Source organism: Nannocystis pusilla (assembly GCF_026626665.1).
Taxonomy (GTDB): Bacteria; Myxococcota_A; Polyangia; order Nannocystales; family Nannocystaceae; genus Nannocystis; species Nannocystis pusilla.
This window is the reverse complement of record NZ_JAPNKE010000002.1, coordinates 7,494,623-7,609,965: the sequence shown is the minus strand read 5'-3', so window position 1 is coordinate 7,609,965 and position 115,343 is coordinate 7,494,623. Positions and strand designations below refer to the sequence as shown.

Annotated in this window: 87 protein-coding genes and 6 pseudogenes (2 of these 93 running past the window's edge); 56 read left to right on the top strand and 37 right to left on the bottom strand. The window is 70.9% G+C overall.

The window, feature by feature from the left end:
• Positions 1–810, top strand: the 3' portion of a protein-coding gene (locus OV079_RS33425; RefSeq protein ID WP_338089114.1) for a tetratricopeptide repeat protein. It extends 732 nt beyond the left edge of the window; 810 of the gene's 1,542 nt are visible here — the last part of the coding sequence; the start codon falls outside the window, past its left edge; its stop codon occupies positions 808–810.
• A gap of 1,226 nt (positions 811–2,036) precedes the next feature.
• Here OV079_RS33425 and OV079_RS33420 read toward each other — a convergent pair.
• Positions 2,037–4,931 carry a WGR domain-containing protein gene (locus OV079_RS33420; RefSeq protein WP_267773300.1) on the bottom strand — a complete coding sequence of 965 codons (2,895 nt, stop codon included), beginning with the start codon at positions 4,929–4,931 and terminating at the stop codon, positions 2,037–2,039.
• A gap of 77 nt (positions 4,932–5,008) precedes the next feature.
• Between OV079_RS33420 and OV079_RS33415 the strand changes: the two genes are divergently transcribed.
• Positions 5,009–5,971, top strand: coding sequence for a hypothetical protein (locus tag OV079_RS33415; RefSeq protein ID WP_267773298.1), 963 nt, complete (start codon positions 5,009–5,011; stop codon positions 5,969–5,971).
• An 8-nt stretch (positions 5,972–5,979) separates the two neighbouring features.
• On the opposite strand, the gene OV079_RS33410 is transcribed toward OV079_RS33415, so the two are convergent.
• The 6 genes from OV079_RS33410 to clpB form a co-directional block, all read right to left on the bottom strand.
• Positions 5,980–6,498: a hypothetical protein gene (locus OV079_RS33410; RefSeq protein WP_267773295.1), complete on the bottom strand. Its 519-nt coding sequence runs from the start codon at positions 6,496–6,498 to the stop codon at positions 5,980–5,982.
• A gap of 131 nt (positions 6,499–6,629) precedes the next feature.
• On the bottom strand, positions 6,630–7,496 hold the full coding sequence (locus OV079_RS33405; RefSeq protein ID WP_267773292.1) for a PAS domain-containing protein: 867 nt from the start codon (positions 7,494–7,496) through the stop codon (positions 6,630–6,632).
• A 555-nt stretch (positions 7,497–8,051) separates the two neighbouring features.
• Positions 8,052–9,686 (bottom strand): SpoIIE family protein phosphatase, encoded by a 1,635-nt coding sequence (locus OV079_RS33400; RefSeq protein ID WP_267773290.1) that lies wholly within the window; start codon positions 9,684–9,686, stop codon positions 8,052–8,054.
• A 660-nt stretch (positions 9,687–10,346) separates the two neighbouring features.
• Positions 10,347–11,831 (bottom strand): tetratricopeptide repeat protein, encoded by a 1,485-nt coding sequence (locus OV079_RS33395; RefSeq protein ID WP_267773289.1) that lies wholly within the window; start codon positions 11,829–11,831, stop codon positions 10,347–10,349.
• A 182-nt stretch (positions 11,832–12,013) separates the two neighbouring features.
• On the bottom strand, positions 12,014–13,069 hold the full coding sequence (locus OV079_RS33390; RefSeq protein WP_267773287.1) for a lysylphosphatidylglycerol synthase domain-containing protein: 1,056 nt from the start codon (positions 13,067–13,069) through the stop codon (positions 12,014–12,016).
• Positions 13,070–13,269: 200 nt separating this feature from the next.
• Positions 13,270–15,888, bottom strand: coding sequence for an ATP-dependent chaperone ClpB (clpB, locus tag OV079_RS33385; protein WP_267773285.1), 2,619 nt, complete (start codon positions 15,886–15,888; stop codon positions 13,270–13,272).
• Positions 15,889–16,327: 439 nt separating this feature from the next.
• Here clpB and OV079_RS33380 point away from each other — a divergent pair, with 439 nt between their 5' ends.
• From OV079_RS33380 to OV079_RS33370, 3 genes are all read left to right on the top strand, one after another.
• Positions 16,328–17,314 (top strand): tetratricopeptide repeat protein, encoded by a 987-nt coding sequence (locus tag OV079_RS33380; protein WP_267773284.1) that lies wholly within the window; start codon positions 16,328–16,330, stop codon positions 17,312–17,314.
• A complete protein-coding gene (locus OV079_RS33375) occupies positions 17,311–17,781 on the top strand; it encodes a hypothetical protein (protein ID WP_267773283.1) in 471 nt (156 codons plus the stop codon). Before OV079_RS33380 ends, OV079_RS33375 begins: the two co-directional genes overlap by 4 nt.
• A 300-nt stretch (positions 17,782–18,081) precedes the next feature.
• Complete coding sequence (locus OV079_RS33370; protein ID WP_267773281.1) at positions 18,082–19,374, top strand: vWA domain-containing protein; 1,293 nt, start codon at positions 18,082–18,084, stop codon at positions 19,372–19,374.
• A gap of 123 nt (positions 19,375–19,497) precedes the next feature.
• Here OV079_RS33370 and OV079_RS33365 read toward each other — a convergent pair whose 3' ends face one another.
• Positions 19,498–21,117 carry a hypothetical protein gene (locus tag OV079_RS33365; RefSeq protein ID WP_267773279.1) on the bottom strand — a complete coding sequence of 540 codons (1,620 nt, stop codon included), beginning with the start codon at positions 21,115–21,117 and terminating at the stop codon, positions 19,498–19,500.
• Between the two features lie 88 nt (positions 21,118–21,205).
• Between OV079_RS33365 and add the strand changes: the two are divergent.
• The 7 genes and pseudogenes from add (at position 21,206) to OV079_RS33330 (ending at position 28,814) form a co-directional block, all read left to right on the top strand.
• Positions 21,206–22,289 (top strand): annotated as a pseudogene (gene add, locus OV079_RS59015) (adenosine deaminase).
• Positions 22,290–22,460: 171 nt separating this feature from the next.
• The gene (locus OV079_RS33355; RefSeq protein ID WP_267773278.1) at positions 22,461–22,805 is read left to right on the top strand and encodes a hypothetical protein; all 345 of its coding nucleotides are present in this window, start codon (positions 22,461–22,463) and stop codon (positions 22,803–22,805) included.
• Positions 22,730–23,098, top strand: a complete 369-nt coding sequence (locus OV079_RS33350) for an STAS domain-containing protein (protein ID WP_267773277.1) — start codon at positions 22,730–22,732, stop codon at positions 23,096–23,098. Before OV079_RS33355 ends, OV079_RS33350 begins: the two co-directional genes overlap by 76 nt.
• Entirely contained in the window at positions 23,095–23,664 is a 570-nt protein-coding gene (locus tag OV079_RS33345) for a hypothetical protein (RefSeq protein ID WP_267773276.1), read from the top strand. Before OV079_RS33350 ends, OV079_RS33345 begins: the two co-directional genes overlap by 4 nt.
• Before the next feature lie 564 nt (positions 23,665–24,228).
• Complete coding sequence (locus OV079_RS33340; protein WP_267773275.1) at positions 24,229–26,742, top strand: hypothetical protein; 2,514 nt, start codon at positions 24,229–24,231, stop codon at positions 26,740–26,742.
• 384 nt (positions 26,743–27,126) lie between these two features.
• Positions 27,127–27,768: a lysoplasmalogenase gene (locus OV079_RS33335; RefSeq protein ID WP_267773274.1), complete on the top strand. Its 642-nt coding sequence runs from the start codon at positions 27,127–27,129 to the stop codon at positions 27,766–27,768.
• A gap of 65 nt (positions 27,769–27,833) precedes the next feature.
• A complete protein-coding gene (locus OV079_RS33330) occupies positions 27,834–28,814 on the top strand; it encodes a WD40/YVTN/BNR-like repeat-containing protein (protein ID WP_267773272.1) in 981 nt (326 codons plus the stop codon).
• A 120-nt stretch (positions 28,815–28,934) separates the two neighbouring features.
• Here OV079_RS33330 and OV079_RS33325 read toward each other — a convergent pair whose 3' ends face one another.
• The gene (locus tag OV079_RS33325) at positions 28,935–29,864 is read right to left on the bottom strand and encodes a helix-turn-helix domain-containing protein (RefSeq protein ID WP_267773271.1); all 930 of its coding nucleotides are present in this window, start codon (positions 29,862–29,864) and stop codon (positions 28,935–28,937) included.
• Positions 29,865–30,344: 480 nt separating this feature from the next.
• Between OV079_RS33325 and OV079_RS33320 the strand changes: the two genes are divergently transcribed.
• On the top strand, positions 30,345–31,778 hold the full coding sequence (locus tag OV079_RS33320) for a hypothetical protein (RefSeq protein ID WP_267773270.1): 1,434 nt from the start codon (positions 30,345–30,347) through the stop codon (positions 31,776–31,778).
• Between the two features lie 142 nt (positions 31,779–31,920).
• Here the strand turns inward: OV079_RS33320 and OV079_RS33315 are convergent, their stop codons facing one another.
• From OV079_RS33315 to OV079_RS33305, 3 genes are all read right to left on the bottom strand, one after another.
• Positions 31,921–32,970 (bottom strand): TIGR03032 family protein, encoded by a 1,050-nt coding sequence (locus tag OV079_RS33315; RefSeq protein ID WP_267773269.1) that lies wholly within the window; start codon positions 32,968–32,970, stop codon positions 31,921–31,923.
• Between the two features lie 381 nt (positions 32,971–33,351).
• Positions 33,352–33,939, bottom strand: a complete 588-nt coding sequence (locus OV079_RS33310; RefSeq protein WP_338089113.1) for a hypothetical protein — start codon at positions 33,937–33,939, stop codon at positions 33,352–33,354.
• On the bottom strand, positions 33,936–35,915 hold the full coding sequence (locus OV079_RS33305) for a cadherin-like domain-containing protein (RefSeq protein WP_267773268.1): 1,980 nt from the start codon (positions 35,913–35,915) through the stop codon (positions 33,936–33,938). The genes OV079_RS33310 and OV079_RS33305 overlap by 4 nt, the downstream gene beginning before the upstream one ends.
• A gap of 137 nt (positions 35,916–36,052) precedes the next feature.
• Here OV079_RS33305 and OV079_RS33300 point away from each other — a divergent pair, with 137 nt between their 5' ends.
• The 4 genes and pseudogenes from OV079_RS33300 (at position 36,053) to OV079_RS33285 (ending at position 41,185) form a co-directional block, all read left to right on the top strand.
• A complete protein-coding gene (locus tag OV079_RS33300; protein ID WP_267773267.1) occupies positions 36,053–37,312 on the top strand; it encodes a vWA domain-containing protein in 1,260 nt (419 codons plus the stop codon).
• Positions 37,313–37,697: 385 nt separating this feature from the next.
• Positions 37,698–39,367, top strand: a pseudogene (hutU, locus tag OV079_RS33295) (urocanate hydratase).
• The gene (hutI, locus tag OV079_RS33290; protein WP_267773266.1) at positions 39,364–40,629 is read left to right on the top strand and encodes an imidazolonepropionase; all 1,266 of its coding nucleotides are present in this window, start codon (positions 39,364–39,366) and stop codon (positions 40,627–40,629) included. The pseudogene hutU and the gene hutI overlap by 4 nt, the downstream one beginning before the upstream one ends.
• 85 nt (positions 40,630–40,714) lie before the next feature.
• Positions 40,715–41,185, top strand: coding sequence for an Hsp20/alpha crystallin family protein (locus OV079_RS33285; RefSeq protein ID WP_267773263.1), 471 nt, complete (start codon positions 40,715–40,717; stop codon positions 41,183–41,185).
• A 66-nt stretch (positions 41,186–41,251) separates the two neighbouring features.
• Here OV079_RS33285 and OV079_RS33280 read toward each other — a convergent pair whose 3' ends face one another.
• The 5 genes from OV079_RS33280 to OV079_RS33260 all read right to left on the bottom strand — a co-directional run bounded on the left by OV079_RS33280 (position 41,252) and on the right by OV079_RS33260 (position 45,269).
• On the bottom strand, positions 41,252–41,782 hold the full coding sequence (locus tag OV079_RS33280) for a hypothetical protein (protein ID WP_267773262.1): 531 nt from the start codon (positions 41,780–41,782) through the stop codon (positions 41,252–41,254).
• A gap of 172 nt (positions 41,783–41,954) precedes the next feature.
• Entirely contained in the window at positions 41,955–42,683 is a 729-nt protein-coding gene (hisG, locus tag OV079_RS33275) for an ATP phosphoribosyltransferase (protein ID WP_267773261.1), read from the bottom strand.
• Positions 42,667–43,932, bottom strand: coding sequence for a UDP-N-acetylglucosamine 1-carboxyvinyltransferase (gene murA / locus OV079_RS33270; RefSeq protein ID WP_267773260.1), 1,266 nt, complete (start codon positions 43,930–43,932; stop codon positions 42,667–42,669). The genes hisG and murA overlap by 17 nt, the downstream gene beginning before the upstream one ends.
• A 6-nt stretch (positions 43,933–43,938) precedes the next feature.
• Positions 43,939–44,463: a hypothetical protein gene (locus tag OV079_RS33265; RefSeq protein ID WP_267773259.1), complete on the bottom strand. Its 525-nt coding sequence runs from the start codon at positions 44,461–44,463 to the stop codon at positions 43,939–43,941.
• Positions 44,464–44,960: 497 nt separating this feature from the next.
• Positions 44,961–45,269 (bottom strand): hypothetical protein, encoded by a 309-nt coding sequence (locus tag OV079_RS33260; protein WP_267773257.1) that lies wholly within the window; start codon positions 45,267–45,269, stop codon positions 44,961–44,963.
• 851 nt (positions 45,270–46,120) lie between these two features.
• Between OV079_RS33260 and OV079_RS33255 the strand changes: the two genes are divergently transcribed.
• From OV079_RS33255 to OV079_RS59000, 4 genes and pseudogenes are all read left to right on the top strand, one after another.
• The gene (locus OV079_RS33255; protein WP_267773254.1) at positions 46,121–46,648 is read left to right on the top strand and encodes an OmpA family protein; all 528 of its coding nucleotides are present in this window, start codon (positions 46,121–46,123) and stop codon (positions 46,646–46,648) included.
• Between the two features lie 34 nt (positions 46,649–46,682).
• Positions 46,683–47,432, top strand: a pseudogene (locus OV079_RS59010) (tetratricopeptide repeat protein); the annotation flags it as partial.
• A 205-nt stretch (positions 47,433–47,637) separates the two neighbouring features.
• Positions 47,638–48,102, top strand: coding sequence for a DNA adenine methylase (locus OV079_RS59005; protein WP_420829560.1), 465 nt, complete (start codon positions 47,638–47,640; stop codon positions 48,100–48,102).
• On the top strand, positions 48,090–48,686 hold the full coding sequence (locus tag OV079_RS59000; RefSeq protein ID WP_420829559.1) for a DNA adenine methylase: 597 nt from the start codon (positions 48,090–48,092) through the stop codon (positions 48,684–48,686). Before OV079_RS59005 ends, OV079_RS59000 begins: the two co-directional genes overlap by 13 nt.
• Positions 48,687–48,773: 87 nt before the next feature.
• Here OV079_RS59000 and OV079_RS33245 read toward each other — a convergent pair whose 3' ends face one another.
• Entirely contained in the window at positions 48,774–49,910 is a 1,137-nt protein-coding gene (locus tag OV079_RS33245) for a hypothetical protein (protein ID WP_267773252.1), read from the bottom strand.
• Between the two features lie 180 nt (positions 49,911–50,090).
• On the opposite strand from OV079_RS33245, the gene ileS reads away from it, so the two are divergent.
• Entirely contained in the window at positions 50,091–53,411 is a 3,321-nt protein-coding gene (ileS, locus tag OV079_RS33240; protein WP_267773251.1) for an isoleucine--tRNA ligase, read from the top strand.
• A 313-nt stretch (positions 53,412–53,724) separates the two neighbouring features.
• On the opposite strand, the gene OV079_RS33235 is transcribed toward ileS, so the two are convergent.
• Positions 53,725–54,198, bottom strand: a complete 474-nt coding sequence (locus OV079_RS33235) for a hypothetical protein (RefSeq protein ID WP_267773250.1) — start codon at positions 54,196–54,198, stop codon at positions 53,725–53,727.
• A gap of 764 nt (positions 54,199–54,962) precedes the next feature.
• On the opposite strand from OV079_RS33235, the gene hisS reads away from it, so the two are divergent.
• The 4 genes from hisS to OV079_RS33215 all read left to right on the top strand — a co-directional run bounded on the left by hisS (position 54,963) and on the right by OV079_RS33215 (position 58,946).
• A complete protein-coding gene (gene hisS, locus OV079_RS33230) occupies positions 54,963–56,180 on the top strand; it encodes a histidine--tRNA ligase (RefSeq protein ID WP_267773249.1) in 1,218 nt (405 codons plus the stop codon).
• Positions 56,181–56,326: 146 nt separating this feature from the next.
• Complete coding sequence (locus OV079_RS33225; RefSeq protein WP_267773246.1) at positions 56,327–57,667, top strand: sigma-54-dependent transcriptional regulator; 1,341 nt, start codon at positions 56,327–56,329, stop codon at positions 57,665–57,667.
• Positions 57,610–57,771 carry a helix-turn-helix domain-containing protein gene (locus tag OV079_RS33220; RefSeq protein WP_267773244.1) on the top strand — a complete coding sequence of 54 codons (162 nt, stop codon included), beginning with the start codon at positions 57,610–57,612 and terminating at the stop codon, positions 57,769–57,771. Before OV079_RS33225 ends, OV079_RS33220 begins: the two co-directional genes overlap by 58 nt.
• 80 nt (positions 57,772–57,851) lie before the next feature.
• Positions 57,852–58,946 carry a ferritin-like domain-containing protein gene (locus tag OV079_RS33215; RefSeq protein WP_267773242.1) on the top strand — a complete coding sequence of 365 codons (1,095 nt, stop codon included), beginning with the start codon at positions 57,852–57,854 and terminating at the stop codon, positions 58,944–58,946.
• 455 nt (positions 58,947–59,401) lie between these two features.
• On the opposite strand, the gene OV079_RS58995 is transcribed toward OV079_RS33215, so the two are convergent.
• The 6 genes from OV079_RS58995 to hisH form a co-directional block, all read right to left on the bottom strand.
• Positions 59,402–59,530, bottom strand: coding sequence for an RNA recognition motif domain-containing protein (locus OV079_RS58995; protein ID WP_420829558.1), 129 nt, complete (start codon positions 59,528–59,530; stop codon positions 59,402–59,404).
• A gap of 116 nt (positions 59,531–59,646) precedes the next feature.
• On the bottom strand, positions 59,647–60,243 hold the full coding sequence (locus OV079_RS33205) for a glycerol-3-phosphate acyltransferase (protein WP_267773239.1): 597 nt from the start codon (positions 60,241–60,243) through the stop codon (positions 59,647–59,649).
• A 438-nt stretch (positions 60,244–60,681) separates the two neighbouring features.
• Positions 60,682–61,407, bottom strand: a complete 726-nt coding sequence (hisIE, locus tag OV079_RS33200; RefSeq protein ID WP_267773237.1) for a bifunctional phosphoribosyl-AMP cyclohydrolase/phosphoribosyl-ATP diphosphatase HisIE — start codon at positions 61,405–61,407, stop codon at positions 60,682–60,684.
• A gap of 66 nt (positions 61,408–61,473) precedes the next feature.
• Positions 61,474–62,289: an imidazole glycerol phosphate synthase subunit HisF gene (gene hisF, locus OV079_RS33195; protein ID WP_267773234.1), complete on the bottom strand. Its 816-nt coding sequence runs from the start codon at positions 62,287–62,289 to the stop codon at positions 61,474–61,476.
• Positions 62,283–63,005 (bottom strand): 1-(5-phosphoribosyl)-5-[(5-phosphoribosylamino)methylideneamino]imidazole-4-carboxamide isomerase, encoded by a 723-nt coding sequence (locus tag OV079_RS33190; protein ID WP_267773233.1) that lies wholly within the window; start codon positions 63,003–63,005, stop codon positions 62,283–62,285. The genes hisF and OV079_RS33190 overlap by 7 nt, the downstream gene beginning before the upstream one ends.
• Positions 63,005–63,625, bottom strand: a complete 621-nt coding sequence (gene hisH, locus OV079_RS33185; protein ID WP_267773231.1) for an imidazole glycerol phosphate synthase subunit HisH — start codon at positions 63,623–63,625, stop codon at positions 63,005–63,007. Before hisH ends, OV079_RS33190 begins: the two co-directional genes overlap by 1 nt.
• Before the next feature lie 310 nt (positions 63,626–63,935).
• Between hisH and OV079_RS33180 the strand changes: the two genes are divergently transcribed.
• The 4 genes and pseudogenes from OV079_RS33180 to OV079_RS33165 all read left to right on the top strand — a co-directional run bounded on the left by OV079_RS33180 (position 63,936) and on the right by OV079_RS33165 (position 67,287).
• On the top strand, positions 63,936–64,412 hold the full coding sequence (locus OV079_RS33180; protein WP_267773229.1) for a FecR family protein: 477 nt from the start codon (positions 63,936–63,938) through the stop codon (positions 64,410–64,412).
• Positions 64,388–65,029 (top strand): hypothetical protein, encoded by a 642-nt coding sequence (locus tag OV079_RS33175; RefSeq protein ID WP_267773227.1) that lies wholly within the window; start codon positions 64,388–64,390, stop codon positions 65,027–65,029. Before OV079_RS33180 ends, OV079_RS33175 begins: the two co-directional genes overlap by 25 nt.
• An 85-nt stretch (positions 65,030–65,114) precedes the next feature.
• A pseudogene (locus tag OV079_RS58990) lies at positions 65,115–66,152 on the top strand (CHASE2 domain-containing protein); the annotation flags it as partial.
• A 370-nt stretch (positions 66,153–66,522) separates the two neighbouring features.
• Positions 66,523–67,287 carry an adenylate/guanylate cyclase domain-containing protein gene (locus tag OV079_RS33165; protein WP_267773225.1) on the top strand — a complete coding sequence of 255 codons (765 nt, stop codon included), beginning with the start codon at positions 66,523–66,525 and terminating at the stop codon, positions 67,285–67,287.
• Positions 67,288–67,512: 225 nt separating this feature from the next.
• Here OV079_RS33165 and OV079_RS33160 read toward each other — a convergent pair whose 3' ends face one another.
• The 4 genes from OV079_RS33160 to OV079_RS33145 all read right to left on the bottom strand — a co-directional run bounded on the left by OV079_RS33160 (position 67,513) and on the right by OV079_RS33145 (position 70,440).
• Positions 67,513–67,935, bottom strand: coding sequence for an anti-sigma factor family protein (locus OV079_RS33160; RefSeq protein ID WP_267773223.1), 423 nt, complete (start codon positions 67,933–67,935; stop codon positions 67,513–67,515).
• A gap of 19 nt (positions 67,936–67,954) precedes the next feature.
• The gene (locus tag OV079_RS33155) at positions 67,955–68,683 is read right to left on the bottom strand and encodes a sigma-70 family RNA polymerase sigma factor (RefSeq protein WP_100792782.1); all 729 of its coding nucleotides are present in this window, start codon (positions 68,681–68,683) and stop codon (positions 67,955–67,957) included.
• Positions 68,684–68,833: 150 nt separating this feature from the next.
• Positions 68,834–69,862 (bottom strand): hypothetical protein, encoded by a 1,029-nt coding sequence (locus tag OV079_RS33150; protein ID WP_267773221.1) that lies wholly within the window; start codon positions 69,860–69,862, stop codon positions 68,834–68,836.
• Positions 69,863–69,990: 128 nt separating this feature from the next.
• Positions 69,991–70,440, bottom strand: coding sequence for a hypothetical protein (locus tag OV079_RS33145; RefSeq protein ID WP_267773219.1), 450 nt, complete (start codon positions 70,438–70,440; stop codon positions 69,991–69,993).
• Between the two features lie 79 nt (positions 70,441–70,519).
• Here OV079_RS33145 and OV079_RS33140 point away from each other — a divergent pair, with 79 nt between their 5' ends.
• Both OV079_RS33140 and OV079_RS33135 read left to right on the top strand, forming a co-directional pair.
• Entirely contained in the window at positions 70,520–71,509 is a 990-nt protein-coding gene (locus tag OV079_RS33140; RefSeq protein WP_267773217.1) for a spermidine synthase, read from the top strand.
• 38 nt (positions 71,510–71,547) lie between these two features.
• Positions 71,548–72,522: a spermidine synthase gene (locus OV079_RS33135; protein WP_267773215.1), complete on the top strand. Its 975-nt coding sequence runs from the start codon at positions 71,548–71,550 to the stop codon at positions 72,520–72,522.
• 158 nt (positions 72,523–72,680) lie between these two features.
• Here the strand turns inward: OV079_RS33135 and OV079_RS33130 are convergent, their stop codons facing one another.
• Positions 72,681–74,324, bottom strand: coding sequence for a DUF4388 domain-containing protein (locus OV079_RS33130; RefSeq protein ID WP_267773214.1), 1,644 nt, complete (start codon positions 74,322–74,324; stop codon positions 72,681–72,683).
• A gap of 50 nt (positions 74,325–74,374) precedes the next feature.
• On the opposite strand from OV079_RS33130, the gene OV079_RS33125 reads away from it, so the two are divergent.
• Positions 74,375–75,163 (top strand): Stp1/IreP family PP2C-type Ser/Thr phosphatase, encoded by a 789-nt coding sequence (locus OV079_RS33125; protein WP_267773213.1) that lies wholly within the window; start codon positions 74,375–74,377, stop codon positions 75,161–75,163.
• Position 75,164: 1 nt separating this feature from the next.
• Here the strand turns inward: OV079_RS33125 and OV079_RS33120 are convergent, their stop codons facing one another.
• Entirely contained in the window at positions 75,165–76,250 is a 1,086-nt protein-coding gene (locus tag OV079_RS33120; RefSeq protein WP_267773212.1) for an NAD(P)/FAD-dependent oxidoreductase, read from the bottom strand.
• A gap of 91 nt (positions 76,251–76,341) precedes the next feature.
• On the opposite strand from OV079_RS33120, the gene OV079_RS33115 reads away from it, so the two are divergent.
• Positions 76,342–76,650 carry a hypothetical protein gene (locus OV079_RS33115; RefSeq protein ID WP_267773210.1) on the top strand — a complete coding sequence of 103 codons (309 nt, stop codon included), beginning with the start codon at positions 76,342–76,344 and terminating at the stop codon, positions 76,648–76,650.
• A gap of 24 nt (positions 76,651–76,674) precedes the next feature.
• On the opposite strand, the gene OV079_RS33110 is transcribed toward OV079_RS33115, so the two are convergent.
• On the bottom strand, positions 76,675–77,169 hold the full coding sequence (locus OV079_RS33110; protein ID WP_267711610.1) for a hypothetical protein: 495 nt from the start codon (positions 77,167–77,169) through the stop codon (positions 76,675–76,677).
• 223 nt (positions 77,170–77,392) lie between these two features.
• Between OV079_RS33110 and OV079_RS33105 the strand changes: the two genes are divergently transcribed.
• The 6 genes from OV079_RS33105 to OV079_RS33080 all read left to right on the top strand — a co-directional run bounded on the left by OV079_RS33105 (position 77,393) and on the right by OV079_RS33080 (position 82,021).
• Positions 77,393–78,961, top strand: coding sequence for an Rne/Rng family ribonuclease (locus tag OV079_RS33105; RefSeq protein ID WP_267773209.1), 1,569 nt, complete (start codon positions 77,393–77,395; stop codon positions 78,959–78,961).
• 187 nt (positions 78,962–79,148) lie between these two features.
• Positions 79,149–79,622 (top strand): hypothetical protein, encoded by a 474-nt coding sequence (locus tag OV079_RS33100; RefSeq protein WP_267773208.1) that lies wholly within the window; start codon positions 79,149–79,151, stop codon positions 79,620–79,622.
• A gap of 64 nt (positions 79,623–79,686) precedes the next feature.
• The gene (locus tag OV079_RS56420; protein WP_267773207.1) at positions 79,687–80,163 is read left to right on the top strand and encodes a J domain-containing protein; all 477 of its coding nucleotides are present in this window, start codon (positions 79,687–79,689) and stop codon (positions 80,161–80,163) included.
• 67 nt (positions 80,164–80,230) lie between these two features.
• Positions 80,231–81,061 carry a class I SAM-dependent methyltransferase gene (locus OV079_RS33090; RefSeq protein ID WP_267773206.1) on the top strand — a complete coding sequence of 277 codons (831 nt, stop codon included), beginning with the start codon at positions 80,231–80,233 and terminating at the stop codon, positions 81,059–81,061.
• A gap of 20 nt (positions 81,062–81,081) precedes the next feature.
• Entirely contained in the window at positions 81,082–81,576 is a 495-nt protein-coding gene (locus tag OV079_RS33085; RefSeq protein WP_267773203.1) for a class I SAM-dependent methyltransferase, read from the top strand.
• 61 nt (positions 81,577–81,637) lie between these two features.
• A complete protein-coding gene (locus OV079_RS33080; protein ID WP_267773202.1) occupies positions 81,638–82,021 on the top strand; it encodes a hypothetical protein in 384 nt (127 codons plus the stop codon).
• 56 nt (positions 82,022–82,077) lie between these two features.
• Here OV079_RS33080 and rimO read toward each other — a convergent pair whose 3' ends face one another.
• Positions 82,078–83,421 carry a 30S ribosomal protein S12 methylthiotransferase RimO gene (rimO, locus tag OV079_RS33075; protein WP_267773201.1) on the bottom strand — a complete coding sequence of 448 codons (1,344 nt, stop codon included), beginning with the start codon at positions 83,419–83,421 and terminating at the stop codon, positions 82,078–82,080.
• 72 nt (positions 83,422–83,493) lie between these two features.
• On the bottom strand, positions 83,494–85,203 hold the full coding sequence (locus OV079_RS56415; RefSeq protein WP_267773199.1) for a multiheme c-type cytochrome: 1,710 nt from the start codon (positions 85,201–85,203) through the stop codon (positions 83,494–83,496).
• A 315-nt stretch (positions 85,204–85,518) separates the two neighbouring features.
• Here OV079_RS56415 and rpsP point away from each other — a divergent pair.
• The 6 genes and pseudogenes from rpsP to OV079_RS33040 form a co-directional block, all read left to right on the top strand.
• Positions 85,519–85,791: pseudogene (rpsP, locus tag OV079_RS33065) on the top strand (30S ribosomal protein S16); the annotation flags it as partial.
• Between the two features lie 118 nt (positions 85,792–85,909).
• Positions 85,910–86,167 (top strand): KH domain-containing protein, encoded by a 258-nt coding sequence (locus OV079_RS33060; RefSeq protein ID WP_096329709.1) that lies wholly within the window; start codon positions 85,910–85,912, stop codon positions 86,165–86,167.
• 177 nt (positions 86,168–86,344) lie between these two features.
• A complete protein-coding gene (gene rimM, locus OV079_RS33055) occupies positions 86,345–86,770 on the top strand; it encodes a ribosome maturation factor RimM (RefSeq protein ID WP_267773197.1) in 426 nt (141 codons plus the stop codon).
• Positions 86,767–87,525 (top strand): annotated as a pseudogene (gene trmD / locus OV079_RS58985) (tRNA (guanosine(37)-N1)-methyltransferase TrmD); the annotation flags it as partial. The gene rimM and the pseudogene trmD, both read left to right, overlap by 4 nt.
• Before the next feature lie 586 nt (positions 87,526–88,111).
• The gene (rplS, locus tag OV079_RS33045) at positions 88,112–88,525 is read left to right on the top strand and encodes a 50S ribosomal protein L19 (RefSeq protein WP_267773196.1); all 414 of its coding nucleotides are present in this window, start codon (positions 88,112–88,114) and stop codon (positions 88,523–88,525) included.
• Positions 88,526–88,555: 30 nt separating this feature from the next.
• Positions 88,556–88,903, top strand: coding sequence for a YraN family protein (locus OV079_RS33040; protein ID WP_267773195.1), 348 nt, complete (start codon positions 88,556–88,558; stop codon positions 88,901–88,903).
• A 64-nt stretch (positions 88,904–88,967) separates the two neighbouring features.
• Here OV079_RS33040 and OV079_RS33035 read toward each other — a convergent pair whose 3' ends face one another.
• Positions 88,968–89,591: a hypothetical protein gene (locus OV079_RS33035; protein WP_267773194.1), complete on the bottom strand. Its 624-nt coding sequence runs from the start codon at positions 89,589–89,591 to the stop codon at positions 88,968–88,970.
• A 934-nt stretch (positions 89,592–90,525) separates the two neighbouring features.
• Between OV079_RS33035 and OV079_RS33030 the strand changes: the two genes are divergently transcribed.
• The 8 genes from OV079_RS33030 (at position 90,526) to OV079_RS32995 (ending at position 101,567) form a co-directional block, all read left to right on the top strand.
• On the top strand, positions 90,526–91,650 hold the full coding sequence (locus OV079_RS33030) for a tetratricopeptide repeat protein (RefSeq protein WP_267773193.1): 1,125 nt from the start codon (positions 90,526–90,528) through the stop codon (positions 91,648–91,650).
• Positions 91,647–92,123 (top strand): hypothetical protein, encoded by a 477-nt coding sequence (locus OV079_RS33025; protein ID WP_267773192.1) that lies wholly within the window; start codon positions 91,647–91,649, stop codon positions 92,121–92,123. The genes OV079_RS33030 and OV079_RS33025 overlap by 4 nt, the downstream gene beginning before the upstream one ends.
• Before the next feature lie 105 nt (positions 92,124–92,228).
• A complete protein-coding gene (locus OV079_RS33020) occupies positions 92,229–96,110 on the top strand; it encodes a tetratricopeptide repeat protein (RefSeq protein WP_267773190.1) in 3,882 nt (1,293 codons plus the stop codon).
• Positions 96,111–96,142: 32 nt separating this feature from the next.
• On the top strand, positions 96,143–97,597 hold the full coding sequence (locus tag OV079_RS33015; RefSeq protein WP_267773189.1) for a tetratricopeptide repeat protein: 1,455 nt from the start codon (positions 96,143–96,145) through the stop codon (positions 97,595–97,597).
• Positions 97,598–97,816: 219 nt separating this feature from the next.
• Complete coding sequence (locus tag OV079_RS33010) at positions 97,817–98,095, top strand: hypothetical protein (RefSeq protein WP_267773187.1); 279 nt, start codon at positions 97,817–97,819, stop codon at positions 98,093–98,095.
• Between the two features lie 120 nt (positions 98,096–98,215).
• Positions 98,216–98,788 carry an FHA domain-containing protein gene (locus OV079_RS33005; RefSeq protein WP_267773186.1) on the top strand — a complete coding sequence of 191 codons (573 nt, stop codon included), beginning with the start codon at positions 98,216–98,218 and terminating at the stop codon, positions 98,786–98,788.
• Positions 98,788–100,317 carry an AgmX/PglI C-terminal domain-containing protein gene (locus OV079_RS33000; protein WP_267773185.1) on the top strand — a complete coding sequence of 510 codons (1,530 nt, stop codon included), beginning with the start codon at positions 98,788–98,790 and terminating at the stop codon, positions 100,315–100,317. Before OV079_RS33005 ends, OV079_RS33000 begins: the two co-directional genes overlap by 1 nt.
• A 446-nt stretch (positions 100,318–100,763) precedes the next feature.
• Entirely contained in the window at positions 100,764–101,567 is an 804-nt protein-coding gene (locus tag OV079_RS32995) for a tetratricopeptide repeat protein (RefSeq protein WP_267773184.1), read from the top strand.
• A 297-nt stretch (positions 101,568–101,864) separates the two neighbouring features.
• On the opposite strand, the gene OV079_RS32990 is transcribed toward OV079_RS32995, so the two are convergent.
• Positions 101,865–102,998, bottom strand: coding sequence for a hypothetical protein (locus OV079_RS32990; protein WP_267773181.1), 1,134 nt, complete (start codon positions 102,996–102,998; stop codon positions 101,865–101,867).
• On the opposite strand from OV079_RS32990, the gene OV079_RS56410 reads away from it, so the two are divergent.
• Together OV079_RS56410 and OV079_RS54645 are read left to right on the top strand one after the other, a co-directional pair.
• On the top strand, positions 102,916–106,704 hold the full coding sequence (locus tag OV079_RS56410; RefSeq protein ID WP_267773180.1) for a hypothetical protein: 3,789 nt from the start codon (positions 102,916–102,918) through the stop codon (positions 106,702–106,704). The genes OV079_RS32990 and OV079_RS56410 overlap by 83 nt on opposite strands.
• A gap of 88 nt (positions 106,705–106,792) precedes the next feature.
• The gene (locus OV079_RS54645; RefSeq protein ID WP_338089112.1) at positions 106,793–113,998 is read left to right on the top strand and encodes a tetratricopeptide repeat protein; all 7,206 of its coding nucleotides are present in this window, start codon (positions 106,793–106,795) and stop codon (positions 113,996–113,998) included.
• Between the two features lie 488 nt (positions 113,999–114,486).
• On the opposite strand, the gene OV079_RS32975 is transcribed toward OV079_RS54645, so the two are convergent.
• On the bottom strand, positions 114,487–115,343 hold the 3' portion of the coding sequence (locus OV079_RS32975; protein ID WP_267711588.1) for an adenylate/guanylate cyclase domain-containing protein. The gene runs 742 nt beyond the window's last position; only the last 857 of its 1,599 coding nucleotides appear in the window; its start codon lies off the right edge, out of view; the stop codon is at positions 114,487–114,489.

Here is a 115,343-nt window from a genome sequence, read left to right as displayed (position 1 = left end):
GTCTTCGGCCCCGACCACCCGCGCCTGGTCGGCCTGTTCAACGCGCTCGGCGCGTCCAAGCTGCGCGGCGGCAAGTACGTCGAGGCGCAGCAGCTGTTCGAGCGGGCCGTCGCGCTCGACGAGCGCGCCCACGGCTCCGGTCACCCCGACCTGGCGCTGCCGCTCAACAACCTCGCGCTCAGCCTCGAGCGGCAGAACCGCTACGCCGAGGCGATCGCCGCGCTGCAGCGGTCGCAGGCGATCCTCGAGGCCATCAACCCCAAGGACCCGACGGTCGGGGTGATCCGCCAGAACGTGGGCGGCATGCTGCAGCTGTCCGGAAAGCCAGTCGAGGCCCTGACCGAGCTGACGGCCGCGCTCGCGCACCTGGAAGCAGCGCTCGCGCCCGACCACCCGGCGGTCGCCGGCGTCTTTACGTTCATCGGCGACGCCAAGCGCGACCTCGCCGACTACCCCGGCGCCCGCGCGGCCTACGAGCGGGGTTGCGAGATCAGGGAGAAGGCCCTCGGCCCCGACCACCCCGACCTCGGCCTCTGTCTCTTGGGACAGGCGCAGATCGACCTGCTCGAACAGAAGCCCGCCGCCGCCCTGCAGCACGTCGACCGCGCCCTCAAGAACGTCGCCGCCGCGACCTCGGACCCCGGCGACCTCGGCCTCATGCACCTCGCCCGCGCCCAGGCCCTGCGCGCTACCGGTGCCGCCGCCGAATCCGCCGAGGAAGCGAAGCTGGCCCGCGAGTCGCTCAAGCTCGCCGGCGTCGCCGGCGAGCGCGGGATGAAGCAGCTCGAGGCGTGGGAGGCGGCGAAGTAGCGCGCACGAGCGGCGCGAGGCGCCGAAGACGTCGCGGGCCCGTCGTCATTGTCGGCAGGCGTGGCGCGAAGAGGCGTGCTCGTCGCGGGCCCGTCGTCATAGTCGGCAGGCGTGGCGCGAAGAGGCGTGCTCGTTGCGGACCCGCCGTCATTGTCGGCAGGCATCGCGCGAAGAGGCGTGATCGTCGCGGGAGAGGACCCGCCGTCATTGTCGGAAGGCGTCGCGCGAAGAGGCGTGCTCGTCGCGGAAGAGAGGTTCGCCGCTATTGTCGGCAGGCGTGGCGCGAAGAGGAATGCTCGTCGCGGGAGAGGGCCCGCCATCACTGTCGGCGTGCGTGGCGCGAAGAGGAGTGCTCTTCGCGGGCCCTTCGTCATGGTCGGCAGGCGTGGCGCGAAGAGGCGTGCTCGTCGCGGGCCCGTCGTCATGGTCTGCAGGCGTCGCGCGAAGAGGAGTGCTCGTCGCGGGAGAGGATCCGTCGTCATGGTCAGCAGGCGTCGCGCGAAGAAGCGTGCTCGTCGCGGGAGAGGATCCGTCAGCAGGCGTGGCGCGAAGAGGAGTGCTCGTCGCGGGTCCGCGGTCATTGTCGGCAGGCGTCGCGCGAAGAGGAGTGCTCGTCGCGAGAGAGGAGCCGCCGTCATTGTCGGCAGGCGTCGCGTGAAGAGGAGTGCTCGCCGCGGGAGAGGAGCCGCCGTTATTGTCGCCAGATAGCGTCTGTTCGGCGGCCAGACCTGGCCGTCGAACAGGCGCCCCGTGACCTATCCCGGAGGACATCCCTCAGCGAAGCCCAGGACGGCGGGTCGGCCTCTCACGGCTGCAGCCGTGCCAGGGGTCCGGGGAAGGGCCGGCCGCGATTAGAGGCAAGATGGGTGCGAGGAACGAGCATCCATCCAGCCGGTAACTCGCGGCCGGCCCTTCCCCGGACCCCCCGCGAGGCGCAGTCGGCAATCGCGAAGCACCCAGGCCTGATCTCCGCGGACGCATCATGCCGGATGTCCGCGGACGCATCATGCCGGATGTCCGCGGACGCATCATGCCGGATGTCCGCGGACGCATCATGCCGGACCTCCGCGGACGCATCATGCACGCTCTCCGCGGACGCATCATGCCCGATGTCCGCGGACGCATCATGCCGGATGTCCGCGGACGCATCACAACATGTTCATAGGAACATGACGAAAAGGGCATGCCCGAAAGAGCATGCCCTGAAGCTCACCCGAGCGGGACGACTACTTTGCCAGCTTCCAGCCCTCGGAAGTCTTGTCCTTGACCATCTTGTCAAAGACTGCCCGCGCCTCGTCTTCGCCCGCCAGCCGCCGCAGCTTCTCGCTGCCTGCCGCCCCGAGCTTGCCCGAGCGCGTCAGCACGAACGCCCCCCGCGGATCGAGCACCACCTCCCAGAACTTCCCGCCCTGCGTATAGCGCCGCCGCACCACCCCCTCATGGCGGCGCGCCCCGTACGGCAGCCCGCGCAGGTCGGGGCACGCCTCGCCGAGGGCCGCCACGAACGGCCGGCCCAGCGACTCCGCGATGAACCACTCGAACGACCCCTCGAACCACAGGTCGTCCGGCGGCTCCGACACCTCGTACTCGACGAACACCCGGCCGTCCTTGCGCTGCGGCGACTTCGGCACGAACAGCACCACCGGTCGCTGCTGCGCGTCCTCGATCACCACCTGCGCGCCGGCCATCATCGCCCGCAGCGGCTCCGCGTCTGCCGGCCGCATCTTGCCCGCCAGCGCCTCCACCGCGGCCGTCAGCGCCGGCCCGCGCGCCAGCGCCTCCTCGGGCCCGAGGAAGGCCCGGCCGCGCTCGCCGATCTGCCACGCCAGCGGCCCGTGGGACCACGCCTCGCGCAGCTTCGCCGGCACCTCGGCCCCGGCCGCCGCCGCGAAGCGGGCGATCGCCGCCTCGTCGGGCGGCGCGCCGCGGCTGACCGAAAGGTCATGTAGCTCCGCCGTCCAGCCCCACTCCGCCAGCAGCCGCTCGAACTCGGCGAACGCCTCGAGGTGCCAGCTCGGCGCGCGCTCGTCGTCGCGGGCGCGGTCCTCGAAGTACTCGAGCAGGCCCATGTCGCCCGGGCGGCGGCGGTCGTCCGTCCACTCGATGCAGGCCACGCGCGCGCCGGGGCGCTTCAGCAGCGTCAGCACGCGCGCCTCGACCTCGGCCAGCGCCTCGGGCCCCTCGCGCAGCTCGGCGACGTACTCGCTCTTGTCGTCGTCCTCGCCCGCGTGCGGCGCGTAGTAGGTGCGCAGGACGCCGCCGCGCTGCGGCACGTACCACGGCTCGGCGGCGAACCAGTCCTTCGCCGGGTGGTCGGCGAGCTTGCGGAACAGCGCCTCGGCGCTCTCGCGCCCGTCGGCGACGATGCCGTGGCCGGTGAAGCGGCCGTTGTTGACGCCCTCGTACACCAGCACGCGGTCGCCGTAGCAAACGATGTCGCGGAACTCCCCCGCCGACGCGTTCCAGTGGACCACGCGGCCGTCGCAGCGCTCGGCGCCGGCGAGGAAGGTGCCGAGGTCGTCGAGGTCGGACACGACCTCGAAGCCCGGCGCCTTGACTTCCTGGCCGTCGAACACGTGCAGGCGCTCCTGCTTGTCGAAGAACCACACCTCGCCGTCGGGCGTGGTGAGGAAGCGGCGATCGATGGGCACCCCGGCCAGCTCGGCGAGCGCGTCGTCGCCGATCTTCTTCTGCGGCCTGGCCAGCTTGCGCGGCGCCTCGCTCTCCCCGGCCAGGACGCGCCCCAGTTGCTTGCGGTCCTTGGCCTTGAACGACTGCCACGGATCGTCGGTGGCCCGCTCGTAGTGCAGCTCGCTGAGGTTCGAGAACGGCGGCTCGGCGATCGCCTGCGCGGCCGCGTGGGCCCGCCGCACCAGCTCGTGGTCGCCGCTCTCGAGGCCGAGCCGGACCGCGTGCATCAGCAAAAACTTGCGCTGGCCGCGAGCCCGCGGATCGCCCGGCTCCGGCCAGCCGAGCACGGCCCGCGCGAGCGCGGCGACGTAGGAGTGCGGCTTCTTCTTGGTGTCGCTCTCGAAGTCGAGGAACACCACCGCGTAGCTGTTGGCGCCGTGGTCGCTGCGGGTGCGCTCGAGCTCGACCATGATCTCGCCGTGGCCGTCGTCGTCGAAGGTCTCGGCGACCGCGTTGCACAGGTACCAGACCTGCCGCTGCTCGACGAACAGGCGCGAGCGCAAGAGGCCCAGCGCGTCCTCGGTCTTGATGTGGGCCAGGCCGCTGTAGAGGTTGCTCAGCAGCTCCTGGTCGCTCGTCTCGGCCAGGACCTCGGCGATCGCCGGCAGGCCGCCGGGGTTGGTGAAGTAGAACAGGACCCGACCGGCGGCGTGGTAGACGTGGATCGCCGGGAACGCGCCGTCGTCGTCGTCGCCCGCGCCCGCCGGCTTGACGCCGAGGCGCGCGGCCACGCGGACCAGGCGGAAGGCTTGCCCTTCGGACAGGCGAGCGACGACCTCGTTGTCGTTGTAGGCGATGAACAGCTTCGAGAGGATCTTGTCGCGCAGCGTGTGCCGGCTGTCCTCGCCCAGCGCGGCCAGCAGCCAGTCGAAGATCACCGGCTCGTGGGCGATCGGCGCCAGCTTCTCGACCAGGTCTTCCTTCCAGTCGTCCTCGAAGAACCCGCCGCTCTCGGGCCGCAGGAGCAGCGCCTGGAAGGTCGGCAGCAGCGGGTCGGCGAGGTCGACGATGCCGTCCTCGCGCAGCGCGGCGAGCTGACCGGCGAACTCGGACGGCGACTGCAGCCCGACGGCGGCCGCCTGCAGGTCGGCGAGGGCGTCGCTGTCGCCGGTGGCGAGCAGGACCCGGGCCGCGGCGCCGAGGACGTCGGCGGCGATCTGCCCGGCCATGACGAGCAGCCGCCGCGCGAGCAAGAGCCGCTGCGGCGGGGCGAGCTCGCGGAACTGTTCGAGCGCGGGCTCGCGTTCGTCGTCGTCCTCGCTGAAGAGCCGGGTGAGCACCGGCCGCACCTCGGCGAGCGGGGCGATCCGGGCGGCGAACTGCTCGGCCCGCGCGCCGTCGCCGTCGCGCTCGGCGGCCTGCTGGGCGGCGTGCAGGACGCCCCAGTGGTACGGGTCGCGCGCGAGGACGCCGTCGAGCAGGTCGCGCACGCGCAGGCGGTCGGTCGCCAGCGGGGCGAGCGGCTCGATCGCGGCGGCCAGCAGGTCGACGTCTGTACTTCGAACATGTGCTCGAGGACAGCATCGGCGGCGCGGCTGGCCTGCACGCCGGCGTGGACGTCGAGCAGGGCGGCGAGGGCCTGGAAGCCGAGCTCGGGCCCGGGCGGGCCGGCGGCGACGAGGGCGTGCAGGCGGCCCAGCTCGCCGGCGGCCGCGGCGGCCTCGACCAGCCGCTGGGCCTTGATGAAGCCGTGCGTGACGGGGTCGGCGTACACCGCGGCGATGAGGCGGTCGAGGTCGACGTCCTCGCCGTCGACCGCGCCGCCGGTGTAGTAGAGGAGCAGCGAGCGGCGGGCGCGGAAGGCCGGCGCGGCCGGGACGTCGCCGTCGTCGGCGAGGGCGCCGAAGGCGGCGACGAAGGCCTTCACGAGCGGGTGCTCGCTTGCGGCGAGGGCGGCGACGACCTGGTCGCGGCCGGCGTGGTCGGCCAGGACGCTGGTGTGGAGCAGCCAGTAGATGCCGAGGTGCGGATCGTCGGCGATGCGCTTGTGCTCGGCGGCGAAGGCCTTGGCCTCGGCGGCGCGGTCGTCGAAGGCGCCGCGCAGGTGGCCGTAGGCGCGGCGCGCCATGTCCTCGTCGCTGTCGATGGCCTGCCCGCGCAGCTCGTGGCCGCGGGCGAAGAACCACATGAGCCACTGATAGCGCTCCAGCAGCTTGGCCGTGGTGGGCCGGCGCTCGCTGGTCGACTTGAGCTTGCGCGGCCGGAAGCGATCGGCGATGTCGTCCTCGTCCTCGTCGGCCTCGGCCTTCGCGTCGCGGTAGGCGGCGTAGTCTTCGACGCTGTCGAAGCCGAGCGAGACCTCGCGGGTCTCGTGGTCCTGCCACCACACCTGGCCGCTGTCACGCAGGTCGGCCAGGTAATAGTTGTCGCCCTCGTCGTCGAGGACGTAGAAGCCGGACAGGGTCTTGTCGATCGCGCCGAAGTAGCCGAAGTTGCGCCCGAAGTGCGCGGCGACCAGATCTTCGCCTGACCTGTCGGTCAGGCCCTCGTCGCTGGCAGCGAAGGCCTCGGCGTCGATCGGGAGGGCGTAGAACCGCCGCGCAGCCGCGAGCTCGGGCGAAGCCGGCCCCATCGCCCGCGAAGAATCTTTAAGTGGGGGGCGGACTTCTTGGTGGCGGCCTTCTTGGGCTTGCCTGCAGACTTCTTGGTGGCGGCCGTCTTGGTCTTGCTTGCAGACTTCTTGGTGTCGGCCTTCTTGGGCTTGCTTGCAGACTTCTTGGTGCCGGCCTTCTTCGCCTCGGCGGCGGTCTTCTTGTCGGCCTTCTTCGCCTTGGCGGCGGTCTTCTTGTCGGCCTTCTTCGCCTTCTTTTCGGCCTTGCGAGCGGCGGTCTTGGCGGCCTTCTTGGCCCTGGCGGCCGGCTTCTTGGCGGCTTTCTTGGCCTTCGCCGCGGCGGGCTTCTTGTCGGTCTGCTTCTTGGCCTTCTTCGTCTGCTTGTTTTTCTCGGCCTTGGCGGCGGACTTCTTGGCCTGCTTCGACTTGGGCTTCGCTTGCGGCATCTGCCGAGGAGGATAGTGGGCGCGCCCGCGATCGTCACCCACTCGATGCGCGCGTATCTGCGCCCCGGCGCGTGGCGGGGTAGTTCGAGTCTTCGACCGCTGCTCGCGGCGACGTGGTCGCGACCTTGCGATCACACGACCGCGAGCGCGGCGGCGATGGCCTGCTCGGCGGTGCTGGTGGTGCGCACCTGCGACAGGTCGAGGTCGAGGCCGACGAGGGTGCGGGCCAGCGACGGCCCGATGCCCGCGAGGACCACGCCGGCGCCGAGCAGCGACGCGGCGGTGCCGGTGCGCACGAGGGCCGCGGTGGTATCGACGTCGAGGTCGTCGGCGCCGGTGAGGTCGAGGATCACTGCGCGAGCGCGGCGCTCGCCGATCGCCTGCAGCACGCTGCTGGTCATCGCCGCGGCGCCGTCGCGATCGAGCTCGCCGACGATCGGGACCAGCAGCACGCCGGCGGCGACGCTGATGACCGGCGTCGAGAGGCGGCGGATCACCTGCTGCTGCAGCGCGAGCTGCACCGCGTGCTCGCGCAGCTCGGCCTCGCGGGCCCGCAGCTCGCTGACGTCGCGCCAGACCACCAGCATCATCGGCCCGCTCGGCAGGTTCACGGGGGTGAGCGTGACCTCGACCGGGAACAGCTCGCCGTCCAGGCGCTGGTGCAGCCACTCGAAGCGATGCGCGCCGCGCCGGCGGGCAGTGTCGTCCATCTCGATCGACTTCTCGCGCGAGAGCCGACCGTCGGGCTGGCGCTCGGGCGACAGCTGGGCGGGGTGCAAGCAGCGGAGCTGCGAGCGGTCGTCGCAGCGCAGCATCCGCAGCGCGGCGCTGTTGCAGTCGATGATGCCGGTGCGGTCGAAGATCAGGAGGGCGTCCCAGGAGTGCTCGAACAGCACCCGGAAGCGCTCTTCGGCCTGCGCCAGGGCGGTGAGCTCGCCCCGCAGGCGCTCGTTCTCGGCGCGCAGGGCCGCGAGCTCGTCGTCATGGGTGTCGGCCATGGGACGTCGACGTTACAAGTACGTCGTTCCCGCGGCCAGGCTCAACCTCGCGGAGCGCAGGCGCGCAGGGCCGCGAGGATGTCCCCGAGGACATGTCGGATCGCGCAAACGGCGGGCTCATCTGTGATGCGCCGCCGCAGCGGCCGCCTCGTCCCGTCGAGCGCGCGAGGCCGTTCGCTGCACGCCCGGTGGATCGCAAACCTCGCTGCCCCGAGCCGGTCGTCACAGGTGCGAAGGACCGTCGCCGGCGCGAGAGCGCGGGTGCCATCGGGCTTGCACACCTGCACGTGCGGCGACGGCGTAAGGACCGAGCGCGCCGGGGCCCCGCGACGCCGGACCGTGCGAGGCTTCGGGCTGAATTCGCCGTCCGTCGCGCATGCGCGCCGCGAAGGGCTGGTTCGACCTCGCGGCTGCCGTGCGTGGGCCGCTCGCACCGTCTCGCCGTGAGCCCGTGGGCGCGGACGTCGCGGCCCACGGCAGCGGGGACATGACCTCGAGGGCATGCGCCAGGAGACATGGCCTCATGCACATGTCTCCGAGGACATGGCGCGTCGCTCAGGCGCTGAACAGGGCGAGGGCGAAGCTGATGTCGTCGGAGGCGGGGGCGCGGCCGCGGTGGAGGGCGAGGCGGTCCTTGAGCTGGGCCTCGAACCACTCGAGGTCGGGCTTGCGGCCGGCGGTGCGGCGGATGTCGGCGACCATCTCGGTGAGGCCGTCGACGCCGAGGATCTTGTCCTCCTCATTGAAGCACTCGGAGAGGCCGTCGGAGTAGAGGAGGAGCAGCTCGCCGGGGCGCAGGCGGTCGGTGCTGAGCTCGAGCTCGATGTCGAGGAGGCCGATCGGAATGCCCTCGGCCAGGCGGAGCTCGCGGATCGTGCCGTTCGGGGTGACGACCATCGGCGCCGGGTGGCCGCAGCCGACGGCCTCGAGCGCGCCGGTCTTGGGGTCGATCAGCGCGGCCGCGAGGGTCACGAAGGTCTCGCCGCTCCAGGTGTCGAGCAGCTGGCGGTTCAAGGTGTGGACCAGGTCGGGCAGCGACATGCCCTGGCGCACCGCGAGGTGCACGGTGGTATGCAGGCCGGAGGCGATCAGCGCGGCGTCGATGCCCTTGCCGGCGACGTCCATGACGGTGACGAGGACCCGGCCGTCGCGGGTCGGCAACGCGTCGACGTAGTCGCCGCCGACGCCCTTGCACGGGGTGAAGCCGAAGCCGATCTGAAGTGACCCGGAGGACATGTCCCGAGGGACAAGTCGGGCCTGGATCGCGGCGGCGCGCCGCAGCTCCTCTTCGAGCAGGGCCTGGCGCTGGGCGGCCTCGCGGGCGCTCCAGGCGTCCTCGGCCTGACGGAACATGGCGGAGGCGAGCGAGGCGAGGGCCAGCCACTCGGCGGTGCCGTACTGGCCGGGGAGCATGACGTAGAGGACGTCGAGGTGCTCGCCGTCGCCGTGGATCGGGCAAGCCACGGCGGCGGTGGCCTGACCGCCGAAGACGACCGACATCTGGACCATGTTGTTCTTCGGCCCGGCCGGGCCGGAGCTGGCGAGCACGGGGGCGTCGCTGGCGAGCACGGCTTTGATGACGGAGCGGCTGATCGGCGGCTCGCCGCCGCTGCCGGTCGGGCCCGACAGGATCTCGGGGGCGCTGGCGTCGGAGCGGAGGATCCGCAGGACCACGGCGGCGTTGCCGTGGAAGTGCGCGCTCGTCAGCAGCTCGCACAGCTGGTACATCCGCTGGTCGGCTGCCCCTTCGGCCAGCAAGGCGGCGCTGAAGCCGAGGAGGCGCGAGAGGTGCGAGGCGTCGACCTTGGGCGGCCCCAGCTCCTGCAGGGTGCGCGCGGGGCCGAAGGCGCCGTCGGTGACGCTGGTGCGCGGACGCGCGGCGGGGCGCAGGGGCGCGGGGCCGGCGTGGAAGACGAGGTCGAACTCGTCGATGCGCAGGACGTCGCCGGACTGCAGGGCGCGCTCGCCGGCGACGCGGGTGCCGTTGACTCCCGTGCCGTTGCGGCTGCCGAGGTCACGCACGCGCCAGCCGACGTCGTCGCAGATCAGCTCGGCGTGCTGACGCGAGACCGAGGTGGTGTTGAGGACGACGTCGCAGTCAGGAGAGCGACCGACGACGACGCGTCGCCCGACGAGGTTGACGTTGGTGACGGGAGCCTGGCCCCGGCGGATCTCCAACCATCCGGCCACGGATTTACGATAGACCAAAGCGCGGGCGGGGGCGCGCGAGGTGGCCGCCGCGGCCGCTGGCAGCCGCGAACGGGCACCCGCCTGCGGGCCCTCGTGGCGGTGCGGGGTTCGCTGCACACGCGTGCGGGAGGGCAGGTCGTGACTTCGCGAGGGTCGCGGCCGCGGGTGGCTGCGGCGGTGGAAGGCGTGGCGGCGCGGGATGACTCGGGCGTGGGCGAGGTTGCGACGGAAGGTGTTGACGCCGGTGTTTGGCAGCGGCCTCACCGCGGCTCGGGGCGGGAGAGGTTGCGACGGAAGGTGACGCAGTGCTTGGCAGCGGTCTCACCGCGGCTCGGGGCGGGAGAGGTTGCGACGGAAGGTGACGCAGTGCTTGGCAGCGGTCTCACCGCGGCTCGGGGCGGGAGAGGTTGCGACGAAAGGTGACGCAGTGCTTGGCAGCGGTCTCACCACGGCGATGACTCGGGCCGAAGTTGCGACGGTGGAGCGTGGCGTGTCGCGGATGAAGTCGGCCGCGATGCCTGCGGAAAACTTCCGGGCTTCGCAGCTCGTCGTCGCGCCCGGTGCGTGATGCGAGCGGCGTGAGGCGGAGAAGCAGGAACGACTCCGCGGCGGGCCGCGAAGTCGTTCGTCGGAGAGGGCGAGGGTCGTCGCCCGCGTGGGTCACTTGCCCGGGGTCTTCGGGGCGAAGAACACCTGGCCCTGGGAGAAGGCGAAGGTGACCTTCATGCTCTTGAGCAGGGGCACGTTGATGTAGCCGCCGAGCTCGAAGCCGCCGAGCTCGACGACCTGGGCGAGGCCGCCGTCGGGCGGGGTGTTGGCGAGGACGAGGCCGCCGACGCCCTTGACGCCGAGGTCGCCGACCTTGGCCTGGTCGATGTAGACCATCTTGAGGCCGGCGTTGGGGTCGTCGAGTGGGTCGAGCTCGCGCGGCAGGTGGCCGCTCTTGAGGTAGTTCTTCTTCGCCACGGTGAGGGCGGTGCCGTAGGAGCCGCCGAGCCAGGCGTAGAACTGGGCCTCGGAGCCGTCGAGGGTGACCGGGACGGTCGGCACGAGGAACAGGTGGAGGTCGAGCATGAGCAGCTGCGCCGCGGTCGCGCCGGCGGGGGCGGCGGTCGGCGGGGCGCTCTGCAGCTCGAGCGAGGCGTTCGGGAAGTCGAAGGTGATCGCGCCGATCTTGCTCAGCACCTGGCGACCGAGCACGACCCCGGGCGTCTCGCCGAGGCCGAAGGTCGAGAGGTCGTCGACGATCGCCGGGATGTTGGTGATCTTGAGGTCGCCGAACTTGACCTCGGGGATGAGGACGATGCTGGTCTCGGTGTCGCTGCCGAAGGTCTTGATCTTGGCGATCTCCTTCAGCTTGAGCTGGTCGGCGAAGGCCTTGTGGATCCGCGCCTCCTCGCGCAGCTCGAGCAGCAACACGCGGGTGTACTCGCCGCCGACCGTCGCGCCCGAGTGCTTGAGCCCCTGGGTCGGATCGATCTGCAGGTCGGAGGTGCCCTTGGCGCCGTCGACCTTGGCCAGCTCGCCCTTGCCCTCGAGCGGCCGCATGAACGCGGCGTGGCTCTGCAGCAGCGGCAGGAGCGGGTTGTCGGGCTCGATCAGCTTGAACACCGCGTCGAGCGTCTTGACCGCGTTGGCGGCGTCGAGCTGGGCGTAGTAGCTCCACAGCTTGATCAGCAGCGGGTCGATCTGGTTCTGGTCGGCGGCGAGGATCGTGTCCTGCAGCTCGATCGCCGCCTTGTGGTCGCCCACGGCCTGGTAGTTGCGGCCGAGGCCGACGGCGGCGCCGAAGTTCTTGCGGTCGAGCTCGAGCGCCTCCTTGAAGGCCTTGGTCGAGGCGCCGTAGTCACCCGCGCGCCAGTTGGCCGCGCCGAGCACGGCGTAGGCGTCGGCGTTCTTCGACTCGGACTCGAGCGCCCGCTTGGCCCGCTCGCGCGCCGAGGCCCAGCGGCCGCTGGCGAGGTCCTTGTTGGCCAGCGAGACCAGCGTGTCGGCCTTGGCCGCCTTCTGCGCCTCGGCCCGCTTGCGGTCGGCCTCCTCGACGGACATGCCCTTCTCGCCGGGGGCGCTGGTCTCGCCCTTCTTGCCGCACGCCGCGGTGGTGAGGGTCAGGGCGAGCAGGCCCAACAGACCGGGGCGGAACAACTGGCGAAGCGTACGAAGGTCGCGCGACATGAACTCTCCAGCGCGGGGCACAGGGCGGCGCCGCGCCGGCGGAGCATACCCGCGGGGGCGGCCGTCCAGCAACGCCCCGGCGCGGGGGCCAGGGACGACGCCGCGGCGCAAAGGGCCACGGACCGGGCAGACGCCGGAGAATTCCCGATCGGTCAGGCGATCGGACCGGGTTCGGAAGGCGGGCTCGACGAGGGATCGATCACCCGCCGGCGCCGGTCGCGGCCGAGGAGCGCGAGGCCGGGGAGGGCGAGGACGAGGGCGCCGAGGAGGCCGAGCAGGTACATCAGGGCGCCGAAGCTGGCCCCGGGCCCGCGGAGATCGGCCGGACCGATGAAGAGCTGGAGGGCCAGAGCAGCGCCGAACTGAAAGCTGCCGACCTGGGCCGGACCCCCGGGCAGCTGGATGCTGAGGCCGACGACGGCGACGATCACGGCGGCCTCGCCGGCCCCGAGGTCGAGGCCGCAAGCCAGGAGCACCAGCCACAACTGCAGGAGGGTGATCGCCCAGTAGACGAGCGAGGCGCCGAGGAGGAAGAGGCCGCGGGCGCTGGTGAAGATCGGGCGCAAGGCGGCGGCGAGGTGGAACACGAAGTCGCCGAGGCGGGCGCCGAGGACGGGCCGCACGAGGCCGCCGAGGCGCTCGTGGTGCCGCGGCGGGGTGAAGGCGAGGAGCCCCAGGCCGAGCATCAGGCCGGCGAAGACGACGCCGGAGGCCAGGCCGAACCGCTCGACCGAGCCGACCAGGGCGGCGAACTCGGGGCTGAAGGCGGTCGAGAGGCCGAGGCCGAGGAAGAGCATGCCGACGACGAGCAGGCCGTCGAGCAGCCGCTCGCTGGCGATGGCGGCGATCGCCTCGGGCAGGCCGAGCCCGGCGACGCCGGCGCGCGCGAGGATCAACGGCCGCGACAGCTCGCCCAGCCGCAGCGGCAGCAGCAAGATGACGAGGAAGGAGACGAGGCCGCTGCCGACGAGCAAGTCCCGAGAGACAGGTGCGCCCGGGGGCAAGGCCCAGCGCAGCCGCACCGCGCGCGCGAGGCTGTAGGGGAGGTGCAGCGCGGCGGCCAGCGCGAACAGCTCCGGCCGCGGGAGGTGCAGGACGTCCGGCCACAGCGGGACCTTGCGCGAGGCGAGCCACAGGAGCACCGCGGCGCCGACGCACGAGGCCGCCCACAACAGGGCGCGACGGCGCGGCGGTGCGGGCTCGATCACGCCGGCACTCTACGGCGAGCGCGGCCCGCGGTGCACGCGGCCGGGGCGCGAGCGCCGTGAGTCAAGGCGGCGATCTCCATGTCGGCGGCGACAGAGATCGCCGCGACAGCGGATCTTCGCGTCGCATCGCCAAAGACGGAGCGCCCCGGCCGCAGAGGCCGGGCGCCGACATGTCCCTCGGGACATGTGTTTGACGAGGGTCACTTGACCGTGAGGTCGATGGTCGGCTCGCCCTCGGCGTCCTTGCCCGGGGTGGCGACGACCGTCTGGCCGGGGCGGATCTCGTTGCTGAGGATCCGGGTGGCCAGCGGGTCGAGCAGGGCGTTCTGCAGCAGGCGCTTGAGCGGGCGCGCGCCGTAGGTCGGGTCGTAGCCGCGGTCGGCCAGCTGGCGCTTGGCCTCGGGCGAGACGTCGAGGTGGATCTCGCGCTGGGCCAGGCGGTTCTCGATGCGCGCCAGCTGGATGTCGAGGATGCCCATCATGTCCTCGCGCTGCAGCGACTTGAACGAGACCACGCCGTCGAGCCGGTTGAGGAACTCGGGCCGGAAGTGGCGGCGCAGCACCTGCTCGCGCGCCTGCTCGAGCGCCTTGCCGCCGAGCCCCTCGGCGGCGAGCTCGCTGCCGATGTTGCTGGTCATGAGGATGATGGTGTTGCGGAAGTCGACCACGTGGCCCTGGCTGTCGGTCAGGCGGCCGTCGTCGAGGACCTGCAGCAGGAGGTTGAACACCTCGGGGTGGGCCTTCTCGATCTCGTCGAGCAGGACCACGCTGTAGGGCCGGCGGCGGATCGCCTCGGTGAGCTGGCCGCCCTCCTCGTGGCCGACGTAGCCCGGCGGCGAGCCGATCAGGCGCGACACGGAGAACTTCTCCATGTACTCGCTCATGTCGATGCGCACGACGTGGCGCTCGTCGTCGAACAGGAACTCGGCGAGCGCCTTGGCCAGCTCGGTCTTGCCGACGCCGGTGGGGCCGAGGAACAGGAACGAGCCGATCGGGCGCGCCGGGTCGGACAGGCCGGCGCGGCTCTGGCGGACGGCCTGGGCGACGCGGTGCACGGCCTCGTGCTGACCGACGACGCGGCGCTCCAGCACCGACTCCATCTCGACCAGGCGTGCTGCCTCGCTGGCGAGCATGCGGCTGACGGGGATCCCGGTCCAGCGGCTGACGATGCCGGCGATGTCCTCGTCGGTGACGACCTCGCGGACGAACGAGTCCTTGGTCTTCGCCGCCTCCTCGAGCTTGGCCCTGGCGTCCTCGCGCTGCTTCTCGAGCGCGCGCATGGTGCCGTAGGTCAGCTCGGCGACGCGGTTGTAGTCGCCGGCGCGCTGGGCCCGGGCGGCCTCGTTCTTGACGTTCTCGATCTGCTCGGAGAGCTCCTTGATCTCGCGCACGCGGTCGCGCTCGCCCTGCCAGCGCGAGCGCAGCCCGGCGACCTCCTCGCGCAGCGAGGCCAGCTCGGCCTCGACCTCGCCGATCCGCTTCTTCACCGGCGCCGACTTGTCCTCGCGCAGCAGCGCCTGGCGCTCGATCTCGAGGCGGGTGATCTTGCGCTCCCGCTCGTCGATCGGCAGCGGCACGCTCTCGACCTCCATCTTCAGGCGCGCGGCGGCCTCGTCGACCAGGTCGATCGCCTTGTCGGGGAGGAAGCGGTTCTGGATGTAGCGGTGGCTGAGCTTGGCCGCGGCCACGATCGCGGCGTCCTGAATCCGGATGCCGTGGTGCGCCTCGAACTTGTCGCGCAGGCCGCGGAGGATGGCGATCGTGTCGTCGACGCTGGGCTCGTCGATCATGACCGGCTGGAAGCGCCGCTCGAGCGCCTTGTCCTTCTCGATGTGCTTGCGGTACTCGTCGAGCGTGGTGGCGCCGATGCAGCGCAGCTCGCCGCGCGCGAGCGCCGGCTTGAGCATGTTGGCGGCGTCCTGAGCGCCCTCGGCCTTGCCGGCGCCGACGAGGGTGTGGAGCTCGTCGATGAAGAGGATGATCGTGCCGTTGGCGGCCTCGACCTCCTGCAGCACGGCCTTGAGGCGCTCCTCGAATTCGCCGCGGTACTTGGCGCCGGCGACGAGGGCCGCGAGGTCGAGCTGGAGGAGCTTCTTGTCCTTGAGGCTCTCGGGCACGTCGCCGGCGGTGATGCGCTGGGCGATGCCCTCGGCGATCGCCGTCTTGCCGACGCCGGGGTCGCCGATCAGCACGGGGTTGTTCTTGGTGCGGCGCGACAGCACCTGCAGGGCGCGGCGGATCTCGACGTCGCGGCCGATCACCGGGTCGAGCTTGCCGGCGCGCGCGGCCGCGGTGAGGTCGCGGCAGTACTTCTGCAGCACCTCGTACTTCTGCTCGGGGTTCTCGTCCTGGACCGTCTGGGTGCCGCGGATCTCCGCCAGCGCCGACAGCAGCAGGTCGCGGCTGCCGCCGAGCTTGGCCAGCAGCTCGGCCGCGCGGATCTTCTGCTTCGTCGCCTTGGTGCTGAAGCAGGCGAGGATCAGGTGCTCGGTGCTGACGAAGCGGTCGTGCAGCTGCTCGGCCTCGGTCGCGGCGAGGTCGAGCAGCTCGCGCAGCTCGTGCGAGGGCGGCGGCTGGTCGCCGCCCTGGACGCGCGGCTGGCGGCCGAGCTCGGCCTGGATCGCGCGCAGGACGGCGGCGCCGTGGATGCCGGTGCGCTCGAGCAGGGGCAGCGCGAGGCCGCCTTCTTGCTGAAGCGAGGCGAGGAGGAGGTGCAGGCTGGTGGTCTCGGGATGACCGAGCTCGCGGCTGATGGCCTGGGCGTGCGCGAGCGCTTGACGGGTCTTGAGGGTCGCAGTTTCGGGGTTGAAGACGGCCATGGGGGTTCCTCGGGCGGGCGTCGACAAAAAGACTTGGGGGACTGCGGGTAGCCTGGGCTCGCGTGTCAAAATGGCAACGCGACGGCTCGCGTGCGTCGGCGTCACGAGACCTCACGCGCCGGCCGCACTTGCGCGAGCCCCTGGCCGGGCGCAAGCTTTGGGCTTTGCGCGCGCGGTGGCAGTTGCGGCCGGCGAGGTTCCCGGGCAGCTTCAAGCGAGCCATGGCTCGCGCTCCTGCCGTCGTCGGTCCGCTTTTCGCTCCGCTGTCGGCTCCCTTGCTGGGGGTCGTGCTCGCGGTTTCTTGCGGGGCGCCGGGGCCGAAGCCGGGCGCGTCGGGATCGAAGCCGGACGCGCCGGTGACCGCGTCGACGCCCGTCGCGGCGAACCCGCCGGCGAGCGCGGGTCCGGGGTGCAAAGCGACGGCGAGATCGTGTCGGCGGTGAAGTGGATCGAGGGCGATCTCGAGGCGGCGCTCGCCGCGGCGAAAGCGGAGGGCAAGCCGGTGTTCGTCGACGTCGGCGCGTACTGGTGCCCGCCCTGCCGCGAGCTCGAGGAGAAGGTGTTCACGCGCGACGATGTCGGCGCGGCGCTGGCCAAGTACGTCGCGCTGCACGTCGACGCGGAGAAGGGCGAGGGCCCCGAGCTGGTGGCGCGCTACAAGGTGCAGGCCTATCCGACGCTGCTGGTGCTCGACGCGAGCGGGGTCGAGAAGGGCCGCCTGGTCGACGCGATGGAGCCGCCGGCGCTGCTCGCCGCGCTCGAGAAGATCGCCGCCGGCGGCGACGTGCTCGCCGAGCTCGAGCAGAAGGTCGCGGCCGCGCCCGACGACCTGCAGGCGCGCTACGAGCTCGGCGTCGCGTACGCCCTGGCGGCCAAGCGCGCGCAGGCCGAGGCGGAGTTCGAGCGCGTGGTCGCGGGCGACCCCGACAACGCCAAGGGCCTCGCGGCCAAGGCGATGTCCGACCGCGCGGCCTTCCTCGTGGCGAAGCTCGACGGCGACTCCGAGCGGGCGATCGCGCTCTACAAGGAGCTGCAGCAGAAGTACCCGGCGGCCAAGGAGAGCGTCCGCGCCTTCCGGGCGATCGGCCGCGAGCTGCACAAGCTCGGGCGCGACGACGAGGCGGTCTCGAGCCTCGAGGCGATGGTCGCGAGCGACCCGAACAACGACGAACTCAAGAGCTCGTTCGGATGGTTCGCCTTCCGCGAGCGTTGCGGCCAGGCGGCGGCGCTCGAGGCCGTCGACCAGGCGGCGGCGAAGCAGCCCGAAAACGCCGAGCTGCACTACTTGCGGGCCGAGCTGCAGCACCAGCTCGGGCGCGGCGCGGAGGCCGTGGCGGCCATCCGCGAGGCCGCCCGCCTCGAGCCCGAGTCGGCCTTCTACAAGCGCCAGGTGCGGCGCTTCACTGAGGTGTCTGGAGGGACATGATGGCGATGACCACCGGCATCGTCGCGCTCGCGACCGCGCTCGCGCTGGCGGCGCCCCCACCGCCGCCGAGCGATCCCGAGTCGTTCGGCGGCTATTACGCGTTCGGCGAGAACCGCGAGCGCGAACCGGTCGACGGCCACGAGAAGGTCGTCACCGGCTCGATCATCATGCCGCTGGGCCTGCTGCGGACCGGCTTCGGCGTGGCGATGTACGTGATGGCCTCGCCGCAGTACTGCAACCGCATCTACGGCAGCAACGCGACCGACCAGACGTGCCGCGGCCTGCAGATCTACGGGCTCGTCGGCGTGGGCATGGGCGGACTCATGGCGGTCACCGGGGCGGTCTTCCTCGCGTGGGGCCTGACCCAGCGGTCTCGGCACCAACGCTGGATGCGGGACCACGGCATGGCGATCGCGCCGATGATGTCCCGAGAGGTGCGCGGACTTTCGTTCGGCTTCCGCTTTTGAGGCCGCTGCGGGCGCGCGACGGTTTGCGCGGCCGGAGCGTTGCGGCGCCGTGACGTGCCCGCGCTCGGGCGTGCATTTGCAGCGGCATCGGGCCCGGATGCGCCCGCTATCGGGGTCGGGCCGACGTTCGCGCCTCGCGCCGCGCAGATCTGCACTTCGCAGGAAAGCTGCGACGGGCCGGCGCGATCGGTATAGTGGCCGTCACGGACGCCCGGACACGGCCCGTGCTTCGGTGTCCAACTCGACGGGCCCCCGTCCTCGACCCTCATTTCACCCAACTCTCGAAGGAACCTTCCGCTTATGAAGCGCGCGTTGTTTTCTAGCCTCGTGGCTGTCGGCCTGGTCGGCTGCGGCGACGATGGCAAGCAAGTGGACACCACCGCCAGCAGCAATTCGATGACGGGCATCATGACGCTGCCGGTCACCACGACCGACCCGTCGACCACGACCACCGCGGCGGACCCGACCACCGAGGCGGTGCCGACCGGCACGGCCACCATGTCCACCGAGACGGAGACGGGCAACACCACGTTCGACCCCAACGACTGCGGCGAGGCGGTGGTCGACATCCCGGTGGTGACGCCGAACGTCATGCTCGTGCTCGACAAGTCGGGCTCGATGGTCACCCCCGACAAGGGCTACTGGGACCACGACGGCGACGACGCCAACGACGACGGCATCCAGGACGCCGACCCGATGATGATGGCGGCGGCGACGCCGAAGATCACGCGCTGGAAGTCGCTCTACAGCGTCGTCGACTTCATCACCGGCACGTTCGAGAACTCGATGAACCTCGGCGCGGTGCTGTTCCCGTCGAAGATGGCCGCCTCGGCCTACAACGCGACGGCCTGTCCGGTGAACATGACGCCCGAGGTGGAGATCGCGCCGATGAACGGCCAGGCGATCCTCAACGCCATCCCCGGCGCCGAGGAGACCGACGCGACGATCAAGGGCGGCACGCCGGCGACCAAGGGCGTCAAGGCGGCGCTCGCCGAGCTCGGCACCATCCAGGACGGCCAGCCGCAGTTCATCATCCTCGTCACCGACGGCGCGGCCAACTGTCGCGAGGACGCGGCCAACAACTCCGAGCTGTTCGAGCAGTACGACGAGAACCTGCCGGCGGTGGTCGGTGACGCGTTCGCCAACCTCAACATCCCGACCTACGTCGTCGGCATCGCCATCAAGGACGAGACCAGCCCGACGGCCAACGACGGCAACCCGGACGCGACCAACGCGTACTCGAAGCTCAACGAGCTGGCCGACATCGGCGGCCGTCCGCGCGAGGGCGACGTCAAGTTCTACGACACGCAGAACCAGGTCGAGCTGCAGATGGCGCTCGAGGAGATCTCGATGCAGATCCTGAGCTGCACGATCACCCTCGACCCGGTGCCGAAGTACCCCGACTACGTCGAGGTCAGCGTCAGCGGCACGGCCTACGGCAACACCCAGGTCGCCAGCTGCGACGGCAGCGAGGACGGCTGGATGTTCACGACGCCCGACAAGAACGAGATCATCCTGTGCGGCAAGGCCTGCTCCGACTTCCAGATGAGCGGCGTCCTCGACGCGCAGTACCGCTGCCCGAACTCGGGCTAGCGCGCCGCGCGGCGTGACGGGGCGTGAAGCTCCGCCCGCGCCGCCCGGGTCTCAATCCACGACCGCGGGGTCGCCGAATCGGCGGTCCTGCGGTTTTCCGTTTGGGTCGGCGCGCGCGCCCGCTCAGGGCTCGGGGTTGAACTGGGCGCAGGCCGAGACGACGTCGTCGAGCACGCCGCTGAAGGTGGCGGCGAGGTCGCCCTGGCAGATGTTCTGGAACAGGCCGCGCTCGCGGAAGCCGCGGGTGATCGTGATGATGCGGCGGCCCGGGGCGGCGTCGCCGTAGACGCCCTGGCACACGGTCTCGGGCATCTCGAACACGCCCTGGCCGCCGGCGATGGCGAGCACCACCAGGCGGTCGAGGTCGCCGCCGACGGCGTCGACGATCCGCTGGCGGATGGCGACCGAGGTGGAGAGGACGAAGTCGTAGGTGTCCTCGTCGGTGAGGATGACGATGAACAGCAGCGAGTCGTCGCGCAGGAAGCCGGCGTTGGCCGGGTCGTGCAGCGCCTCGGCGAGGTTGTAGTAGGTCATCTCCTCGGTGCCGCTGCGGGTGGCGGCGACGCAGGCGAACTCGTCGGCGAAGCTGTCCGAGGGGCCGACCAGCCAGCGCTGCCCCTCGGGCAGGCCGCAGGCGGTCTCGGGGCTCTCGGGCATGGTCGGGAAGTCGCGGTGGGTGTGCATGGCCGTGAAGCCCTGCTCGCTCGAGACGACGCCGACGTGGAAGTCCTCGACATCGGTGAGCTCCTCCAGCAGCGCGTCGGTGAACTCGGCCAGCACCGGCGGCATGCCGTTGGCGCCGCGCAGCGCGTCCTGCTCCTCGTCCATGCTGCCCGAGCCGTCGATGGCGAACAGCAGGTCGATGCGCTTGCAGCCCGTCGGCGGCATCTCCGGGTCGGGCGCCTCGTAGTCGAAGTCCTCGCAGGTCTTGACCGCCAGCGGGGTGAAGTCGGCCAGCGCCGCGACGTACGCGGTCTCGGACTTCTCGTAGTGCCGGCTCTTGTCGCTGACCGCCAGCGAGAACATGTTGAGCTCGGGCGCGCCGTCGCCGTAGGTGAACGCCGACACGCGCCGGCGGTCGCCGTCGCCGACCAGCCGCAAGTAGGCCTCCGAGGCCTGGCCCGGCTGGGCGTACATGTTGGCCTGCTTGTCGTCGGTCGCGGCCACCAGCATCGCCAGACCCGTGGCCCCGGGCGCCGGCCAGTCGTCCCGCTCGAGCACCGGGAACATCAGGCCGGAGAACATGAAGTTGCCGACGTCGAAGTCGCTGACGTAGACGTTGAAGCGGTCGAGCGTGCAGCGCAGCGCCTCGACCGCCCCGGGCGCGACCTCGCCGCCCGCGCCGAACACGAGGATCGGGTCGTCGGCGGCGTTGCCCGCGGCCGTGAGGCAGTCGGTGGTCGCCATGAACTCGGTGCCGACGTTGGGCAAGATCCGGACGGTGGCGCCTGTCTCTTCGACCAGGTTCTCGAAGTGCTCGACGAGCGCGTCCTGCTCGTTCGCGCCGTAGATCTTGGCGCTCGGGTGCAGCACCAGCGAGACGTCGATCTGGGCGCAGAAGGTCGGCGCCGGCGGGCCGCCGGTGTCGGTCTCGCCGCCCGTGGTGGGTACGCCGGTGGTCGGCGCGGGCCCGGTGGTCGCGGCGGTGAGGTCGATCCCGCCGCTGCTGCCGGTCGCGGCGGCGCTGTCCGTCGCGGCGGCGCTGCCGTCGCCGCAGCCCGGCAGCGCGAGGGCCAGGGACACGGACAGCCAGGGGTGGGCGCGAGGCATCGTCTGCTCCGAGCAATAGGCGATGTCGCGGGGGCTGTCGAGCGCGTGCTAGCGTTCGCCCATGTCCGCCGCGTCCTCGCCGGTCCAGGGCCTCGACCCACTGCGCCGCCGGCTCATCGAGCGCCTGCCGAAGGCCGAATTGCACCTGCACCTCGAGGGCTCGGTCGAGCCGGAGCTGGCGCTCGCGCTCGCGCGCAAGCACAAAAAGCCGCTCCCCGGCGACGAGGGCGGCGTGGAGGGCCTGCGCCGCAGCTACGTGTTCAAGGACTTCGGCGAGTTCGTGCGCATGTACCTCGCCATCTCGGCGTGCCTCACCGACAAGGAGGACTTCGCGGCGATCGCCGTCGACCTCGCGCGCAAGCTCGCGGCCGACAACGTGCGTCACGCCGAGGTCACGTTCACGCCGATGACTCACGTGGGCCGCGGCGTCGCCGGCGACACGCTGCTGGCCGGCCTCGCCGAGGGCCGCGCGCGCCCGGGCCGAGCACGGCGTCGAGCTGGCGTGGGTGTTCGACATCGTCCGCCACCGCTTCGCCGAGGGCGCGCCGACGCTGGCGCTGGCGCTCGAGGGCCGCGAGGTCGGCGTGATCGGCCTCGGCTTCGCCGGCCCGGAGTCGCCGCAGTGGCCGACCGCGCCGTACGCCCCGCTGTTCGCCAGGGCCCGCGCCGAGGGCCTGCGTTCGCTGCCCCACGCGGGCGAGATGGACGGGCCGTCGAGCGTGTGGAGCGCGCTGCGCGAGCTGGGCGCCGACCGCATCGGTCACGGCGTGCAGTGCCTCGCCGACCCGGCGCTGGTCGAGCACCTGCGCGAGCACCGGGTGCCGCTCGAGGTGTGCCCGACCAGCAACCTGGGGATCGGTCTTTATCCAGGTCTCGCCGAGCACCCGCTTCCGCAGCTGCTGGCTGCGGGCCTGCACGTCTCGCTCGCCAGCGACGACCCGCCGATGTTCGCGACCTCGCTCGGCGAGGAGTACCGCCGCTGCGCCGTCGCGTTCGGGTGGGACGCGGCCCAGATCGCCGCGCTCGCGCGCAACAGCGTCGAGCACAGCTTCATGTCGCCTGAAGCCAAGGCGCGGCTGCTGGCCGAACAAGCTGCCGTGCTCGCCGAACTTCACCCCTTCGGCGACGCCCGCGAGAGCGAGTAGGCGGCGCTGCGCGATCGCGTTCGCGAGCCGGCGGGGCGCCCGCCGGATCGCTGCATTCGCGTGCCTGTCCTGCGGAACGACGGTTCGGTTATTCTCCGGCGCCCGGCAGCGATGCCAGGAGGACGTATCAGCGACGACTCTCATGACTCCGAGCCCGAGGCGGTCTCGGTCGTGATCCCGCGGATCGAGCGGATCCACGACCTGCTCGCGTCGATCTCCCTCGACGAGTTCGACCCCGCGGCCGACCTCCTGCCGCTCGCGCATCAGGACCGCTTCGGCGCGCTCGAGGAGACGATCAACCTGTTCGCGCTGCAGCTCGACGTCACGGTGCGCGAGCACCGGGGCACGATCTGCGAGCTCGAGGCGTCGCGGCGCGAGCTGCAGGACAAGCTGACGACCATCGAGGAGCAGGCGCGGCGATCCGGACGATGTCGACGCCGGTGGTCGAGCTGTGGGACGACGTGCTGGCGCTGCCGATCGTCGGCATGGTCGACTCGCGCCGCGCCGACGAGATGATCGCCGACCTGCTCGAGCGGGTCACGCAGGCGCGGGCGCGCTGCGTCATCATCGACCTCACCGGCGTCGAGCTGGTCGACACCGCGACCGCGGGGCACTTCCTGCGTTTGGTCGCGACCACCCGATTGGTCGGGACCTTCTGCGTCATCACCGGGCTGAACCCGCGGCTCGCCGCGGCCATGACGGAGCTCGGCGTCGACCTGGGCGGCACGCCGACGCTGGCCACGCTCAAGGACGGTCTCAAGGCCTGCTTCGCCCACCTCGGCCGCGTCGCGGCCCGGAGGTCGCAGTGACCCAGTACGTGCCGATGGCCCCGAACATCACGGTGTACGGGCAGACGACCAGCGTGTTCATCGACGTCCTCAAGCCGTTCGCGGTGCTGCAGAAGGCGATGCTCGACGCGCTCGGCGTCGACCAGCTTGACCCGCACGCGTGGTACCCGCAGGAGCTCATCTTGCGCGCCTATCAGAAGGTCGACTACGTGCTCGGCGGTCGCGGGCTCGAGCGGTTCGGCCGGCAGGTGCCGCCGCTGGTCGCGTTCCCGCCGGGCATCGACGGCGTCCACACGGTCCTGTCCAAGCTCGACGTGACCTATCACCTCAATCATGGCCGCGACGGCGTCGTCATGTTCGATCTCGCCACCGGTGAGATGACCGACGGCATCGGCCACTACACCTACGAGCGCGTCGGCGAGCGCGAGGCGCTGATGCTCTGCGACAACCCGTACCCCTGCCGCTTCGACATGGGCCTCGTGCACGGCTTCGCCGGCCGCTTCGAGCCCGGCGTACAGGTCACGCACGAGTCCAGCGAGTGCCGGGCCAGGGGCGGCGACAAGTGCCTCTACCGGGTGTCCTGGTGAGGTGACGGGGCGGGCGTCCTGGTACAGTGCGGCGGATGGTGCGTCGCCTCGCCCCCCGCTGGTTCGCCCCGCTCCTCGCTGCCCGCTGGCGCTCGCCGGCTGCGGGACTGAGAAGTTCGAAAAGACAGGTCCGAAGGAGCAGGTCGAAGCGCCGCCGGCGGCCCGCGCCGAGGAGCCGACCGAGCCGCTGCCGGCGCTGCGGACCGGCACCCTCGCGCCGGCCGAGCACGCCGAGCTCAAGGGCGCGATCGCGGCGTACCGGGTCGAGGGCGAGGTCGAGTACGTCGAGGTCCGGCTGCCCGTCACCGGCGACGACCTCTCGCTCGACTGGGACCGCCTGCACGTCGAGCTCGACGGCGCCGGCCCGGGTCACGTCGGCGTGCTGGCCAACGGGACAGGTGCGACCGAGGCGATCGTGCTGGTCCGCCGGCCGAAGTCGGCGGCCGCGCCCGAGGCCGTGCGCGGGCGCTGCTGGCCCGCCGCTGGCAAGACGGGCGCAACGAGTGGGTCCGGGTGCCGTTCGGCGGCGCCGGTCCGGCGAAGCAGGCCGACGACGCCGGACTGGTGGCCCGCTGGGCCGAGGCGCTGGCCCACGTGCTCGGCGACACGTGGACCGAGCCGCACCCGTGGAAGCAGTTCGCGGCCGGACGGATCGCCACCTGGCTCAAGAAGCAGCCGGGGGCCAAGGCGATCGCCGGCTCCGACCTGCTGCGCGACCGGCCGGCCCGCACCGACCTGTCGCAGCTGATGGACACCACCACCGGCGTGATGTCGATGCAGGAGGCGCTGCAGCACGACCGCGGGCTGCGCCTGTCCCGAGATACAGGTCCGCGCACGGTCGCGCTGGCCGACCTCAAGCCGCCGCCGCTGGCGGCCCACCCGTTCGCGGCGATGCAGGCGGCGCTGCCGAACCCCGGCGGCGGCACGGCCGAGCCGCTGGCCGCGGCGACGCCGGCGGAGTTCTGGTACGCCCGCGTCGACGACGTGCGCCTCCTGCTGCGCCTGCTCGACGAGGCGGACACGTGGATCACGCCGGTCGTGCAGATCTTGCAACAAAACCCGGAGGACCGCGGCCTGACGGCGCGATACCAGCGCCAGCTCGGGCTGCGCCGCAGCGACCTGGCGAAGCTGTTCGGACACACGGTGGTGGGCGAGGTGGCGATCGTCGGCAGCGACCCGTACCTGCGCGAGGGCACCGACGTGACGCTGATCTTCGCGCTCAAGCAGCCGGAGGTGTTCGACGCGGAGCTGAGCCGCCAGCTCGACGGCTACCGCGCCGAGGTCGCGGGGATCGAGGCGACCACGGTGAAGCTGGCCGGGGTCGACGTCCAGCGCGCGGCCGACCCGCACGGCCAGGTCCGCCAGCACCGCGCCCGCGTCGGCGACCTCGCGTTCGTGTCCAACAGCCCCGGCGCGCTCGCCCGCGTGCTCGCGGCGGCCCAGGGCCAGGCGCCCCGGCTGGCGGACGAACCTGACCTGAAGTACATGCTGGCCCGCGACCCCGGGACCCACCAGGCGCTGGCGTTCCTCAGCGACAAGTTCATCGCCGCGGTCGTCGGCCCGCAGCAGAAGATCCTCGCCGCCCGCCGCCAGGAGGCGCTCGCCGAGCTGCTGGTGCCCGGCTACGCGGCGCTGCTCCACGGCTGGCTGTTCGGACATGCCCCGAAGGACACCAAGGAGCTGACCGCCGCCGGCCTGCTGGCGGCCGATGAGCTCAAGCACGTCGGCGGCGAGGCGATCGCGTTCACGCCGGGCGAGGCGGCGCGCTCGAGCTGGGGCTCGCCCGCGGCGCTGACACCGCTCGTCGACCTGCCGGCGGTCGAGAAGGTCAGCGAGGCGGAGCGGAACGCGTACGACAACTTCGCCCTCGGCTACCAGAACTACTGGCGGCAATTCATCGACCCGGTGGCGATCCGCCTCGACGTGCGCGACGAGGCCGAGGGGGCGATCGCCGACGTCGACGTGCGGGTGCTGCCGCTGATCTCGGCGACCGACTACAGCCAGATCGAGAGCGTGGTCGGCAAGTCGCGGGTGACGGTGACCGCGAGCGACCGCGGGCTGCAGGCGGTGTGGGCGGTGGGCCAGGACAGCCAGCTGCGCCGCGACATGGACCAGCTGATGCGCACGCTCACCGGCAAGGGCGATGTCGGGCTCGGCTGGCTCGGCGACTGGGTGATGCTCGGCCTCGACGACCGCGCCGGCCTGGTCGGGCTGCTGTCGCAGTGGGACGACACGGCCCAGCTGCCGCCGAAGCGCGAGCGCAACCAGTTCGAGGACCTCGAGCTGTGGCGGCAGATCGGCAAGTTCCCGGGCTACGCGATCGCCGAGGTCAAGAACCCGACGATGCTGGTGGCGACGCTGGCGGCGATCAAGACGACGTTGGAGTCGGTCGCGCCGGGCATGGTGGCGTGGGACCCGGTGGCCCGCCACCGCGACCTGCCGATCGTGCGCATCGGCGTCAATCCGGGCGCGCCGCTGCTGCCCGACAAGGCGATCGCGGAGGCGTTCGGGATCCACTACGTGCAGACCGGCTCGGCGATCGTGGTCGGCCTCGACCGCGCGACGGTCACCCGCGTGATCGACGACCTGCTCGACGGCCGCCTGCCGAAAGTCGGGGCCGCGACCGACCCGCAATTCGTGGTGCAGACCCGCACGGCCGTCGGCGCACCCATGTGGACGGCGCTGCTGTGGATGCTGCAGGGGCAGGCGAACACCGCGAGCAAGTCGGCGCTGCGCTCGGCGGAGATCTTGCTCCGCGGCGACCCGGCGGCGACGCAGTGGCCGGAGGGGCTGGCGCAGCTCGGGCTGCAGTACTTCGGCTTCGCGCCGCTCAACGCCCACGGCACGCCGGAGTTCACGCTCCGCCCCGAAGGCGCGGCCGACCCGCTGCAGGGCTCGGCGATCGCCCCGACGTTCCCGCCGCTGCCGATCGCGGGCTCGCCGATCGATCGGCTGATGCTGCGCCTCACCGCGGTCCGCGGCGAGGTGGCGTTCGACAAGGAGCCCGAGGCGGCCGGTCCCGACGCCCGCTCGCTGCGCACGAAGTTCTCGCTCCACCTCGGACCGGCGCCGAACTGACCTGTCCCTTCAGGCAGGTTCTTGCGAGCGGGCTGTGGACGCCGCAGCGGCCCGCTCAGCGCGTTCGGCTGTTCCTGCAGACCGGTCGAGCGGGCCCGGCGAGCCGGGCCCGGTCTGTCTCGCGGTCGGCGTCGCCCGCCTGACCGTTCGGACAGGTCGAGCGGGCCCGGCGAGCCGGCCTGCCCTGGGGCCCGGGCCTTTCACCGGCCGGCGTCGCCCGGCTGTTCGTTCGGACAGGTCGCCGCAGCCGGCGGGCTGTCCATGCGGACAGTGATCGCAGCTTCGGTCGGCGCGCCCGGCGGATGTCCGTTCGGACAGAGGGCGTATTCGCGCGCTGCACTTTGGGGCTCGCGCGCGGGCGCGGGCTCGGCGATCCTCGGGCTCGTGTCTCGCCGGTCGACCCAGTTGTTGCGCACCGGGCTCGTCGCCGCGGTGCTGTTCTTCGTCGCGCTGATCGCCGAGTGGAAGCTCGCGGGCCTGGTGCTCAAGCCGATCCCGGTGCTGTGCGTGCTGGCGTGGTTGTGGCCGCTGCGCGGGGCGGATGCTCGACGGCTCCGCCTCGGCCTCGTGCTCTCGGTGCTCGGCGACGTGCTGCTGGCAGAGGCGCTCGACCTGTTCATCGCCGGCCTGGCGGCGTTCCTGCTGGCGCACGTGGCCTACGTGGCGGCCTTCGTCGGCCGCACGCGGGCGCTGCACCTGTTGCGGCTGGCGCCGATCGCGGTGTTCGGCTGGTCGGTGTACGGCTGGCTGGCGCCGAACCTCGGCGAGCTGCGCGGGCCGGTGCTGGCCTACGTGATCGTGATCTGCGCGATGATGTGGCGCGCCGCGGCCCAGGTCGGCGAACGGCCAGGCGAGGAGGGCCGCGCGTGGGCCGGGCTGGCCGGGGCGATCGCGTTCGCGCTGAGCGACACGCTGATCGCGGTCAACCGCTTCATCGCCTGGTCGCTCGGCGTCGAGCTGCTGCTGATGGTGCTCTACTGGGTGGCGCAGGTGCTGATCGCATCGTCGGTGGCGCGCGAGGAGTGAGGAGCTCGTGGAGCCACGCGTCGCGGGCTCGACTGTGGCGCGGGTCGTGCCATCCTGGGGCGCGTATGAGTTCGGCGCAGAGGTGGTGTCGGATCGCGCTGGGAGCGTCGCTGGCGGCGCTCGAGTTCGGCTGTGAGGGCGAGTGCTCGCCCAACAACGAGGTCGAATTGTCCTTTGAAGCCAGCCCCGTCGCGGTGACGCTGCGGGGGATCGTGGCGGGCGAAGGCGAGGGCGCGGTCGCGGTGGGCGACGGCGGCACGATCGTGCGCCGGGTCGCCGAGGACGACTGGGACCTGCAGGCGAGCGGGGTCACGGCCGATCTGTTCGCGGTCGCGTCGCGCCCGCAAGAGTCCGTGGTGGTGGCGGTCGGCGCCGCGGGCACGATCGTGCGCAGCGCCGATGACGGGGCGACGTGGCGGCCCGTCGCCTCGGGGACGACGGCCGAGCTGTACGCGGTCGCGCTGGCCGAGGACGAGGCGGTGGCGATCGCGGTCGGCGACGGAGTGGCGCTGCGCAGCGAGGACGCCGGCGGTACATGGTCGATGGGACAGGTCCCGGAGGGGACCTCGGTCCTGCGCGGGGTCGCCGGGCGCGACGGGGCGTGGCTGGCGGCCGGGGAGAACAGCCAGGTCCTGAGCAGCGTCGATGGCGGGCGGACGTGGCAGCGGATCGAGCTCGGGCGGCTGATCGATCTGCAGGCGGTCGCGGTCGATCGGTACGACCTCACCTCCGCGCCGGAGCCTGAGCCGTTCCTCGTGAGCGACACCGTGCACGCGGTGTTCGTGGTGTCCGACCGGCGGTGGCATGGCGCGACCGCAAGCATCTCGGAGACGATCCTCGACATGTCCCGCGACGGGGCCTGGTGGGTCGGCGAACGGGGCCTGGTGCTGCACCGGCCGTCGACGGTTTTCGGCGGCTTCATGCCGCTGTCGGCGGACCCGAAGCTCGCGCTGCACGGGGTCGAGGGCACGCGCACGCGGGCGTTCGCCGTCGGCGCGGAGGGCCTCATCGTGCGCGCGGTGCTGCACGAGCTCGGGTGCTCCTGAGCGCGCGCGATGCCTTTTTGTCAGGCATCCCGGCAGAGCGCTCGAGGTCGGCGGGCCGCCGCTCGTGCGCGCGCGGCAATCCAACTTTAAGGACATGTCCTTCAAGACATGTCCGACAGGTCACGTCGGCGCGAGGTGATGCGCGACGGCGGCGTTGAGCCAGTGCCACTCCTCGTTTTGCCCGCCCTGGGGCGGCTGGCCCTTGAGGATGGCGACGAGCTCCCAGTAGCGGCTGGCGCGGGGGTCGTGGCCCTGGCTCTTCTCGTGCAGCGTGGCGCGCCAGGCGGGCGTGTCGGGCTTGCTCATGGCAGCGGCGAGGCCGGCGGCCATGCGCTCCACCACGGGGCGGGCGGCCGCGTCGGTCGGAGCGACGCCGCGGTCGATGAGCTCGCGCGCGGCGGCGTTGGCCTCCTGGCTGACGCGCTGGTGGGCGGCGAGGTCGAAGCCGGAGGTCCAGGTCTCGGCCGCAGCGTCGCGCATCTTTTTAATAAAGGTCTCGTCCTGGACGATCTCCGCCAGCTCGATCCACGCGTCGAGCTGCTCCGGCGTCGGCACCTCCGGCAGCGTCGGCGCGCTCGCCTGCATCATCTGGCGCTTCCAGGTGTCGTCGATCGGCACGCCCTCGGAGACGCGCTCGTAGAAGCGCTCGATGACTGCCTTGCGTTCTTCGGTGGTAAGTCGGGTCACGGTACACAACCTCCTGATGTCGGCTTGGTTCGGCTCGGAGCGAAGCGCGGCGCGCAGGGCCGCGGCGATGTGCTGCAGCGAGACGATGTGAGTCTCGATGGCGCTGAGCCGCAGGCGCAGGGCCTCGGCCAGGGTCATGTCGCGGGCGAAGATCGCCTTGATCGCGGCGATCCCCAGCCCGGCCTCGCGCAGGGTGCGGATCAGATCGAGCCGCACGACCGCGTCCTCGGCGTAGACGCGGTAGCCGCTGGACGTCCGGCCGACGGGCGGCAAGAGCCCCTCGTCGGAGTAGAAGCGCAGCGTCTTGACCGGCACGCCCGACCGACGCGCGAGCGCGCCGATCGTGATTCGCTCGTTCACCATGGCGACACCGTGGAGCCTCCCGTAACGGGAGAGTCAAGCACGGATCGCGGAGGAAGATGAAGAATGCGTCGCGAGGCGCCGGGCGCCCGGTCGCCGGCTTTCGCGGGGCCCCGGAGGTCGTATCGTCGCCGGGACGTGAGCCGGGCAGCGCGAACCAGCGAGTGGGTGGCCGCAGTCGTGCTCGCCGGGTCCGCCTGCACGACGCCGAGCGCGGGTGATGCGACGCGAGCGACGGACGCGAGCGTCGCACGCGAGACGAGCGGCGGCGCGGCGACGAGGGCGAGCTCGGCGAGTGAGGCGAGCGCCGACGTCGTGGCGAGCCCGAGTGGGGCGAGCGGCGGCGTCGCAGCGGGGAGTGTGGCGAGCGGTGGCGTCGCAGCGAGCGCGGGTGAGGCGAGCGGCGGCGCGGGGTCGAGGACGAGCGCGGGGATCGAGGCGAGCGGGATCGCGGAGCTTGCGAAGTCCGGGGCGAGCTCGAGCGTGGGTGACGGCGCGAAGATACAGGCGAGCGCCGCGAGTCCCGGAGGCACGGCGCCGCGGCCTCCGCTCGCGGTCGGGCCGCTGCGCCCGGGGCTGCCGGAGCGGCTGCCGGAGCCGCTCCGCTGGCTGGCGATCGGCGGCGGGGCGACGCCCGAATTCAACCAGGTGTCGATCGAGCAGGACCTGCTGCTGGCGCAGGAGGTCTTCGGGACAGGTGGCGCGCTGCTGTTCGCCGGCGGACCCGGCAGTCACGGGGTGCAGGTCGAGGACGACGAGGCGCGCGGCGATCCGCTGCTGACGACGCTCGCCGAGCTGTTCGCGCCGCGCGGCGGGCGGGCGGCGACCTACCGGCCGACGCAGTCGACGCCGATCGCCGCGGCGACCCGCAGCAACGCGCTCGCGGCGGTGAAGCAGGCCGTCGCGCAGGCGGGGCCGCTGCTGCGGCTGTACCTCGCGGGTCACGGCGAGCGCGGCGAGCCGCCGCGCGACGGCGGGCTGAGCCTGTGGGGCCAGACTTCGCTGCGCGTCGGCGAGCTCGCGGAGGTGCTCGACGCGGCCGAGCGCCCGGTGCAGGTGGTGGCGACGAGCTGCTTCTCGGGCGCCTTCTCCGAGCTGGTGTTCGTGCGCGGGGAGCAGGCGGCAGGGCCGGCGCCGACGAGCCGCTGCGGCCTGTTCGCGGCGACGGCCGAGCGCGAGGCCTCCGGCTGCGATCCCAACCCCGACCGCGCGGCCCAGGAGGGCTACGCGCTGCACTTTTTGAATGCGCTGCGCGGGCGCGATCGCGGCGGCGAGCCAGTGCCGCTCGACCTCGACGGCGACGGGGCGATCTCGCCGCTCGAGGCGCACGCGCGGGCGCGGATCGCCGGGCTGGGGATCGACGTGCCCACGACCACCTCGGAGCGGTGGCTGGACGCGGCCGCGCCGGCCCGCGGCAAGTCGCGGCCCGTCGCGCTGCCGGAGGAGGACGCGGTGATCGCAGGGCTCTCGGCGGCGCTCGGCTTCACCCGGGAGGACGAGGTCGCGGCCGCCCTGGAGCATGTCCTGAAGGACACGTCGGCCGCGTACGAGCGGCTCGACGCGGCCAGCGGGCGCGAGGACGACGCCTATCGCGCGGCGGGGGCCGAGCTGCTCGCGCGCTTCCCCGTGCTCGACGATCCGTGGCACCCGGACTTCGCGCCGACGCTGGCGGCTCACCGGCCGCAGATCGAGGCGCTGCTGGCCGACAGCGCCCTGTTCGCGGCGTTCCGCGCGGCGCAGGACGAGGTCGCCGCGGCGCAGGCCGAGGTCGCCGAGCTGCTGGCCCGCAGCGCGCGGCTCGAGCGGCTGCTGCGGGCGTTCCGCGTCCGCACGCTCGCGGGGCGCCTCAAGGCGCGCGGCGGCCCGGCCTGGGCCCGCTACGAGGCGCTCCTGGCCTGCGAGCGCGGGCAGCCGTGAGGCGACGCGGCGGGCCCCGCTGCGTCGAGGGGTACGAGGCCGCGAGCGCTGATAAAACACAGAGACATGTTCTCAAAGGCATGTCCTTGTGAGCATGGCCGATCGAGCATGCTCAAAAGGACATGACCTTTTAAATTGCCGCTCACTCGTCCTGCAGCGGGGCCGGGTCGGCGATCGTGATGGTGCGGTGGATCTCCTCGCTGAGGAGGCCGAGCGCCATCGGGCGGCGGACGCCGGGCAGGACCGCGACGTCGTAGAGCTCCTCGACCACCCCGTCGAGGCGGAGCCAGTGGGCGACCTCGCCGGTGCGGGTGTCGACCACCAGCAGGCCGCAGCGGGGTTCGGCGCCGCGGGCGGCCAGGTTGGCCTCGAGCTCGAGGCCCCCGAAGGTGCGGCTGCCGCGGGGCTTCGACAGGCCGACGAGCGCGTAGGGGCCGGCGAAGCACAGGCCGCGGGCGTAGCCGGGGCAGAAGCAGACCGGCTCGAAGCGGCCGGCGGCGTCGAGTTGGCCCAAAAAGCCCGTGCCGGCCTCGAGCAGCCACAGCGCGCCGTCGTGCAGGCGCGGCGAGTGGGGCATCGACAGGCCCTCGGCGACGATCGCGTCGGTGCGGACGTCGATCACCACGCCGCCGCCGCGTCGGTGGTCGCGCCAGCCGTCGGCGACGTCGCTGCGCGCCACCGCGGTGACGAACGCGGGGCCGCCGTCCGCCATGGCCAGGCCGTTGAGGTGGCAGCGGTCCTCGGCGGCCAGGCGCGAGACGAACGGCGGACGCCACAGCGGGGCGAAGCTGGCGCGCGGGGCGAGGGTGGCGAGGCAGCTGAACAGGGTGTTGACGAACACGGGGCGGCCGGCGCGGTCGACCGCGAGGTCGTGGACGTCGAGGTCGCCGGTGGTGTGGGCGACGCGCGGGACGTACAGGCGGTCGTAGCCCTCGTGGGCCTGTCCCGCAGGCAAGGCGTTGTCGAGGCGCCACAGCTGGTAGAGCGTGGCCAGCCACAGCGAATCGCCGTCGACGCACAGGCCCATGCAGCGGGCGAAGGTGCGCTCGAACAGCGACAGCCGCCCGCCGTCGCCGCTGCCGAGCAGGAACAGCTTGCCGGCCTGGTAGGTGGTGAACGCCAGGCTCACGCCGAGCTCGGCGAGGAGGCCGGGGAAGTGGCGCGAGCTCAGGACCTCGAGGCGTTCGGCCATGCGGCGACGATAGCAGGCTTGCCGCCGGGCTGTCACAGGGCGCGCCGCGAGCGCGGGTGAGATGTCCGGAAGGACATGCTCCGAAGAGCATGTCGAGTGCTCGGCGTCTGTCGGCCGCGAGACGGCGCCGGTCCTCGGGACCGTCAGGCCTTCATGCTCCGAAGTGCATATGGGGTTCTCCGCGTGCCTGTCGGCCACGAGGCAGCGCCACACCCGGGGCCGTCAGCCCTTGGGGCTCTCCGCGCGCCTGTCGGCCGTGAGACGGCGCCGCACCCGGGGCCGTCAGTCCTTGGGGCTCTCCGCGCGCCTGTCGGCCGCGCCGTCAGGCCTTCATGCCGCGCCGCGGCGCCCGCGGCGGAGCGACATGACCGAAGGGTCAGGTCAGAGCGTGACCTGGGCTTCGACGGCGGCCACCACTCGCAGGGTGAAGACCGGGCTCTGGTAGACGTGGTAGCCGTCCTGGACGCCGTCGTCGACGAAGCCGCCGCCGGCGAGGTCGGCCTGGACGACGCCGAGCTGGCCGTCGACGATCAGCGAATGTGTCCGCGGGGACATGGCCCGAAGGTCACGCCACTCGAGCACGAGGGTGTTGCCGCCGTCGCCGAGGTCGACCGCCTCGACGTCGACGAGGTCGAGGTCGGAGCGGAGGGTGAGGTCGAGGGTGACGCTCTGGCCGGTCAGACGCACGGTGTCGAAGCCGGCGCCGCCGTCGATGCGGACGAAGTCGAGGGTGACGCAGCGGAGGTCGTCGTCGCCGGCGCCGGCGTAGACGATGTCGGGGCCCTCGGCGGCGACGACGTCGTTGCCGCGGCCGGCGATCAGCGACTCGCCCGCGGGGGTGCCGGGGATGTTCTCCGGACCTGGCCCGTAGGTCATCGAAGCGGCGCCGCTGAAGTTGCCGCCGAACACCACGTAGCTGCGGCCGGCGTCCTCGCCCTTGCCGTCGTTGCCGCGGGCGCCGATGATCACGTCGGCGTGGCCGTCGCCGTTGACGTCGCCGGCGGGCGCGACCGAAAAGCCGCAGTAGTCCTCGGTCGACTCGCCGGCCAGCGAGAAGCCGCCGTCGCCGTTCTCGACCCACGCCAGCGAGGTGCTGAGGACGTCGGGCCCGCCGAACACCACGTAGCCGCGGCCGGAGTCGCCGCCGTGCGGGCTCGCCCCGGGGCGCCGACCAGCACGTCGTCGTAGCCGTCGCCGTCGACGTCGCCGGCGCGCTCGACCGAGGTGCCGGCGTAGTCGCGGCTCTGCACGCCCGAGAGGCTGAAGCCGGTCGGGGCCTTGGCGAGCTGCTGCAGGCCGCCGGACACCAGGTCGGGCCCGCCGAACACGACGTAGGCGCGGCCGCTGTCCTCGGGCCCGGCGTCGGCCAACGGGGCGCCCATCGCCAGGTCGGCGAAGCCGTCGCCGTCGACGTCGCCGAGGCCCGCGACCGCGAAGCCGGAGCGGTCGTAGGCGGCGGCGCCGTCGAAGTAGCGCCCGCCCTGGTCGGCGGCGACGTCGGTGAGCTGCACCGCGACCTGATCGGGCTTGCCGTAGACGAGGTAGGTGCGGCCGGCGCTGTCGCCGGCGGTGTCGTGGCCGTAGGCGCCGACGAGGATGTCCGAAAGGCCATCCCCGTCGACGTCGCCGGCGCCGGCCACCGCGAAGCCGGCGAAGTCGAGGCTGACCTCGCCGTTGACCGCGAAGCCGTCGCCGACGCCGGCGCTGATGTCGGACAGCAGGGTCGGCTTGTCCTCGCCGTGGCCGAACACGACGTAGGCCGCGCCCGAGAACGAGCCGCCGGGGTCGGCCCCGTAGGCGCCGACGACGAGGTCGGCGAGGCCGTCGCCGTCGACGTCGCCCGCGCCGGCGACGCTGCGCCCGGCCCCGTCGCCGGCCTTCTCGCCGAGGATCGCAAACCCGCCGACGCCCGAGGCGATGTCGGCGAGGAAGACCGGCCCCAGGTCGTCCTTGCCGAACACCACGTAGGCCGAGCCCGACGAGGTGCCGTTGGTCGAGGCCTTGGGCGCGCCGATCACCAGGTCGGCGAAGCCGTCGCCGTCGACGTCGCCGGCGGCGGCGACGGTGGTGCCGGCGAAGTCGCCGGGCAGCTCGCCGTAGATGATGAAGCCGCGCTGCTGCGCCTCGAGCTTGCTCAGCGCGACCGGGTCGCCGTCGACCTGGCCCTGGACGACGTAGATCCGCCCGGTGTTGCCGTCGGCGTTGCGAGCGGCCACCGCGACCTCGGCGAGGCCGTCGCCGTCGAGGTCGCCGACGGCGTGCACGCTGCGGCCCGAGTAGTGGCCGGGGGCCTGGCCGTCGATGGCGAAGCCGCCGATGCCGTCGGCGACGTACTCGAGGTCGATCGAGGTCGGGCGCACTTCGATGCGCGCGGGGGCCTGGGCGAAGCCGTCCTTGCCGTCCCAGATCTTGTAGAGAAAGGTGTCGCTGCCCCACAGCTTGGCCGGGGGCATGTAGGTGAAGCCGCCGTCGTCGAAGGCGGTGTTCATGGCGCCGCCGGGGGTGATCGGGTCGGCGGACACGAGCGTCAGCGGGTCGTCGTCGACGTCGTAGTCGTTCTTCAGCAGGCCCTCGGCGGCGCTGACCGACAGCGCCTGCTTGGCCTTGGTGACGTAGTGGTCGACCAGAGCGACCGGCGGCTGGTTGACCGAGGGGAACGGGCCGGTGGTGGTCGAGTCGGTGGTGGTGCTGGTGGTGGGCGGCTCGCCGGTGGTCGGCACGACCGGCCCGGTGGTTGTCGAGTCGGGGCCGCTGGTGCTGGTGCCGACGCCGGTGGTCGGCACGCCGGTGCCGTCGCTGTCGGTCTCGCCGGTGCCGTCGGTGCCGGTCCCGGTGGTCGCGGCCTCACTGGCAGTCGCCAGGGTGGTGGAGGTGTCGTCGGTGCACCCGAGCGGGATGGCGAGCGAGAGCGCCGCGAAGGCGCGGCGGAGCGGCGACCGCAACATACCGACCACCTTATCGGACCCGACCCGCCCGCGCACGCGCGGTCTCGCGCATCGCCGCCGGCCGCGGGTTTCGAGGCCCGCGAACGGCGTGGCCGAGCGTCTCGAGGTCGCGCATGATGAGTCCGCCGGAGGTTGCCATGACGCCGATCGCCCTTCACCCCCGCGCGTTCGCGCTCCTGCTCGCCCTCACGAGCGCGCCCCTCGCCTGCGGCGACTCGAACGGGCAGACCTCCGGCCTGTCCGCGGGCACCCAGCCGACCACCGCCACCGCCGGCTCGGCCACCGAGACGACCGCCGGCGAGACTGTCTCTTCGACCATGTCCGAAACGACAGACACGGAGGGCACCGCGAGCGGCACCGGCACGACCACCGGCCCGGTGGTGCCGACGACCGGCCCCGAGCCGACGACGACCGGCACGACCGGCGAGCCCGGCACCTCGACCACCACCGGCGACCCGAGCAGCACCAGCGCCGGCACCACCATGCCCGACAAGATCCCCTGCGACAGCGAGGAGACCGAGGTCGTGCCCGTGCCGCCGAGCGTGCTGCTCATCCTCGACAAGTCGGGCTCGATGTCGATGGAGAAGTGGGACCACGACGCCAAGCCGCAGACCGCCGACGTGACCCGCTGGCACAGCCTCCACCAGGTGGTCGAGGGCGTGGTGACGATGTTCGACGCGATGGTCCACTTCGGCGTGAAGCTGTACCCGAAGATCGACGCCGGCTCGTTCGTGAACGTCGGCGCCTGCGAGGTCACGCCCGGGGTCGAGGTCCCGATCGCGCCGATGAACGCGGCCGCGGTCCTCGCCGGCATCCCCACCGTCGACTACGAGGTCCTCGGCGGCACGCCGATGGAGACCGGCCTGAAGCGCGGCTACGAGTACCTCAAGACCCTCGACCCGGGCCTGCAGCGGTTCGCCATCCTCGTCGCCGACGGCGAGATCTCCGACACCTGCCAGGGCGAGAACTTCCTCGAGGCCCAGGCCGCCGTCGAGGAGGCGTTCGGCACCTTCGACATCGCGACCTACGTGGTCGGCATCGACGTCGACCCGTCGACCAGCGAGCAGCTGGCCACCCTGGCGATCGCCGGCGGCAAGCTCAAGCCCGGGCCCGACCCCTTCTACCAGACGGCCAACCAGAACGAGCTGCAGGCGGCGATCCAGCAGATCGTCAAGGACACGCTGTCGTGCGTGATCGCGGTCGACCCGGCCCCGAGCGAGCCGGAGCTGTTCGAGGTGTGGATCGACGGCCAGCCGGTGCCGAACGTCGCCAGCTGCGCCGAAGACGGCTACTTCTGGAGCGTGCCCCACACGGAGGTCACGCTGTGCGGGTCGGCCTGTGACCTGCTCAAAGAGACAGGCAAGGTCCAGGCCCTTTATTTCTGTAATCCGGGCTGAGTCGATACGCCTGGCGTTTCGGGCATGTCTTGAAGGACATGCCACCAGCGCCGCGGCTCGAGGCGCCGGGCACCTCGGAGCGGTCGAGGTCGCGTGGCGGCTCGCGCGGCTGTCCGAGAGGGCATGTTCTCGAGGACAGCTCCGATCACCGTCGCGGCCCGGTCGCGCGGGCGACGAGCGACGAGGGCACGGCCGCCGGTCCTGCGCCGGGCGGCGGCCCCGCGTCGCCGCCGTGCAAGGGCCTGCGCGGGCGAGGTGGACTCGGTCCGCCGCGCAGCGAGCCGCGACCCGGCCGGAGCGCCGCGGCGAGCGGGCGCTCGCGCCGACAAAGTCACACCCGCGCGGCCAGCAGGGGCGACGGGGAGTTGCTACCCTCCGGGCCACCATGAACGCCCCCGAGATCCGCGCGCCGCGCGGCACCGCGCTGTCGTGCAAGGGTTGGTCGCAGGAGGCCGCCCTGCGCATGTTGATGAACAACCTCGACCCCGAGGTGGCAGAGCGACCGCAAGACCTGGTGGTCTACGGCGGCACCGGCAAGGCCGCCCGCTCGTGGCCCGACTACCACAAGATCGTCGCCAGCCTGAGGAGCCTCGAGGCCGACGAGACGCTGCTGGTCCAGAGCGGCCGGGCCCAGGCAATTTCAAAACCCACGAGGACGCGCCGCGGGTGCTGCTGGCCAACAGCCTGCTGGTGCCGAAGTGGGCGACGCTGGCGGAGCACGAGCGGCTGAGCGCGCTCGGCCTGACGATGTACGGCCAGATGACCGCGGGCAGCTGGATCTACATCGGCACGCAGGGCATCTTGCAGGGCACCTTCGAGACGTTCGCGGCGTGCGGGCAGACCCACTTCGGCGGCGACCTGCGCGGGCGACTGGTGGTCACCGGCGGGCTCGGCGGGATGGGTGGGGCGCAGCCGCTGGCGGCGACGATGAACGGCGCGGCGATCCTGTGCGTCGAGGTCGACCCGCAACGCATCGAGCGCCGGCTGCAGCACAAGTACCTGATGCGCAGCACGACCGACCTCGACGAGGCGCTGCGCTGGCTCGACGAGGCGCGCAAGGCCAGGGAGCCGCTGTCGGTCGGCCTGCTCGGCAACTGCGCGACGGTGCTGCCCGAGCTGGTCCGCCGCGGGGTGATCCCCGACGTCGTCACCGACCAGACCTCGGCCCACGACGAGCTGCACGGCTATGTCCCGGACGACATGTCCCTCGAGGCAGCCGCCGAGCTGCGCCGCAGCGACCCCGAGGAGTACGTGCGCCGCAGCGTCGACGCGATGGGCCGCCACGTGGCGGCGATGCGGGCGATGCAGGACCGGGGCGCGATCGCGTTCGACTACGGCAACAACATCCGCGCCCAGGCGGTCCGCGCCGGGGTCGGCGACGCGTTCGAGATCAAGGGCTTCGTGCCGCTGTACATCCGCCCGCTGTTCTGCGAGGGCAAGGGGCCGTTCCGCTGGGCGGCGCTGTCGGGCGACCCGGAGGACATCGCGGTGACCGACCGCGCGGTGCTGGAGCTGTTCCCGGACAACGCGGGGCTGCGGCGGTGGATCGAGCTGGCGCGCACGCAGGTCAAGTTCCAGGGCCTGCCGGCGCGGATCTGCTGGCTCGGCTACGGCGAGCGCGAGCGGGCCGGGCTCCTGTTCAACGAGCTGGTGCGCACCGGCAAGGTCAAGGCGCCGATCGTGATCGGCCGCGACCACCTCGACTGCGGCAGCGTGGCCTCGCCCAACCGCGAGACCGAGGGCATGAAGGACGGCTCCGACGCGATCGGCGACTGGCCGATCCTCAACGCCATGATCAACGTCGCCGCCGGCGCGACGTGGGTCAGCGTCCACCACGGCGGCGGGGTCGGCATCGGCTACAGCCTGCACGCCGGCATGGTGGTGGTCGCCGACGGCACCGCGGGCGCAGACCGCCGGCTGCAGCGCGTGCTGACCACCGATCCGGGGATGGGCGTGGTCCGCCACGTCGACGCCGGTTACGACGAGGCGCTGCAGTTCGCGCGCGAGCACGACGTGCGCGTGCCGGGTCGGACGGTGTTCGAGGACGGGCGATGACCGGCGACCTGCTGCTGCGCGCGGCGGCGCGGATCTACACGCTCGCGGATGGCCCGAAGGACAGGCCGCGCGCGGGCGCCGAGATGGCCGCGCTCGGCGTGCGCGAGGGCTGGAGCGTGGTCGTGCGCGACGGGACGATCGCGTGGGCGGGGCCCGACGCCGACCTGACCGCCGACGAGGTGCCGGCCGGCGCCGCCGAGCTCGACTGCCGCGGGCGCGCGCTGCTGCCGGGCCTGGTCGACAGCCACACGCACCTGGTGTGGGGCGGCGACCGCAAGGACGAGCTCGAGATGCGGCTCGCCGGCGCCGACTACGAGGCGATCTTCGCCGCCGGCGGCGGGATCCTTTCCAGCGTGCGCAAGACTCGCGAGCGCGACGACGACGCGTTGTTCGCCGAGAGCAAGACCCGCCTGGATCGCATGCTGCGGGCCGGCACCACCGCGGTCGAGATCAAGAGCGGCTACGGCCTCGACCTCGACACCGAGCTGCGCCAGCTGCGGGTCGCGCGTCGCCTGGCCCAAGAGACAGGTGTTCGCGTGGTCACGACCTGCCTGGCCGCGCACGCGCTGCCGGCCGAGCTGCGCGACCGGCCGGAGGGGCGCGAGGCGTTCGTCGGCCGGGTGTGCGACGAGGTGCTGCCGGCGGTGACCGCGGCGGGCCTGGCGGACTTCTGCGACGTGTTCTGCGACCGCGGGGCGTTCACGCCGGAGGAGACGCGGCGGATCTTGCACCGCGCCCGATCGCTGGGCCTGCCGATCCGCCTGCACGCCAACGAGTTCGGCCACACCGGCGGAGCCCTGCTGGCGGCCGAGTTCGGCGCGCGCTCGGCCGACCACCTGCTCCACCTCGACGACGGCGAACGAGCCGCGCTGCGCGACGCCGGCGTGGTCGCCACGCTGCTGCCCGGCACCTCGCTCGTGCTCGGCAAGGGCTTCGCCGACGGCCGCGCGCTCGTGAAGGCGGGCGTCGCGGTGGCGGTGGCGACCGACTGCAACCCGGGCTCGTGCGCGCTCGAGTCGCTGTCGATGGTGCTGGCGCTGGCGTGCTACGGCAACCGGCTGTCGCCCGCCGAGGCGCTGACCGCGACGACCCACAACGCGGCCGCATCGCTGGGCCTGCACGCCGAGCGCGGCCGCGTCGAGGTCGGTCTCGCCGGCGACCTCGTGCTGCTGGCGACGGGCGACGTCCGCGACCTCGTGTACCACGCCGGCTCGCCGCTCATCGACGCGGTGGTCCACCGCGGTCGCCTGGTCGCGCGCTGACGGCCGTGTTCGGCCCCCTGCGCGCAAGATTGCGTTTGCGACCCACGCGGTCCGGCCCATCTTTCTCCGCTCTGAGGAGAAGATCATGTCGCTGCTCCCGTGGAAGAAGAATCAACCTGCCAGCAACCTGATGACGCCGCCGACGCAGATGTCGCCGTTCCAGCAGGACATGCACCGCATGTTCGACCGCGTGTTCGGCCGCTTCCCGATCGGCCTCGAGCAGGTCGGCAACTATCCGATGCTGAGCGTCAGCGACTGCGGCGACAGCGTGATGGTGCGCGCCGAGGTCCCCGGCCTCGACGCCAAGGACGTCGAGCTCAGCGTCGAGGGCAACATCTTGACCCTGCGCGGCGAGAAGCGCGAGGAGATCCGCGACGAGAAGGAGAACTACTTCTACCACGAGCGCAGCTTCGGCTCGTTCATCCGCCGCATCGAGCTGCCGTGCTACGTCGACTCGAACGCCGCCGACGCCCACCTCGAGAAGGGCGTGCTCACCCTCAAGATGCCGAAGCTGGCCGGCGAGAGCTGCCGGACCATCAAGATCCAGGACAGCTGAACCCTTGGACTGGTCCCCGAGGGCATGCGCGAGGCGCCATGCCCGAAGGGACATGTCCTTTTCCGATCAGCCGATCTGGACCTCGGTGAAGTACTCGCGCGTGACCAGGTGCGACTTGCTGTCGACCATGAACACGTGGGCGCGGCCGACGTGGCCGTCGAAGTCGACCAGCAGCCACACCTCGATCGCCCAGTGCTTGCTCTGGGCCAGGCACGGCGGGGTCCAGCCGATCACCACCGGCGGGCCGAGATTGTCGTGGCTGCGCTCCCGCATCGAGCGCTCGTAGCTGGGGCTCGCGCGCACGGCCGCGACCGCCTCGCGGGCGACCGACTGGTGGACGCCCTTGCGCCAGTCGCTGAAGAACCGCAGGTCGCCGACCTCGTGGTTGCCGGGCCGCAGCACGGCGACGTACGACTCGCTGGCGTCGACGTCCGCGTAGTCGGGCACGTCAAACTCCGGGTAGAGGTTGCCGGAGTCGATCTCGCGGTCGCGGGACTTGAGCGCGCTCTCGATCGCCCCGGCCTCGCGGTCGGTGTACGAGAGGTACAGCCGCAGCACCGCCGCGTCGCTCGGCAGGCGGTGGTCCCAGTCGAGCACCGCGTGGCACTGGGCGTAACGCCGGTCGCCGAACGCGACCAGCTCGGGCAGCGAGGCGGCCAGGCGGCGGCGCTGGTCGGGGTCGGGGCCAGGCCCTGTTGGGCCAGGCGGACGTGGACTTTCAGGCGCTGGAGCACCGCGGCGCGGACGAGGGCTGGGTCGTCGGGTTTGCTCATGCGGTCCCTTCCGACCCGGTGGGTCGAGCAGCAGTACGAGCGGAGGACCCGGACCCGTCGGTCGCGAGCGCGTCGCGGAGGGCGGTGATGAGCGCGGTGATGGGCGCCTGCTTGAGCTTGAGGCTGGCCGGGTGCACGATGAGCCGGCTTGTCACGTACAGGATGGTCTCGACCTCCCGCAAGTTATTTTGCCGGAGCGTCTCGCCGCTCTCCACCAGATCGACGATCTGTTCCGCCAGGCCGGTGATGGGCCCGAGTTCGACCGACCCGAACAGGGGGATGATCTCGGGCTGGATCCCCTTGGAGCGATAATGGTTCAGGGTCAGGCGGGGGTACTTCGTGGCCACCCGGAGGGCCATGCCGCGGCGGAGCGGGGTCGGGCGCGCGGCGGGCTCCGCGACGACCAGCCGGCAGGCGCCGATGCCGAGGTCCAGGGGCTCGTAGAGGTCGCGGGCCTCCTCGCCGAGGGTGTCGGCCCCGGCGATGCCGACGTCGGCCACGCCGTGCTCGACGTAGGTCGGCACGTCGACCGGCTTGACCAGGAGCACGCGCGCGCCGCCGGGCCGCTCCGGCCGGGCGGGCAGCTCGAACAGCAGCCGGCGGTCGTGTTCGCCCTCCCACACCCCGGCGAGGTCGATCCCGACCCGGCGCAGCAGCGGCAGGGCCTGCTTGAGGATCCGGCCCTTGGGGAGGGCGAGGGTGAGGCCGTCAGCTCGGGGCGCCATGGTACCTGCGGATCTTGGCGCCGACCTTGCGCAGGCGCTTCTCGATGGTCTCGTAGCCGCGGTCGAGGTGGTAGACCCGGCGGATCTCGGTCTTGCCCTCGGCGACCAGCCCGGCCAGGACCAGGCAGGCGCTGGCGCGCAGGTCGGTGGCCATGACGATCGAGCCGGTGTAGCGGGCCTTGCCGCGGATCACGGCGACGTTGCCGTTGACGTGGATGTCTGCGCCCAGGCGGCACAGCTCGGGCACGTGCATGAAGCGGTTCTCGAAGATCGTCTCGGTGATCACGCTCTGGCCGCGCGCGAGCGTCGCCAGGACCATCATCTGCGCCTGCATGTCGGTGGGGAAGCCGGGGTGCGGGCGGGTGACGAGGTCGATGGGAGCGAGCTCGTCCGGGCCGATCACGCGCAGGCCGCCGGGTTCGACCCGGCACTCGGCGCCGGCCTCCTCGAGCTTGGCGATGACCGCGTGCATGTGGGCAGACGGGGCATCGAGGAGCAGGAGGTCGCCCCCCGTGATCGCCGCCGCGATGGCGAAGGTCCCGGCCTCGATGCGGTCGGGGAGGATCGCGTGGTCGATCCCCTGCAGGTTGTCGACGCCTTCGATCTCGATCGTCGACGAGCCGGCGCCGGCGATCTTGGCGCCCATCTTGCCGAGGACGATCGCCAGCTCCTGCACTTCGGGCTCGCGCGCGGCGTTCTCGAGCACCGTGGTGCCCTTGGCCATCGACGCGGCCATCATCACGTTCTGCGTGCCGCCGACGGTGGCCATGTCGAAGTTGATGCGGGCGCCCTTGAGGCGCTTGGCCTTGACCTCGACGTAGCCGTGGGACATGCGGATCTTGGCGCCGAGGGCCTCGAAGCCGCGCAAATGTTGGTCGATGGGCCGGGCCCCGATCGCGCAGCCGCCGGGCAGCGACACGCGGGCGAAGCCGTGGCGGCCGAGCAGCGGGCCCATCACCGTGACCGAGGCGCGCATGGTCTTGACCAGCTCGTAGGGCGCCTCTTTCGGTCCGTCCTGGACCCCGGTCGGGTCGATCATCAGGGTGCGGTCGCCCTCGACGGCGCAGCCGAGGCCGACCAGCAGCTGGTTCATCGTCTGCACGTCGGACAGGCGGGGGACGTGGCGGAACGTGGTGGGGCCGTCGCCGAGGAGGGCGGCGCACTGGAGCGGGAGGGCGGCGTTCTTGGCCCCGAGGACCTGCAGCTCGCCTTGGAGACGTGCCCCGCCGTGGATGACGATCTTGTCCATGGGCCCCTAACGCTTGCGGTGAGTCGCGCGTTCCAGCGCGGCCGTGAGGGCGGCGCGCTCGTCGACGACGGCCTGCGGCGCGGACCAGCCGGCCGCGACCAGTCCTCCGGGACAGGTGTCGACCGCGTCGATCACGACGTGGCGCTCGATCCCGGTGAAGTTGTGGTGGACGAACACCTCGGCGCGCAGCGGGCGGCCGTGCGCGACGTCGACGAGCACGGTGCGCTCGCTCCACACGCCCTTGTCGAGCGGCTGGCCGTCGCTCCAAAACCCGGCGAGCTGGGCCACCGTCGTGACCTCGCCGCCGGCGCCGGAGAGCGTGTAGAGGCCGTCGAGGCGCTCGCGCCACGACATCGTCGCGCACGGGCGCTCGTGGGCCGCGGCCCCGCCGGCGCCGTTGTCGGGGTCGACGCAGGCCGAGCGGTTGCAGCGGCCCTCGACCCGGGCGCCGCGCCAGACCTCGCCGACGCGGACGCGCCGGCCGAGCGCTGCGGGAACGCCAGCGCCAGCGCGTCCTCGACCGGGTCCCACGAGCGCTCGTAGCAGGCCGCGTCGGGCGCGGCCGGGCCGACCAGCTCGGCCGAGGCGGCCCACTCGCGCAGCAGCTCGCGGCCGGACGACTTGGGCCCGCGGAACATCAGCTGGCCGGCGAACGGCATGTCCTTCGGGACAGGTCCGATCGACCCTTGCTCATCAGGCATGTCCTTCTCGCCATGCGCGGACCGCATGCCCCAGCCGAGGACCAGGAGCGACTGGCTGTGCTCCTCCTGGGAGTGGAGGAATTCCGCGAGGCCGGGCGGGAAGGTCTCGTCGATGCGGACGCGGTAGGCGAGGGGGCAGTCCGGGCGCGGGGCGTGCCAGGCCAGGTGGGCGACGGCGTTGGGGGCGTCGGTCAACACCAGGCCGTCGTAATCGGCGGACAGGTCGACGGGGGTGGCGTCGTCGGCGGGGGCGCAGGCGAGGGCGGCGGCGAGGGTCGCGGGCAGCGCGCGGAGGCCGACGCGGTGGGGCAGGCGCGAGCGCATGCTTCAGGGGACCAGGAATTGGCCCAGGCGGCGCTGGATCTCGCCGTCCGGCATGCCGGCGGTGTCCTCGTCCATGGCGTTCAGCTCGTCGACGATGGCGGCGACCTCGGCGCGGGCGGCCTCCTTGCGATCGTCACCGACGAACCCGTGGAATACCGTCTCGCCTGCGGCCGCGCGGGCGATCTCTTTGCCCCGGTTGTGCTCGTCCAGGTCCGTGAAGAAAACGAAATGGAAGGCGCGATTATAGTCGGACTCGCGGTAGATCTCGAACATCGTCTTGTTGTCCGAGGCGTGACTGACCTTGGCGACCATCGCGGCGAACCATGCCAGACGCGGCCCGGAAGCAAAAGCCGGCGGGGCGTGACCTTGGCCGGCGCGTCCGTTCGCAGGCGGTCCGGCGCGGCCGCCCGGTGCGGGTTCTGCGACCCCGTGGCAGGGCACGGCGGGCGGGGCCGTGTGCATCAGCCCGGCGCGCAGGCTCGTCCGCTCGTGCGGTTGACACCCCTCGCACCGCTCGGTATCCCTTTGCCCGCCAGGACGGAAGTTTCAGCCGGAATTGCTTCCCGGACCCCCACGCCCGAGAGTTCGCCGGCCCTACCGTCCCGCACGCACGCCAGGTACCCACGGCCCTCCAGGCCAGACTGCTCTGAGACTCGCCCCACGGCCTTCCTGGCCACTCGCCTCACGGCCTTCCTGGCCACTCGCTTCACGGCCCTCCTGGCCACTCGCTTCACGGCCTTCCTGGCCTGAACCTCGCTCCCCGGCCCTCCTGGCCTGAACCTTGTCTCCCCCGGCCGAACGGCCTCGAGAAACACCGCCTCCCCGGAGTCGCCCCTCATGCGCGCCATGTTCTCCCGCATCCAACCCCACCTGCTCGCTCTCGGTTTGGGCTTTGTCGCGCTCGGCAGCGCGGCCTGCAAGCCGCCGGTCTACCCGGCCTGCAAGAAGGACAAGCACTGCAACGTCGACCTCGACGAGAAGTGCGTCGACAAGCAGTGCCAGAACTGCAAGACCGACGCCGACTGCGCCACCAAGGGGCCGAACGGGACGCCGTGGAAGTGCGCTGATTTCCGCTGCCAGGACCCGGCGCTGGCGGGCGCCGGCGGCGGCGGCGAGGGTGTGGAGCGCCCTGCCAGCAGACGATCGAGTGCACCAACAACCTCGTGTGCAAGGCCGGCGCCTGCGCCCCTTGCTCGGAGGACTTCGACTGCCAGCCGGGCACGTGCGACATCGGCACGGGCCGCTGCAGCGCGCCGGGCTCGGGCGGCACGGGCGGCTGCCAGACCGACGACCAGTGCGCGATGGACGAGATCTGCAACGCGGGCACCTGCGAGTTCTCGGGCAACTTCGGCGGCGGCACCAACCCGTGCCCGGATGTCCCGAAGATCTACTTCGGGTTCGACAACCCGAACCCCGAGCCGGCCGACCAGGAGAAGCTCAAGGCGCTGGCCGAGTGCCTCAAGAGCAACCAGGCCCAGCTCATCCTCGAGGCGCACGCCGACTCGCGCGGCACCGAGGAGTACAACATCATGCTCACCGACAAGCGCGGCGTGACGGTCAAGGAGTTCCTGCAGAACCTCGGCATCGACCCCTCGCGCATGACCGTCGTGTCGAAGGGCGACCTCGAGGCGACCGGCACCGACGACTCGGGCATGAAGGAAGACCGCCGCGTCGACTTCATCTACCAGTGACGACCACCGTCCCGCACGGGACCTGAAGGACTCCATGCTTCATCTGCGCCGCCGACTCCTCGGCGGCCTCGGTCGCCCAGGGGCGGTCGCGAGCGCGCTCGCGGCCGCTCTCGTCGCGCCAGGCTGCCTCACCCTCAAGGCCGAGCACGACGACCTCGCCAAGAAGGTCGACAAGATCGAGACCCAGACCATCGACCGCAGCAAGGAGCTCGACGAGAAGGTCGTCGAGGCCGACAAGAAGCTGGCCGAGCTGCAGGCCAAGCTCGACCAGGCCGAGTCGCTGCTGCGCGGCAGCCAGGCCGGCATCGGCGTGCGCATGGACGTCGTCGAGCAGGACACCCAGCAGCTGCGCGGCGCGGCCGAGAACGCCGAGCTGGTCGCGTCGTCGACCCAGCAGGCGCTGCTCGAGCTGCGCGCCGACATCGACGAGCGCCTCAAGAAGCTCGAGGAGAAGCTCAACGAGGCGACCAGCATCCCCGAGGGCAAGGACGAGCTGTGGGCCGAGGCCGACCGCCGGCTGCAGCGCAAGGACTTCAAGCAGGCCCGCACCCTGTTCCGCACCTTCATCTCGCGCTACCCCGGCGACCCCAAGCTGCCGGACGCCGACTTCAAGGTGGGCCTCACGTTCTACAGCGAGCGCGACTACAAGAGCGCGCTCGGCATCTTCTACAAGATCATCCAGGACCACGCCGACGCGCCGGTCGTCAGCGACGCGCTCTACTACTCGGGCCTCGGGTTCGCCAAGCTCGGCCAGTGCAAGAACGCGATCGCCTACTTCGAGGCGCTGAACCGGCCCAAGTCGACCGCGCCGGCGCAGTACCAGAAGGCGGCGAAGGACCAGATCGAGCTGCTGAAGAAGGACAACGGCGAGCTCTGCTTCGACCGCGAGGACGCCGGAGCCGGCGCCGCCGCCAAGCAGGGCGTGCAGGAGACGCAGAAGCCGGCGGCCAGGAGCCGGCGCCCGCGCCGGCGAAGAGCACCAAGAAGAAGTGATCAAGTACCTCGGCTCGAAGCGGCTGCTGATCCCGGAGATCTTGCGGGTCATCCGCAGCCTGCCGGAGGTCCGGACGGTGATCGACCTGTTCTCCGGGACATCCCGGGTCGGACACGCGCTCAAGGCCGCCGGCTACCGCGTCCTCGCCAACGACCACAACACCTACGCGGAGACGCTGGCACGCTGCTACGTGCAGGCGGACCGCGAGGACGTGCTCGAGGACGCCCGCCGCCTGGTCGCCGAGCTCAACGCGCTGCCCGGCGCGCCCGGCTACGTCACCCGCACGTTCTGCGAGGAGGCCCGCTTCTTCCAGCCGAAGAACGGCGCCCGCATCGACGCCATCCGCCGCGCGATCGCCGACAAGAGCCTGCCCCCGAGCTCGAGGCGGTGCTCCTCGTCGCCCTCATCGAGGCCGCCGACCGCGTCGACTCGACCACCGGCGTGCAGATGGCCTACCTGAAGTCGTGGGCCGCCCGCGCCCACGGCGACCTCGAGCTGCGTGTCCCCGAGGTCCTGTCCCGCGCGACATGGGGAAAAGGCCAGGCGCACGGGCTCGACGCGCTCGCGGCCGCGGCGGCGCTCGAGGCCGACCTCGCCTACCTCGACCCGCCCTACAATCAACACTCGTACCTCGGCAACTACCACGTGTGGGAGACGATCGTCCGCGGCGACGCGCCCGAGGCCTACGGGGTCGCGCGCAAGCGGGTCGACTGCCAGGAGCGCCGCAGCCCCTTCAACGCCCGCACGAAGATCCGCGCCAGCATGGAGGCGCTGATCGACGCCGTGCGCGCGCCGCTCCTGGTGGTGTCGTTCAGCGACGAGGGCTACCTGAGCCGCCCCGAGCTCGAGGCCCTGCTGGCCCGCCGCGGCCCGGTGCGCGTGCTGTCGTTCGACTACAAGCGCTACGTGGGCGCCCAGATCGGCATCTACAGCCCGCGCGGCGAGAAGGTCGGCCGCGTCAGCCACCTGCGCAACACCGAGATGTTGTACGTGGTCGGCGAGGGCCGCCACGCCGACGCGGTGGCGGCGCTGCCCGAGCGCTGAGCGGCTGTCCCCGGGGACAGCCGCGAGCGACGAGCGCGCCGCCCTGAGGCGACGCGCTCGCTTGGACCTGTCCCGAAGGTCAGGTGATCACAGGCAGCCGCTGCGGACGTCGAGGAGGCCGCGCAGCTCCTCGCCCGGCTCGCCCTCGCTCTCCGGCATCCACTTCTTCGGGTCGTCGACGAACGGGATCTTGGTGCAGCCGCCGCTCTCGACGGTGACGTTGAAGCCGGCGCCCGAGGGGGCCGCCTCGCTCGGGTAGTTGAACTCGGCGGAGGGCGAGTACTCGTCCTCGGTGTTCATCGTGCAGTTGGCGCCGTTGCAGGCCGAGATCTGCGGCTTGCAGTCGTGCGGCTTCATCACCTCGGTGTTCTTCAGGGTGGTGTTCAGCCACACCGTCTCGGGGATGTCGACCGTGATGTTGGCGGCCCACGGCTGGGGCGCGCGCACGATGAGCTGGCCGAACAGGCTGCCGTCGCCGCACTGGCAGTCCTTGGACCAGGCGCCGTCGGGGAAGGTCTCGCAGTTCTCGATGCCGGCGGGCGGACACGCGGGCGCCGGGGTCAGCTCGCGGCACATCTTGATCTTGGCCCAGCCGGCCTCCATCGCCACGTCGCCGTGCGTGCACAGGTTGTCGATCGTGATGTTGCCGCGGCGCGGGTACGACTGCTCGGTGATGTTGTCCTCGGTGCTGACGAACAGCTTGCCGCGGTAGCCGGTCGGCAGGTGGACGCGGAAGTCCATGCCGGAGCGCTCGGGCTGCGACTTGCCGTCGTAGTAGACGAAGATCCCGCAGTTGTCCTTCCAGGTGTCCTTGGTGCAGTCGTTGGCGTCCGGCTGGGAGTCCGGCCGGGACGGGTTGCCCGAGCTGACGAAGGCCCACAGCGACAGCTTGCCGAACGTGTTGTCCCGGTCGATCTCGTCGCCGAACACGTACTTGCGGGTCTCGACGGTGATCGTCTCCTCGGGGTGGTCGAACAGGACCTCGATGCTGCCGCGGTTGGCGTAGTTCTCGTCGAACTCCTTGCGGCCGATCGTCAGCGTCGTGATCCGGGCGTCGCCGCTCAGCGGGAACGGCAGCGCGTCGACCTCCTTCTTCCACTCGCCGACCTGCGGCTTGCGCTCGCCCGCGTCGCCGGTGTCGCCTTCGGTGTTGGCGGTGCCGTTGTCGCCGCAGGCACCGGCGGCGAGCGCGGTGACGAGGAGGGCAGGGGTCAGGTGTTTCATGGTCATGGTCCGGAGTGGCCTCGCGCGAGGGTGAGAGAGCAGGATACCCAGCCGTGAGCGTGTCGACAACGTCACGACGGCTCTGCCTGAGACGGGTCCGAAGCCGGTCGGGTTTCACGGCGCGCCGGGCGACCTCGCCGCGCGCGCGACGGGGACTTGACCTGTGGCCGCGGGCGAGCCATGCAGGCATTCAGGCCGTATGTCCGCCCCGAAGCCCGCATCCCCGTTCTTGAGGCCCAGTCGCAGCTCGACCTCCCGCGCCTCGAGCAGGAGATCCTCCAATTTTGGCGCGCCGGGGACATCGAGGGCAAGAGTTTGCGCACCACCACGCGCGCAGACGGCTCGGGGCGACCCGCGTTCGTGTTCTACGATGGCCCGCCGTTCGCCACCGGGCTTCCTCACTACGGCCACCTCCTGGCCGGCACGATCAAGGACATCGTGCCGCGGTTCTGGTTCATGCGCGGCCGGAGCGTCGAGCGCCGGTTCGGCTGGGACTGTCACGGCCTGCCGATCGAGAGCCTCGTCGAGAACGAGCTCGGCCTCCACGGCAAGGCGGACATCGAGCGCTACGGCGTGCCCCAGTTCAACGCGGCCTGCCGCGCAGGCGTCCTCCGCTTCACCAGCGAATGGGAGAAGGTCGTCGGTCGCATGGGCCGGTGGGTCGACTTCCGCGACGACTACAAGACCATGGACTTCACGTTCATGGAGTCCGTCTGGTGGTGCTTCGGCCAGCTGTGGGACAAAGGCCTCATCTACGAGGGCTATCGCGTCCAGCCGGTGTCGCCGGCGCTGGGCACTCCGCTGTCCAACTTCGAGGTCGCCCAGGGCCCGCAAGAGAAGGACCCGGTGACCCGCAAGGAGGGCCACAAGCGCCGTCAGGACCCGAGCCTCACCGTGCGCTTCCGCCTCGAAGACGAGGACGCGAACCTGTGGGCGTGGACCACGACCCCCTGGACGCTGCCGAGCAACCTGGCGCTCGCGGTCCATCCCGACATCGACTACGTCAAGGTGCGCGTGGTCGACACCGGCGAGGTCGCGTACCTCGAGCCCGGCCGGCTCGCCGACTACCAGCAGCGCGGCCGCGTCGGCGCCACGGAAGAGCTCGCTCGCCTCAAGGGCAAGGACCTGGTCGGTCGGCCCTACGCGCCGCTCTTGCCGTTCTTCGCCGAGCTGCGCGAGCGGCCCGACGGCACGCGCTGGTGCTTCAAGGTGCTCGGCGCGACCTACGTGTCGACCGACAGCGGCACCGGCATCGTCCACCAGGCCCCCGCGTTCGGCGAGGACGACTACCAGGTCGGCCAGGCCAACGGCCTGCCGGTGGTCTGCCCGGTCAACCTCTCGGGCATCTTCGACGACCGCGTCGGCGAGTTCTCCGGCACCTTCGTCAAGGACGCCGACAAGCCGATCGTCGACCGCCTCAAGCGCGAGCACAAGGTCGTCGACCAGGACACGATCGTCCACCCGTACCCGCACTGCTACCGCACCGAGCAACCGCTGATCTACATGGCGCTGTCGACGTGGTTCATGCGCGTCGAGACGCTGCGCGACGAGCTGGTCGCCAACAACAAGAAGATCCAGTGGGTCCCCGAGCACGTCGGCAGCGGCCGGTTCGGCAACTGGCTGGAGAACGCCCGTGACTGGAACCTCAGCCGCAACCGCTACTGGGGCACGCCGCTGCCGGTGTGGCGCAACGACCGTGACCCTTCGGACATGGTCTGCATCCACAGCGTGGCCGAGCTCGAGCGCCTCGCCGGCCTCGCCGCCGGCAGCCTCGCCGACCTCCACCGCGAGAACGTCGACGGCATCACCTGGCCCGCGCCCGGCGGCGGCACGTACCGCCGGATCGCCGAGGTCTTCGACTGCTGGTTCGAGTCGGGCAGCATGCCCTACTCGCAGAACCACTATCCGTTCGACGCCGACAAGAAGGCCTACGTCGAGGACAACCTGCCGGCCGACTTCATCGCCGAGGGCCTCGACCAGACGCGCGGGTGGTTCTACACGCTGCACGTGCTGTCGACCGCGCTGTTCGGCCGGCCGGCGTTCAAGAACGTGATCGTCAACGGGCTGATCCTCGCCGCCGACGGCAAGAAGATGTCGAAGCGGCTGAAGAACTACCCCGACCCGGCCAAGGTGATCGACAGCTTCGGCGCCGACGCGCTGCGGGCCTACCTCATCAACAGCGCGGTGGTCCGCGGCGAGCCGATGAAGTTCGGCAAGGACGTCAACGACCTCACCGGCGAGTGCGTGAAGGAGACGGTGCGCCTGGCGATCCTGCCGCTGTGGAGCGCCTACTACTTCCTCACCACCTACGCGCTGGCTGACGGCTGGACGCCGACCGCCGACGACCTCGGGCCGCAGGCGCTGGAGCACCCGCTCGACCGCTGGATCACCTCGCGCGTCGGCGGCTTCCTCACCAACCTCACCCGCGAGTACGAGGCCTACGAGCTGTCGAACCTGGTGCCGCACTTCCTCGAGATCTGCGACGACCTCAACAACTGGTACATCCGCCGCGGCCGGCGCCGCTACTGGCGCGCCAACAACCCGGCCGACGTCGACAAGCAGCGCGCCTACGCGACGCTGTACCGCGCGCTGGTGACGATCGCGCGGGCGATGGCGCCGGTGATGCCGTTCTTCACCGAGCACCTGTACCAGAAGCTGGTGGTCGATCCGGGGCTCGCGGCGCCGGGCGAGGAGAGCGTCCACTTCACGCGCTTCCCGGAGGCCGACGTGTGGGCGCGCGACGAGGCGCTCGAGCGCGAGGTCGCGGCCCAGCGCCAGGTCGTCGGCCTCGGCCTCGGCCTGCGCGAGCGCGAGCGCATCAACGTGCGCCGGCCGCTGGCGCGGCTGACGATCGTCCACGAGCGCCCGGAGGAGCTGGCGCGCTTCGCCGACCCTGCCGTGCAAGAGGAGCTCAAGGGCGAGCTCAACGTCGAGGAGATCGCGGCGTCGGCCGACGACAGCGCGCTGGTCGAGCTCAGCGCCAAGGCCAACTTCAAGACCCTGGGCAAGCGCCTCGGCGGCAAGATGAAGGCGGTCGCGGCTGCGGTCCAGGCCCTCGACCAGGCGGCCCTGCGTCGCTTCCTCGCCGAGGGCCGCGTCGAGGTCGAGGGCGAGTCGCTCGGCGTCGACGACGTCCTGCTCACCCGCACGCCGCGCCCGGGCCTGGTGGTCGCGCACGAGGCGGGGGTGACGGTGGTGCTCGACACGACCCAGACGCCCGCGCTGCGCCGCAAGGGCCTGGCCCGCGAGCTGACCAAGCGCGTGCAGGACCTGCGCCGCGACCACGAGCTCGACATGAACGAGCGGATCGTCGTGACCTTCCGCTGCGGCGGCAAGCTGGCCGCCGCCCTCGCCGACGCCGCCCACGCCGCGGAGATCCGCAGCGAGACCCGCGCCGACGCGCTGCAGGTCGTGGCGCCCGGGACGGCGCTGGCAGGGGAGCATGTCCTCGAGGACACGATCGACGACGAGCAGGTGGCCATCACGCTGACGAAGGCGTGACGGTGAGCGCGGAGCGGCCTGGCCGAAAGGCCAGGTCGTCCGCGTCGAGCGTCGGGCGAGCGGCGGCGGTTACGGCACTGCCCGAAGCGCGAGGCGCCGGAATCGACCGGCGTGCGAGCGCGGCAGGGACGGAGGCTCTGGGCGCGAGTCGGTTCCTCCGCCGGGCCGCCGGGGCCAGAGTCGGCTATGTCGGCCGCGTAGCGCCGACGATTACTCGTCACGCGGGGGCAGCGCGGACGCTCGTCGCGTGCCGAAATCATTCGATCGCAACCGGCGGTCGGCGGCGCCGGGAGCGACCTGGTTGAAGGTCAGGTCACCCGCTACGCAAGGCTGCCAGCTCGGCCCGCAGGCGCTCGAGCTCGGCCTGCGCCGAATCGGCGCGCTCGGCTTCTGCAGCGGCGCGGGCGGCCTCGGAGGCGGCGCGCTCCGCTGCTGTAGCGGCACGGGCGGCCTCGGATGCGGCGCGCTCCGCTTCGGCGACCGCACGGCCGGCTTCGGCGTCGGCGCGGGCGGCCTCGGCGGCGGCGCGTTCGGCGTCGACGGCGGCGCGCTCGCTGGCCTGGGCGATGCGCTCCTGCGCGGTCGGCCACAGCGATTCGCCCTTGGGGCCGAGGCCGAGGCGAAGTTCATCGTGGGCGCCGCGGACGAGCCACAGATCGTACGAGACGAGCTGGATGCGGTCGCCGATGTTCGGCCGGCGGACGAGTTGCCCGCGTTCGTCGCGCACGAAGTGCGCGAACAGCTCGCGCTTGCGACGCGTGAGGTGGACGGGATCGTAGCGGACCAACTCGCGGACCCCGAGGTCCTGATAGCGCTCGAGGAGGCGGTCGCTGTAGTCCTTTTGTACTCGTCGGACACGATCTCCAGCGCCAGGGTCGGCGCCTTGCCGTCGTGTTCCCAGGTCTTCCAGTTCTCGACCTCGGTCAGGTGGAGCGAGACGCCGTCGATCGCGTAGACGTCCGGCGCGACCACCGATCGCGGATCCCCCTGCTTGTAATAGAAGAACTGGTTGGCGCCGACGAACACATCGCGCTCGAGGGCCGTGAAGTAGTCCACGAGCAAGTCGAGCAGGAGGTGGCGCACGACCGTTTGGAGGCTGCTCTGACCCGCGTCGTCGCTGACCGGGTAGAAAACGTCGGGCGGCTCGCGCGGCAGGTCCGATTCGGGGGCCATGGCCCTTTATTTGGCACACGACCGCGCTGCACGCGACGGCCTTGCGCCGGCGGCCCGGTCCTGGCATGGCAATGACCGGGCGAGCCGAGCGCTGCCCTTCTTCGACGCCATGAACGCCCCCAAGATCTCCACCAAGCCGCCGAGCGGTATGCGTGACTTCCTGCCCGCCGACATCGCCCGGCGGCAGCACGTCATCGACGTGGTCCGCCGGATCTACGGCAGCTACGGGTTCGTCCCGCTCGAGACCCCCGCGATCGAGAACCTCAGCACCTTGCTGGGCAAATACGGCGAGGAGGGCGACCAGCTGCTGTACCGCCTGCTGCACCGGCGGGACGCGCTGCACCGCGGGCTCGAGGCGGGGCCAAGCTCGTCGCGGGCTTGTCGGAAGACGAGCGGGAGGCGGCCGGCGAGGACGCGAACCGCGAGGCGCGGGCCGACGTGCGGCTCTACGAGAGCCAGCTGTCCGACCAGGGCCTGCGCTACGACCTCACCGTGCCGCTGGCTCGCGTGGCCGCGCAGTACGACCTCCCCAAATATTTCAAACGCTACCAGATCCAGCCGGTGTGGCGCGCCGACCGGCCGGGCAAGGGCCGGTTCCGCGAGTTCTACCAGTGCGACGTCGACGTCACCGGCACGAGCAGCCTCGTCGCCGAGGCGGAGGTGTGCGGCGCGGTCGCGGAGGTCCTGCACGCGCTCGGCTTCACGGACTTCAAGATCCGCATCAACCACCGCCAGCTGCTGCGGGCCATGATGCACCACGCCGGCATCGACGTCGCCCACGAGGCGGCGGCGCTGGTGGCGATCGACAAGCTCGACAAGGTCGGCCACGGCGGCGTGCTCGAGGAGCTGGCGACCCGCGGGATCAGCACCGAGGCGGCCAACAAGCTGATGATGCTCGTGCTCACCGCCGACGGCGAGCAGCTGTTCGGCTTCGACCTCAATCAGATCGCCGAGGGGCCGAAGACGCCGATCAAGCGGGTGCGCAAGCAGATCACCGACGAGCTCGGGCTCAAGGCGCTGGCCGAGCTCGAGGAGCTGTTCGACCTGCTGGCGGCGACGCCGGCCGGGCCGCACATCCAGCTCAGCCTCGACCTCGCGCGTGGCCTCGGCTACTACACCGGCTCGATCTTCGAGATCGCGGTGCCCGACCTCGCCGGCAGCCTCGGCGGCGGCGGCCGCTACGACAACCTCGTCGGCATGTTCGGCAAGAAGCAGGTGCCGGCGGTCGGCTTCTCCCTCGGCCTCGAGCGGATCCTCGTGGTCATGGAGGAGCGCGGGATGTTCCCCAACCTGTCCATCGGGCCAGACGTGCTGCTGTGCTGGATGGAGGGCACGTCGCGCGTCGAGGCGCTGCGCGTGGCCCACTCGCTGCGCCGCCAGGGCGTCAAGGTCGAGGTGTTCCCCGAGGAGGCCAAGCTCGGCAAGCAGCTGCAGTACGCCGACGCGCCGGGCGTGAAGGCGCCCGTGGCGGCGATCGTCGGCGGCGAGGAGCTCAAGGCCGGGCAGGTCACGCTCAAGCACCTGGCGAGCGGCTCGCAGGAGCGCGTCGCGCTCGAGGGCGCGGGCGAGGCGGTGCGCGCACTGCTGCGCCAGTGATTCGGTGAGACGCGAGGCGGCGCGCGAGGACGACGAGTCCGCTGCGGGCGCCGCGCACTTCGACGCCAGACACCTGCGGGGGGCCATCGCGGGCGCCGTCGCGGGCAGAGCGAGCGTGCCGCCGGCGGTGCTAGGATCGTACGCGCATGAGCGAGACCACGGGCCTGGGCGGCACGATCCTCGTCATCGACGACGAGCGCAACATCCGTCGCACGCTCCGCATGGTGCTCGAGGGCGAGGGCGCGACGGTGCTCGACGCCGACAGCGCGGAGGAGGGCCTGGAGATGATCCAGCGCGCCCTCGTGGAGGGGCCCGAGGGGCAGCGGCCGATCCAGGTGGTCATGGTCGACGTCCGCCTGCCCAACATGTCGGGCCTGCAGCTGTTGGAGAAGTTGTGCGAGATCGGCGGCGGCACCCCGCCGCTGCCGGTCATCCTCATCAGCGGCCACGCCACCGTCACCGACGCCGTGCGGGCGACGCGGCTCGGCGCCTTCGACTTCTTCGAGAAGCCGCTCGCGCGCGACCGCGTGATCGTCAGCGTGCGCAACGCGCTGAGGCACTACCAGACCGAGGCCGAGCTGCGCAGCCTGCGAGCGCGGGCGCGGCGGGAGATCATCGGCGAGTCGCGGCCGATGCAGGAGCTGCTGCGCCAGGTGATCAAGGTCGGCGGCACGCGGGCGCGGGTGCTGATCGAGGGCGAGAGCGGGACCGGCAAGGAGCTGGTGGCACGGGCGATCCACGACGCCAGCGAGCGGCGGGCCGCGGCGTTCGTGAAGGTCAACTGCGCCGCGATCCCGCGCGAGCTGATCGAGAGCGAGCTGTTCGGTCACGAGCGCGGGGCGTTCACCGGCGCGACCGGGCAGAAGCGCGGCCTGTTCGAGCTGGCCCACGGCGGCACCCTGTTCCTCGACGAGATCGGCGACATGGACCTCAACGCGCAGGCCAAGGTGCTGCGCGTGCTGCAGAGCGGCGAGCTGATGCGCGTCGGCGGCGAGCGGCCGATCAAGGTCGACGTGCGCGTGCTGGCGGCGACCCACCGCAACCTGCGCGAGCTCGTGGGCACGGGCGAGTTCCGCGAGGACCTGTACTTCCGCCTCGCGGTGGTGCCGATCTCGGTGCCGCCGCTGCGCGAGCGCCCCGGCGACGTCGCGCTGCTGTGCCGCTACTACCTCGACCTCGCCTGCCACGAGAACGGCATCGCGCCCAAGCGGATGTCGCCGGCGGCCCAGGCCACGCTCGAGACGTATCCGTGGCCGGGCAACGTCCGCGAGCTGCGCAACGTGATGGAGCGGATCGCAATCCTGTCCGACGGCGACATCGAGCTCGGCGACGTGCCGCTGGAGATCCGCGGCGACCCGGAAGAGGAGGCCGGGGCGCCGGTCGGCGGCGACGCGGTGGTGCAGTTCGGCGAGGAGCTGTCCCTCCGGGCATGTCCCTCAAGGCCTTCCGCGACTCGGTCGAGCGCGCGTTCATCCTCCAGCGGCTGAGCGAGCTGAATTGGAACGTATCGAAGACGGCCGAGACCCTCGACGTCGAGCGCACGCATCTCCATAAAAAAATGAAACTTCTGGGGATCGCCCGCGGCGGGTGACGCCGTTGGCGTGCAGCGGACGGGCTGCTACGCTCGGCCGTATGCATTCTTCTTCTTATTTGTCGTTACCCCTCGCAGTCTTGTTCGCCAACCTGCTGGCCGGTTGCGGCGACTCCATCGGCAATTGCAAGGGCTCGCAGTACACGCAGGAGGTCGAGCTGACCCCCGAGGAGTGGTCCGAGTTTCAGCGAAACAATCCCAGCGGGCCGCCCGACCCGAACGGCACGACGACCGGCCCGGATGCGGTGACGACCGGCGCGAGCACGACGGACGCGAGTACGACGGACGCGAGCACGACGGACGCGAGCACGACGGACGCCGGCACGACGGACGCGAGCACCGGCACGACGGATGCGGGCGCGAGCACGACGGACGCGACCGGGGGCGAGGCGCTGTCCGAGGCCGAGGCCTGCGCGCTGGTCTGCAAGTATCGAGTCGACGAGTTCGAACAGCCGCTCGACTGCGAGGTCACTCAGGAGGCGACGAAGGTGATCGTCGCCTGCACGCTCCCGGCCTACTGCGAGGGCCGCCGCCACGCCTGCGTGACGTCGCGGGGCGAGCGGGCCGAGGCCGAGCCGGCGGGGGCCTGGCTGGCGCGCGCGGCTCACGACGAGGCGGCCTCGGTGCACGCGTTCCGCTCGCTCGCGCGCGAGCTGGCCGCCTGGGGCGCGCCGGCCGAGCTGCTCGCGCGCATCGACGCCGCCGTGGCCGACGAGGTGCGGCACGCCGAGGTCGTGGCGAACGCGGCCCGGGCCCGCGGGGCCGAGGTCACGCCGCCGACGCACGTGGCCCTGGCGGTGCGCGAGCTGCTCGCCATCGCAGTCGAGAACGCGGTCGAGGGCTGCGTGCGCGAGACGTGGGCGGCGTTGTCGGCCGCGCATCAGGCCCGCTTCGCCGCCGAGCCCGCGCTGCGCACGATGTACGAGGAGATCGCCGCCGACGAGGCGCGTCACGCCGAGCTGGCGTGGGCGATCGACGCCTGGCTCATGGGACAGCTCGACGCGGCCGGCCGGGCCGCGGTGGCGAGCGCCCGCCGGGCGGCGATCGCCGAGCTGCAGGCTTCGCTGGGCCTGCTCGAGGAGCCGGCCCTGCGCGTCCTCGGCCTGCCGCCGGCCGCCACCGCCGTCCGCCTGTGCGGCGAGCTCGACGCGGCGCTGTGGTCCCGCGCGGCCTGAGGCGGCGACCGCCTGCCTCGCGCGAGCTCCGAACCCGAGAGCGGCGCCGCTCGAGGCGACCGTCGCTCCTCGCGCGAGCTCCGAAGTTCGAGAGCGGCGACGCTCGGGGCGACCGTCGCTCCTCGCGCGAGATCCGAAGTTCGAGAGCGGCGACGGCGGCGCCGCTCGGGGCGACCGTCGCTCCTCGCGCGAGCTCCGAAGTTCGAGAGCGGCGACGCTCGGGGCGACCGTCGCTCCTCGCTCGGGCTTGCGCTCGCGGGCGTCGAGCTCCTCCGTCGCGGCGCCCGGCGCGAGCAGGCGACCTGCGCCGGAGGACTTCGCTCCCGGCGCGAGCGGGCGAGCGGGCGGAGGCCCCCGTCACGAGCCGCGTCCTCCGACCCCAGGGACATGCTCTCGAGAGCATGTTCCATGGGACATGCTGCAAGAGGCATGCTTTTCAGAGCATGCCCAAAGGGTCAGATGGCGAACTCGACCCGCAGGCGGTGGCCGGCGAAGGTCGAGCCGTCGAGGGCCCGGCGGGCGCCGTGGGCGGCGGCCTCGTCGGCGAAGGTGACGTAGGCGATGACGAGCTCGCGGCGGGGGATCAGGCGGACGTCGTCGATGACGCCGAATTGGGCCCAGGCTTCGCGCAGCGCTTCGGGGAGGCCGAGGGGGGCAAGCCTCCGACGTAGAGCGTGCGGGTCTTGGGCGCGGGCATGAGTCAGGGCGGGGATCTGCGCGAGCGGGACAGCTCGCGGAGGTTGCCGCGGTGCCGGACCCAGATGAGCGCGGCGATCGCAACGACCAACCCTTTGTAGGCCGGCGGCGCGTCGGTGATCAAGATGTGCAGCGCCGCGGCGTTGACGGCCGTGAGCGAGCCGATCGCGGACACGCGGGTGAGGGCGAGGGTCTGCACGTAGATGACCGCGGCGATGAGCCCGGCGAGCGGCAGCAGGGCGGAGAAGACCCCGAGCGCGCAAGCGACACCCTTGCCGCCGCGGAACCCGAGATAGACGGGGAAGATGTGGCCGAGGGTCGCCGCCAGACCGACCCAGGCGAGTGCCGACGGCGCGTCCGGCAGGTCGCCGAGGCCGGACTCCATGGCCATGCGGACCGGCAGGTAGGCCTTGAAGACGTCGAGCGCGAACACGACGAGGCCCCACTTGGCGCCGAGCACCCGCGAGGCATTGGTCGCGCCGATGTTGCCGGAGCCGAGCTGCCGGATGTCGACCCCGCGCAAATATCCGACCACCACGCCCATCGGGATCGCAGCGATGAGGTAGGCGAAGAGACACCACCCGAGGACGCTCAGAGCCATGACGCGCCCAGCATATCCGCTCTCCGCCGCGCCGTCCGGGACCCTGGCGCCGTGCCGAAGGCGGCGCGCAGATCGTGCTGAAGACCCTCGCGCCCGGCCGCGGCGCCCGCTAACCGCGGGCGCGCCTGGCGGCCTCGCCGTCGGCGTCAGCGCGAAGCTCAGGTCCGTCCAGGCGCCCGGTACCTGCGGGCGTGCGGCCTGGCGAGTCTCGCCGTCGGCGTCAGCCCGAGGGCGCAGGTCCGTCCAGGCGCCTGGTAACTGTGGGTGTGTGCTGGCCGGTCTCGCCGTCGGCGTCAGCCCGAGGGCGCAGGTCCGTCCAGGCGCCTGGTAACTGTGGGTGTGTGCTGGCCGGTCTCGCCGTCGGCGTCAGCCCGAGGGCGCAGGTCCGTCCAGGCGCCTGGTAACTGTGGTGTGTGCTGGCCGGTCTCGCCGTCGGCGTCAGCCCGAGGGCGCAGGTTCGTCCGGCTCGGCGGCGGCCGGGGCGCGGGCGGCCTTCTCGTCGAGGCCGCTGCGGCCCATGCGGCGCGCGAGCTCGGCGGCGACGTCCGCGAGCGGGACATCGCGGTGGGCCAGGCCGACGAGGGCGTGGAACAGCAGGTCGGCGGCCTCGCGGGCGATGTGGCCGCGGTCGTCCTCGGCCAGCGCCTCGGCCAGCTCGCCGGCCTCCTCGTGCAGCTTGGCGGCGATCTTCGCCACCCCGCCGGCGAGGAGGTCGCGGACGTAGCTCTTGCCGGCGCGGTTCGTCATCCCGCGCCCGGCCTTGCGCTCGCAGATCTCGGCGAACAGCTGCTCGAACACCGCGCTCGGCCGCGCCGCCGCCGGCTCGCCGACCGGGCGGAAGAAGCAGCTCGGCGCGCCGGTGTGGCAGGTCGGCCCGCGCGGCGCGGCCCGGACCAGCAGCGCGTCGGCGTCGCAGTCGACGGCGAGCCCGCGCAGCTCGAGGGTGTGCCCCGAGGTCTCGCCCTTCTCCCACAGCTGCCGGCGGCTGCGGCTCCAGAACGTCACGCGCCCGCTCGCCAGCGTGCGCGCCAGCGCCTCGGCGTTCATGTGGCCGAGCATCAGCACCTCGCCGGTGTCCACGTGCTGGACCACCGCCGCGACCAGGCCGTCGGGGCCGGGCGTCAGCGTCGACCACAGGGCGGCGGGGTCTGTCGGGAGGGACATGTCCGGAGGGCCAGGAACGTCGGGGCAGGTACCGACGGACATGCCCGAGCGGGCATGTCCGAACAGTCAGCCGGTGATGAGCACCCCGCGCGGCGCCTCGTGCGGGCGGACGGGGATGCCGTGGTCGGCCAGGTAGTGCTTGGCCTGGGCGATGGTGTAGAGGCCGAAGTGGAAGATCGAGGCGGCGAGGGCGGCGTCCGCGGCGCCCTCCTTGGGGTCGAGGCCCTGGCGCAGGTGCTCGAGCGAGCCGACGCCGCCGGAGGCGATCACCGGGATCGGCACGCGCCGGCTGACCTCGCGGGTGATCGCCAGGTCGTAGCCGTCGCGGGTCCCGTCCTTGTCCATCGAGGTCAGCAAGATCTCCCCTGCGCCCAGGGAGGCGGCCTGCTCGCACCACGACACCGCGTCGAGCCCCGTCGAGCGGGTGCCGCCGTGGATCACGACCTCGTACAGCGGGTCGGTCTCGCCCGGCAGCGGCTTCAGCTGGCGCACGTCGACGGCGACGACGATGCACTGGCTGCCGTAGCGGTCGGCGAGCTGGCGGATCAGCAGCGGGTTGGCGACCGCGGCGCTGTTGACGGCGACCTTGTCGGCGCCGGCGGCCAGCAGGCGGCGGACGTCGGCCTCGCGGCGGACCCCGCCGCCGACGGTCAGCGGCGTGAAGATCTGCCCGGCCACGCGGCGGACCACGTCGACGAAGGTGTCACGCCCCTCGGTGGTCGCGGTGATGTCGAGGAGGCACAGCTCGTCGGCGCCTTGCGTGTCATAGGCGCGCGCGGCCTCGACGGGGTCGCCCGTGTCGCGCAGGTTGGCGAAATGGACGCCCTTGACGACCCGGCCGTTCTTGATATCGAGGCAGGGGATCACACGGCGCTTCAACATCGAGCGAGGGCCTCCTCCAACGTAAAGCTACCTTCGTAGAGCGCCCGCCCGAGGACCACCGCGCGCACGTCGGCGGCGCGCAGGGCGTCGAGGTCGGCGAGCGAGCCGACGCCGCCGCTGGCGATCACGAGGACGCTGGGGACGGCGCGTTGCAGGCTGATGGTGGCGTCGACGGCCGGCCCGCACTGCAGGCCGTCGCGGGCGATGTCGGTGTGCAGCAGCGCCGCGGCGCCCCAGATCGCGGCGGTCTTGGCCAGCGCCAGCGCGGGCACGGCGGTCCGCTCCTGCCAGCCGGCGAGGGCGACCAGGCCGTCGCGGGCGTCGATGGCGACGATGATGCGGCCGGGGTACTGGCGGCACAGCAGCGACACCGCGTCGGGGTCGCGGACGGCGAGGGTGCCGACGACGACGTAGTCGGCGCCGGTGTCGAGCACGGCGGTGACGGCGGCGGCGTCGCGCAGGCCGCCGCCGACCTCGACCTCGGCGCCGCCGGCGTGGGCGACGGCCACGAGCTCGCGGACGAGGTCGGTCTGGACCGGGCGGCCGGCGAAGGCGCCGTCGAGGTCGACGACGTGGACGCGCCTGGCGCCCGCGGCCAGGAAGTCGCGCAGCGCGGCGGCCGGGTCGTCGGCGTAGATCGTGGCTCGCCGCGGGTCGCCCTCCTGCAGGCGCACCGCCTTGCCGCCCATCAGGTCGATGGCGGGGATCGCCAGCATCAGGCGCGGCCTCCGAGGATGAAGCTGCGGAGGAACCGAAGCCCCGACCACTGGCTCTTCTCGGGGTGGAACTGACAGCCGAACACGTTGCCGCGCGAGATCGTGGCCGGGAACTCGACGCTGCCGTAGCGACACCACCACATCACGAGGCTGGGGTCGGTGGTCTCGACGTAGTAACTGTGGGCGAAGTAGAAGTGCTCGCCGGTCGGCTGCACGTCGCTCCAGCCCATGTGGGGGATCTTCAGGCGCGCGGCGTCGGGATCTTCGCCGGCCCGCATGTCGGCCGGGAACCGGCGCACGCGCCCCGGCAGCACCTTGAGGCCGTCGAAGCCGCCGCCCTCGTCGCTCTGCTCGAACAGCAGCTGCATGCCGAGGCAGATGCCGAGGAACGGGTCGCCGCGCTCGATGACCATGCGCAGCGCCGCGCCCATGGCCCCGTCGACCAGCGCCCGCGTGGTCGGCCCGAACGAGCCCTGGCCGGGGAACACCACCATGCGCGCGGTGGCGACGCGGTCGGGGTCGCTGGAGACGATCACCGAGGCGCCTACCTGGATGAGCGCGTGTTCGACGCTGTCCAGGTTCCCGAGCTGACTGTCGACCAGGATGACTTCGCGCGGCATGAGGGAACAGCCGGTTTTTATCACAGGTCCGCTCAGATCCAGCGCGGCTTTTACGTGACACCGTACGGTACGGCGTACCGGGGCTGCAGCGCGAAGAACTCGAAATGTCAAGCGCTGAATTCGTGGTCACGCGCGCTCGCACGGCGAAAATGGGCGGGGCCGCGCGCGACGAGGACGTTCGCGGCTGTCCTCGCGGACAGAAGACGCCGGGCCGCGCGCCCGAGAGGCCCGGATTTTCGTGGTATACGCCCGTCTGACCGGCAGGAGGCACGATGCGCGTCACGGCTCGTCGAGGCATGTGGGGGTTCCAGTGGCGCTGCTGCTGCTGCTGACGGGCTGCGGGGAGCCGGGCACGAGCGCCGCTACGGGCCCGGCGCCGGTGGCAGATCCGCAGGCCGAGGTGGCCCTGCTGGCGGTGGTCGAGGGCCAGGTCAGCGTCCGCGACGCCCAGGGGGCCGTCACGCCGGGCCGCCCGGAGCTGCCGCTGCGCCGCGGCGACACGGTGATCACCACCCCCGGGTCGCTGGCGGTGGTGGTGCTGGCCAACGGCTACGTGATCAAGCTCGAGGAGGACCAGTCGACGCCGGTCCGCGCGCTGGCCCACCTCGACGACCCGCCGCCCGCCGAGAGCGTGGCGGAGCTGTTCGAGAAGGCGCTCGGCGCCGAGGCCTTCGCCCGCGTCGGCGGGGCCGACCGGCTCGAGCGGATCGCCGGCTGGAACGCCCGCAGGGCCTCGGGGAGACCCCGGCCCCGGTCGCCAAGATGGAGGCCCCGCCGGCCCCGGTGAAGCCCGCCGAGCAGGCCGAGCAGGCCGAGGCGCCGCTCACCGACGTCGCGGCCGAGCCCGAGACCAAGCGCGGCGACCGGGACGAGGATCTCGACGGCAACGCCAAGGCGGGCATCGGCAAGAGCCGCGCGCCGCTGCCCAACAAGCGCGGCGAGGACGATCTCGCCGGTCCGGCCGACCCGGTGGCGCCGCCGCCGTCGCAGAAGCCGGTCGACACGGACGCGAAGAAGGACAAGTCCTCGACGAAGAAGAGCGAGCCGCCGCCGCCGCCGGGCCAGGGCGTGCCGCCGTCGGGCAGCGCGCCCGAGGCCGAGAGCTCGTCGTCCGCGGCCGACCTGGCCGACTCGTGGGTGCTCGAGACGAGCCCCGACACCCAGGTCACGCGGACCAGCCTGCCCGAGGCCCTCAAGACGCGGCGCCATGCGCTGGCGCAGTGCGTGGCCGCGGCCGTGCCGGGCGTGGCCGGGCCCGAGCTGCGGCTCAAGGTGGTCGGCGGGATCGTCAAGGAGGTCGCGCTCGGCGGCGGCAAGCCGGCGCCGGCGTGCGCCGGCGAGCTGCTGAACCAGCGCCTGACCGGCGTGGGCGACGGCTGGGTGATCGTGCGCGTAAGGCGGTGATGCGCGGCGGCCCGGCGAACCCCCTCCGCACCGCCGCCGGCGCGCCCCGTGGCGCTCGCCGGCGCTGCTGGCGGCGCTGATCGGCGTGGCGATCGCGCTGCTGTGCGGGCTGGAGCGCACGCGCCTGGAGATCGGCTGGGTCGACGCGCTCGAGCGGGCCAGCCTCGACCAGCGGTTCCGCTGGCGCGGGCCGGTGCCGCCCACCGGCGAGGTCGTGATCGTGGCGATCGACGACGCCACGCTCGAGCGCCGGCCCGAGCTGTACCAGCGCCGCGCCGGCACTGCCGCGCTGGTGCGGGCGATCGCGGCGGCCGGGCCGGCGGCGATCGGCGTCGACCAGGTCTACATCGACCCCGAGGAGGTGCTGTCGCCGGAGCTCACCAGGCGTGTCAAAGGACATGTCGAAAAGAGCATGCTCTCGGAGACAGGTGCACAAGGACAGGCCGACTCGCTGCTGCAGGAGGTCGCGCGCGAGCTGATGGGCGACGCCGAGCTGGCCGCGGCGGTCGCGGCGGCGGGCAACGTGGTGTTGGCCATTCACCTGACCCAAGAGGCAGGCGATGGGCGGCCGCTGCCGGAGGCGGCGACGCTGCGGCACGGCCGTTACGGCCAGCAGGACGCGCGCTCGCCCCCGATCCGCACGGCCGAGGCGGGGCTGGTGTCGCTGCCGGAGCTGGCCGCGGGGGCGCGGGCGCTCGGCGGGATCACGGTCGAGGAGGAGCGCGACCGGGCGGTGCGGGCGATCCCCGCGGCCTGGGGCGTCGGCGAGGCCGCCTACGCGCCGCTGGCGGTCCAGCTGGTGGCCCTGCGCGAGGGCCTCGGGCGCGCCGAGCTGGCGTTCCTCGGCGGCGAGTCGAGCCTGCAGATCGGGGCGCGCCGGGTCCCGCTCGGCGACCACGAGGCGGTGGTGCTCAACTTCCGCGGCGACGCCGGCACCTTCACCACGGTGTCGGCGGTCGACGTCGTCGAGGGCCGCGCCGACGACGTCCTGCGCGGCAAGATCGTCCTGCTCGGCGTGACCTACTTCGGCCACGACGTGGTCCGCACCCCGTTCGCCCGCGACCTGCCGGGCGTCGAGCTGCAGGCCACCGCGGTCGACACGATCCTCGCCGGCGACCCGCTGGTCCGCAGCTCGGCCCTGACCGACGCCCTGTTCACGCTGGCGTCTGGCCTTTTGGTCAGCTTGCTGTTCGTCGCGGCCCTGCGCGCCGGGCCGCTCTTGCGCATCGCCGGGGTGGTGGCGGTGGTCGGCCTCGACGTCGCGGCGGCCTCGCTGGCGTTCACGCGCGCGCACCTGTGGCTGGCGCTGGTGTGGCCGCTGCTGGCCGCGGTGGTCGCAGGCTCGGCGGCGCTGGCGGCCGCGTACGCGGGCGAGGCGCTGCAGCGGGCGCGGCTGCGCCGGACCTTTCGAATTACCTCGGCGCGGAGGTGCTCGACGAGCTGCTGGCCGACCCGAAGGCGCTCGGCCTCGGCGGGCGCGGCGCGAGCTGACGGTGCTGTTCTCCGACATCCGCGACTTCACCAGCGTGGCCGAGCGGCTGTCGCCGGAGGACCTGGTCGCGCTGCTCAACACGTTCCTCACGCCGATGACGCAGGAGGTGATGTCGCGCGCCGGCTACCTCGACAAGTACATCGGCGACGCGGTGATGGCGGTGTTCGGCGCGCCGGTGGCCCGGGCCGACCACGCCGAGCGCGGCCTTTCGACGGCGCTGGCGATGCACGCCGCGCTCGCGCGCCTGCAGCCGTCGCTGCGCCAGTTCGGGGTCGAGCAGTTGCAGATCGGCGTCGGCATCAACACCGGCGACATGGTGGTCGGCAACATGGGCTCGGCCGACCGCTTCGACTACACGGTGTGCGGCGACGCGGTGAACCTGGCGTCGCGCCTCGAGGGGCTGACGAAGACCTACGGGGTGTTCTGCCTGGTCGGCGCCGGCACCCGCGCGGCCGCGCCGGCGAGCTACCGCTTCCGCGAGGTCGACCTGGTGCGCGTAAAGGGCAAGGGCCAGCCGGCGGCCATCTTCGAACTGCTGGCGGGGCCGGGCGGGGCGGTCGCCGAGTACGCGGCGCTGGACCGCTGGACCGCGGCGCTGGCGGCCTTCCGCGCCGGCGAGTTTTCAAAGGCGCGCGCGGAGTGGCTGGCGTTCCAGGCCGAGAACCCCGACGACCCGGTGGTGCGGCTGCACCTGGCGCGCCTGGCCGGCCTCGGCGACACGGCGCCGCCCGACTGGGACGGCGTGGCCGTGTTCCATCACAAGTGAGCGCGGACGGGCGCGCCGCGGCGCGAGCCCGGCGACGAGGCCTCTCCGTCATGTCCTTCCAAGCATGTTCGTATGGACAGGATGGATCCGGCCGATTCGTCGCCGTTGCAGGCGACCTCCGCCGCCTGCGCGTCGAGGGCGCGCTGGGGGCATGAACCAAGAACAAGCCCGCAAGGACATGCCTGGAAAGGCATGCCCGCAAGGACATGCTCGTAAGGACAGGCTCTAAGGCGCAGGCGCGGCAGGCGTCTCGGGCGGCTTGGCCTTCTGCACCGTCGGGTCGCGCTCGAGCTTGCGGCCGGCGACGTCGCCGTCGAGGTGGAGCATCATGTAGACCACCGCGACGGCGAGGATCACGAGGACGTTGATGATCTGGAACGGCAGGCTGAGGGCGATCAGGTAGTCGCCGCGCAGCCAGCGGCGGCGGCGGATCTTCTTCGCCACCTTCTCGTAGAAGTCGGGCGGCGCCTGCTCCTCGGGCAGGCCCTTGACCAGGCGCAGCATGCTCTGCAGGCCGGACAGCTCCCGCTGCGCCTCGGGCGAGTCGGCGAGCATCGCCTCGAGCTTGCTCTTGCCCTCGGCGTCGAGCTCCTCGTCGAGGTAGGCGCTCATCAGCGCTTCGGCGTTGTCGGTCTCGGGCTTGGCCATAAGAACGATCCTCGGCGCCTCAGCGCATGAAGGGCTCCAGGCGCTCCTTCAGCGCCAGGCGCGCCCGGTGCAGGCGCGACTTGAGCGTGCCCTCCTGCAGGCCGGTGATCTTGATGATGTCCTGGTACGACATGCCTTGCACGTCGCGGAGCACGATGAGCAGGCGATGGTCGGGGTCAAGGGCGGCGAGCTCGCGCTGGACGATCTTCTCCATGCGCATGCCCTCGGTCACGGCCTCGGGGCCCGGCACCTGGCTCTGGAAGGTGATGACCGCGCCGGTCTCGGCGGCCGGCATCTGCGCCTGCGGCGTCTCGTCGATGTCGAGGCTGCGGTGGAAGTTGCGGCCCTTGAGGTACTTGATCCGGTTCTTGCAGGTGTTGGTGGCGACCCGGTAGAGCCAGGTGTAGAAGCGCCCCTCGCCGCGGTAGTTGCCGATCGCCCGGTAGACGATGATGAACACCTCCTGCGCGAGGTCCTCGGCCTCCTGGCGGTTACCGATCATGCGCAGCATGAGGCCGAAGATCCGGTTCTGATAGGTGTGGACCAGCTCGCGGAACGCGGCCTCGTCGCCCTGCTTGAGGCGACGGACCAGCTGGCGATCGCGGCGGTCCTGCTCGGCGCGGCGGGCGTTCTCGGCCCGCTGCTCCGGGGTCAAGGTCTCGTCGGGAGCCGGCGCCGGCTCGGGCTCGTCGGGCGGGGCGGCAGCGGCGAGCTCCTCGGCGCTGTACACTCGCTCGGGGTCGGTCACGCGACTCACTGTCGTCCAGACCGCGGGGCCGGGGCAAGGTTCCTGTGCGAACCTCCGTCACGGGCACGTCCCGCGCGCGGGCGGTCCGGGCGGCGAAGTTCGCCCGGCGCGCCGCGTTATTGCCGACGCGGAGCGGGCATCACTGCGGCATCACTGAGGATTGATGCGGATGCCGAGGTTGACGGCCAGGCGGGTCTCAGGGTCGGGGCCGGTGATCTGGCGCGAGAAGCCGACCCCGAGGTCGAAGCCGATCCCCCGCTTCGGCGCGTCGCGGACGAAGCCGATGCCGCAGGCGATGAAGCCGCGGTCGTCCTGCTTGCCGCGCCCGCGGCTGTCCCAGTAGCCGCCGAGGCGCAGCGGCACCGCGTTCTTGATGGTGTACTCGGCGCCGCCGGCGAAGATCATCCGCGTGTACTTGTCCTGGTGGCGGAACGACGTGAAGTCGTAAAGGCCGTCGAAGTTGATCGAGAAGCCGTTCTGACGGGTGGGGAAGACCGCCAGGCCGTGGGCCAGAGTGCGCGGGAAGTCGGACAGCAGGCTGACCTGGCTACGGCTGAGGCTGTCGGCCGCGACCACGAACGGGTCGAGCCGCAGCGAGGTGGCCGGCGGCGCCGGTCCGACCAGGTTCTGGCCGACCACCGAGACGTTGACGAACTGCTTGATCGACACGGTCATCGCCAGGTCGAGGCCGAAGGCGAGCCGCTGCTTCTTGGCGTCGTGCGGGTCGCCCTGGGCGTCGACGAAGCGCAGGCTCGACTGCAGGAACTTGGGCCGGACGCCGAACGCGAGCCACCCGGGCGCGGCGTTGATGGCGATCGGCAGGCCGACCTCGTGGGCCATGTGGAACAGCTCGAGCTGGTGGTCGCCGCCGCGGTCGTCCTTGAAGGTGACGTTGGGCAGGCCCAGCGTGGCCACGTAGCCGAGGCCGACGGCCACCCGCGGGTTCATCAGCGAGTCCATCGCCTGGATGCCGACCCCGTGGGTGTTGTTCTCGATCTGCGCCTGGTAGACCGGGTCGATCAAGAACTGGCGCGTGAACCCCATGTTGGCCGGGTTGGCCAGCATGGCCCCCGAGCCGGTCGACGAGGCGCGCGTCGCTCCGCCCATCCCGAGGTTGCGCGTGCCATCCAGTCCAGGGGCGGCCTGCGCCCGTGACGGGATGGCAACCGCCGCGGACACGGCCAGCGCGGCGGAAAGGCAGGCACGGCGGCCCGAACGGGCGGGCGAATGGCGAAGGGCGCGGCGGTTGTCGGGCATGTCGGCGGGGGCCGCCTCGCCGTAGCAAGATCGGGGCCAGGCAGAGGGTGTCAGACGGTGCGGCGCGAGGCCAGGCCGAACAGCGCGAGGACGAGCACACACATCGCCAGCAGCAGCCACTGCTGGTGGTCGCTCCAGCGCTGGGCCTCGGCGAGGAGGTCGACCGGGCGGGCGGCGACGACGTCGACGCGGGCCCACAGCCGGTCGAGGTGCGGCACGAGCAGCAGGCGGTGGGCGAGGGCGGCGGCGGTGAGGACGAGGGCGATGGTGGTGCCGGCCTTGGAGGCGATCCACCGCGGAGCGGCGAGCGCGAGGACGACGCTGAAGAGGACCGCGAGGTCGGCGAGGCGCTGGCCCAGCGGGGCCGTCAGGGCGCGCGCGAGGTTGGCGTCGAGCAGCGGCGAGGCCGACAGCGTCGGGATGGCGACGAAGTAACCGACGACGAGCGCGCCGAGCAGGAGGGCGGCCGCGGCGAAGCCGATCAGGGCAGCGGGTCTCACGACCGCGGCCTATGCCACGGTCTTCAGCGCCGGCCAAGTTTGCGGCGCGGCGCCCGGGCGGTGCGCTACAGTCGCCCGCGTGCAGCGGCGGAGCTTTCTCCAGCAGCTCGGCGGAGCGGCGGTCACCGGCCTCGGCGGTGTGCTGCCGGCGCGCGCGGTCCGGGCGGCCGGGCCGGGCAATAATATGTCCTCGGGGACAGGCGAGCGCGTCCTCGGCGAGGGCCGCTCGCGCTACAACCACGTGCGCGTGGTCGAGCGCGGCTCGGTGCGGACGATGCTGTTCATCGCCGACGACGGCACGCAGTACATCGAGACCCGCATCGACGTGGCGCACCGGCGCAGCCTCGACCTCGACGTCTTCCGCACCATGCTGGCGGGCTTCGTCGTCCACCCCGAGCCGCGGCGGATCCTCGTGCTCGGCCTCGGCGGCGGCGCGCTGCCCGGCTACTTCCACGAACGCCTGCCCGGGCTCGAGCTCGAGGCGGTCGACATCGACCCAGAGGTGGTGCGCCTGGCCCAGGGGTTCTTCGGCGTGCCGACGGCCGACCCGTCGTACCGCGTCCACGTGGCCGACGCCCGGCTGTTCCTCCAGCGCGCGCCGGCGGACCAGCGCTGGGACATGATCGTGCTCGACGCGTTCCGCGGGGTCCAGGTCCCGCTGCACCTCAAGACCGCCGAGTTCCACGGCGAGGTCCTGAAGCGGCTGGCCGACGGCGGGGTCGCGGTCGCCAACCTCCACAACGTCACGCGCATGTACCCGCACGACCGCGAGACGATCGCCGCGGTCTACCCGAGCTGTTACAGCTTCCTCAGCGAGGCCGGCAATCAAACCACTCTGGTCGCCAGCGCCGCCCCCGCGCGCCTCGGCGTCTACGCCCTCCGCGCCAACGCCCGCCAAATCCAGCCGCGCTTCGACGACGTCGACATGCTGGGCCTGGCGGCCCGCTACTACGCCCGCCGCGACTGGGAGCGGGCGCAGGTGCTGCGCGACGACTTCCCCGCCGACAACCTGGCCGCCGCCGCCGAGCGCAACAACGGCTCGTGCCTGCGCGGCTGCAAGTACCGCTAGCGCTACCGCCGGGCCGGCGCTCGGGCTATGTTCTGGCCGTGACCCTCGCCTCGCCCTCGCTCTCGCGCCGCGGCCTCTTGCTCCTCGGCGGCGGCAGCCTGGCCTTCGGGGCAGCTGCGATCGCGCGCCCGGCCGCGGCGGCCGAGACGGTGCTCGCCGAGGCCGTGTCGCGCTACAACCGGATCCGCGTGGCCGAGAGCGGCACGGTCCGCACCATGTACTTCGTCGGCGACGACGGCACCCAGTTCATCGAGTCGCGCCACGACCGCTCGCGCCCGCAGAGCCTCGATCTCGACTACACGCGGACGATGATGGCCGGCTTCCTGCTGCAGCCGCGCCCGCGCCGTCTGCTGATGCTCGGCCTCGGCGGCGGCGGCATGAGCAACTACTTGAAGGCCCGCTTCCCCGAGCTCGAGATCGACGCGGTCGACATCGACCTGGAGGTGGTGCGCCTGGCCCAGGAGTTCTTCGACGTGCCGAAGGACGACCCGCGCTACCGCGTCCACGTGGCCGACGCGCGGCTGTTCGTCGAGCGCGCGGCCGCGGATGTCCGCTGGGACATGATCATGCTCGACGCCTTCCGCGGCGTGTTCGTGCCCTACCACCTCAAGACCGCGGAGTTCTACCGCGCCTGCCTGGCCCGCCTGGCGCCCGACGGCGTGGTGGTCGCCAACCTCCACAACGTCACGCGCATGTACCCGCACGACCGCGAGACCACCTCGGCCGTGTTCCCCCAGCGCTACAGCTTCGTCAGCGAGACCGGCAACCAGACGACGCTGGTCGCCTCGGCCGGCCGCGAGCGCGTCGGGGCCTACCAGATCCGCGCCAACGCCCGCACGGTCCAGCCCCAGTTCGACGCCGACATGCTCGGCCTCGCCGCCCGCTACTACGTCCGCCGCGACTGGGAAGACACCGCCGAGGTGCTCAAGGACGATTTCAAACCGGCAGAGCTCGAGGCGGCGGCCGGCCGGCACAACGAGACCTGCGTGAAGAACTGCCGCTACGGGCTGTGACTGTTCCATGGGACATGCCCGAGGGGACATGTCCGCGAGGTAAGGTCGAAAGGGGCATGTCTCTCGCCACATGTGCAGCGACAGGCGCCTTCGCAGGCATCATGTGTCGAGCGCCACGGCGCGCCGAATCATCACGAGCGGTCAGCGGCCAGGCGCCGTCACCTGCGCGGGCCGAACAGCTTGCGTCGCGGCCCTTCGGGCGTCGAGCGGCGCAGCTGGATCGCGTGGATCTGCCGCTTCGCGTCGATGCTGTCGGGCTCCAGCTCGAGCACTTGATTAAAGTGCAGCAGCGCTTGTTCGTCGTCGCCTGACCCGAGGGACAGCAGGCCCAGGTCGTAGTGGGCGCGGACGCAGCGCGGCTGGCGGGCCAGGACCTCGAACAGCGCCGCGCGGGTGGTGTCGCGGAGCGCGGCCTTGTCGGCGGCCAGTTGGTACTCGCACCACGCCAGGGCGGCGCGGATCTCGAGCTCCTCGGGGTTGAGCGCCGCCGCGGCGCGGTAGCGCTCGAGCGCGCGGTCGAAGTTGCCGGCGCGCAGCAGCTTGTCGCCCTCGCGGACCACCACTTCGCTCTCGAGCACTTGCTGCGCGCTCGGGCCCGCGGGGCCGCGCGTGAGCGGCTGGCCGCCGCGCAGCAGCGCGACGATCTGCTCGCGCTGGGCGTCGTCGGACAGCCGCTGGTAGGCCTCGCTCAGCGCGGCGAACACCGCCTGCGAGCGCTCGCGCAGGTGGGCGAGGCCCTGGTGCGGCAGGCTGTCGGGGTGGAAGCGCCGGCTCAGCACGTGCCAGGCCGCGCGGATCTGGGCCCGGTCGGCGGTGGTCGCCAGGCCGAGCAGGTCGAACGCGTTGGCGCCGCCGGCGATGGCAGCCTCGAGGCGCTCGAGCTCGCCGGCGAACTCGGCGGCGCGCAGGCTCTCGCGGCCGGCGGGCTTGCTGTTCTTGAGGACAGGTATCGAAGAACCTGTCGCTTCGGGCAGGGTGGCGTTCGGCCCGGTCGCCTGCTCGGGCGGCGCGTTGGCCGACTTCAGCATTTGACAGGCCCACAGGGTGTAGACGACCGCGGCGACGCGGGCCTCGGGCTGACCGGACAGGCGGGCGACGTCGGTGACGTAGAGGTTGCCGGGGCGGAGGGCGTCGGCGATCGCCTCGTCGCCCTTGGAGAAGTGGAACTGGTTGCGGTAGCGGTCGAACGACGAGCGCAGGCGCAGCGGGCCGTCGAGCAGGAGGCCCATCTCGGCGGCGATCCGGCGTGGGTCGAAGTGGGCGACCACGCCGGCGTGGATGAGCTCGAGGCTGTTGACCTGGGTCGGCTGCGAGGCGTCGGTCTCGGCGGCGGCGGCGTCGCCGGCGACGATCTGCACCGTGCCGGTGCGCAGGGCGAACAGGTGGACCACCTTGCGCGCGCACTGGACGCGCAGCGCCTTGCGGAGCTGGCCGCCGGTGAGGAGGCGGCGGCGCACCAGGTAATGGCCGAAACGCTCACGGGGGGCCCCCGGCTGGGCCAGACGGGCCAGTTCGGCCATCGCGCGGTCGCGCTCCGCCGGCTCGATGAGCCCGAGATCGACGAGGACCTGGCCGATCGAGTCGTGCGGGCTGGAAAAGTCGGTGAAGATCGGCATCCCGCCCTGAAACCACACCCGCCGCGCGCCGGCGTCGGCGCTCCGGCCCGGCACGTCCGCGGCCGGCGGCGTGAGGCTGATCGTCCCGGTGAAGCGGCGGTGCAGCAGCGCGAACATGAGCCGGGGCAGGCTCATCCTGGCCAGGTCGACGACCTGCGGGTCGGCGCTCGGCGGGGCCGTCTCCATGGCTTCGATGCTAGCACTTCGGCGCGCCGGCCTGCTACGTTTGGCCTCGCATGAGCATCAGCTTCATGGTCGGCCCGCATCGGGTCCGCTTCGCCGGCAAGACCGACATCGGCCTGGTCCGCGCCCACAACGAAGACAGCCTGCTGATCCCGCGCGAGATGGCCCTCGCGGTCGTGTCCGACGGCATGGGTGGCCACGCCGCCGGCGACGTCGCCAGCCGGATCACCGTCGAGACCATCGACCAGCACTACCGCGACACCGCCCGCAGCGGCCCCAACACCTGGCCGTTCAAGCTGCCCTCGCTCGAGATCGAGAAGCAGCGCATGAGCGTCGCCATCCAGCTCGCCAACTCGAACATCTTCGAGACGGCCGCCGCCGACGGCAGCAAGAAGGGCATGGGCTGCACCGTCGACGCCATCTACTTCAACCAGGGCCGCTTCTTCATCGGCCACGTCGGCGACAGCCGGGTCTACCGGATCCGCGAAGGCCGGATTCAGATGCTCACCGAGGACCACTCGCTGCTCAACGACTACCTCCGCATGAAGGAATTGAGCGGCGACGAAGGGGTCCACTTCCCCCAGAAGAACGTGGTGGTCAGAGCCCTCGGCCTCGCCGACCAGGTCCACGTCGACGTCATCTTCGACGCCTTCAAGGTCGGCGACGTGTTCCTCCTGTGCAGCGACGGCCTCAGCGGCATGCTCGACGACCGCGTCCTGCTCGAGATCATCACCGCCCGCGACAGCCTCGACACCAGCTGCAACGAGCTGATCAAGGCCGCCAACGACGCCGGCGGCGGCGACAACATCACCGCCATCCTCTGCCGCATCGAGAAGCCCTGAGTCACAGCAGCGCGGACACCCGCTCGGCCAGCGCCAGCGCGGCGGTCAGGCCGGGCGACTCGATGCCGACGAGGTGGACGCAGCCGGGGCTGGCGAAGACCGCGAAGTCGCGCTCGGCCGGCTCGTCGGGGCCGCGCAGCTTGGGGCGGATCCCGCAACCATCGTAGGCGAGCTGGTCCTCGGCGATCGGCCCCAGCAAGGCACACGCGGCGCGATGAAACGCGGCCCGCTTGTGCGCCGCCGGGCCGAAGTCGTCGCGCGCCTCGACGTACGTGACGTCAGGTCCGAGTCGATACGCGCCCGCCAGGTCGAGGGTGAGGTGCACGCCGAGGCCGGCCGCGCCGCGCGCTCGCACCGGATAGATGAGGTGGCGGTAGCGCGCCCGCGTTTTCAGGCTGAAGTAGTCGCCGCGGCACGGAAAGATGCGCGGTGACTCCGCCCCCAACATCGTCGCCAATTCGTCCGCGTGCAGCCCGGCGGCGTTGACCACCCGCGCCGCCGAGATCGGCCCGCGCGTCGTCTGTAGTGCCACGGCGCTGCCCGCGACCTCGGCCGCGAACACCCGCGTGCGCACCCCGAACACCGCCCCGTGCGCCTCGGCGTCGGCCCGTAGCGAGGCGCACAGCCCGTGGACATCCACGATCCCGGTGTTCGGGCACCACAGCGCCGCCCGCACGTCCGGCAGCTCGGGCTCGCGCGCCCGCACCGCGGCCGCGCCGACGAGCACGCAGCCTCGCGCCCCGGCCGCATCCGCGTCGGCGGCGAGCGCCTGCAACGCAACTTCTTCGTCGGCCGTGCGGGCGATCACCAGCTTGCCGAGGCGCGCATGACTCACCCCGTGGGCCGCGCACCAACTGTACAAAAGTTCCTGTCCTCGCAGACAGGTCTCGGCCTTGAGCGAGGCCGGCGGGTAGTAGAGGCCGGAGTGGATCACGCCGCTGTTGCGGCTCGACACTCCGGTGCCCTCCTTGGCCTCGCGTTCGAGCACGAGCACCTCGTGGCCGCGGCGCGCGAGGGTCGACGCGACCGCGCAGCCGACCACGCCGGCGCCGACGACGACGACGTCGACCTGGTCCACGCCGGTCACGCGCGAACCTTAGCAGGCGCGGCTACCTGCGACACGGCGTCGCTTGCCTGGCGGGGCCGCGAGGTTTAAACCCCCACGGGGAAGCCCGCCTATGGCCGAGATGCATATCAAGAGCCACACGTTCCGCACCGACGACGAGTGGGAGACCATCGACACGCTGTGGTACAGCCCGTTCTTCTACTGGCAGCGGAACGGCCTGCGGGTGACGCCGCCGGTGCCCTTGCGGATCGTCGTGTTCAACAAGGTCGTCGACGAGTCCGACGAGGGCTGGATCAACCAGGGCGGCGCCAGTGCGATGTTGTTGCAGCGGATCCAGGCCCGCGGCCAGAAGGGCCAGACGATCCGCGTCGAGGTCGGCGACGAGATCACCGAAGAGAACCGCCCGACCCGCTCGGCCTGATGGGGCCGGGGTCGGGCGCGGCGGTCAGCGCTTGGCAGCGCCTTCCTGCTCCTGGAACCAGGTCAGCGCCTCGAGCATCGCGTTGTTGCCGGTGATGTCGCTGAGCTCGACCTTGACGCCCTTGTCGCTGAAGAACAGGTCGTTGGCCACCAGCGGGTTGCGGCGCTGGGCGATAAAGAGGATGGGCTCGGCGCCGCGGGTGTAGCCGAGCTGGACGATCGCGTTGGGCAGCCAGCGGCCGTTGTCGCCGAACTTGAACTCCCGGGTCAGCCGGTAAAAGCCCTCGTGCGGCAGCTTGACGAGCGACGAGCCCCAGCCGTAGTCGACCTTCGGGACCTTCACCCCGGGCATCTGGAAGCGCCACTGGTTGTGGATGTTCTGCACCGGCAGCAGGACCGAGGCGGGCGCGAACTCGGCGTCGGTGCGGATAAGGATGAGCAGGTTGGGGGCGACGGTCGCCTCGTGCTCGGGCAGGAACTTCGTGGTCTTGAAGATCCCCGGTTGGTACTGGAAGGCCATGGCGCGGGGAACACTACAGAAGACGGCCGGGCCAGGAAAGTCGAAAAATCCCGCGCCGCGCGACCTCGCCGGCCCGGCGCGCGGGGGTGCTCCAGGTCACGCCCGGGTCCCCCGGGCAGGCCGCGGCCTCGGGCGGCGACTTGCCAGCGGTCGGCGAGCGCTCGGCCCGCGTGTCCGCGGTTGTCACCGGGCGCCCCGGTTGTGCTACCAATGCCCGGTCGCCGTGTCAGATTCCGTCATTGTCATCAACGCCGATGGGCCCGAGACGCGGGTCGCTCTCATCGAACAGGGGATCCTTTCCGAGTACTACGTCGAGCGCGACCGCGAGCGCGGCACGGTCGGCAACGTGTACAAGGGCAAGGTCCTGCGCGTGCTGCCGGGCATGCAGGCCGCGTTCGTCGACATCGGCGAGGAGAAGGCCGCGTTCTTGTACGCCGGCGACATCGCCGCTCCGGGAGGCCAGGGCGAGAAAGAGGCGGCCCTCCGCGCGCTCGGCGGTGACGACGACGACGAGGTCGCGCCGCGCCGCACCGGTCGCCACGGCGACATCACCGAGCTCGTGCGCCCCGGCCAGGAGATCCTCGTCCAGGTCGTGAAAGATCCGATCTCGAGCAAGGGCGCGCGGATCACCACGTACATCTCGCTGCCCGGGCGCAACGTCGTGTTCATGCCGACGGTCAGCCACATCGGGATCTCGCGCCGGATCGCCGGCGACCGCGAGCGCCGGCGGCTGCGCCGCCTCATCGACCAGATGCGCCCGCCGGGCTCGGGCTTCATCGTCCGCACCGTCGCCGAGTCGGCGAGCAACAGCCAGGTCCGCGCCGACATGGATTACCTCCTGCGCCTGTGGGAGAACATCCAGTTCAACGAGCGCCACCAGCGCGCGCCGGCGCTGCTCTACCGCGACCTCAACCTCATGCTCCGGGTCGTGCGCGACAACCTCACGCCCGAGTTCAAGAAGGTCATCGTCGACGACCGGATCGCCCACGACAAGGCGGTGCGGTTCATCGGCGCGTTCATGCCCGAGCTGGTCGACCGCGTCGAGCTGTACACCGGGCGCGAGCCGATCTTCGACGGCTACGGCATCGAGCTCGAGATCAACCGCGCGCTCGAGCGCAAGGTCCAGCTCAAGAGCGGCGGCTCGCTCGTGTTCGACCAGGGCGAGGCGCTGACCGCGATCGACGTCAACACCGGCAAGTTCGTCGGGGCCAAGGGCAAGACGCTCGAGGAGACGATCACGCAGACCAACCTCGAGGCGGCCGAGGAGCTGGCCGACCAGCTGCGCCTGCGCAACCTGGGCGGCCTCGTCATCATCGACTTCATCGACATGGACAAGGAGTCGAACCGGCGCAAGGTCTACCGCAAGCTGCAGGAGGTCCTGCGCCGCGACCGCGCCAAGGCGCACATCACCAAGATCTCGGAGATGGGCCTGGTCGAGATGAGCCGCAAGCGGACCAAGGAGTCGCTGCTGCGGCTGTTGACGGCCCCCTGCGAGGTCTGTAACGGTAAAGGCTACACGAAGAGCCCGTCCACCATGTGCTACGAGATCTTGCGCGAGGTCCGGCGCGAAGGGCCGCACCTCGTCGGCGACACCATCATCGTCCAGGCCGCCCCCTCGGTCGCCGAGCTGATGAACGGCCCCGAGGTCGCCGCGGTCGACAACATGGTCAAGCGGCTGCAGAAGGGCATCGACATCCAGGGCCGCAAGGACTTCCACATCGAGCACTTCGAGATCCGCACCAAGAACAAGGGCGGCGGCCGCAACAACAGCAGCAGCAACCCGGCCGACTGAGCGAGAGGAGCGACCATGGCGAAAGCGATGGAACGGCGCCGGAGCGAGCGCTACACGGTGAACGCCGAGTTCGCCGAGCTCGAGCCCGGCAGCATCTCCTTCGTCAGCAACCTGAGCGAGCAGGGCGTGTTCATCAACACGCGCGCGCCTGCCGGTCGGCGCCGCGATCGACCTCCGCTTCACGATCTTGCTCGACGACCCGGTCGTCATCAGCGGCACCGGCCGCGTCGTCCACCTGCAGGACGAGCCGCGCGGCATGGGCGTCGCGTTCCACAACCTCAGCGCCGAGATGACCCTGCGCGTCATCGACGCGATCGCCTGGCACCGCACTCGCGAGGCCTCACGCACCGCCGAGCCGGGCTTCCGCACGCGCGAGCTCACCGCCGAGGAGCTGGCCCAGCTCGAAGAGGGCGACGACATGGCCGGCGAGTCGGTCACGAGCCTCAGCGCCTCCGCCGTCCTGTCGGAGGACAGCCTCCCCGCGGCCGCTCGCAGCGGCCTTGTCCGCCGCGGCCGCGAGGACTCGCTGTCCCGCGCCAGCCTCGATGACTCCAACCAGTCGCTCCCGCCCCCGCCGCGCTTCGGCGCCTCCGCCCCGGTCCCGGCCGCGCGCAAGGCTCCGCCGCCGCCGCCCAAAGACGACGATTACGAGGACTTCTAGCGCGGCCGGCCCGCGCGCGCGCCGCGCGTCTTGCGAGCGAGGCGATTTTCACTATCGTGAGCGGGTGAGCATCACTCGCCGCTTCTTCGACCTCGCGCGGGCCAACATCACCGACTTCTCCCAGGCGTTCCGCCGCGGCGACCCGCTCGAGGGGCTCAGCGAGGACGACCGCCGCGTCATCGACGAGGAGGTCGAGAGCGACACGGTCGGCACCAAGGCCGGCAAGCGCGCCCGCCAGGTCCGCGACGCCGCCGAGGAGATGTGGGAGCGGGCCTTCGAGGCCAGCCAGCGCGCCGCCGGCAACAACCCGCCGCGCCAGCGCAGCTCCGAGGCCGAGCGCCTGCGCTGGTACCGGACCCTCGAGCTCGAGCCCGGCGCCACGCTCGAGGAGATCCGCAAGTCCTACCGGCGTCTGTTGAAGCAGTACCACCCGGACCGCTTCGCCAAGGACCCGGAGAAGTACAAGGTCGCGACCGAGGTCACGCGCAACATCACGGTCGCCTACGACGGCCTGACCACGCTGCTCGAGCAGCAGCGCTGAAGCCGGCCCAAAGTCCGCGCAGCGCCGCGCGGTTTTTGCGGTACCGTGCGGCGGTCTCGAGGACCCGTTGACCGCACGCACCGCGAAGAGCAAGTCCGCCGCGAAGAAGACCATGGCCGCCCAGGCCGATGTCCACGCCCTCTACGAGCGCGCGGTCCAGGACCCGGGCAACGACGTCAAGTTCTTCAACCGCATCTACAAAAAGCTGCGCGGCCACGACCCGGTGTCGCTGCGCGAAGATTTCTGCGGCACCGCGGTGCTGTGCGCCGAGTGGGTCAAGAGCGGGGCGGAGCGCACGGCGCTCGGCGTCGACCTGTCGCAGGAGACGATCAACTGGGGCCTCGAGCACCGTATCGTCCCCGCCGGTCGTGGCGTCGCAAGCCGCGTCTCGCTGGTCTGTGCCGACGTCCGCGAGGTCAAGAAGCCCAAGGTCGACATCGCCTGCGCGCTCAACTTCTCGTACTACTGCTTCAAGCGCCGCGAGGAGCTGCTCGACTACTTCCGGGCCGTCCACGCCGGCCTCGCCAAGGACGGCCTGTTCTTCCTCGACCTCCTCGGCGGCACCGAGGCGATCATGGAGGGCTCGACCGACAACGACCACGGCGACTTCATCTACCGCTGGGAGCAGGCCCGCTTCGACGCCCTGACCCACGACTTCCTGTGCCACATCCATTTCCTGTTCCCCGACGGCTCCAAGCTGCTCGAGGCCTTCACCTACGACTGGCGCCTGTGGATGGCCCCCGAGCTGCGCGACCTGCTGCTCGAGGCCGGCTTCTCCAAGGTCCACGCCTACTGGGAGAAGACCAACGCCGAGGGCGAGGGCACCGGCGCGTTCTACGAGCCGGACTACGTCGAGAACCAGGAGATCTGGTGGACCTACCTCGCCGCCGAGCGCTGACGCAACCTGTCTGAACGAACATGTCCAAAAAGACCGCGAAGCCGCCCGCCAAGAAGTCGCCCAGCAAGCCGTCGCCGAAGAAGCCCGCGAAGACGCAGGCGAAGTCGGCGGCCAAGAAGAAGCCGAAGCAGCCGGGGCGCAAGCCGGGGCCGACGCTGGCCGAGAGCGCCGACAAGTTCGCGCTCTACCAGCGCTCGGTCCAGTCGCCCACGGTCGACATCGAGTTCTTCGACGCCGAGTTCCAGAAGCACCGCGGCCGCGTGCCCCTGAGCGTGCGCGAGGACTTCTGCGGCACCGCGCTGTTCTCCGCCGAGTGGTGCAAGTCCGACGCGCGCCGCACGGCCCTCGGCGTCGACCTCGACGGCCCGACGCTCGAGTGGGGCCGCAACAACACCTTCGCCGCCGCGCCGCCCGACGCGGTCGAGCGCGTGACCCTGGCCCAGGCCGACGTCCGCGACACCAGCCTGCCCGCGGTCGACCTGATCGTGGCGATGAACTTCAGCTACTGCATTTAAAACCCGCGAGGAGCTGCGCGGCTACTTCGCCGCCGCGCGCAAGAACCTGGTCGACGACGGCGTGTTCGCGCTCGAGGTCTACGGCGGCACCGAGGCGGTGGTCGAGCTCAGCGACGAACGCGAGCTGCGCGGCGGCCTGACGTACGTGTGGGAGCAGGAGAAGTTCAACCCGATCAACCACCACACGCTCTGCCACATCACCTGGAAGTTCCGCGACGGCTCGCAGCTGTACCGCGCCTTCACCTACGACTGGCGCCTGTGGACCCTCCCGGAGCTCGGCGAGCTGCTGCGCGAGGCCGGCTTCTCCGAGGTGAAGTTCTACTTCGAGCGCGTCGAGGCCGACGAGGACGACGACGAGTACCTGACCGGCACCGGCGAGTTCGTCGAGCACACGGAGATCGAGAACCAGGAAGCCTGGCTCGGCTACGTGGTCGCGCTCAAGTGAGCGGACGAATCTTGAGAAGGCAGTGATGCGCCGCGCGGCGCATCACTGCCCGCGCGTCACAGCGCCAGCGTCGCCACCAGGTCGTTCGCGTCGGCCTGGGTGATGCGCGCTTGCACGAAATCACCCGGCTTGGCGGTCCCGTCGGTGAGCACGACCTTGCCGTCGATCCCCGGCGCCTGCCCCTCGTGGCGGCCCTCCAGGAGGAACTCGCTCTCGTCGGACTCGCCGTCGATCATCACCTCGATGACCTCGTCGATCATCTCCTCGTGGCGCTCCTGACGGATCTCCTCTTGCAGCTCCATCAGCGCCAGGCGGCGCTCCTCGGCCAGCTCGGGCGACACGCGGGTCGGCAGCAGCGCCGACGGCGTCCCGTCCTCGCGCGACCACGGGAACACGCCGAGGTGATCGATCGTCCCCTCCTCGACGAACTGGTAGAGCCGCTGGAACGCGGCCTCCGTCTCGCCGGGGTGGCCGACCAGCATGGTCGTGCGCAGCCAGATGTAGGGCGACTGCGCCCGCAGCTTCTCGACCAGGTTGCGCACGACCTTCTCGGTGTAGCCGCGGCGCATCTTCTTGAGCACGTCGGTGTCGACGTGCTGCAGCGGCACGTCGAGGTAGGTGGCGATCTTCGGCTCGCCGGCGATCATCGTCAGCAGCTCGTCGCGCACCGTGGTGGGGAACGCGTAGTGCAGGCGGATCCACCGCAGATCCTTGACGCCGCACAGCCCGCTGAGCAGCTGCTCGATGTTGCGCGGGTCTTCGAGGTCGGTGCCGTAGGTGGTGAGGTCCTGGGCGACCAGGCAGATCTCGCGGGTGCCCTGTTCGGCCAGCTGCTCGGCCTCGCGGACGATGCTGTCGATCGTGCGGCTGCGCTGCGGCCCGCGCAGCTTGGGGATGATGCAGAAGGCGCACGGTCGGTCGCAGCCCTCGGCGATCTTCACGTACGCGCTGTGCCGCCGCCCGGTGACCTGCCGCGGCGTGGTGTGATCGTACAAATAAGCGCGCCGGCCCAGCGGGCTCACGGCCATGCGCGGGGCCTGCTCGGCGAGCACCTGCGCCAGGCCGAGCTGGTCGGCCGAGCCGAGGAAGTTGTCGACCTCGGGCATCTCGTCGGCCAGCTCCTTCGGGTAGCGCTGGCTCAGGCAGCCGGCGACCACCAGGCGCTTGGCCTCGCCCTGGGCCTTGACCTGCGCCAGCTCGAGGATGGTTTCGATCGACTCCTTCTTGGCCTCTTCGATGAAGCCGCAGGTGTTGACCACCAGCGTGTCGGCGTCCTCGGGCGAGTCGACGAGAGTGTGCCCCTGGTCGCGCACGACGCCGAGCATGACTTCCGTATCGACCTGGTTCTTGGGACAGCCAAGCGAGACGAAGTAGACCTTCTTCGGCGCGGGCGCGGACATCGGGGCAAGAGAGCACGCGCGACCGTTGGGGTCAACGCCGGCCGCTCAAGACCTTGCGCACGCCCGGTCGCCTCACATCTGCTTCGGGCAGGCGCCGCCGGCCTTCTCCAGGCCCGCCGCCCGCAGCTCGCGCCCGGTCGGCCCGTCCCCGAGCAGCGCCCGCCGCCCCGCGCCGTGACCGGCGCCCAGCACGTCGCGCAGGTAGGCCTCGTAGTTGAACGTGTCCGAGTGCTCCGCCGTGTGGCAGCCGAGGCACACGTCGACCGCGGCCTCGCGGCGGATGCCGAACGCCTTGCCCGCCTTCTCCGGCGTCTCCGCGTGGATGCTGCCGGGCCCGTGGCAGACCTCGCACTGCACGTCCTCGAGACCAGCGACCTCGACCACCTCCGAACCACCCGGCTGGCGGAACCCGGTCACGTGGCAGCCCACGCACGACAGGTCGAACTGCTTGTTCACCTTCACCAGCGTGTCGTAGGCCCCCGCGTGGCGCGTCGAGGCCCAGTGCTCCTCGGCCTTGTCGTGGCACGCGCCGCACTGCTCGCCGCCGATGTAGCTCGCCTGGCCCTTCGCCGGCGGCGGCGGCTTCACGCCCGCGAACCGCTGCTGGTTCTGCGTCGCCACCCACGCGTCGTAGCTGTGCAGCGCCTCGGCGCCGGCCGCGTCGACCGGCAGCTTGCAGGTGATCTTCTGCTGCTCGAACGTGACGGCCACCGCGCCCGAGGGCGCCGCGTCGCCGGCCATCGCCGTCGCCAGCGCCGCGCGCTCCTGCTCGAGCCGCGCGATGTACCCGGCGTCGGCGGCCGGATCGGCGCGGAACTTGGCCAGCCGCGCGTCGAGCCGCTCGAGCTCCTTGGCCTGCGCGGCGGCCGACGGCTGGATCTTCCACGCGTCCGGCCCGGGCATCGCCGCGAGCGCCGACGGGTCGATCGACAGCCGCACGCGCGTCAGCGTCTGCGCCTGGTCGCCCGGCTCCAGCACCCAGCCGTGGCCCACGCGGGTCGCCGGAGCGCCCAGCCGCGCCTTCTCGGTGCCTTCGGGGATGCCCGTCACCACGATGTCCGCCCCCGGCACGCCCTCTGCGACCTCGACGGCCGCCGCGCGCGTCCCGTGGACCAGCACGATCACCACGTCGGCCCCGGCCGCGCGCATCGCCGCGACCTCGCGCTTGGCGGCGCTGGTGGTCGGCTCGAGCGGCCCGAGCGACTTGATCGCCTCCGGGCTCGTCTCGTGCACCGCCGTCACGCCGAGCTGCAGCGCCGGCTTGCCGTCGGCCCCGGGGATGTCGACCACGCGGTGCGGCACCACCCCGAGCGCGTCGAACGCCCGGCTGTTGGCGAGCACGCGCGGCAGCGGCCAGCGCTTGAGCGCCTCCTGCGCAAGCGGACTGGACAAATCATTGGCACCGACGCCGGACACCAGAGAGCCGCCCAGCGAGGCGAATCGCTCCTGGAGCGCGCCGGCCCGCTGATACGCTTGCGCCCACGCCGCCTCGTCGTGCGGCGCCTCGGGCCCCTTGGGGTCGGGGATGAGGAGTCCACCTGGCTCGACGACCAGGCGCCGCTGCGGATCGATGTCGTGCCCGAGATACCCGAACACGTACTGCAGCCCGCCCAGCGGCTCGGTCGTGCAGCCGCACGGCGCCACGGCCCCCATCACCCTGGCGAACGCCACGAGGTCGAGCGTCAACCGCGGCGGGGCGGCGGGCGGCTCCACGGGGCCGGTCTTGGTCGGTCCGGAGCCGGCGGGTCCGCAGGTCGCACAGGCCAGGATGGCCGAAGTCACGAGCGCGGTGAGCCCGGCGAGCGCGCGGGGGCGGGGCCCGAAGGCGGCGCGGAGAGGGAGATCGGCATGGTCGCGGGGGCGGAGATCTTAGATCGCGCCGCCGGCGGCGCCGCTCGGCAGCAGGGGACATTGCGCACGCCCGCTCCTGCCGCACCGGCTTTGCCTGCCCGCTGGGCCGAGGTATACGCCTCCGCCAACAGCGTCGCCCCGGGCCTTCACCTTTGGCGCGCAAGCGACTTGACCCGCGCACGGCGAGCCGTTTAGGCTTCGCACCCTTTCGCCTCCGGCGCACAAGCTCCAGCAAAGCACGCAGTCATGGCCGTCAAGATCAGGCTCGCCCGCATGGGCTCCAAGAAGCGTCCCTACTACCGCATCGTCGCCGCCGACGCCCGCAGCCCGCGCGACGGTCGCTTCCTCGAGCGCCTCGGGACCTACGACCCGCACGCCGAGTCGGTCGTCCTCAACGCGCCGCGAGTCGCGTACTGGGAGAGCCAGGGCGCGACCCCCACGGACACCGTCGAGCGCCTCCTCCGTCGCGCGCGCAACATCGCCGCCGGCAAGGCCCCGGGCCGCCAAGCCGAAGACCAAGAAGACCGAGAAGAAGTAAGCCGCTCGGCTCGCTTCTATCCTCTGGTCCGTCGTCCTCGCGCCTCGCCCCGTCGCGCCCGCAGGAGCCGCGACGGTGCTACACCCCCCGGAGGCACCCATGCCCGCAGCGTCCGCGAACATCTCCCTCAAGGACCTCGTCGAGTTCCTCGCGCGTGCCCTCGTCGATCGCCCCGACGAGGTCCACGTCGCCGAGATCGCCGGCGAGCAGACCGTGGTGCTCGAGCTCCGCGTCGCCCGTGACGACCTCGGCAAGGTCATCGGCAAGCAGGGTCGCACCGTCAAGGCGATGCGCGCCCTCCTGAGCGCCGCCTCGGCCAAGCTCCGCAAGCGCGCCGACCTCGAGATCCTCGAGTAGCCGGAGCCGCCGTGTCTGGCCGCTCCGCCGCGATCGCCGTCGCCGAGGTCTCCGCGCCGCACGGCGTCCGCGGCCGCTCGCTTCCACCTCTACGACCCCGACTCGCGCGCGCTGAGGCGCGGCCTGCGGGTCGAGCTCCGGCCGCCGACCAGCCCGGAAGGACATGCCCGATCGGACATGTCCTTTCGGATCCTCGCCGTCGAGCCCGTCCCCGGCAAGCCGTCCGTACGCGTGCAGCTGTCCGGCGTCGACGACCGCGACCACGCCGAGCGGCTGCGCGGCTGTGAGGTATGGGTCGCCCGCGCCGATCTCCCGGCGCTGGCGGAGGATGAGTTCTACCTCACCGACGCGATCGGCCTCCCCGTCGAGCGCGAGCTCGCCGACGGTCGCACTCAGGCGCTCGGCCGCGTCGCCGGCGTGACCAGCAACGGCGTGCAAGATCTGCTCGAGGTCGAGTGGACTCGCCCTGACGGTCGCCGCGACACCTGGCTGCTGCCCGTGCTGCCGCAATTCATCGCCGATCTCGACGGCGAGCGCCTGCGCGTCGACCTGCCGCTCGGCCTTTTGCCCGACGCCCTCGAGGAGGGCGGAGAGGCGCCGTGAGCGGCCAGGCCTTCGAGGTCTTCACCCTGTTCCCCGACGCTGTCGCCGGCTTCCTCCGCGGCGGCCTGGTCGGCAAGGCCGTGGCGCGCGAGCTCGTCAGCATCCACTGCACCGACTACCGCGAGTTCGCCACCGACCGCTACCGCACCGTCGACGACTCACCGTACGGCGGCGGCCCGGGCATGGTGATGAAGATCGAGCCGGTCGTCGCGGCGCTCGAGCACGTCACCGCGCTGCGCGGGCCGATGCACCGGATCCTCCTGACCCCGGCCGGCCCGCGCTTCGACCAGCGGGTCGCCGAGCGGCTCGCCGCGGTCCCGCGGATCGGCCTCCTGTGCGGCCGCTACGAGGGCATCGACGACCGCGTCCGCGAGCACTTCGTCGACGAGTGCCTGTCGCTCGGCGACTTCGTCCTCAACGGCGGCGAGGTCGCGGCGCTGGCGATCATCGAGGCCGTCGCCCGCCTGCGCGAGGGCGTGCTCGGCAACCCCGAGTCGGCCGCGCGCGACAGCTTCTCGCTTCAGGACATGTCTTCAGGGGCAGGTTCCGAAGACCACGGCGCCTGGCTCGAGCACCCGCACTTCACCCGCCCGCCCGAGTTCCGCGGCCACGGCGTGCCCGAGGTGTTGCTCGCGGGCGATCACGCGGACGTCGCCCGGTGGCGCCGCGAGCAGGCCTGGCGCCGCACCTGGGCCCTGCGCCCCGATCTGCGGCCGCAGCGGACGCTGCCTGCCGAGGCGCCGCTGTACCTCGTGGCCCACTTCGGGCAGGACGCGAAGGACATGTCCGAAAGGGCAGGCTTGATCGCAGCGCTCGCCGCAGCGGCCCGTGAAGGCGGCGCCGAGCTGCGAGTCGTCGCGCCGGGCCACCGCGTGCCCGAGGCCGCCGGCGTTCCCCGCGCAGCCCAGTTCCGGAGCCTCAAAGATCTCGCCCGCGAGCTCCGCCGTCGCCACGGCGCCGCGCCGCGGCTGGTCGCTCTCGGTCCGGCCGACGACCTGCCGCTCGCCCGCGGAGCCGCGCCGCTGCTCGATCTGCTCGCGGCTTCGGGAGCGGGAGATCTCTCAGCGCCGCTGGTGCTGGTGCTGCCGTGCGAGACCGCGGGAGATCTCGCACGATCGGCCGCGAACCCGCCGCAGGGCCGCTCTGCGCCGTCTTCTGAGCCCGCCAAGGGCCTCGAGGCGGCGTTTTCGCCAGCGTCGACGCTCGCCTCGGGACTTGCAGAAACGCCCTCGATGAAAGACTCTTCCGGCCCCCAGCCGGTGGAAGCGGCAGCGCATCTTGTCGCCATCGCACTGGCTGACCTCAAGTCCCGCCGCTCCACGAATCCTTCGGAGCTCCGCCATGAGCAACAGTAACCCGTTGATTGAAGCGATCGAGGCCTCCTACAAGCGGAGCGATGTTCCCGAGTTCCGTCCCGGCGACACCATCCGCGTCCACGCGAAGATCTCCGAAGGCGGCAAGGATCGCATCCAGGTCTTCCAGGGCGTCTGCATTCACCGCAAGCGTGGCGGCGGCCGCGGCTCCTTCACCGTCCGGAAGATCTCCCACGGTGTCGGCGTCGAGCGCGTGTGGGCGGTCAACTCGCCCCGCGTCGTGAAGGTCGAGCTCGTCAGCCGCGGCAAGGTCCGCAAGGCCAAGCTCTACTACCTGCGCAACCTCAGCGGCAACGCTGCCCGCATTCGCGCCCGCCTCGGCGGTTACGCCAACGAGCTGCTCACCTCGGGCAGCGAGTCGAGCGAGCCCCAGGGCGACTGAGCCCCGATGCCCGCGCCACCCTCCACTCGGGTGCGCGGCCAACTGGCGGAGGATCGGGCCGCGCGCTTCCTCGAGGCGCGCGGCCTCCTCGTCGTCGACCGCAACGTCCGCGCCGGTGGTGTGGAGCTCGACTTGGTCGGGCTCATCCCAGCCGGCGTGGACGATCGCGTCGACACATATGTCGTCGTGGAGGTCCGCAGCCGCGAGGACGATCGCGCCGGACTCCCGGAGGAGACCGTCGACCCTCGCAAGCAGGCTCGACTGCGCCGAGGCGCGGCTGCCTGGCTGGTCGGTCGCGACCTGTGGGAGACGGTGGCTGTCCGCTTCGACGTCGTCAGCGTGCTGATCGCTGCGAGCGACGACTCTTCGGACGACTAAGCGCGAAGGCCCCGCGGATCACCTGGATCCCCGGGGCCTTCGAAGCCGACCGTACGCCGTGAGGCTAGGCGCCGGTGGTGTCGGCCGGCGGCGGCGCGGGCGTCATCTCGTCCTCGCAGATCGGCTTGCCGTTCTGGTCGGTCGGAAGCGCAGCGCACTCGGTGGCGAGCATGTCGACGGTGCCCTGCGAGAGGTCGTCGTTGCACACGCACAGCTTCTGGCAGCAGAACTCGCCGAGCTTCTGGATCTGCACGCAGCTGAAGCCGGCCTCGCAGTTGGACTCCTGGGCGAGGACTTGCTTGCCGATGCCGCCGTCCTGGCAGTCGGTGTCGGACGAGCAGGTCTTCGAGCACATCGAGCGCTCGAGCACGTACGTCGACGCGAGCACGCACTTCGACTCGACGCACTGGAAGCGGGCCTTGCCGTCGTCGTTGGCCGCGTTGCACATCTCGTTGGTGGTGCAGGGCGCGGTCGGCGGGTCCTTTTCGTCGGCGTAGACGCAGAGGAGGTCGTTGCAGCTCAGGGCCGGGAAGGTCACGACCTTGTCGGCCGGCGGGTCGACGTCGCCATGATTGCAGGGCGCGCCGACATCGCCCTTCGGACAGGCGGCGAGGAGCGGCACGAGGAGCAGGGCGCCCAACGCGTTGGCGACGGTGCGCAAGAGAGCAGGCGTGCGAGTGACTTGCATGTGGCGTCTCAGTCTTGGCGGCCGAACAGGTTTCCCATCGTACACTGCCGGACCATAGGGTCAAGCGCCGCGAAACGGCGTAGAAGCCCTACGCGCCGACCTGGGCGGCGCTCTGGCGTGACAATCCCGGCCAGGCGCGACCGATCTCGTCCGCCCGCGCCCCACGGTCCGCGTCGGCGTCGCCCCGAGCGCGCTGGCCGTTCGCGCGGGAAACGGCGCGCACGGGCCTTTGGGCCGCGACTGCCGGTGGTCCCGGCACCCCGGTGGCTCGCGGGCGGCGAACGCTGCTCGGCGGCGAAATCCGGGATCTGCAGGTGGGCGATCTCCACCTGGCCCGTCCATCTCGCCCATGCGTCGTTTGAAGCGCGAGGCCGTGTAAAAAATCACGAAACAGCTCGAAGCCCAGGCCGGAATTCTCGCAAGTCGAACGGAACCTCCGCAGATCGGCGGAAGCTGGGCCCCGTTGCAGGTCGGCGAGCGGTTCCCCGGCGCCGGGGTGTGTAGCCCGGGTCAGGGCCGCTGTCGGGTCGCTGCGCGAAAACCTCCGCGGCCCTCGGCTTCTTCCTTTCCGTGCGCTTGTCCCTCCCAAACCCGTCGCGGCTGGCTCTTGCGGCTGTGAGCGCGCCGCTGGTATCGTCCGAAAACCCCTATGAAGGCCCGCAGTGCGCCGCGCAGGTCCACCTACCCTGGCCTGCAACTTTGTGATTGAGGGTCTGCTCTCGGATCGCCGAAACTCCGCACGCTGAGGACGCATCGACCGCATGAAATCGCTCCGCCAACTGACGTCCACCACTCTTCTCAGTCTTTGCGCCACGTGGGCCCTGTACGCGGCGCCGGCTGTGGCCGGTCCCCGCCCCCGCCTCCGGCCAAGGGCGGCCCGGCCGTTCCGCCGCCGTCCGGTGGCCCGGCCGTCCCGCCGCCGTCGGGCGGCCCGGTGGCTGCACCCAGCAACCCTGACGGCGCGGCCACGGGCGTGCTGGCCGAAGCCGAGGACAAGTACAAGGCCGAGGATTACCAGGGCGCTGCGGTCATCTTCCACGCGGTCGCCAGCGGCAAGACCCCGGGCGACAAGTCGCGCGCCCAGTTCTGGCTGGGCAAGTCGCTGTACAAGCTGCAGTACTACGCCGTCTCGCTGGCCGTCTTCAGCGAGATCGTGACGGCGGGCCCGAGCCACCCGTACCACAAGCTCACGCTGCCGTGGCTCGCGTCGCTGAGCCGCGAGCTGCCCGAAGGTGCAGGCGTGCTCGAGAAGGTCGGTACGTACAAGGCGACCGAGCTCGAGGACTCGGCCTTCGACGAGGTGCGCGACGAGCTGTACTACCTGCTCGGCCGCTTCAACTACCAGAAGGGCGACCTCGGGCAGGCGATCGCGCTGCTCGGCCAGGTGCCGGACAACAGCGACTACTACATCCCGGCGCAGTTCTTCCTCGGCGTCGCCGAGACGCGCGAGTTCCACGGGCCGCAGGCGGTCGAGGCGTTCAAGAACGTCCTCCGCAAGAACATCTCCCTCAAGGAGCTGTGGGCCAAGGACAAGAAGAAGCGCAAGAAGGAAGCCAAGGCCAAGGCCAAGCTCGCCAAGAAGAACAAGAAGAAGCAGCTCGCCGGCGAGGTCGAGGAGCTGAGCTTCGAGGAGGAGATGCAGCGCTACGAGGAGCGGGCCAACCTCGCTCTCGGCTACATCTTCTACCAGGTCGGCAAGTACGACACGGCGCTGAAGTACTACGACAAATTCCGCTCGAGTCGCCCTACTGGCTCGACTCGATCCTCGCGTCGTCGTGGACGGAGTTCCGCCTGGTCGAGGTCGAGCCGGAGCAGGCGAACATCCACTACCAGCGCACGCTCGGGTACATCCACACGCTCAACGCGCCGTTCTTCTACGACTACCTGTACCCCGAGTCGATCATCCTCAAGGCGGTCACGTACTACTTCAACTGCCGCTACCAGCCCGCGAAGCTGTCGATCGAGGAGTTCAACCGCAAGTACCCGAAGACCCGCGACGACCTCAAGGACCTGCTCGCCAAGGCGCCCGAGGACTTCGCGCTGTTCGACCTCAGCGTGAAGATCCGCAACAGCGAGTCGAAGCTCGACCCGTTCGTCGAGGAGGTCGCCCAGAAGTCGCTGCAGGACAAGACGCTCGAGAAGAACTACGCGTTCGTCAACGAGATCGTGCGCGAGCAGGGTCAGCTCGAGGACGCCAAGTCGGACTTCAAGGGCAGCCCGCTCGCCGAGCAGATCACGGAGACGCTCGACGGCTTGCTCTCGCTGGGCAAGGAGTCGACCGGCGCCCTCGCGCGCAACCGGTTGATGCAGCAGATCCAGCAGATCAACGACCTCGAGCGCGAGGCGATCAAGATCGAGTACGAGATCTTGAACCGCATCAAGGCCGGTGACTCCGGCGCGGCGACCGAGCGCCGTCCCGTTCGACCGAAGGTCGACGCGGAGCACGAGATCTACAACTACAACGGCGAGTACTGGAAGGACGAGCTCGGTTACTACAACTACAAGGTTACTAGCCGCTGCAAGGAGGAGTAGCCGCGGCGGCGCCGGCGAGGTCATGCGCGCGACCTCGCCGGCGTTTGACAAGAGCCAGCAACAAGGCCGGGTCCCGTGGACCCGCCCATCTGAGGTGAGAGGTCCATGAAGCCACACAGCCATCCCCGCAAGTTTCGCAAGCTGAACATCCTGAGCGGCGTCGGTCTCGCGGTGGTCGTCTTCGCCGCCGCGGCTCCTGCCAGCGCGCAGGCCCCGGCGGAGGGCGGCGCCGAGGCGAACAGTGCCGTCAAGTACAACCGCAAGTCGGGCAAGGTCCGCACCAAGGACACGCTCGACACGAAGTTCAAGGAAGAGAAAGAGCGGCAGGAGAAGGAGACCAAGCGCCGCGTCGACATGATGGAGGGTGCGGAGTTCGCCAAGAAGCGCGCCGCGGTCGCCCAGGAGATCGCCGACACGCAGATCGAGCAGCTCAAGCGCCTCCTCAACGCGACCGACAAGTCTCACCCGGACTACCCGGACCTGCTGTACCGCCTCTCGGACCACTTCCTCGAGAAGAAGGCGTACTTCGAGACCCAGTCCGGCGCCCTCTACGACCCGATCTTCCAGGCGGAGGAGGCCAAGCAGAAGGGCAAGGCGGACCAGCTCAAGGCCAAGCAGGCCAAGTTCGAAGCGCAGTCCAAGGCTGCCAGCGAGCAGGCGGTCAAGCTGTACAAGGCCCTCGTCACGGACCCCAGCCTCAGCAAGTACAAGCGCCTCGACGAGGCCCTGTACTTCTACGCGTTCGAGCTCGGCCAGCTCAAGCGCGAGCAGGAGATGAAGGACGCGTACATCCGGCTGATCCAGGACTACCCGAACAGCCAGTACATCCCCAACGCGTACCTCAGCTTCGCCGACTACTACTTCGGCCAGAGCAAGATCGGCGACGCCCTCCAGCTGTACGAGAAGGTCATCACCTTCAAGGACAGCCCGGTCTACGCCTACGCCCTCTACAAGATGGCGTGGTGCCACCTGAACCCGGTCGGCACCGCGGACCCGCGCTACGACCTCAGCCTCGACTTCTTCGTCAAGACGATCACCGCGACCCTCGAGGGCCGCGCCGGCAGCGAGGCCAACGCCAGGCAGCTGCGCCGCGACGCCCGTCGCGACCTCGTCCGCGCCTTCGTCATGGCCGGCAAGCCGTCCAAGGCGTGGGAGTTCTTCCAGAAGGTCGGCGACGGCCCGAAGGAAGACGAGAACATGTCCCGCAAGATGATGGAGCTGCTCGCAGTCCAGTACTTCGGGCAGGGCATGTACACCGAGTCGACGTACACCTACCACAAGCTGCAGGAGCTGTTCCCGGACGATCCGCAGACCTGTGAGTGGCAGGGCCGCGTCGTCATCAACGCGCTGGCGACCGACAACAAGGAGGTCCAGTGGACCGAGACGGCGCGCCTGGGCGAGTACTGGGACAAGTTCAAGAACGGCTCGCAGAAGGAGGCCGTCAAGCGCAAGTGCCGAGACGAGACGCTCGACACGATGAAGCAGATGGCCACCGTGTGGCACGACGAGGCCGAGAAGACCAAGAACGAGGCCACGTACACGCTCGCGGAGAAGGCCTACGAGGGCTTCCTCAAGACCTTCCCGAAGGACAAGGACTCGTACGAGATCCAGATGTACTACGCGGAGCTCCTGTGGGCCCGCGCCAGCTCGCTCATCGGTGACAAGAAGACCAAGCCGGACGGCCTCACCAAGTTCCGCCGCGCGCACGACGAGTTCGTGAAGGTCCTCGAGATCAACCCCGAGGGCAAGTTCACCCAGGACGCCGCCTACGCGCAGATGCTGGCGATGAAGAACGCCCTCGAGTACGACGAGACGGGCGGTCAGGCCAAGTCCTGCAAGACGAACGCCGAAGGTCTTTGCGTCTACAAGGAAAAAGAGAAGAAGAAGAAGACCAAGGCCGACGAGAACACCAAGGTCGATCAGAGTCAGTCGTACCCGGAGTCCGAGTACTCCGAGGACGAGAAGAAGATGATCGAGGCGTACGACATCTACCAGAAGTACGTCAAAGACCCGAAGGACCCCGAGCTGCCCAAGATCGTCTACCACCGGGCGAAGCTCATGATGATGCACAACAAGTTCCAGGAGGCGCGCCCGCTCCTGGAAGAGATGGTCGTCAAGTTCGACGGCTCCATCTACGCCGCGTGGTGCTCCGAGATGCTCCTCGACATTCTGACGATCCGCTGGATCGACAAGAATCTGACGCCCGAGGAGGCGATCAAGGCATCCGACGACCTCGAGACGTGGTCGAAGAAGATGCAGAAGATGAAGGTCTACACGCATCCGGAGGCCGACGAGCTCAAGGAGGCGATCCCGCGGCTGCTGGCCGGCATCGGCTGGAAGAAGGGCATGACCTACCTCGAGGCGGGCCGGAAGGGTGACCCGGACGGCTACCGCAAGTGCGCCGAGCAGTTCGTCGGCATCTACAACGAGTACGGCGACGCCCACGAGAAGGCCTCGACGCTGATCTGGAACGCGGCCGAGTGCTACGAGGCGGCCTTCCTGCTCGGTCAGTCGGTCCGCTTCCGCAAGATCCTGCTCGAGAAGTTCCCGAACAGCGAGCACTACCAGAAGACGCTGTCGAACCTGGCCGGCAACTACCAGGCCATCGCGATGTACGACAAGGCCGCGCAGCACATGGAGCTGTACGCGGAGAAGTACATCAAGGACAAGCAGTCGCCCGACTACCTGCGCAACGCCTACCTGTTCCGCCTCGGCCTCGGCCAGGACGAGCAGGCCAGCGCCGACCTGTCGAAGTACGAGGGTCTCTACCGCAAGGACAATCCCGAGCTCGCCGCCAAGATCTTCTGGTCGAAGCACGACATCCTCAAGACCGAGGAAGAGAAGCTCAAGCACGCCGAGGAGTACCTCAAGATCTACGGCAAGAACGGCGGCCTCGACCGTCGCATCGTCGCCGAGGCCTCCATCGGCCAGATCTTGTGGCGCCAGTCGTGCGCGGAGGGCCTGCTCTACGACTCGTGCATCACCATCAAGCGCAAGAAGGCGCAGGCCGGTGACAAGGCCCGCGCCGCCGCCGAGGCGCTGAAGAAGAAGGTCAAGAAGGGCGCCGAGAAGAAGGGCGCCGCCGCTTCGTCGACCAAGAAGCAGGAGATCCCGGAGTACTGCGGCTCGGCCACCTCCGGCATCATCACGGTCCACTCCCGCAACAAGAAGAAGGCGGACGAGGCCCAGAAGTACTTCGACAGCGTCCTCAAGCTGGCGAAGAGCAAGATCAACGTGCCCGAGGACGACCGCGACCGGCGCGAGGACTTCGCCAACGCCGTCGCCATGGCCGGCGTGTACAAGGCCGACCGCGGCTACGAGGAGTATCTCAAGATCGAGATGCCGGGCGGCCTGAGCTTCTTCGTCGAAGAGTGGAAGAAGGACGCCGGCCTGCCGAAGTGGGAGAAGGAGTACAAGGAGCAGGTAGCGAAGAAGGAAGACTCGACCAAGCGCTTCCTCGAGTTCTACGAGAAGAAGACCAAGCAGGGTCAGGCGCTGCAGCAGCAGTACGACGGCATCGTGAATGCCAAGCAGAGCCCGTACTGGATGCTCGCCGCCGCCGCCCGCTCGGCCATGGTCTCGCAGAACTACGCCGACCAGCTCTACCGCGCCGAGGTGCCGAAGGAGTTCAAGACCGAGGATCAGGCCTACGCCTTCTGCGACGAGCTCGGCGATCGCGCCCAGCCGATCCAGGAGGACGCGGTCAAGAAGTTCTCGTTCTGCCTCGAGCGGTCGACGACCTTCCAGTTCTTCAACGAGTTCTCTCGTCTGTGCGAGGAGGAGCTCCAGCAGCGCGAGCCGGACAAGTACCCGGCGACCGAGGAGCTCTTCGGCGTCTCGCAGTACACGGCGAGCCGTCCCGACCGCGTCGACGTGCAGCTCGACCTCGAGGGTGAGAAGCGCAAGCCGAGCGTCGGCGCCGCGGCGGAGAAGCCCGCGGAGAAGCCCGCGGAGAAGACCGACGACGGCGACGAGGACAGCGAGTGAGGCCGGCCGGAGCCAGCAAAGGAGCGACCACCATGCGTAACCTGATCAAGATCGCAAGCATCGGCGCCCTGGCTGTCGCAATGACGGCCTGCGGAAAGAACAAGACCGGCACCGAGACCCCGGGCGGCGGCGGTGGCGGCGGCGGCGGCGGCCCGAGCGGGCCGGCGCCGGCCGAGGCCTCCAAGGAGGCCAAGAACGACTTCGCCGAGGCCGTGAAGACCTACAACGCGGCCAAGAGCGACGGCAAGCTGAGCGGCGACGAGTGCGAGCGCGTCGCGGGCAACTTCCAGAAGGTCTACAAGACCCACGGCGTGCAGATGGCCCTCGCGCAGTTCAACTCGGGCGTCGTCTACGAGGAGTGCGGCCAGGCCGACAAGGCCGAGGGCATCTACGCCCAGCTCATCTCCCAGGCGCCCAAGTTCGACCTCGCCTACAACAACCTCGGCGTCATCTACTGGAAGAAGGGCCAGGAGTCGAAGGCCCTCGACATGTTCAAGAAGGGCGTCGAGGCCAACAAGCTGTCGGCCCGCGCCGCCCGCAACAACGTCGCCGGCCTGCTGCGCAACCAGTACGTCGGCAACACCGACGCCAACGCCTTCAACGAGGCGGAGAAGTCGATCCAGGGCGTGCTCGCGCTCGACTCGGGCAACCAGGCCGCCTACGAGAACCTCGCGCGCATCTACTACGACCGCGGTCACAGCAAGGACAAGTCGTACCTGGTGCTCGCGAACCTCGTGGTGACCCAGGGCGTCCGCGTGCTCAAGAACGAGAGCCGCGAGTCCGCCGACCTGTACAACATCCAGGGCCTGCTCCTGCTCGAGCGTCAGGACCAGGTCAACGCCCTCAAGGCGTTCAAGGAGGCGGTGCGGGTCGAGGCGAACCACGTCGAGGCGAACCTCAACATCGGCTTCATCTCGATCCGCTTCCGCGACTACGCCACCGCGGAGAAGGCGTTCGAGATCGCGCTGAAGGACTCGCGTCAGGCCAAGAACACCGAGGCGCACCTCGCTCTCGGCGTGGCGCAGCGCGGCCTGAAGAAGTTCAAGGAGGCCGAGGCCTCCTACAACAAGGCGCTCAAGCTGAACGCCTCCGATCCGCGCCCGCTCTACAACCTCGGCGTGCTGTACCAGGACCACATCAGCACCCAGGACACGGTGGACACGGCGCAGAACGAGAAGCTCATCAACGTCGCCAAGGGCCACTACAACAAGTTCATCGAGACGGTGAAGAGCGACAAGAAGTGGACCCAGCAGGTCCTGCTGGCCAAGGACCGCATCGCCACCATCGATGAGACCATCGCCTTCAACCGCGTCTCCGAGGAGATGATGAAGAAGGCCAAGGAGCTCGAGGCGCAGGCGAAGAAGCAGGAAGAGGAAGAGCGCAAGCGACTCCTCGAGCTCGAGAAGCAGGCCGAGGCCGCCGAGTCCGCGGGCAGCGCTCCGGCTGCAGGCGCAGCGCCCGCCGCCGGCGCGACGCCTCCCAAGTAATCGGGAGCTCGTCATCCGCGCATGAGGGGCGGCCGGACGGCCGCCCCTTTGTTTGGTCCCCGTTCGCCCGCGGGCGGAGCGATCTCGCAGCCGGAGCCGTCTCCTCCCTCGTTCGCGCTCGCTGGCCGCCGCATCACAATGGCCGGGCGTTTACAAGGCTGGCCGGGGCGAGGTATGGTGCGTGAAGGTCCCAGGGGGACCGCTCCACGAGGTTTCATCATGCGGCTCGCTCTGATCACTCTGCTGACCACGCTCTTCGCCTCGACCACCGCCTTCGCGGCTCCGGCCAGCGACCAGGACGCCGACACTTCGGCCAACAAGGGCAAGGGCGGCAGCGGCACCACGGTCTACGACTTCGACGACGACAACGTCGACGGCGAACTGCTCTCGCCCGAAGGCGCCAACATCGCCTCCCGTGGCCGCACCAAGCACGCCAGCCTCATCACCATCCGGCCGCACTTCATCCCCGAGCTCATCAAGATGGCCAACGATGTGTGATCCGGGCCCTGCGTCCGTGCCTTCACTCACGTTTCTTTTTTGAACAATCCCCGGAACCCGGGAACCGCCACCGCAGCCCGCTGTCTCTGCCCGCGCAATCCGCCGGACCGAGGACCGACCATGTCCACCAAGACGCTCGCTATCAAAGTCTTTTACGGCGATCAGCTCGTCGACACCCAGACGCTGACGCAGGATGTCATCAAGATTGGCAAGCTGAAGAGCAGCCACGTTTGCCTGGATGACGAGGCCGTGGCCCGCATGCACGCCGTGATCGAGGTGTCCGGCGAAGAGGTGCGGGTGATCGATCTCGGGAGCGCGGCGGGCACCGTGCTCAACGGCCAGCGGATCGACAAGAACGCGGTGCTGCACGACGGCGACGCCCTGAACTTCGGGCCGTACCGGCTCGAGGTCGGCTTCGCCAAGCAGCAGGTCGCGGCTGCGCCGGCGCCGGCGCAGGTGGCCGCGCCGGTGGCCGTGGCGGCGGCCGCGGTGGCGGCGGCTCCGCTCGCGGCGGCGCCGATGGCGACGCGGGCCCCGATCCAGATCGACCTCAGCGAGGTCGAGGTTCAGAGCGGCTCGCGGGTGGCCGAGGTCGTGGCGATGTACGGCTCGACGGTGCTCGACGTGCAGCACGTCGGCCAGCGAAGAACCGCAAGTCGCAGGCGCCGCTCTTCCTCGCCATTGGCGGAGTGATGCTGGCCGCCGGCACGGCGGTGTTCTTCAGCGACGTGAACCAGGACTGGCCGGGCTACGGCAAGCGGGTCCAGGAGTCGATCGAGCAGGGCACGCCGCGCCCGACCCCGCCCGGAAACGGCCTGGCGGCGATCGGCATGTTGCTGGCGATCGCGGGCCTCGTGCCGTTCAGCATGGGCCTCATCCGCACCGGCGACTACGTCAACAAGAACTTCACGATCGGCGAGGGCCACGGCGCGTCGTTCCACGTGCCGCCGGCCGGCCTGCCCGAGCCCAACGGCTTCCCGCTGGTCCGCGGCAGCGACCACGAGTTCGCGCTCAACTTCACGCAGAACATGAGCGGCGAGGTCACCTTCGACGGCCAGACGATCACGCTGCAGCAGCTGGTCGCCACCGGCCGCGCGGGCTCGCAGGGCTCGTCGTTCAGCTTCCCGCTGCCGCCCGGAGCGACGGCGCGGGTCAAGTACCAGGACGTCACCTTCTACGTGAACTCGGTCGCGCCGGGCGCGGTGATCAAGGGCGGCAGCGAGACCGACAAGCCGTTCTGGATCTACAACGGCGCGTCGTTCGTGGTCATCGGCAGCCTGCTGGTGCTCACGCACCTGATCCCCAACGAGGCCGGCAACCTGAGCCTCGACGAGATGATGGAAGAGAACCGCTTCGTCGGTTACCTCAACCAGCCCGACAAGCCGCCGGAGGAGGAGGAGCCGCCGCCGGAGGACATGGAGAACTCCGACGACGAGGCCGGCGGCACCGGTCAGCGTCACAAGGGCGAGGAGGGCAAGATGGGCAAGCCCACCTCGAAGACCAAGTCGGGCCTCTACGCCATGAAGGGCCCGAAGGACGCCATCCCGCAGATGGCCCGTAACTTCGACCCCGACATGGCCGCGCGCCAGGCCGGCATCCTCGGGGTGATGAGCGCCGAGAGCGGCCACTTCCTCGCCTCGCCGTACGGCGGCGCGTTCGCGGTCGGCAACGACGACGCGGACGTGTGGGGCGGCCTCACCGGCACGGAGATCGGCGAGGCGTACGGCGTCGGCGGCCTCGGCCTGGTCGGCACCGGCCGCGGCGGCGGCGGCACCGGCGAGGGCACGATCGGCCTCGGCAACACGGGCCTCATCGGCAAGGGCGGCGGCGGCGGCACGGGCTCCGGCTACGGCCGTGGCGCCGGCGCCGGCTTCGGCGGCCGCGGCACCCGCGTCCCGACGGTCCGTCAGGCCAAGGCCGAGGTCCAGGGCGCGCTCGACAAGGACATCATCCGCCGCATCGTCCGCGCGCACATCAACGAGGTCCGCTACTGCTACAACCAGGCCCTCGCCCGCGACCCCAACGCCAAGGGCCGCGTCGCCGTCCAGTTCACCATCGGCGGCACCGGCAAGGTGCCCACCGCGGTGGTCCAGGAGAGCACGATGAAGGACCCGGCGGTCGGCTCCTGCATCGCCCAGGCGGTCAAGCGCTGGACCTTCCCCAAGCCCGAAGGCGGCGGCTCGGTCATCGTCTCGTACCCGTTCGTCCTCGAGCCGGGTTGATCTGAGTTGATCCGTGAGGCTGTCCCGAAGGACAGCATGTCTCGAAGGCCAGGAGGCCCGGCGCACGCCGGGCCTTCGGCGTTCGAGGACCTGCTGCGCTCCTGGAGATCTGTCGACGAGATCGCCCGGCGCCCGCAGCGGGCTCGCGTCAACTCACAACACCCATTGCTGGGCACGGCAGCCCGTTCGGCGAGGTTCGGCGCAGACGGCGCGTTTTCGCCCCCGACATCGGCGGCACCTCGCGAGGGCCGAGAAACGGCGCGAACGATCGCGCCGACGTGCAACCTTGTCACCAGATGCCCCGCCCGTTATCATCCGCACGCGATCCGGAAAGGTCTCTGATGCGTCGTCTCTCCCCTCTGGCCGCTCTTGTCGTCTCCTGCGCTGTCCTCCTCCCGGCCTGCAACGGCCTGGCGAGCCGTAACCGAGTCCAGGCGATCAATCGGATGAACGAAGGCATCCAACTGTTCGACCGCAACAACACCGCCGGCGCCGAGAAGGCGATCCAGGACGCCATTCAGCTCGACTCGACCTACGCGGCCGCGCATCACACTCTGGGCCAGATCTACAAGAAGCAGAACAAGCTGGTCGACGCCGAGAAGGCGTTCACGGGCGCGATCGACAACATGAAGGCCGAGCCGCAGGCCGAGTACTGGTACGACCTCGGCGCCGTGCAGCAGGCGCAGGGCGAGGCTGACGGCGTGTCGTCGTCGGAGCGCGAGACCAAGTTCAACGCCGCGATCAACTCGTTCCAAGAGGCGTTGAAGCTCGACCCGAAGATGTACCGCGCCCATTACCGCACCGGCGTGCTGTACGAGAAGCTCGACCAGCCCGAGAAGGCCGACTCCGCCTACCGCAAGACCATCGAGATCAAGCCCAGCTACAGCCCGGCGTTCGTCTCGCTCGGCAACATGTACATCGACTACGGCTTCGCCAACGTGGCGATGGCGGTGCTCGATACCGGCGCGCAGATCAACGACAAGGACGCGCGCATGTGGAACGGCCTCGGCCGTGCGCACTTCGAGCTCGGCCAGATGAAAGAGGCCATCGACGCCTACACGAAGGCCAAGGCCATCGATCCGGACGGCGCCGACGCGCTCTACGGCCTCGGCATGGCCTACGCCGAGCTCCGCCAGCGCAAGGAAGCCAAAGAGAACCTCGAGCTGTTCCTGGGCAAGGCCGGCGACGCCCGTCCCGACCTCATCAAGGCGGCGCGCGACACGGTCGCTCGCATGCAGGACGTCATCTGAGCCCGACACCGACGGTATCCGTGAGGCCAGGGCCCCGCGGGCCGTCGAGGGCTGCTCGCTACCTCGACTTACGCGGCCCACCAGGCCCGACCTACCATCAGTTACCCCGCGGCTCGCCGCGGGTGTCCCCCGTCGTGCGCACGGTGGGCCTACTCGGCCTGCCTGCGTTGAATCGTTCCGGACGCGTTGAACGCTCGGCGAGGTGCGTGGTATATCCGCCGTCTCCCGAGCCCGGGGTAATCCCCCGATAATGCTCAAAAAACAGGGTCTCAGATGGAAGTAACGACGCGCATCAAGTCACGGCTCACCGAGGTCTCCGAGTGGAGCGGGGTGATCGACGAATCCGAGTCGCAGGCGAGCTCCGCCGGCACGCCTCAGGCGCAGTCCGCGGCGTTCTACCACCTCGCCCAGGCCTGCGAGGGATTGCTGCTCGACAAGGCCAAGGCGATGACGTTCTACCAGACGGCCGTCAAGCGCGACCGTGAGAACCTCAAGGCCCTGGAGTCGGCGCGCAAGATCTATCAGCAGATGGCCAACCTCGAGATGGTCACCAAGCTGATGGCGCTCGAGCTGCGGGCCAATCGTGACCCCAACCGGGCCCCGGCCCTGAACTACGCCTACGGGCGGGCGTTGCTCAACCTGCGACAGATCGAGCAGGCGCGCCCGTACCTCGAGGCGGCGGCCAGCGCCGAGGGTCGCAATCAAGAGTTCCAGGACCGCTTCCAGGAGTCGCTCTACGACCGGAGCAACTGGCAGTTCGCGCTGCAGAACATCTGCATCAACCAGCTGATCGCGCTCAGCGGCCAGGCTGACCCGCTGGCCGCGAACGTCGAGAACGGTGGCCACCAGCTGTCGGCGCTCTACCTCCGCACCGCGCGGATCTTGCAGCAAGAGGCGCCCGAAGACCCGCGCCTGTTGCCGCTGCTGTTCAAGGCCCTCGACGCCGATCCGAGCAACGACGAGGCCGGCTACATCGCCGAGACCCTGCTCGCCGGCGGCGGTCACCTGCAGCACATCCAGAAGCTGCAAGACCGCCGCGCCGCGCTCGAGAGCGAGCCGGACAAGAAGGTCGCGCTGCTGCGTCAGTTCGCGCTGATCTGGCAGGTGCGCCTCAACAACGCCGACATGGCGGCGTACTTCTTCCGCCAGGCGCTCGAGTACGCCTACTCGATCGGCGTCAGCGTGCTCAAGGACGAGAACGACGCCGACTGGCACCTCGGCGCGTTCCACATGCTCAAGAAGGCCGCCGAGCGCACCGGCAACTCCGAGGGCCTCGTCGAGCTGGCCGCGCGCGGTCTGCAGGTCATCACCGACCAGACCGACGCGGCGTTGCTCGCGATCCTCGGCGGTGAGATCGCGTGGAAGCAGCGCCAGGACGTCGAGAGCGCCCGCAGCCTGCTCGCCTACGCCGTCAACGCGGCGCCGCGTCACCCGACGCTCATCGAGTTCACGCAGCAGTTCGGCGCCCTCGAGGCGCCCGCGGACGACGCCGCCGCGCGCCGCCGCCGAGCGGGCCGAGGCCGAAGCCGCCGCTGCGCAGCGCGCCGCCGTCGACGAGGCCGCGGCCGAAGACGCCGCGCGCGAGCAGGCCGCAGCCGCGGCCCTCGCCGCCGAGCAGGCCGCCGCCGAGCAGGCCGAGGCCGCCGAGCGAGAGGAGCGCGACCGCGTCGCGGCCGACCGCGCCGCCGCGGAGAAGGCCGAGCGCGACCGTGCCGAGCGCGAGCGCATCGCCGCGGAGAAGGCCGCCGCCGCCGCGGAGAAGGCCGCGGCTGCCGAGAAGGCCGCCGCGGAGAAGGCCGCTGCTGCCGAGAAGGCTGCCGCCGAGAAGGCGGAGCGCGAGCGTCTCGCCGCGGAGAAGGCCGCCGCCGACAAGGCGGAGCGCGAGCGCGTCGCCGCGGAGAAGGCCGCCGCTGCCGAGAAGGCCGCCGCGGAGAAGGCCGAGAAGGCCGCCGCTGCCGAGCGCGCCGCTGCCGAGAAGGCCGCCGCGGAGAAGGCCGCCGCCGACAAGATCGCCGCCGAGATCGCCGCGATCCCGGCGGATGGCGTCGAGATGCACGGCGAGATCTTCCTCCCCGAGGAGGTCCGGATCTACAACGCCGCCCGCACCGCCGAGGCTGCCGGCGGCGCCAAGGCGATCGACGCCTGGCGCGACGCCATGGGCAAGCTGCCGCAGAAGCGCTACCCGCGGACGCGCCTGCGGGAGCTCTACGGCGAGGCCGGCAAGTGGAGCAACGTCGCCGACCTGCTGAAAGACGAGCTCAAGGGCGACCCGCAGAAGGACCTCGAGCACACCAAGGCCTCGTACTGGCAGCTGCTCGACATCTACCGCGATCACCTGCGTCAGCCCGGCCTCGTGGTCACCACGCTGGCCGCGTTCGAGAAGGTGCTCGAGGACGCCGGCGACACCGAGTCGCTGCTCAAGGTCGTCGAGACCCAGCAGAACCAGTTCGAGCAGATGAAGCGCTGGCCGGACCTGATCAGCAGGATCCGCCGCCGCGCCGAGCTCACCACCGACCCTGTCGGTCGCACCGCCCTGCACCTCGAGGCCGGTCGCCTCTTCCTCGACAAGTTCAACAACCAGGCCGAGGCGATCAAGAGCTTCGAGTCGGTGCTCGAGGCCGACGAGTACAACGTCGAGGCGATCACCAAGCTCAAGGACCTGTACGCCAAGCGGCGCGACTGGGAGAAGCTCGTCCACGTCCAGCAGAAGGAGCTGACGCTGATCGAGAGCCCGGCGCAGCGCATGGAGCAGCTGCTCGACGTCGCCCGCACCGCGGTCACGAAGATCAAGAAGAACCCGCTCTCGATCGAGCTGTGGAACCAGGTCCTGGCCATGGAGCCGACCCACCACGAGGCGCTCGAGCAGCTCGAGGGTCTCCTCGAGCGCGAGAAGGAGTGGGGCCAGCTCGCCGGCGTCCTGCGCACGCTCGCCGAGGTCGAGGGCGACCCGGCCAAGCGGGCCAACTACCTGATCAAGCTCGGCTCGAACTACAGCGACAAGCTCGACGACAACGCCAGCTCGATCAAGGCGTGGGAGCAGCTGTACCAGCTCGACTCCGAGAACCGCCGCGCCCAGGACGCCCTCAAGAAGCTCTACCTCGCCGTCGGCGACATGGAGAGCCTGCAGGAGTTCTACGCCAAGCAGGACAAGTGGGGCGAGTTCATCCGCGTGCTCGAGCGCGAGGCCGAGACCGCCGAGGGGGCGGCTCGCACCACGCTCCTGCTCAAGATCGCCGATCTGTACAAGACGCGCATGGACAAGGCCGACAAGGCCACCCGCGCCCTCGAGCGCGCGCTGTCGTTCGACGACAACAACCTCACCGTCGCCGACGCCCTGATCGACCTCTACGAGCAGGCGCACGACGAGCGGCACATCTCGGTGCCGCTCAAGATCCAGCTCAACCACAGCGAGGATCCGGCGCAGCGGCAGGCGCTGCTCCGCCGGCTCGCCGAGCTGGCCGAGCGCATCAGCCAGGACGAGGCGCTGGCGTTCTCCTACTACCGCCAGGCCTTCACCGAGGACCACACGCAGGCCGACACGCGCGAGCACCTGTTCCGCCTCGGCGAGTCGATCGGCGCCTGGACCGAGCAGATCGAGTCGCTGCGCGCCGCGATCGAGAAGTACGGCACCGACCCCGACAGCATCCCGCTGCGGCTCAAGCTGGCCGAGATCTACGAGAAGCGCTCGAGCGACCTCGAGGCGGCCCTCGCCGCCAACCAGGCGATCCTCGAGATCAACGCCGAGGAGCCGACCGCGCTCGCCTCGCTCGAGCGTCTGTACCTCGCGCTCGGTCGTGAGGAGGACCTGCTCAACGTCCTCCGCACCCAGCTCTCGCTCGCCGGCAACGACGACGACCGTCGCGCGATCCAGACCCGCATCGGCAGCATCCACGAGCAGCTCGGTCACGTCGACCAGGCCGTCACCGCCTACGAGGCCGTGCTCGCCACCGGCGTCGAGGACCCGACCGTGCTCGCCGCCCTCGACCGCCTCTACCTCGGTCAGGGCAAGTGGACCGAGCTGGCCGACATCCTGCGGCGCGAGCTCGAGGTCACCGCGCCCGACGACGTCGAGGCCCGCGCGACCTTGCTGCTCCGCCTCGGCATCGTCCAGCAGGACAAGCTGAACTCGGCGCCCGACGCCGTCGACCTGTTCCGTCAGGTCCTCGACGTCGACGCCGCCAACGAGGAGGCGCGCAAGCGGCTCGAGGGTTACCTCGAGGACGACGCGCTCAAGACCACGGTGGCCGGCATCCTGCTCCCGGTCTACGAGCGCCTGCTCGACTGGCCGAAGATGGTCCAGACGCTCGAGATCCAGGTCGCCGCCGCCGGCACCGTCGACGAGCGCGTCAGCCTGCTGCTGCAGATCGGCGCCATCCTGGCCAACAACATCGGCAACACCGCGGCGGCGTTCGACGCCTACAGCCGCGCGTTCCGTCAGGACCCGCGCAACGAGGCCGCGCAGGCCGAGCTCGAAGCTCGCCCACCTCGAGAACCGCTACGCGGACTACGCCGCGCTGTTCGAGGAGGCGGTCGCCGGCGACCTGCCGAGCGAGCTGCAGCGCACCCTGCTGATGCGCCTGGCCAACCTGTACGACCAGCGCCTCGGCAACGCGCCCAAGGCGATCGAGAACTTCAAGAAGGCGCTCGAGGTCGACGCCGACAACGTCGAGGCGCTCGAGGCGCTCGAGAAGCTCTACAGCCGCGACCAGAACTGGGGCGAGCTGCTCGGCGTGTACCGCAGCCAGATCCCGCTGACGCAAGACGGCGGCAAGCGGCAGGAGCTGCGGTTCCGCATCGCCTACCTTCAGGACGAGATGCTCGGCCAGAAGGAGGAGGCGATCGCGACCTACAACGAGATCCTCGCCGACGAGTTCGAGAACCTGCAGGCGATCGTCGCCCTCGACCGGCTCTACCTCGCGCGCGGCGCGTGGACCGAGCTGGCCGAGAACCTCGAGCGCCAGCTGACGCTGTCGACCGACCCCGACAAGCAGATCGAGCTCAACCTCCGCCTCGGCGACCTCCGCCTCACCAAGCTCGAGCAGGCCGGTCAGGCCGTCGAGACCTACCACCGCGTGCTCGCGCTCGACGCCGGCAACGCCACCGCGCTCGGCGCCCTCGAGACGCTGCTGACCCATGAGCAGCAGCAGCTCACCGTCGCCAAGACCCTCGAGCCGTTCTACCGCGTCAACAACAACTGGCCGCGGCTGATCCAGGCGTACGAGATCATGGTGACGCACGCCTCCGACGCGGAGGAGAAGATCGGCCTCCTGCACCGGATCGCCGAGCTGTACGAGATCGCCGGCGAGGAGCCGAGCAAGGCGTTCGACGCCCTCGGTCGCGCCTTCAAGGTCGATCCGAGCAACACCACCACGCAGGAGCGGCTCGAGACGCTGGCCCGCCAGCTCGAGGACTACCCGCGCCTCGTCGCCCTCTACGACGAGTCGATCCCCGACATCGTCGACGACGCGCTCATCATCCGCTTGCTCGTGAAGATCGCCCAGATCTACGAGCTCGTGATCGAGGACCCGGCCAAGGCCGCCGCGAGCTACGAGCGGATCCTGGGCGTCGACCCCGGCAACTTCGAGGCCGTCGACGCGCTCATCAACCTCCACCTCAAGAACTCGAACTTCAGCTCGCTGGTCGAGGCGGTGGTGCGCAAGTCGGAGATGGTCACCGAGGTCGCCGACCGCAAGGCGCTCCTCCTCTACGCCGCGCAGACGCGCGAGACGGCGATGGAGGATCCGGCCGGCGCGATCACCCTGTACCAGCAGGTCCTCGCGCTCGACGACGCCGACGCCTCGGCGCTCGACGCCCTCGCCAAGCTGTTCACGCAGACCGAGGCGTGGGAGAACCTCAAGGACATCTACCGCCGCAAGACCGAGCTGGCGGAGAGCCCCGAGCACCGGCGCTATTGGCTGCACCAGCTCGGCCCGATCTACGACGAGAAGCTCAAGGACGTCGAGCAGGCGATTGAGACCTACCGCGCCATCCTCGACCTCGAGCCGGCCGACTACGACGCCATCCAGGCGCTCGACCGCCTCTACGGTCAGGCCGAGCGCTGGCAGGACCAGCTCGGGATCCTCGAGCGGGCCGTCGAGGTCGCGCCGCAGCGCGACGAGAAGACCGCGCTGCGTCACCGGATCGGCGGGCTCTACGAGACCCAGCTGGCCGACATCGTCCGCGCCGTCGAGGCCTACCGCGACACCCTCGCGCACGCCCCCGACCACGCGCCGACGATCGCCGCGCTCGACCGCATCGTCCACGGCGAGGACCAGCCGATGCTGGCCGCCGAGGTCCTGGCGCCGTTCTACAACCAGCTCGCCGAGTGGGAGAAGCTGGTCGACATCTACGAGGTGATGGTCAAGCAGGTCCAGGATCCGGCGCAGCAGATCGAGCTGCTGCACCAGATCGCCGCGATCCACGAGCGGCAGCTGCAGCAGTTCGAGCAGGCGTTCGCCGCCTACGCCCGCGCGCTGGTGATCGAGCCGACCCACGAGGAGACTCTGGGCCAGCTGCACCGCCTCGCCGAGGTCACGGGCGACCACGAGAAGCTCGCCGGTCTGCTGGCCGAGCAGGCCGCCGCGATCCCCGATCCGGCGACCAAGGTCGGCATGCTGCACCGCCTCGCGGGCGTGCTCGAGACCAAGCTGAACCGCATCGACGACGCGATCGGTCGCTACCTGGCGATCCTCGACATCGACGGTGAGAACCGCGACGCCATCGCTCAGCTCGATCGCATCTACACGGGCCTCGAGCGCTGGCAGCCGCTGGTCGACAACCTGCGCCGGCAGATCGCCATCACCGCGGACGAGCAGGAGGTCATCGCCCTGCAGTACCGCATGGGCCAGATCTACCAGGGCAACATCCAGGACCTGCCGAAGGCCATCGAGGCCTACCGGACGATCCTCGAGATCGACCCCGACAGCTCGGCCACGCAGGCGACGCTCGAGCTCATCTTCGCCGAGGGCGAGCACCAGAGCGAGATCGCCTCGATCCTCGAGCCGCTGTACCAGGCGTCGCGCAACTGGGACGCCCTGATCAAGCTCGCGGACGTCAAGCTGAACGCCACCGCCGACACCGCGGAGCGGCTGCAGATCATCGAGAACACCGCGCAGATCTGCGAGCAGCAGCTGGGCGACGCCGGCCAGGCCTACTACTGGTGGCTGCGCGCCTACATGGACGATCCGCTGAGCGAGCGGGTCGCCGAGGAGATCGAGCGCCTCGCCGAGCTCACGCAGGAGTGGGGCTACATCGTCGACGTCGGCGAGCAGATCCTCGAGAACCAGAACCTCTCGCAGGACGCTCGCGTGGCCGTGCTCAGCCGTTCGGGTCAGGTCCTCGAGACCCGGCTCGGCGACCGTGCGCGCGCCATCGAGGTCTACAACCGGCTGCTCGCGCTGGTGCCCGACCACGCCGAGGGCCTGCAGGCGCTCGACCGCCTGTACACCCAGACCGGTCGCTGGGAGGAGCTCGCCGAGATCCTGCAGCGCCGGATCCAGGCGACCATGGACGGCGAGATCCTCGTCGACCTCGAGATGCGCCTCGCCGCCGCCTTCGAGCAGTGGCTGGCCAACCCCGAGGCTGCGATCGCCGCCTACAACCGCGCCCTCGACATCGACGGCAACAACCTCCGCGCCCTCGAGCGGCTCGAGGCCCTGTACCTCAGCGCCGCCCGCTGGGAGGACCTGTACAAGACGTACGAGCGCACGGCGGCGATCGCCAACACCGACGAGGACACCGCGGCCTGCTACCAGCGCATGGCGAAGATCGCGGCCGAGGCCCTCGAGCGGGAGGAGACCGCCGTCGAGCTGTGGGGCAAGGTGCTCGAGCTGCGCGGCGAGGACCCGCTCGCGCTGGGCGAGCTGGCCGTGCTGCACGAGCGCTCGCAGCGGTGGGACGACCTCGCCGAGGTGCTCGAGCGGCAGGTGTTCGCGGTCGAGGAGCCGACCGAGAAGGTTGCGATCTACCAGCAGCTCGCCCACGTCTACGGCGACAAGCTGGGCAAGGAGCGCAACAGCCTCGACGCGTGGCTCAACGCGCGCGAGCTCAACGGCCGTGACCTCGACACGCTGACCGCGCTCCACGCGATCTACCAGCGCAACGAGTCGTGGGTGGAGCTCAACGACGTGCTCTCGAACCTGATCGAGCTCGGCCCGGGCGTCCTCGGCACGGAGCAGCTCCGCGCCTACTACGCCCAGGTCGGCCGGATCCAGGCCGAGTACCTCATGGACACCCAGGCCGCGATCGCTGCCTGGCGCCACGTCCTCGAGCTCGAGCCGGGCAGCCTCGAGGCTCTGGCGGCGCTCGAGCGCCTGCACAGCAGCGAGGCCAGCTGGGACGAGGTCATCCGCGTCCTCGAGAAGAAGCGCAAGGTCGTCGAGTCGGCGCCCGAGAAGATCGACGTGCTCATGCAGATCGCCGCGATCTGGGAGCAGCAGCTCGGCAACAAGACCGAGGCGGCCGGCGCTTACCTCGAGATCCTCGACCTCGACCAGGCCTACATGCCTGCCCACGAGGCGCTGGAGACCATCTACCGCGAGACCGAGGCGTGGGGCGAGCTCATCGAGCTCTACCTGCGGCAGGTCGAGATCTTCGACGACGCCAAGTTCAAGGTCTCCACCTACCAGAAGATGGCGAAGGTCTTCGAGGAGAACCAGGGCGACCCGGACAACGCCTTCGAGGTCCTCAAGTACGCGTTCAACATCGACTACGCCAACGAGGACACCTCGCGCGAGCTCGAGCGCCTCGCCACCCAGGCCAACAAGTGGGGCGAGCTGCTCAACGAGTACAACGGCATCGTCCGCTCGATCCCCGACAAGAGCGAGCAGGCCGAGCTGTGGGTGAAGATCGGCCGCTGGTACGGCGAGCACCTGAACCGCGTCGACTACGGCCTCAAGTCGCTCGAAGAGGCGCTGAAGCTCAACGCCAACAACATCAACGCGCTGCGCGAGCAGGCCGGGTTCTACCGGCGCGCGATGAACAACGTCGAGCTGGCCAAGACGCTGGCGCGGATCGTCCCGCTCGAGACCGACCCGAACATCCAGGTCCGCACGCTGACGCAGCTGGCGGAGGTCCAGGACGGCGGGCTCGGCGACATCCCGGCGGCGATCGAGAGCTACCGCAAGGTGCTCGAGATCGACGGCGAGAACATCAACGCGCTCGACGCCTTGGCCCGGCTGCACCAGAACCAGGGTCAGTGGCAGGACCTGGTCGGCGTGCTCGAGCGGCGCGTCGGCACCCTCGACGAGCCGGAGCAGGTCATCGCCCTGCGCAAGCGCATCGGCGGCGTGCAGGAGGGCCAGCTCGGCGACGCTGCGGCGGCGATCGAGACCTACCGCAGCATCGTCGACAGCGAGCCGGGTGACCGCGAGGCCCTGGCGGCGCTCGAGCGCCTGTACCTGGCGGGCGGCAGCGTCCCGCAGTACCTCGGCGTCCTCGAGGCCGAGCTCGACACCACCACCGTGCGCGACGAGCAGATCGCGATCTACGACCGCATGGCGGCCGCGCACGTCAACCTGGCCCAGGACCCGGCGCGGGCGGCCGAGGCGTTGGAGAAGATCCTCCTCCTCGACAAGTACCGCGACCCGACCTACCGCCAGCTCGAGGACCTGTACACCAGGCTCGAGAAGTGGACCGAGCTCGTCGAGACCTACCGCAACCACATCGCGGTCACCACGGCGCCCGCCGCCAAGGTCGACCTGCTGGTGGCGATGGCCCAGGTCTACGAGAAGCAGATCCAGGACATCGACCGCGCGATCGAGACCTACAGCGAGATCCTCGAGCTGAGCCCGCAGCACTTCGACTCTGCGGTCACGCTCGCTCGCCTGCAGGAGCAGATCGAGGACTGGCCGGCCGCGCTCAAGACCCTGGCGCTCCTGGTCGAGCTGTCGCGTGACCCCGCGGTCCGCGTGCAGCACCTGACCCGCATGGGCCAGGTCTACCAGGAGAAGCTGGGCCAGCTCGACGAGGCCGAGCGGCGCCTGACCCAGGCGACCGAGATCGACCCGGGCTACGTGCCGGCGATCGTCAGCCTGGCGGAGCTGTACAAGGGCCGGCGCGACTGGCTCAAGGCGGCCCGCAACCTCGAGGCGGCGTTCGGCTACTCGAACACCAAGCTCGAGAAGATCGCGCTCGCGGCCGAGGCCGGCTTCATCTACTACGAGGAGCTCGAGAACAAGGAGAAGGCCGTCGCGCTGTTCGCCGAGGTGCTCAAGCTCGATCCGGAGCACGTCAAGGTCGGCCGCGTGATCGGCCAGATCTACTACGACGAGGGTCGCTTCGCCGACGCCGACCCGATCTTCGACGTCCTCACCCGCAAGGCCGACCAGCTCGGCCTGGGCGATCAGGACCAGCGCGACCTCTACCTGCGAGCCGCCAAGGTGGCGCGCAAGCTGGGCAACGGCGACAAGGCCCTGAAGCAGTTCAAGCGCGCCTACGACATCGACGCGACCAACCGCGAGGTGCTCGTCGGCATGGCCGACCTGCTGTTCGAGAAGGAGGACTGGGAGAAGGCGTTCAAGCTGTACCAGACGATCCTGGTCCAGCACCGCGACACCCAGAGCTCGTCCGAGACGGTCCTCGTCTACTACCGCCTCGGCATGATCAAGAAGCGGCAGAACGAGCCGCGGAAGGCGCTCAACTACCTCGAGAAGGCGCTCGAGGTGGACCCGCACGACCTCGCCACCCTGAACGCGGTCATCGAGCTGCAGACGGGCGCGGGCGACTGGGAGGGCGTCATCCAGGCCAAGCGGGCCATGATCGACGTGGCCGCCACCGGCGATCAGCAGGCGGCGATCTACAACGAGATCGGCAAGCTGTACCTCGAGAAGCTGGGGAACTGGCAGAAGGCGGCGGCGGCCTACCAGAACGCCCTCGACCTGCAGCCGAAGGACTACCCGCTGCTGCACACGTTGCTGGACATCTACACCCGCAACAAGCAGTGGGAGGAGTCGATCCGGATCATCGACCGCATCGTCGAGATCGAGAAGGACCCGAAGCGGCGCTCGAAGTACAACTACACCGCGGCGGTCCTGCTCCGCGACGAGCTCAAGGCCCACGACGAGTCGATCGACCGCTTCAACTCGGTGCTCGACGACGACCCGGCGTACCTGAAGGCGTTCCAGGCGATCGACGCGATGGTCACCAAGTCGAAGGACTGGAAGACCCTCGAGCGCTCGTACCGGAAGATGCTGAAGCGGCTCCCGGCCGACGGCATGGGCGACCTGAAGATCACGCTGTGGTCGAACCTCGCGGAGATCTACCGGACGCGCCTGAAGGACTTCAAGGCGGCCACGGCGGCCTTCGAGGTGGCGGCCAAGCTCGACCCGGGCAACACCGAGCGGCACTACCTGCTGGCCGAGCTCTACGAGGCGCTCATGCAGGAGAACCCGCAGGAGTACGCCACGCAGGCGGTCAAGGAGCACCAGATCCTCATCGCCCAGGAGCCCTTCCGGTACGAGAGCTACCACGCGCTCTTCAACATCTATCGGAAGAGCAACCAGTTCGACAAGGCGTACTGCCTGGCGCGGACGCTGGTGTTCCTCAAGCAGGCCACGCCCGAGGAGCAGCAGATCCACGACAAGTACGCGACGAACGATTTCCGGCAGGCGCGTCAGCGGCTCTCGGAGGAGATCCTCCGCCGCCACGTGTTCCACCCGGACGAGGACCTGTTCCTGACCGGCATCCTCGGCTCGATCGCCCCGGCCATCGCGGCCTGGCGCGCCAACCCGCTGCCCGCGTACCTCAAGCCGAACGAGCGCACGGACATCAACACCGACCCCGCGCCGGTGTCGCGCATGGCCAAGTACGTGATGCAGCTGCTCAACGTCGGCCAGCCGGACCTCTACCTCCGGCCGGACGACCAGGGCGATGTCTCGCTGCTCAACGCCCAGCGCGACGGTCGCGTCCACCCGACGATGGTCGTGTTCCAGAACCTGCTCAAGGGCAAGAACGAGAAGCACCTCGCCTTCGCCCTCGGCCGGTACATGTCCGACCTCTACCTGCCGCACTACGCCTACGTCGCGCTCGACCGCTCGCCGCAGAACCTCAAGCAGGTGTTCCTCGCTTGCATGCACATGTGCGACATGGAGACCGGCGGCAACCGCCAGGAGCTCGACCAGATCGCCCGCGAGATCCTGTCGCGCCTCCCGGCCAACGCCCGCGACCAGATGCGCAGCCTCATGCGCCGCTTCGTCGAGGCCGGCGGCTCCACCGACGTCAAGAAGTGGGCCCTCGGCACCGAGATCACCGCCTATCGCATCGGCTTCCTGCTGTGCGACGACCTCATCACCGCCGCCCACCTGATCTCCCAGGAGCAGGCCGGGTTCGGCTCGGCGATGACGCCGAAGGACAAGATCAAGGAGCTGGTCCTCTACAGCATCAGCGAGGACTACTTCAAGGCGCGCAAGGGCATCGGCGTCTCGGTCGCCTGAGACTGAGAGCCTGCTGTCCGTAAGGACAGGTCCGAGAGGGCGGCCCAGGCCGCCCTCTCGGCGTTTGGTCGCCCGACGTCGCGGCTCGTTCGGCGTGCGACGTCACCGCCGCAGGCGCGGTCGGTGGGCGGCCCTGCCGCGAGCGCGAGGTCACCCGCGCGCGAGCAGGCGTGGTCCCGGCGTGGCTCCTCGCCGGCGTGCAGCGCTGTCGCCGATGGGCTGCATCGCCGCTTCTGGCATCGGCTGAAGCTCAGCACCCGCGTGACGGGGCAGCGCCCCGGTCATGCGTCACTGCCTGACGGCTCCGGCTGCGTGCCCAGGGGGTGCCACCGGCAGCGCTCGTCGTTGCGCCCGCGAGCCGTCGGGCTCGCGCGAGCAGCTCCTTCAACTCAGCTGCGGCTGGCGGGCGGCGCCGTGCAGCGCGTGCCACCGGCAGCGCTCGTCGTTGCGCCGGCGAGCCCTCGGGCTCGTGTGAGCAGCTCTTCGGCTCAGCTGCGGCTGGCGGGCGGGGCGGTGTCGCGGATGCCCTGGACCGCGTAGATCTTGAGCGGCTCGTTGCGGCCGCGGACCTTCACGGTCTGGCGCGGCTCGACGATCACGTGCGGGCCGGACAGCTGCAGGGTCGACTCGGAGATGATGATCTCGCCGGGCTTCGCCAGGCTGCACAGGCGGGCGGCGATGTTCACCGCGTCGCCGATGACCGTGTACTGCAGGGTGCGCGACGAGCCGATCGCGCCGGCGATGCACAGGCCGGTGTTGACCCCGATGCCGATGTTGATCTTCTCGCGACCCTGGTCGGCGCGCAGGCGGTTGAACTCCTCGAGCGCGCGCATCATGTCGAGCGCGCAGCGGGCCGAGCGCAGCGGCGCGTCGGGCAGCTCCACGGGCGCGCCGAACAGGCCGATGATCTCGTCGCCCACGTACTTGTCGAGCGTGCCGCCGTGGCGGAACAGCACGTCGACCATGACCTCGAAGTACTCGTTGAGCGTCGCCACCATCTCCTCGGGCGGGTGACGCTCGCTCATGCCGGTGAACCCGCGGATGTCGGCGAACAGCATCGTCACTTCGCGCCGCGACCCGCCCTGGTTGAGCGTGAGCTGCCCGGAGACGATCTGGTCGACCAGGTTCGGCGACAAGAGGCGCTGGAACTGGGCCCGCTTCGACGCCTCGTGCTCGATCTTCTGCGCCAGCAGGTTGTTCTCGATGGCGACCGCCGCCTGCGTGGCGATGCCCGAGAAGAGCAACAGGTCGCGCTCGTTGAACGCGCCGGTCGCCAGCATCGAGTCCATGTGCATCGCGCCGAGCAGCTTGTCGTTGTAGAGCAGCGGCACGCACATCGTCGAGC

What these genes read in the sequence shown, in the direction of transcription:
- hisG (WP_267773261.1), bottom strand. Translation starts at nt 42,683, where the DNA reads ATGGCGCCCCGAGCTGACGGCCTCACCCTCGCCCTCCCCAAGGGCCGG.
- OV079_RS32995 (WP_267773184.1), top strand. Translation starts at nt 100,764, where the DNA reads ATGAACGAAGGCATCCAACTGTTCGACCGCAACAACACCGCCGGCGCC.
- OV079_RS33370 (WP_267773281.1), top strand. Translation starts at nt 18,082, where the DNA reads ATGAAGCGCGCGTTGTTTTCTAGCCTCGTGGCTGTCGGCCTGGTCGGC.
- OV079_RS33285 (WP_267773263.1), top strand. Translation starts at nt 40,715, where the DNA reads ATGTCGCTGCTCCCGTGGAAGAAGAATCAACCTGCCAGCAACCTGATG.
- OV079_RS33015 (WP_267773189.1), top strand. Translation starts at nt 96,143, where the DNA reads ATGCGTAACCTGATCAAGATCGCAAGCATCGGCGCCCTGGCTGTCGCA.
- rplS (WP_267773196.1), top strand. Translation starts at nt 88,112, where the DNA reads ATGAGCAACAGTAACCCGTTGATTGAAGCGATCGAGGCCTCCTACAAG.
- OV079_RS33315 (WP_267773269.1), bottom strand. Translation starts at nt 32,970, where the DNA reads ATGGCCGAACGCCTCGAGGTCCTGAGCTCGCGCCACTTCCCCGGCCTC.
- clpB (WP_267773285.1), bottom strand. Translation starts at nt 15,888, where the DNA reads ATGGCCGTCTTCAACCCCGAAACTGCGACCCTCAAGACCCGTCAAGCG.
- OV079_RS33260 (WP_267773257.1), bottom strand. Translation starts at nt 45,269, where the DNA reads ATGGTCGCCAAGGTCAGTCACGCCTCGGACAACAAGACGATGTTCGAG.
- OV079_RS33410 (WP_267773295.1), bottom strand. Translation starts at nt 6,498, where the DNA reads ATGCCGCAAGCGAAGCCCAAGTCGAAGCAGGCCAAGAAGTCCGCCGCC.
- hutI (WP_267773266.1), top strand. Translation starts at nt 39,364, where the DNA reads ATGACCGGCGACCTGCTGCTGCGCGCGGCGGCGCGGATCTACACGCTC.
- OV079_RS33375 (WP_267773283.1), top strand. Translation starts at nt 17,311, where the DNA reads ATGATGGCGATGACCACCGGCATCGTCGCGCTCGCGACCGCGCTCGCG.
- OV079_RS33085 (WP_267773203.1), top strand. Translation starts at nt 81,082, where the DNA reads ATGTCCAAAAAGACCGCGAAGCCGCCCGCCAAGAAGTCGCCCAGCAAG.
- OV079_RS33175 (WP_267773227.1), top strand. Translation starts at nt 64,388, where the DNA reads ATGGAGGCCCCGCCGGCCCCGGTGAAGCCCGCCGAGCAGGCCGAGCAG.
- OV079_RS54645 (WP_338089112.1), top strand. Translation starts at nt 106,793, where the DNA reads ATGGTGACGCACGCCTCCGACGCGGAGGAGAAGATCGGCCTCCTGCAC.
- OV079_RS33010 (WP_267773187.1), top strand. Translation starts at nt 97,817, where the DNA reads ATGCGGCTCGCTCTGATCACTCTGCTGACCACGCTCTTCGCCTCGACC.
- OV079_RS59000 (WP_420829559.1), top strand. Translation starts at nt 48,090, where the DNA reads ATGGCCTACCTGAAGTCGTGGGCCGCCCGCGCCCACGGCGACCTCGAG.
- hisH (WP_267773231.1), bottom strand. Translation starts at nt 63,625, where the DNA reads ATGCCGCGCGAAGTCATCCTGGTCGACAGTCAGCTCGGGAACCTGGAC.
- OV079_RS33060 (WP_096329709.1), top strand. Translation starts at nt 85,910, where the DNA reads ATGCCCGCAGCGTCCGCGAACATCTCCCTCAAGGACCTCGTCGAGTTC.
- OV079_RS33300 (WP_267773267.1), top strand. Translation starts at nt 36,053, where the DNA reads ATGACGCCGATCGCCCTTCACCCCCGCGCGTTCGCGCTCCTGCTCGCC.
- OV079_RS33190 (WP_267773233.1), bottom strand. Translation starts at nt 63,005, where the DNA reads ATGCTGGCGATCCCCGCCATCGACCTGATGGGCGGCAAGGCGGTGCGC.
- OV079_RS33405 (WP_267773292.1), bottom strand. Translation starts at nt 7,496, where the DNA reads ATGGCCGACACCCATGACGACGAGCTCGCGGCCCTGCGCGCCGAGAAC.
- OV079_RS33020 (WP_267773190.1), top strand. Translation starts at nt 92,229, where the DNA reads ATGAAGCCACACAGCCATCCCCGCAAGTTTCGCAAGCTGAACATCCTG.
- OV079_RS33305 (WP_267773268.1), bottom strand. Translation starts at nt 35,915, where the DNA reads ATGTTGCGGTCGCCGCTCCGCCGCGCCTTCGCGGCGCTCTCGCTCGCC.
- hisF (WP_267773234.1), bottom strand. Translation starts at nt 62,289, where the DNA reads ATGTTGAAGCGCCGTGTGATCCCCTGCCTCGATATCAAGAACGGCCGG.
- OV079_RS33115 (WP_267773210.1), top strand. Translation starts at nt 76,342, where the DNA reads ATGGCCGAGATGCATATCAAGAGCCACACGTTCCGCACCGACGACGAG.
- ileS (WP_267773251.1), top strand. Translation starts at nt 50,091, where the DNA reads ATGCAGGCATTCAGGCCGTATGTCCGCCCCGAAGCCCGCATCCCCGTT.
- OV079_RS33130 (WP_267773214.1), bottom strand. Translation starts at nt 74,324, where the DNA reads ATGGAGACGGCCCCGCCGAGCGCCGACCCGCAGGTCGTCGACCTGGCC.
- OV079_RS33205 (WP_267773239.1), bottom strand. Translation starts at nt 60,243, where the DNA reads ATGGCTCTGAGCGTCCTCGGGTGGTGTCTCTTCGCCTACCTCATCGCT.
- OV079_RS33330 (WP_267773272.1), top strand. Translation starts at nt 27,834, where the DNA reads ATGAGTTCGGCGCAGAGGTGGTGTCGGATCGCGCTGGGAGCGTCGCTG.
- OV079_RS33035 (WP_267773194.1), bottom strand. Translation starts at nt 89,591, where the DNA reads ATGCAAGTCACTCGCACGCCTGCTCTCTTGCGCACCGTCGCCAACGCG.
- hisIE (WP_267773237.1), bottom strand. Translation starts at nt 61,407, where the DNA reads ATGTCCCTCCCGACAGACCCCGCCGCCCTGTGGTCGACGCTGACGCCC.
- murA (WP_267773260.1), bottom strand. Translation starts at nt 43,932, where the DNA reads ATGGACAAGATCGTCATCCACGGCGGGGCACGTCTCCAAGGCGAGCTG.
- OV079_RS33125 (WP_267773213.1), top strand. Translation starts at nt 74,375, where the DNA reads ATGAGCATCAGCTTCATGGTCGGCCCGCATCGGGTCCGCTTCGCCGGC.
- rimM (WP_267773197.1), top strand. Translation starts at nt 86,345, where the DNA reads ATGTCCTTTCGGATCCTCGCCGTCGAGCCCGTCCCCGGCAAGCCGTCC.
- OV079_RS33160 (WP_267773223.1), bottom strand. Translation starts at nt 67,935, where the DNA reads ATGGCCAAGCCCGAGACCGACAACGCCGAAGCGCTGATGAGCGCCTAC.
- OV079_RS33225 (WP_267773246.1), top strand. Translation starts at nt 56,327, where the DNA reads ATGAGCGAGACCACGGGCCTGGGCGGCACGATCCTCGTCATCGACGAC.
- OV079_RS33220 (WP_267773244.1), top strand. Translation starts at nt 57,610, where the DNA reads ATGTCCCTCAAGGCCTTCCGCGACTCGGTCGAGCGCGCGTTCATCCTC.
- OV079_RS33245 (WP_267773252.1), bottom strand. Translation starts at nt 49,910, where the DNA reads ATGAAACACCTGACCCCTGCCCTCCTCGTCACCGCGCTCGCCGCCGGT.
- OV079_RS33000 (WP_267773185.1), top strand. Translation starts at nt 98,788, where the DNA reads ATGCTGGCCGCCGGCACGGCGGTGTTCTTCAGCGACGTGAACCAGGAC.
- OV079_RS33005 (WP_267773186.1), top strand. Translation starts at nt 98,216, where the DNA reads ATGTCCACCAAGACGCTCGCTATCAAAGTCTTTTACGGCGATCAGCTC.
- rimO (WP_267773201.1), bottom strand. Translation starts at nt 83,421, where the DNA reads ATGTCCGCGCCCGCGCCGAAGAAGGTCTACTTCGTCTCGCTTGGCTGT.
- OV079_RS33110 (WP_267711610.1), bottom strand. Translation starts at nt 77,169, where the DNA reads ATGGCCTTCCAGTACCAACCGGGGATCTTCAAGACCACGAAGTTCCTG.
- OV079_RS33325 (WP_267773271.1), bottom strand. Translation starts at nt 29,864, where the DNA reads ATGGTGAACGAGCGAATCACGATCGGCGCGCTCGCGCGTCGGTCGGGC.